A 114,473-nucleotide genomic window follows, 5' to 3' on the forward strand; every position below is an offset into this window, starting at 1 on the left:
CGGACGGCCCCCAGGCCCTGTCTTCACACCGCCGCCTGCCGAACGACGGCGGTGTGAAGGCAGGTCCTAGGCCGCGATCCAGTAGCGCGTGAGGTGCCGCTTGGCGTCGCGGTAGGCGGAACGCGCGTGCACCATACGCTGGTTGTCCCAGACGAGGACCGAGTCCTCCGGTATGAGCACGGAGACCTTCTCCTGCCGGAAGAACTCCTCGGCCTGCTCGGCGAGATGGACGCCGAAGCTCCCGAGGGGCAGTTCGGAGGCGTCGACCGAGGCGTCGACCGGCGGGTCGTACTGGCCGGTGGTGAGCAGGTTGTAGCTGAACCGGAGGATCTCCTCCCCGTCGGCGGTGCGCTCCACCACGGGACGCCGCACCCCTTCGGTGCCGACGCCTCCGGTGTTGTGGCCGAGCCACTCGATCTCCCGCTCGTACAGAACGGCCCGGTCCCCGTCGCTCAGCGATTCCACGAACCGCCGCATGTCCGCCAGTTCGGTGTGCCCGCTGCCGCAGGTCGCCTGGACGCGGCAGTGCAGGGCCAGATAGCCGGGCGGCGGGTTCCATCCCGGGGCCTCGGTGTGGACCAGGATGGTGTTGACGCTCTTGGAGTAGCGCCGCTCCTCGAAGCCGGGCGCGGCCTTGACCTGGTAGCGCAGGGCGCCGTCGTACTGCGGTATGAGATCGCCGAACGCGTGCAGCGCGGCGGCGGCCTCTTCGTCCGTGCGAATGCCGTCGAGCACGGTATATCCGCGTTCCGCGAGTTCCCAGGTGTGAACATCAAGCGCTGTAGACATGTTGAATCCCCCAGCATCAACAGATTCCGACGTACGTCGTGTCGCTCTCAGCTGTTCGATCTCCGGCACGATCTTCAGCGAGCACGAGGGGCTCCGCAATGCACCGGACTGTGAGATGGATCACCGGCAAACTGGTGAACCGGTTGCCGGCGAGCAGAGGGCCGACAGGACGCGTTATCGCAGATGAGACAGGGTATGGCTGAAATTCGCCTATCCACGGAAAGCCGAGGTGAGTCCGCATAACATGCATCGCATGACCGATATCGGAATCCGCCCGGCCGACGCGGACGACATTCCCGCCATCGTCGACATGCTCGCCGACGACGCGTTGGGAGCGACGCGCGAGTCCCCCGACGACCTGCGCCCCTATTTCGCTGCATACGAACGGCTGCAAAGCGATCCGAACCAGTTCGTGATGGTCGCCGTCCGCGAGGACCGGGTCGTCGGCACCTTTCAGCTGACCATCGTCCCCGGTCTCTCCCGCCGCGGCAGCACCCGCTCGGTCATCGAGGGAGTTCGGGTGCACAGCTCCGAACGCGGCAACGGACTGGGCCAGTTGATGATCGAGTGGGCCGTCGCGGAATCCCGCAGGCAGGGCTGCTCCCTGGTCCAGCTCACCTCCGACACGGCCCGCCCGGACGCCCACCGCTTCTACGAGCGGCTCGGTTTCGTCGGCTCGCACGTCGGCTTCAAGCTCGCCCTCTGAGGGCTGCCCCGCATCGGGCGACGTTCGCCCTGTCGACGACGGCGCCCAGGCGGTCGTCGTCGGCACGGCGGTTCCGCCGGGGGACGCGGAGGCCGATCACGCCGCCCCGCTCCTCACGGTCGGCGCCGTCGCCCGGTCAGTGCCCTCATGAGCGACCCGCCAATTTGCCTAAACGCTTTAGGCAAATGCATGATGGTTGTCGCTGGATGGGAGGTAGGTTATGGCCAGAGTGGGACTGACCCCGCAGCGGTTGACCCTGGCGGGGGCGGAGCTGGCCGACGAGGTCGGTTTCGACCAGGTGACCGTCTCGGCGCTCGCCCGGCGGTTCGACGTCAAGGTCGCGAGCCTGTACTCGCACCTGAAGAACTCCCAGGAACTGAAGACCAGGATCGCCCTGTTCGCCCTGGAGGAACTCGCCGACCGGGTCGCCGACGTCCTCGCCGGGCGGGCCGGCAAGGACGCCCTGGCCGCCTTCGCGGACGCCTACCGGGACTACGCCCGGGAGCACCCCGGCCGTTACGCCGCCGCACGGCTCCGGCTCGACCCCGAGACGGCGGCCGCCAGCGCCGGGGTGCGGCACGCGCAGATGGCACGGGCGGTCCTGCGCGGCTACGACCTGACGGAGCCGGACCAGACGCACGCGGTCCGCATGCTGGGCAGCGTCTTCCACGGCTACGTGAGCCTGGAGTCGGCCGGGGGCTTCGCGCACAGCGCCCCCGACGCGCAGGAGTCCTGGGTCTGGATCGTGGACTCCCTCGATGCTCTCCTGCGAAACCGGGCCGCGCCCTGACCGGCGGTGTTCCGCCCCGCCGGAGTGTCCCGCCGCACCACAAACCGCGCCGCGCCGGCGCACCGTGCCACGCGTCGGCGCACCCCGCAGGGTCCGGAACGCACACGAAGGATCCCGGAACACCGATCGACAGGTTTGAGGCAATGAGCACCGAGCACGACTGGATCACCACCCCTGTCACCGCGGACATCCTGCGGGGCTTCCTCGATGTGGAAGCGACCGCGCACGGGCTGCTGCCGCACCGGCTGCCCGCCCGCGCGCGCCGGCAGATCCCCGACGACCGACTGGCCGTGGCCGAGGCCCAGCCCTCCGGCGTACGGCTGGTCTTCCGTACCCGGGCCACCTCGATCGAACTGGACACGCTGCCCACCAAGCGGGTCTACCGAGGCTTCCCGGCCCCGGCGGACGGCGTGTACGACCTGCTGATCGACGGCCGCCTCGCCGCCCAGGCCACGGTGGCCGGCGGCAACGTCCGCACGATCACCGACATGGTCACCCAGGCCTCCGAACTGTCCCAGGGGCCTGTCGGCACCGCCCGGTTCACCGGTCTGCCCGCGGGTGACAAGAGCGTCGAGATCTGGCTCCCGCACACGGAGATCACCGAGCTGATCGCCCTGCGCACCGACGCCCCCGTCGAGCCCGTACCGGACAGCGGGCGCCGGGTGTGGCTGCACCACGGCAGCTCCATCAGCCATGGCTCGAACGCCACCCATCCGACCGGCGTCTGGCCGGCCCTGGCCGCCGCCCGGGGCGAAGTGGAGCTGGTCAACCTGGGGTTCGGCGGCAGCGCGCTGCTGGATCCGTTCACCGCCCGGGCGATGCGGGACACCCCCGCGGACCTGATCAGCGTCAAGATCGGCATCAATGTCGTCAACGCCGACGCCATGCGCCTGCGCGCCTTCGCCCCTGCGGTGCACGGCTTCCTCGACACCATCCGCGAGGGGCATCCGGCCGCTCCCCTGCTGGTCGTGTCCGCCATCCTGTGCCCGGTCCAGGAGGACACTCCCGGCCCCCTCATGCCCGACTTCGACGGCGGAACCCTGCGGTTCAAGGCCACGGGCGACCCGGCCGAACGCGCCGCCGGACGCCTGACGCTCACGGTCATTCGCGACGAACTCGCCCGGATCGTCGGAGAGCGGGCGGCCGACGACCCGAACCTCCACTACCTCGACGGCCGTGACCTGTACGGCGAGAGCGACCACGAGGAATTCCCGCTGCCCGACGGGCTCCACCCCGATCCGGCGGGACACCGCCGCATCGCCGAGAACTTCGGCCGGCTCGCGTTCGACGACGGCCGCCCCTTCGCCGCCGTGAACGGCTGACGGGAATCACGGTCACACGGACCGCGCCCGCGCCGCGGCCGGCCCGGACCGGCGGCGGATGGCCTGCTCCGGGTGGTGGCGGCCCGCCTCGCCCGGCCGACCGGCCGCCCGGCTGACCGCCCGTGCGGCCGGTCGGCCCCGCCCGCGTCCCCCGGCGGCGGACGGCGGGAAGGCGCGGCAGGCTCTTGCGCCCGGCGATCCCCCTGAAGTGGGCTGTCCCCATGAAGAAGAGAAGCATTGCCGCACTGACCGCGGCCCTGACCGTGGCCCCCCTCCTGGCGGCGGGCGTGCCGGGGCAGCGTGCGGTAGCCGCCGGCCCCGGTGCCGGCGGTTCCTCGTCCCCCGCCGGCCCCACCGAGTCGACGCTCCTGCGCGGAGTGAACCTGGAGACGGTGACGATCCCCGAGTTACAGGCACGCATGAAGCGCGGGGCGCTGACCTCGTCGGAGCTGACCCAGGCGTACCTCCGGCGGATCAAGGCCGTCGACCCGAAGATCCACGCGGTGCTGCGGACCAGCCCGACGGCTCTGCGCCAGGCGGCCGCCAGCGACGTCAGGCATCGCCTCGGAAGGGCCCGCGGCCCGCTCGACGGCATCCCCGTCCTGCTGAAGGACAATGTGAACACCCGGGACATGCCGACGACGGCCGGCTCGCGGGCGCTCGCCGGAAGCCCGCCGGACACGGACGCGGACCTGGTCGGAAGACTGCGCGCGGCGGGCGCGGTGATCCTCGGCAAGACCAACATGTCCGAATGGGCCAACTTCCGTGCGGAGAAGCCGACTTCGGGCTGGTCCGCGGTGGGCGGGCAGACGAACAACCCGTATGTCCTGGACCGGAATCCGTGCGGCTCGTCCTCGGGTTCGGCCGCCGCGCTCGCCGCGTCGCTGGCGCAGGTGGCGATCGGCACCGAGACGGACGGCTCCATCGTCTGCCCGGCCGGGATGAACGGGGTCGTCGGCCACAAGCCCAGCCTCGGACTGGTCGGCCAGTCGGGCGTCGTCCCGATCTCCGCCGAGCAGGACACGGCCGGCCCCATGGCACGCAACGTCGTCGACACCGCGATCACCCTGTCGGTGCTCAGCGGTCACGACGCCGCGGGCGACGGCGGCGCCTTCGGCGTCACGGACGCGGCCACGCGCCCCGGCGGTCTGCGCGGCAAGCGGATCGGCCTGTGGCGGCTCCCCTCGCTCGGCGCCGGGGTGGACGCCCTGATGACCCGGACCGCGGCGCGACTGCGTGCCGCCGGGGCCCAGGTCGTCGAGGTGACGCCCCCGTATCAGGACAGGCTCGCCGAACTCGAGTTCCCGGCCCTGCTGAGCGAGTTCCACCGGGACATCGACGCCTACCTGTCCACCCGCAACGGGCCTCGCGACCTCGCCGGGCTGATCGAGTTCAACCGCACGCACCCGGCCGAGCGGACCTGCTTCGCCGGGCAGGAGCTGTTCGAGCAGGCCCTGGCCGCGCCGCCGACCACGGATCCGCGCCACCGGGTCATGCGCGCCGAGCTGAAGGACCTGTCCCGGCGGTCCATCGACGAGACCATGGCCGCCCACGACCTGGACGCCATCGCCTCCCCGGCGAACCCGCCCGCCTGGACGACCGACTGCGCGCGGGGCGACAACGACGTGATCCCGTCCTCCACCCCGGCCGCCGTCGCCGGGTACCCCTCGCTGTCCGTGCCCGCCGGGTTCGTCGGCGAGTTGCCGGTCGGCCTGCTCCTGATGGCCGGCGACCGCCAGGACGCCGGACTGCTCTCGCTGGGGGCCGCGGTGGAGCAGCGGCTGGACGCCCGGCGGACGCCGAGGTACCTGCCCTCCGTGACGTCCGCCGCCACTCGCTGAGGCGGCCAGCGACGGCGTCGCCGCCTGTCGGCGATGCCGTCGCCGTGCCGCTCACGCCTTCCGCCGCGAAGGGCACGCCGGCCGGCCGACCGGTCCCGTGGCGGGTCCGCGGCCGCGGCCCGGTTTACGCCTATCGGGGAGCGCCACGCGACGTCGGCGCCGCGGGTCGGCATTCCAGTGGCATGGTTACTCATCGTCGCCATTCCGTCACGGAAAGAGTTTCCCGTATGACTGCTGCTGGAGAACCGATCCCGCCGATCACCGACGCGACGCTCACCGATATCGCCGCCAACGGCCTCTGGGGCCCCGGCCACACCGTCAACCAGTCCGTCGTCGATGTGTCCCGGGCCCTGCTCGCGGGCCTTCAGGGCGCACCGGGCGTGGAGCTCCCTTCGGAGCTGACGGAACTGGTGGCCGAGGTCCGGCGGCGCACCGTGATCGAGTCCCCCGGCGTCGCCGGGTCCGACGACATCCGCCTGTCGGCGCTCGCCATCAAGCAGCGCGACGGGGAACCGCACCCCGCCGTGATCATGCCCGCCGGCTGGAATCCGCTGGGCTGGCTGCCCTTCGTGTTCTCCAGCGCCACGCTGGCGCTGCGCGGTTACCACGTCCTGGCCTACACCCCGCGCGGTCTCGGCTTCGCGGGGCTGCCGTTCACCTCCGAGGGCTTCATCGACGTCGCCGGGCCCGACGACTGGGCCGACGGCTCGAAGGTCATCGACTACGCGGAGGACTGCTTCGCCCCGTCCCGGATCGGCTTCCTCGGCGAGTCCTACGGCTCCGGGATCGGTCAGTTGGTCGCCGCGCACGACCGGGCCGACCGCGTCTCCGCCGTCGTCGCGCTGAGCACCTGGGGGAACCTGGCCACCAGCCTCTACGACCACGGCACCCGGCACATCGAAGCCGTCCAGACGCTGATCGACCTCGCCGGCGGGCCGATGGAGAAGAAGTTCGACGAGGAGACCCAGCAGGTCCTCAAGGACTTCCTCGGCGGTCAGAACCTCGACGCCGTGGTCGCCTGGGGCGAACGGCGCTCCCCGCAGTCCTACGTGGACGCCACCAACGAGCGCGGAATCCCGACCTTCATCTCGAACACCTGGCACGAGACCCTGTTCCCGCTCGCCTCGGTGGTCGACACGTTCGACCGGCTCACCGTGCCGAAGAGGCTGAACGTGTGGATCGGCGACCATGGCGCCCCCGAGGGCCCCGGCATGACGGGGCTGCTGAGCAGCGCGCCGTTCCCCGGGCTGTGGGAGCCGATCCGGGAGGCGTACGACTGGCTGGATCATCACCTGCTCGGCAAGGACAACGGCGTGCCGGACTGGCCGGAGGTGAACAACCAGATCATGTTCACCTATCGGACCAGCCCCATCCCGGGCGGCACCCACCTGATCACGGAGCCGGCCCGCCGCGAGCCGCACGCGTCGTGGGGCGACGTCACCACCGGCTGCGAGCCCTGGTATCTGACGGGCGCCAACGGCTCGGGCGACGGCGCGCTCTCCGACAAGCCGGCCTCCGGATGGTCACGGGACTTCATCGCCGGCAACCTGACCGAGGCCACCGCGGGCGTCCTCCTCGAAACCGGCCAGCAGGAGTGGTTCGGCAACCCCAGGCCCTACGAGGTGGCGAAGTTCGACCGCTCGCAGCTGCTGGTCTGGTCGACCGACCCGCTGACCGGCCGGGACGGCGTGGCCCGGCGGATCAGGGGCGCCGCCGCCGTGCACCTGACCGTGCGCAGCAGCGCCGAGGCCACCACCCTGGTGGCCTATCTGTACGACGTCGACCCGGACGGCATCGCGAGGATCATCGCGCACGAGCCGTACACCGCCTCCGGCCTGACCCCGAACGTCAACAGCGCCATCGGCTGGCGACTCCAGACGACCGCCTACGACCTGCCGGCCGGACACCGTCTCGCCCTGGTCGTGAACAGCCGGGACCCGCTGTACTCCTGCGCGAGCGTGGACGGCAGCACCACCACCGTCAGCTCGCCGAACGGGAGCGAGGCCCGGCTGGAACTGCCGCTCGGCTGACCCGTCGCGGGCGACGCGGTCGAGTCGCGCGGCGAACGGACACGGGTGCCGCCGCCTGATGGGTACGCGTGAGGGGGCTCAGCCCTTAGAGCCCTCTCGCGGCGGTCGGCCCCGGGCTGCCGGTGTGGGTGGTTCCCGGCAGCGCGGCCGCCGCCGGAATCCTGTGGTGCTCCGCCCGGACGGGGCTCGCCCGGATGCGGATCCCCCCGGAGGAATGGGCCGCGACGCGGCGGCGGATCGCTGCGATCGAACCGGACCCGCGCGCACTGGTGGCCGAGAGGTTCGTCGAGGCCGGGCACGAGCTCACGCGCGCCCACGCCGCGCGCCCCGCCGATGAGCGCGTACGGCCGGAGGCCGACTTGGGGGCGGCCGAACGGGAACTCCGCTCACGCGGCGTGGAGTTCGCCGTCCCGGAGCCGCCCGGATCCTGGATCCTGCGGCAGCGCCTGAACCGTGCGGACCTCAAGAAGCCCGAGTTCTTCGCCCTGGAGCCTTCTTCGCCCTGGAGCCGCCACTCGCACCGCCCGTCAGATCGCGCCCGGCCGACGCCGCGCGGAGTGAGCGGCGGGGCCGGCCACGCGCTCCGCCAGACCGTGTCGCGTCGCCTCGTTCACCATGCGTCGCACAAACTTCCGGGCAAGGTCGGCCCGAGGGTGACACCTTGGTCGTCATGAGTGTCGATCTCGCATCCGTTCCGATCCGTTCCCCGCGGGCCGTCGGCGGCCGACCGGAGAACCCGGCCCGCTTCGACGCCCGGCCGGCGTCGTTCCTGGAGACCGTATGAGCAGCGCTCTTCTTGTGATGGACGTCCAGCGGGCAGTCGTGGACATCGCCGACGACGGCTCCGGATACCTGCCGCGCCTGCGCAGGGCGATCGACGGCGCCCGGGCGGCGGACGTCCCCGTCGTCTACGTGGTCATCGCCTTGCGCCCGGGCTTTCCGGAAGTCGGCCCGCGCAACAGGGCGCTCAGCGCCGTCGCGCGAGCCGGACTCCATGTCGAGGGCGACCCCGGCACCGAGATCCACCCCGATATCGCACCCCGGCCGGGCGAGGTGGTCGTCACCAAGAGACGGGCGAGCGCGTTCTCGGGCAGCGACCTCGACGTGGTGCTCAGGGCGCGCGGCATCGACAGCCTCGTCCTCACCGGCATCGCCACCAGCGCCGTGGTGCTGCACACCCTGTGCCAGGCCAACGACCTGGACTTCGGCCTCACCGTCCTCGCCGACGCCTGCCTGGACCTCGATCCCGAGGTCCACCGCTTCCTCACCGAGAAACTGTTCCCGCAGTGGGCGGACGTCGTCACGGTCGACGACTGGCTCGCCGCCACCCCGCCCCGGTAGCGGAGGACGTGGAAGGGACCGGTGTGCGGTGACGCAGGTCCGCACACCGGATGGGCGCGCCCGGAGAAGCCGGCCCCGAGCGCCCCTCTTCGAACGTACGGCGCGGGAGCCTTCCCGACCGGGGCCGGGGCACGAGGCTCCCGCGCCGCCGTCGTGTCCGCCGCATGCCCGGCATGCGGCTGTCCCGATTCCGCTGGTGAGGGTGTCTGCGGGATCGGCATCCGGCCGTGTCCGTTCTCCGCGGCCGCCGATCCCGCTCCACTCCCCCGAACGAGCCCCCGTCGCCGTCCAGCGGTTCGCCGACGGCCGAGCGGGGCTCGGCTCCTCCTGCCGCGAAGCAGGAGGGGTTCCGTTGTGCCGCCTCCTGACGGTGCGGCAGCTCGTGGGCCGTTCCCCGACTTCGGCCTGGACACATCCTCTTTGGCCGGGTGCGATCTCGACAGAGACCGTCGTCTGTAGCCGAATGTCCCTGGTCAGCGCGCTCCACGCACAAGAATTCGGACACCTGGGGGCTTTATGTTGCGTATCCACTTCACTTCGGAGGATCTGGCGCGGGTGACGCTCGGCCACAACAGCTCGCTGCCGGTGAGCGAGGCCGTGATGAGTCTGCAGGCGCTCCGCCGCGGCTCGGGTCCGCGGTTCTCCGCGTGGCGGAACCTCGTCGGAAAGCAACTGCCCGCACGGGCGTCGCTGCTGGGTTCCCTGGTACCGGCCGCCGGCTGGGCCCCGGACTTCCTCACCCCGGGACCCGACCACGCGTCCCCCGCCACCGGGGCGTTCGACGCGATACGAGCCACGCCGCGAAGACGTCTCACGGCCGAGCTGCACCGTCTGTCGCACCACCACCGCCTGCCCGCCTGGACACAACCGCTGGCCGACGGGGACCGCGAGACACTGGACGCGGTGGCCGACACCCTGTCCGCCTACTACGACATCGCGGTCACCCCGTTCCTCGACCGTATGCGGGCCGTGCTGGACGCGGACCGCGCCTGGCGGGTGCACGCCATGGCGAGCCTCGGCGTCGGCGCGGTACTGGCCGGCCTGCACCCGCAGGTGCGCTGGGAGGAACCCGTGCTGGAACTCCCCGGCCCGCCCGGACAGGGCCGGATCGACTTCCACCTGGAAGGGCGAGGGCTTCTTCTGTCCTCCCACGTCTTCTGCGGCGCCCGCCCCCGGGCGCTGCTCAACGAGGTGGGCATGCCCGTTCTCGTGTACGCGCCCGTCTGGAACCTCGGGAGCGACAGCCTCGTCGCCGAACGAGGGGATGCCCGGCCACGTGCGTCGACGGCCCTGGCGACCCTGCTCGGCCGCACCCGCGCGGCCGTCCTGGAGACCCTGGCATCCCCCGCCGGCCACAGCACCAAGCAACTCGCCGAGGCCCTCTCCATCTCCCCCGCCTCGGCCTCGGAACACGTCACCGCGCTGCGGGACGCCGGCCTGGTCACCAGCCTCCGACAGGCCAACGCGGTACGGCACACCGTCACCGCCCTGGGGACCGAACTCGTCTCGACCGCGAACGGCAGCGGCGGGGTCCGGCTGCCCTGAGAGGCCACGAGCCGCCGGACGCCGTCCCGCCGACGCGGTCCCCGGCAGACTCGGGCCCCGACCGGTACGCGTGGTTCACCGCCTGCCACGAGGGGTCCTACAATCCGGGCGTGGACCCGGGGGAACGCATCAGCCAGGAGGCGGTCACCGCCCGCTGGAACGCGGCGACACGTACGGCCCCGGTCGCCGCCCACGCCGTGGTGCCGGCCCGGCCCGAGGACTTCCGTGCCGGACGTCGCAGCGGTGCGGAAGGACGGCGAGCCGGTTCTGATCCCGCACGAGACCGCGGACCGCGGACCACACCCTGCCCGTCGACGCGACCGGCGGGCACGTCGAGGACGCCGTCCCGGCCGCGGAACACGTCGGGATCGACGGGCGCCGCATGGGCCGCCGTGGACGCACGCCGACGAAGTCGGAGACGCACCGCTCTGTTTCATCAAGCGCCGAACAGCGGAGGAGAGACGCCCATGAACCAGGAATTCGATCTGAAGACCGCGCTCACCGAACTGCTCTACGGAGACGAGGCGACCGAGCCGCTCGAAGACACTCTGGACAGGTGGCTCACACCGGACTTCGTGCAGCGCGTCAACGGCCGTGTGTGCCGACGGCCCGAATTCGCCGCGCATGTACGCGAGATGCGGTCGCGGATCGCCGACGGTGGAGAGCTGCGCACGCTGGAGGTGATCGGCGCCGACGGCACGGCGGCCGGCCGGTTCCTGTTCCGCACGACCTCGCCGGAGGGGGCGGAGCTGACCTTCGAGTCCCATCTGTTCGTCCGCGTCAGCGGCGGCAGGGCCAAGTCCTTCGCGGAGGTCGCCCGGCAGGTCGCCACCGACGACGACGGGGACCTGCTGACCGCGGACTGACCCTTCGCCCCGAGCACCGGCCGGAGCTCAAACGCCTTACGCGGTGAGGAAGTTGCCTGCCGCCTTCATCGGCCGGTTCGCCGCCCCAGGTCCTCCGTTTCGTCCCGCACGGGTACGTCGGGAGGGGCTGGCCCGGTGTTCGGCCGGCCGTTCGCCGGCTCGACGAAACACCGTTCCGTCGTGACGCAACGACGCCGGGGTCCGGGCCAGGAACCGCCCTCGCATGAAGGAGAATCCGTGATCTCGAAGCGCAAGAGGGCCGCACGCTCCGCTCGCGGGGCGGCGGCACGGGGCGGGGCGGCGGCGCGGGGCGGGGCGGCGGCGCGGGGCGGGGCGGCGGCGCGGGGCGGCGGCGCGGGGCGGCGGCGTGGAGCGGGGCGGCGGCGCGGGGCGGCGGCGCGGGGCGGCGGCACGGGGCGGGGCGGCGGCACGGGGCGGGGCGGCGGCACGGGGCGGGGCGGCGGCACGGGGCGGGGCGGCGGCGCGGACGTCTCCGACGGCACCAGCCTCGCGCCCGCCCGCGTCAACCCACCTACTTCCACCGGTTCCTGACGTAGCGTCATTTCCGTGAATCGGCCGTCCTCACCAGGACGAGCGTGGCGGCGGCGTTGTCCAGCAGCATCTCCAGCGCGGCCGGGTAGGCGCTGTCGTTCATGCGGGCGACCAGCAGGGGGGCCGTGGCCGCGATGTTCGGGTGGGTCTTCGCGGGGAGCCGGGCGTAGGTCGCCTGCCAGACCGCTTCGTCGGCGGCGCGCGCGGCGTGCGGGAGGGCGAGGCCGGCCGCGTCCAGCGCGGCGAAGGCGAGCGTCTGGTCGATGAACGCGTGGTAGACGCGCACCGCCTCGGGATCGGGCAGGCCCGCAGAGCGCAGCACGCCGAGGATCGCCTCGTCGGCGTCGATCTCGTTCGCCCGGCCGCTGACCCGGCTGGCGGTGAGGACGGCCGCCTGCGGGTGGGCGAGGTAGGCGGAGTGGATGCGCAGGCCCAGGTCGCGCAGGTCGGCGCGCCAGTCGCCGGTGGCCTTCCAGCCCCGCATGGCCCGGCCGATCAGCTCGTCGGCGATGGCGAGCGTGAGGTCGTCGGCGCTGCGGAAATAGCGGTAGAGGCTGCTCGGGTCGGCTCCGAGCGCCGCACCGAGCCGCCGCACGCTCAGGCCCTCCCTGCCGTGCTGCTGCAGCAGCCGCATCGCGGTCTCGATGATGAGCCGCTCCGACAGAACCACGCCGCCTTTGGTGGGCTTTCTACGCCTTCGCTCCGTCTCCGGCACTACTTCCTTGGGCATGACCGCTCCTTCAGCACCTCTTTCGCAGCTTATGCCAACGCCATTGACGTGTTCGTGGCGGGGGACCTTTCATGGGCGCACCAAGGCTCCGGCCTCTGCAGATGAAAGGCGTCTTTGCCATGCGAGTACTGCTTGTGGGCGCGGGCGGCGTAGGAACGGCGATCACCCGGATCGCGGCCCGCCGCTCCTTTTTCGACCACATCATCGTCGCCGACTACGACCTGTCCCGGGCCGAGGCGGCGGTGGCTGCGCTGGACGACGCCGGCGCCCGGTTCAGCACGGCGCGGATCGACGCCTCGGACCAGGCGGCCGTCACGGCCCTGCTCACCCGGGAGCGGTGCGACGTGCTGCTCAACGCCACCGACCCGCGGTTCGTGATGCCGCTGTTCGAGGCCGCGCTGGCGGCCGGGGCGCACTACCTCGACATGGCGATGTCGCTGTCGTACCCGCACCCCGAGCGGCCGTACGAGGAGTGCGGGGTCAAGCTCGGCGACGCGCAGTTCGCGCGCGCCGCCGAATGGGAGGAGGCCGGACGGCTGGCGCTGGTCGGCGTCGGGGTGGAGCCGGGGCTCTCCGACGTCTTCGCCCGTTACGCCGCCGAGGAGCTCTTCGACGAGATCGAGGAGATCGGTGTCCGCGACGGCGCCAACCTGACGGTCGACGGTCATGACTTCGCGCCGTCCTTCTCCATCTGGACGACCATCGAGGAATGCCTGAACCCGCCGGTGATCTGGGAGAAGGAGCGCGGCTGGTTCACCACGGCGCCCTTCAGCGAGCCGGAGGTCTTCGACTTCCCCGAGGGCATCGGCCCCGTGGAGTGCGTCAACGTCGAGCACGAGGAGGTGCTGCTGATCCCGCGCTGGGTGGACGCCGAGCGGGTCACGTTCAAGTACGGGCTCGGTGACGAGTTCATCGAGACGCTCAAGACCCTGCACAAGCTCGGTCTGGACCGCACGGAGAAGGTGACCGTCGGCGGCGCCCGGGTCTCCCCGCGTGACGTTGTCGCCGCCTGCCTGCCCGACCCGGCCACGCTCGGCGACCGCATGCACGGCAAGACGTGCGCCGGTACGTGGGTGAAGGGCGCCAAGGACGGGAAGCCGCGCGAGGTGTACCTGTACCACGTCGTCGACAACCAGTGGTCGATGCGCGAGTACGGATCGCAGGCCGTGGTCTGGCAGACCGCCATCAACCCGGTCATCGCCCTGGAGCTGGTGGCGGCCGGCTCCTGGACCGGATCCGGCGTCCTCGGCGCCGAGGCCTTCGACCCCCGCCCCTTCCTGGACCTGCTGAACGAGTACGGATCCCCCTGGGGCCTGCGCGACCAGTAGTTCCGCACCTCACGGTCGGCCCGTCCCCCCTTCCGGGGCCGGGCCGGCACCTCTGCCCCCGGCCGGGCACGCCCGCGCCCGGCCCGGACCACCGCACCACCTCACGGCACGCCGAACGACCCCGAAGCGAGGGAGCACATGAACGACGACGCTGCGGACGCCCGCCCGCCCGGGGAACTGAAGGCCGACGCGATCGGCTTCGTCGACGCACTCGTCATCGGGCTGAACTCCACCTCCCCCGCGTACTCCCTCGCCGCGGTCATCGGCCCGGTCGTGGCGCTGGTGGGCGTCTACGCGCCCGGCATCATGCTCGCCTCCTTCATACCGATGCTGCTCATCGCGTCGGCGTTCCACTACCTCAACAAGGCGGACCAGGACTGCGGCACCACGTTCTCCTGGGTCACCCGGGCGATGGGGCCGTGGGCCGGCTGGCTCGGCGGCTGGGCCATCGCGATGACCGGTGTCCTGGTGGTCGGGTCACTGGCCGACGTCGCCGTGAACTTCGGGCTGCTCACCCTGGGCCTGGACAGCTGGGCCGCGAACGACCTGGTGCGCCGGGCGCTGACCGTGGTGCTCATCCTGGTGATGACCGCGGTGTGCGTCATGGGCACCGAGACGTCGGCCAAGGTGCAGAACGTCCTCATCCTGACCCAGGTCGCCTTCCTCCTCGTCTTCGCGGTGGTGGCCCTGTACCGGGTCCACGCCGGGACCGCGATGCCCGGCTCGGTCCTGCCGTCGGTCGACTGGCTGAACCCCTTCGGAGCCGGAGGCGCCGCGCTGACCGGGGGCCTGCTGCTCAGCGTTTTCATCTACTGGGGCTGGGAGTCGGCGGCCAACCTCACCGAGGAGGTCGAGGACTCCGCCCATGCCCCCGGCAAGGCCGGCATCTGGTCGACGGTCGTGCTCCTGGTGACCTATGTGTCGGTGGCCTTCGCCATCGTGGCCTTCGCCGGGACCTCGTTCCTGTCCTCCAACGCCGACGAGGAGGAGGCGATCTTCGCCGTACTCGCCCACAAGGTGATGGGCGGCTGGGACTGGGTCGTGCTGCTGGCGGTCTGCACGTCCGCGCTGGCGTCGACCCAGACCACCATCCTCCCCGCCTCCCGCACCCTGCTGTCCATGGCCCGCCGGCACGCCCTGCCCGCGCACTTCGGCCATGTCCACCGCCGTTTCCAGACTCCCCATGTGAGTACCTGGTGGGTCGCCGGGGTGGCCATCGTCTGGTACCTCGGTGTCAGCCTGATCAGTGCCAACGCGCTGCTCGACTCGCTGACCGCGCTGTCACTGCTCATCGCGTTCTACTACGCGCTCACCGGCGTCGCCTGCGCGGTCTACTACCGCCGCCGCCTGTTCGGGAGCCTCCGCGATCTCGTCCTGATCGGCGTCGGTCCGCTGGCCGGGGCCGCCATGCTGACCTGGCTGCTCGTGGAATCGGTCATCGACATGTCCGACCCCGAGAACTCGTACAGCGGGGACACCTGGTTCTCGCTGAGCCCGCCGCTCGTCATCGGCATCGGCATCGCGGCGGCCGGAGTGGTCACCATGCTCGTATGGCGGCTGTTCTCCGGCGCCTTCTGGGCGGAACGCCCGAGTGCGGCGGAGCCGGATTCCTCTCTCGCCCCCGTGGCGCCGCACCCGGCCGTCCCCGTCCCCGCGGCCGCCGCCCACGACGGAGTGGATGTGTGACGCGAACGGCGGAAGCCACCGCCGGACGGAATCGCCACCGAACCGCCGGGGGCGACGCGAACGGCGCGAGCCGCCAACGGGCGGAATCGCCACCGAACCGCCGGGGAAGACGCAAACGGCGCGAGCCGCCACCGGGCGGAATCGCCACCGAACCGCCGGGCTGGGGGCGCGGTCGGCTCCCGGCGGTGGGGCGTCGGGCCGGATCCGGCGGGGCGGCGGCGGGCGAGCGGCGGCGTTCCGGCGCCGGGTTCCCCTGAGTGGTCGTCGCCGCGGTCGCTTTCGGGTGACCCGTCGGCCGGTTGCCGCCCCTCCCCGGTCGGCGGTGCCCCAGCATCGCAACGGTCCGGACCTGCCGGGACGGGCCGGAGCGTCGGGAGATCGTCGTGCACATCCTGCTCGTGGCGAGCGCGTTCAACAGCCTCACTCAGCGTCTTCACGCCGAGCTGAGGGACCGCGGCCACACCGTGGCGGTGGAGATCGCGTCGCCGGACGTCTCGGTGCGTGACGCGTCGTTGCGGCAGGCGGTGCGGGAGTTCGCGCCGGACCTCGTCGTGGCCCCGATGCTGAGGACCGCCATCCCGCGGGACGTGTGGGCGGCGCACACCTGCCTCGTCGTCCACCCCGGTCCGCCGGGCGACCGCGGGCCCTCCTCCCTCGACTGGGCCGTCCAAGAAGGCGCGGACGCCTGGGGGGTGACCGTCCTGCAGGCCGACGAAGAGATGGACGCCGGGCCCGTCTGGGCGTCGGCCGCCTTCCCGGTGCCCCCAGTGGGCAAGAGCGATCTGTACCGCAACGAGGTCTCGGACGCCGCGTCGCGGGCCGTGCACCTCGCCGTCGAGCGCTTCTCCTCCGGCACGTACGTTCCTCGTCCGCAGGGCGACGTGGGCGCAGAGTCGCTCATCCGTACGCGCCCGTACCTGCGTCAGGAGCACCGGCGCATCGACTGGGCTGCCGACTCCACGGAGACGGTCCTTCGCAAGCTGCGCGCCGCCGACTCCTTCCCCGGCGTGCGTGACGAGTTGCTGGGGAACGAGTGGTTTCTGCACGGCGGGCACCCGGAGTACGAACTGCGCGGGGCGCCCGGCGAGTTGCTGGCCGTACGGGCGGAGGCCGTCTGCCGGGCGACGGCCGACGGCGCGGTCTGGATCCCCGAACTCCGCGCCCGCCGCCGGCCGGGTGGCCCCGCCACGTTCAAACTGCCCGCGACGACTGCGCTCGGCGGGCGTCTGCCCGCACTTCCGCGGTGTCCCGCGCCGCCGTACGAGGAGGGGCGCCGACGCGGCTGGAGCGACATCGGCTATCGCGAGGCGGGACAGGCCGGTTTCCTCTCGTTCTCCTTCCCCGGTGGCGCGATGAGCACCGCGCAGTGCCGACGTCTGCTCGACGCCTACCGGACGGCGTGCCGACGGCCCACCTCGGTGCTGGTGCTCGGGGGCGGCCGGGACTTCTTCTCCAACGGCATCCACCTCAATGTCATCGAGGCCGCCGCCGATCCCGGCGAGGAGTCCTGGGCCAACATCAACGCCATGGACGACCTCGTGGAGGCGGTACTCACCACGACCGACCGGCTGGTGGTCTCCGCCGTGGCCGGCAACGCCGCCGCGGGCGGGGTGATGCTCGCCCTCGCCGCCGACGAGGTCTGGTGCAGGCGGGCGTCGGTGCTGAACCCGCACTACCGCCTCATGGGGCTGTACGGATCCGAGTACTGGACGTACACGCTGCCGCGCCGGGTGGGGGCCGCAGCTGCGGAACGTCTCACGGAGGCCGCGCTTCCGGTGAGCGCCGAGGCCGCGGAGCGGCTCGGCCTGGTCGACCGGACGGTCGACTGCGACGCGGAGTCGTTCTCGGACGAAGTCGCCCGGCTGGCGGCCCAGTTCGCCGCGTCGCCCGCGGCGCAGTCGCGCATCGCCGCCAAGAAGGCCGAACGGGACCGGGACGAGGCCCGAAAGCCCCTGGCCGCCTACCGGGCACAGGAGTTGAGTGTGATGCGGCGGATCTTCTCCGATCCGCGCTCGCCGTACCACGCGCTGAGGCGCGCGTTCGTGCACAAGGACCCGCCCGCGGGCCGACCGCCGCACCTGACCCCGGCCCCGGCCCCGGCCTCGGCCTCGGCCTCGGAGTCCGTCCGGGACCGGCACGCGCAGGCATGACAGCAGGGCGGGACTACGGGCTGACCGTCCCCTTGGCCGCCTCCTCGGGGGCACGAGGATGAGCGAGCGCATGTGCGGCGGAGCCGGCGGGGGGCTCGGTGCGGCGGCGGGGCTGGGGGCCCGCCGCGCGTAGCCGCCGTTCCAGGGGGTGTTCCACCCAGTGGTAGGCGCAGCCGGCCAGGGCCTGGCTGACCGCGATCACCGCGAGCCAGGCGAGGACGGTGTCGCGGAGGCCCTCCGGGCGGCCGTGGAGGCCGAGCCAGGTGCGGATGACGATCTCGTGGATGAGGTACCAGGCGAAGGACCAGTGGCCGAGGCGTACGGACCAACGGCCGGTCAGCCCGGTGCGGCGGCCGTCGAGGTCGGCGCGGGCGGCAGCGGCGACGAGCAGCGCGAAGACGGGGGTGGCCAGCAGCTGCGAGGCCTGGTAGGGGCCGTACCAGAGCGCATCGGACACGGAATCGCCCCAGGGAATCAACGCGAGGTGCCAGGCGACGACGAGCGCCACCGCGGTCCACAGGCCGACGGGGGGCCGCCAGCCGCGGGCCACCGCGAGCCCCGCCGCGACCCCGAGCACGAACTGGAGCATGCGCGTCAGGGGCAGGTAGTCGAGGAGCCACACCCGTGTGGCCGCATCGGTGACCAGGGCGCCGCTCAGCCAGACCGCGACCACGCCGACGCAGGTCAGCGCCCAGATCCAGCGTCGGCCGCGGGCCGAGTGCAAGACCGGGAGAACCATCAGCAGCGGGAAGACGAGGTAGAACCAGGCCTCGTCGCTGAGGGACCAGGCGGCGGGGTTGGCGCCCTTGAGGAACACGGTCTCGGGGATCCAGGCGTGCACGAGGAACAGGTTCGCGACCACGGCTTTCGCGGACACCGCCTTGCCCAGCCAGAGCCACGCCCCGACGGACGCCGCGCTCGTGACCACCATGAGCGGCCAGATCCGGGCGAAGCGCCGCCACAGGAACACCTTCGCCGGAACCTTCGTCCCGTCATAGGTCCAGGCGAGGACGAAACCGGACAGCACGAAGAAGAAGGTGACCCCGCTGCGGCCGTACCAGACGGTCTGGCTGAGCCCTGGTATCTCCCCGACCTGACGGGAGAGGTGGTACAGGACGACCAGCAGAGCCGCCCAGAATCGGAGCCCCGTCAAGGACGGCAGCCGGTCCCGGCCGGTCAAGGACGCCCCGGCCCGGGTACGGGAGTTCATCGCGCGTTGCATCCCGCGATTATCAGCGTTGTGTGAAGAGACGGAGCAGGAGGGTCCCGAGGACTTGTGGTCGGGCGGCGGACGCACCGCTCGTCGTCGGCGGAGGACGGCGTCGGCTGCCGACGGGAGCGGCGGCCCGGCTGAGGGGATGGTGGGGCCGCCGGCCCATTGCTGGTCGAGTCGCCGGCCCACAATGCCGGCCGAGTCGTCGGCCCGGGCTGTCGTGAGTGGTGGGGCCCTGAGCCTTCCGCCCGCTCCGGATGAACGGTCCCTCGGCTCCGGACTCCAGCAAGAGCAAGGTCTCCCCCGTTCCCGGAACCAAGGGGCGGACCACGATCGTCGAAACCAAGCGCGGGTAATGTGACCGGCCGAACCACCGGGAGGACGCCGATGCGGACGCTGCCAGCGATACGGAGACGGGCCGGGGCGTTCGGCGTCCGGGCGGGCACGGCGTTCGCGGCCCTCGCGCTGCTCGGCGGCGCCGGAACGGCCGTTGCGGCCGACCCGAGCACCGCACCGAGCACCGCACCGAGCGCCACGGCGAAGCCCACCGCGGCCGCCACCACCGCGCCGGACGGTCGGCTCGCCGCCGACGCGACCCAGTCCGAGCGCCTCGCCGAGGAACTGCGCAGGAACCCGGTCTATGTCTCGGCCGACCGCCCCCGCGCACTGCCGCGCTCACTCGCCCCGGACATCGCCGCCCTCGCCGAGCGCACCGGCGTGCCCACCTACGTGCTGGCGCTGCCCGCGGGCGACGCCGCGCTGCTCGCCCTGGTGCACGACCGGCTCGGCGAGAAAGGTCTGTATGTGCTGATCGGCGACCACGGCGGCATCACCGCCTCGGCGTTCGGCGTCGACGTCCCGGTCGAGGAGGCCCGGCGCATCGCCCTGTACGGCACCCCGTACGGGGCCGGCCCGCTCGCCGCGTTCGAGTCCTTCGTCGACGCGATCGCCTCCGGCCGCGACCGGGCCGCCGCCAGGGCCGACGAGCTGTATGACCGCTACCGCGAGGACGACAAGCCCACTCCGTACATCAGCTCCACCGACCGGCAGAACCAGAACCTGCTGCTGGGCCTGGCCGTGGTGGTGATCCCCGGCCTGGTGCTGGCCCTCGGCGTCCGGCTCTCCCGTCGCCGTTCCGCGGGGCCACGGCCGGGCGGGAAGCAGAAGGCCGCCGACTCGAAGGCCGCCGTCTCGAAGACCGCCGTCTCGAAGGCCGCCGACTCGCAGACCCCGACCGTCGCTCCGACCGGGAACGCGACGGTCCCCCTGACCAAGGCCCCGGCCCGCACCACCCGGCCCGCCGCCCGCCGACGCGGCGTACTGCCGGTGACGTTGGTGGCGACGGTGGCCGCCGCGGCCGCCGTGGTGCTGGCCGCGCCCACCGTCTTCCCGCAGACGGTCGACAGCCCGTACCTCCACGTCACCCGGAACGACCTGGACGCCCGGGTGGAGGAGGTCGCCGCCGGGCTCGCCGCCGGACCGATCTACCAGGACCCGTCCACCGCGGACGTGCTGACCGCCGCCGACCTGCCCGCGATCCGGCGGCGGATCGCCGGACTCGCGCCCCAGGGACCGGTGCACGTGCTGGTCACGCCGACCGGCAGCGACGACGAGAGCGGCGGCGACAGCCGCATCCTGCTCGCCCGGGTCCACCAACGCACCGGCCAGAACGGCGTCTACGTGCTGGTCGACCCGGTGTCCGGGCGGATCGACCTGGACACCTTCGGCACCGACCGGGACGCCGCGCGCCACTTCATGCGCCTGCCGTCCACCGTCCGCTACCCGGAGTACCGCAGAGACGGCGACCTACAGGTGAGGCCGCGCCTCGACCAGACCCTGGACGCCGTCGCCGCCGCCCAGCCGCGCAAGGGCGACGACCCCGCCGACCGCGACGCCGAACTGCCCCCGCTGCGCGACAACCGGCTGCCCGCCCTGTTCAGCAGCGACTTCGGTCCCGGGATCATGCTCGGCACGATGCTGCTGGGCGCCCTGCTGCTGATCGCCTGGCTGTTGATCGCCGTCACGCGGGCCGTGCTGGAGTATCGCCGCACCCGCGCGGCCAACCCCTCGGACCCCTCGCCGCCGCAGCACACCGGCCCCCGGCACTCCGCCGCGCGGCCGTCCGTCCGGCAGCTGCGTGCCTGGGCCGCCGCCGATGTCCGCGAGCTCACCGGGCGGCTGACCGCCGCCGGCCAGGACGCGCCCGGCCGCACCCGCGCCTGGGACTGCCTGGACGCCGCCGAACTCCTGGCCGACACCGGCGGCGACGAGCGCCCGGACGGGGCCGCCGTGGCGGGCGACCTGGCCGCCGTCGCGGTGCTCGCCCAGGCCGGACTCGCCGCCCTCCGGGGACACCTCCACCCCACCCTCTGCCGGCTCAACCCGCTGCACGGCGAGGCCACCGGCGGCAGGGTCCCTGGGTGGCTCGCCGATCTCGGCATCGGCCCCCGGTCCGCACGGCTGTGCCCCGCCTGCCGGGACGCCTTCCGCGACGGCGGCGCCGACCGCGGCGCCTCGGACCCGGCCGCCCGCGAACGGCAGGCCGCCGAACGACTGTTGCGCCTGCCCGGGGCGGACGGCCGTACCCGGACCGCCTGGGACGAGGCCGGGCAGGTCCTGCCGGCCGCCCGTGAAGGGCTCGAAGCACTCATCCTCAGGGCCAGGGAGTCCGCCAGTGTTCAGTGACCGACCGACCAGTGCCCGACCGACGAGTAACCGCCCGTCCAGTGCCCGACCGCCCCGTGACCGCCCGGCCGATGCCTCCCTCGGCCTCGCCGCCTCCCGTGACTTCGACGCCTCCCGCGGCCTCGCCGCATTCCGTGACCTCACCGCCTCCCGCAACCTCGCCCCCTCACTGCTCGCCGCCCTGCTGCTGGCCTGCGCGTCGCTGCTCGGCGTCGGCGCCCCGGCCCGGGCGGACACCGCGGGCGCCGGTCCGACCGCCGCGACGATCGCCGAGGCGCTGGCCACCGACCCCGTCTACGTCGACCCGTCCTACGCGGCCGCCGTCAACCCCGCCCAGCAGCGCGCCCTGGTCGACCAGATCGCCGCGACCGGCCTGCCGATCAAGGTGGTGCTGGTGCCGCTGAAGAAGGGGGACCCCTTCGACGGCGACTCCCACACCCTCGCCGCGGTGATCAAGGAACGGCTCGGTCTGCGGCAGCTGATCCTGATCACCACCGGCGAGTACGGGAAGTGGCTCAACGGCACCGAGTGGCCCACCGACGTCCATCAGACCCGCGACTCCGCCTCCGCCGTCGGCTTCCTCAAGGAACTCGACGACGCCGGACTGGCCGCCCGGGTCGGCAAGGCCGTGGAACTGATCGAGGCAGGCAACGGCACCGAGGTCTACAAGGCCGAGACCGCCAGGATCGACAAGGAGTACTCGGCCCGGCCCGAGGCGGAGGAGAACGCCTCCGGTACCTCCTCCGGCGGCGGGTCGGGGACGCTGCTCGTGGTCGCCGCGGTGCTGGTCCTCGCCGGCGTCGGCGCCGCCTTCCTGGTGCGCCGCCGCCGCTCGCCCCGGCACACCGCCTTCACCTTCCCCGATGTCGTCTTCGCCGCCGAGGAGGCCGCCGACGAGGCCGGGCTGCGCCGCCGGGCCGCCGCCGAACTGCTCGCCCTCGGCGAGGCCGTGGAGCACGCCGACGGCGCCGCCGCCCCGGGCCTGAGCCGGGCCCTGGACTCCTACGACGCGGCCGGCCGGGTGCTGGACGCCGCACGGGGCCTCCCCGACCTGGTCGGAGTGCTGGCCCTGGTCGCCGAGGGGCGCTCCGCCCTGGCCCCTGGCCCCGGGCTCCCGTTGTGCTTCTTCGACCCCCGGCACGGCGCCGCCGTCCGCCGGACCACCTGGCGTCCGCTCGGCCGCCGGGAGCGGGCCGACGTCGCGGTCTGCGAGGACTGCGGCCAGGCCCTGCGCGCCCGCCGCTCGCCGCGGGTGCTGGCGGTCCGGGACCGGGGCCGCACCGTCCCCTACTTCGAGGTGCCCGCCGAACGCAGCCTGTGGGCCGCCACCGGCTACGGCTCCCTGCTCTCCGGCCCCGACGACACCCTCGCCGCCCGGGTCGGCGCCGGCGAGTTCAGCCGCGCCCGGCGGCAGGCCGGGGATCACGGCGCGACCGAGGACTGAACCGGTCAGCCGGCTCACGGCCGACGGCACCCCGCCGGGACCGGCGCGGGTCTCCCGTCAGGAGCCGGTGACGTGGCGAGCCAGTTCGGTGGCCAGCCGTCGCATGGCCGTGCCGTTCGCACGCCGCATCGTGGCCCGGACGACGGGCGCCAGCAGGCGGTCGGCCAGCGGGGCCCGCGCCCAGACGTACGTGAACGAGACGCGGCTCCCACCGGACCGCAGCGGCTCGATCACGTAGGTGCCGCGGGCCAGGCGCCGGCCGGCCGCGCTGACGTTGCGTTCGACGATGCGCCGCGGCGCGGTGGCCTCGACGACCTCGATCGCGACGTCGGTCTTCGCACCGGCCAGGGCGGCGGTGACCGTGGCACGCGATCCGACGCCGCGGTCGGGGCCGCTGCGGTGCCAGTCGGTCAGGTAGTGGTCGGTGAATCGCTCGTGATGAGCCATGACATCGAGGAAGTCGTAGACCTGCTCGGGCGTCTGCGGTACGTCGATCGACACGTTGACAGACTTCATCCGCCAGACCGTACACGGCCCCCGTGCCCTTGGGTACGCCTGTCAGTAGTCGGCTGCGGCCACGGGGCAGGACGAAGACGCACGCGGATGCGCGGAGCGCCAAGAAAGCTGTCGCGGCGCCCTGGGGCGTCCTGATACGACATGGGGATGGTCACCGAAGCGCTGGATCCCACAGACCGTCTGATTGCCGAACGAGCCTGCGAACGCCTCATCGTCGAGTTCGTCCACAAGCTCGACCTCGGTGACCCGGGCGACGTGGCCGATCTCTTCACAGACGCCGGATTCTGGGAGTGGACGGAAGGCGACCGCCGGATCGAGGGACGTGACGCGCTTCGGTCGTATTTCGCCGGCCGGCCCGCGGACCGGCTCTCGCGCCGGATATGCACGAATATCCTGGTCACCGTCACATCGGAGTCGACGGCCACCGCGACCACCTACTTCACGACGTACCGTGTCGACGGACACGTCGGCGGTCTCGTGCCCCCGCGGGCCCCGACGCAGGTCGGCCACTACGAGGACACGTTCCTCAAGGTCGAAGGCCATTGGCTCCTCAGTTCTCGGTCCCTGCATCTGGCCTTCGGCGGACCGACCGAACGGCTTGCGGCAGGAGCCTAAGGGCTGTCCCGTAATCCGTGGTGGATCAGCGTGCGGCGTCGGATGTGGTGCATCGCAAGACGGAGAATAACCCGCATATTTGAACGTATCCGGGCGTTGCGCAACACAGGGAGTGGTGCGAGCGTGTGCGTTCCGCGGAGCCTCCTGTGCGGGGCCCGGTCCGGCCGGTGGCGGCCTGCACGGCACGAAGGTCGGAGACGGCGCCATGGGCGGAGAACGCCGCGCCTCGGCCCGTGTGCCCCGCGTACAGGCAGACGTGCCCGTCACCGCATTCGTAGGCGGCAGCGGCTGCTGCCGGGGAGAGCAGCGCGGCGGCCGTCACCGCTCCCATCGCTGCGGCTGTGCCGAATGTGCTGACCCTGGCCATCGGAGCGCGCCCCTTTCGTTCCGGGAATGAGCCGTGGGTGAATTCCGTTCGGCCCGCCGTGCCGCGCTCGCCCGAGCCGGGACGGTGGCCGCCGTTTCGCGCTGGGCTCCAGAAGCCGTTGGGGCCGGCCGGTGGGAGGCGGTTCGGCGGTTTCCCCGTCTTTCACCCGGACGGCCCCGGGCGGCCCCGGGCGGCCCTGAGGGGACGGGAGACGACGAGGTCGGCGGAAAACCGGTCGACGGGCCGGACGGCAGTTGTCATGATCCGCACTCGTGACGACTCCGCAGCAGTTCCTGGTCCGGGCCGCCGCCCGCAACAACGCCGAGTGGTGCGCGGCGATGAGCCGATCGCACGGCGTGGCAGGTGAGTTCGGGGCACAGGCCTGGGCTGCCCCGTCCCGCACACCGCTCTACTACCCCGACGCGGTGACACTGGTGCCGGACGCCGATCCGGACGCGCTGGCGGCCCGGATCGACACCGCCGCCCCCGGCGCCTCCGTCAAGGACAGTTTCGCCGACCTCGACCTGACGGAGGCCGGTTTCCAGGTGTTGTTCGAGGCGCGGTGGATCCACCGCCCGGCGAGTGCTCCCGCCCCCGTGCCGGAACTCTCCTGGACCGTGGCGGGCGACTCGGACACGCTGCGCGCCTGGGCGCTCGCCTGGGACGACGGGGACGGCGACGCGGACCTCTTCCGACCGGAACTGCTCGACGAACCCGCCGTGTTCGTGCTCTCCGGGCATTCCGCGGATGGCCGGGTGGTCGCCGGCGCGGTGGCGAGCCGCGGCGACGACGTGGTCGGGATCTCCAATGTCTTCGCGCTCGACGGCGGCCCCGACGCGGCCTGGCCGGTCGTGCTGGACGCGGTCACGCGGCTGTTCCCCACGTTGCCCGTGGTCGGCTACGAGCGGGGCGACGCCCTGGCGTCGGCCGTACGCCACGGCTTCGAGCCGGTCGGCCGGCTGCGCGTCTGGTCGCACGGCCGGTAGCCGCGCCCCGCGCACCGGGCCCGGCTCGGTCCGGGGCGCAGCGGCAGGGAGTACCGGCGTCTACGCAGCCGCAGCCGCAGCCGCAGCGGGGAACGACGCGAGAGACCGGGCATGCTGAACACCCTTCCGGGTGGGTGTGGGTCATCCGTCGCGGGCCGTCGGCCCGATCCCGGCGACTCTCCAGCTTCGGAGCGGGAGAACCGCACTCCGTGCCGGTCGGCGTCGAAGTCCGCGATGGTCACCACGCGGCGCGGGCCGCCGGCGATGGCCACCAGTTCGGCAAGAGAGCCCCTACCGGCCGCGTCCAGAACCACATCGACGCCGAGCGGAGCCAGTGGGGCAAGGCGATCGGCCAGCCCCGCCCCGTAGGTGTATCGCCCGCAGAGCGGGCGTGGGTGCCGCCACCCTCTACCGGCACTTCCCGACACGCGGCTCGCTGATCGCCGCCGCGTTCTCCGAACAGCTCAGCCAGTGCGTCGCGGCCCTCGACGAGGCCCTTCAGGACGACGATCCCTGGCACGGGCTTCGCGGCGTCCTCACCAAGGTGTGCACGATGCAGGCCCAGGACCGCGGGTTCAGCGCCGCGTCCCTGTCCCAGTTTCCCGACGCGCCCGACGTCCATCGTGAGCGTGCCCGCGCCGAGGCCTGCCTCGCCCAACTGGTACAGCGGGCGAAGGACACCGGACAGCTGCGCGAGGACTTCGACCCCAGCGACATTCCCCTCCTGCTCCTGGCCGACAACGGCGTCGTGCGAGATTCCCCGGCGGCCTCCATGGCCGCATCCCGCCGCCGGCTCGCCTACTTCCTCCAGTCCTGCCGTCCGCTGCGGATGCGGGCACGCTCGTGGCGCTGGGCCACGAGGACATCTGGACTGCGGGCGTTGGTGTTGTGCCGGCGCGGGTAGGCGTGCGGGGCGCGAGTCCGGACGGTGTGGTTGTGGTGGCGGGAGTCCGCGACGGTGAACTGCCGTACGCCGCCGACATAGCCGAGCAGCCCTGCCTGATCGCCCGGACGCGTCCTAGGGTGCCTGATAACGAGTTGGTGCCTCAGTTGGCGACTTAGCCCTCGATCTGGCGAGTTGAGCAGAACGGCCCCCACCAGCGTGGGGGCCGTTCTGTACCGCGGATATTGATAACTCTCCGCGCGGCGTCGGGGTGGCACGGACAACGATCCCGGGATGGCTGTCTCGGCTCCTGCACTGCACCGTACCGGTACCTCGGTCTCACCATGGCTCATTCGGTGACCCGTCACTTGCACGGGTGCCAAGCCTTCGCTCAACTCGCCAGATGAAGCGCTAAGCCCCGTCCCGCCGCCCGGCACTCCCCCAGCTCTCGGCTGCGTTCAAGCAGGGGAGACCCCGTCCGAGAGCTTCCGGCCTCCTTGCGGTCGCACGCACCGGACGACGCTCCTTACGGGCAATCCTTGCCGGTCACGGCACTGGCGGGGCTTGGCTGCATCAGCCCGATCGCCTTCGAGCAGCGATCAATTACGCAAGCCACTGCCGCATAGCGAACGGCGTCCACGCTTCAGGGGGAAGCCCCCCGGGTGTCGTCGACATGCTCTGTGATTCAGATCATGGTCCGCAGGTGCATCGTGGGCCGCGTGCCAGTGCCTTCTACAGGGTGTAGGCAACCGGCGAGAACAGGACAGTGCGGATGGAGCAGAGTCGAGCCCGTGCGTTCGACGAGTTCGTGGCTGCCCGATGGTCGGCGCTGGTCCACCTGGCCCGTCTGCTCGTCGGAGGCGATCGGCATCGGGCCGAGGACTTGTTGCAGGAGTCCTTGGTCAAGCTCTGGTTCGTCTGGCCCAGGATCGCGGACGACGCACCGGAGCCGTACGTCCGCAAGCTGATGATGCGTGCGGCGGCACGCTCGGGACAGCGGCGTTGGTGGGGCGAACGCCCCGTCGAGCAGCTGCCCGAGACGGCCGTTGTCGGCGATGTGTCCGCGGACGTGGTGGAGCGTTCCCGGCTGGAGGCCGCGCTGGCCCAGTTGTCGCCGAAGCAGAGGGTGGCGGTGGTGCTGCGCTACTACCAGGACCTGCCCGAGGGGCAGGTGGCGGAGGTGCTCGGGTGTCCGGTGGGCACCGCTCGGTCCCATGCCGCACGTGGGGTGGCCCGGCTGAGGCAGCTCCTGGGCAATGTGAACGAGCCGGTGCGGTGAAGGAGAGCCCCATGGATCACTTCGAGCGGCAGCTGGCGCAGATGATGCGCGACACCGAGGCGGCGCCCGCACCGTTCGAGCCGAAGCACCGGGAACGCCTCTGGGCAGGGGTGCGCGTCCGCCATCGGAGGCGGGCCGCGCGGAGGGCAGTCGGCTCCGTCCTGGCCGTCGTCGGACTCAGCGTCGGGGTGGCCCTGCTGCCCGGCCATGCAACCCGGGTCGAGCCCAGCCACCCCGGCCCACAACCCGCGACGAGCCCGCCGCTCTCCGCACCGCCCGCGATCCCCGACGCGTCCCCGAGCACACCCTCCCCCTCGGACACCTCCACCGCCCCCGCACCCCCGGACGGGACCGCCACAATCGCGCCGCCAGCCACGACCGGGAGTGCGGCCACGGCCACCGAGCCCCCACCGGGGAGCACGGAGGACGCGTCGCCGCCCTCGACCTGGGCCCCGCCTTCGGGTACGGCAACCGCGCGGAACCAGCCGTCGACCACGTCGTCCTCGCTCGTCACTCCGTAACGCCGTAACACACCGTTGCCCCGAGTGTCTTCGACCTGCCCCGCACAAAGTCACAAAAAGGATAAAACGTGAGAAACCAAGGTTCACTTGCCCTGAAAGGCCTGAGCCGACTGCCGCACCGCGGACCGGTGGCGACACACCACCCGGAGCCCGTCCTGGACGTAGTCATCCCCGTGTTCAATGAGGAGAGAGATCTGGAGCCGAGCGTGCGGCGGCTCCACGCACACCTGTGCGAGAACCTCCCCTATCCGTTCCGCATCACCATCGCCGACAACGCCAGCACGGACAGCACCCCGCGGATCGCCGCTCGGCTGGCGGACGAACTGCCCGAAGCGCAGTGGCTTCGACTGGCCGAGAAGGGGCGCGGCCGGGCGCTGCGTACCGCCTGGTCGCTCTCGCCGGCCCCCGTACTCGCGTACATGGATGTGGACCTTTCCACGGAACTGACGGCATTGCTGCCGCTCGTGGCCCCGCTGCTCTCCGGTCACTCCGACATCGCCATCGGCACCCGCCTGGCTCCCGGTTCCCGGGTGGTGCGCGGCCCCAAGCGAGAGATCACCTCTCGTTGCTACAACGCCCTCCTGCGCTCCGTCCTCGCCGTGGGCTTCTCCGACGCGCAGTGCGGATTCAAGGCGGTGCGGCGTGATGTGGCCGAGCGACTGCTGCCCCTCATACAGGACTCGGAGTGGTTCTTCGACACTGAACTGCTGGTAATCGCCGAGCGTGCCGGGCTACGCATCCATGAGGTGCCGGTCGACTGGGTGGACGATCCCGACACCCGGGTCGACATCCTCGCCACCGCACTGGCCGACCTGCGCGGCATCGCCAGGATCGGCGGGGCACTGGTGCGGGGCACGCTGCCGCCGGGCGGGTCGCTCCGCGACGGTGGCACCGACGCGCCGGGCAGGCTCGCCACCCAACTCGTGTGCTTCGCCGCCGTAGGAGCCGTCAGCACCCTCGTATACCTGCTGCTCTACGCGGCGCTGCGCCCGGCGGCCGGATCCCAGGCCGCCAACGCACTCGCGCTGCTGGTCTGCGCCGTCGCCAACACTGCCGTGAACAGGCGGCTCACCTTCGGCCTCCGTGGCCGCGGCGGTGTGCTGCGCCACCAGAGCAGGGGCCTGGTCGTCCTCCTGATCGGCCTGGCGATCACCGGCGGATCGCTCGCCGCCCTGCACCACGCGGTGCCCTCGGCCGGGCAGGCCACCGAACTCGCCGTACTCCTCGCCGCCAACCTGGCCGCGACGCTGCTGCGGTTCCTGTTCTTCCGGGCATGGGTGTTCCGCGCATGAACAAGACCGTCGCCCGTACGACCGGGACCGGCACCCCGGGCTGGAACGCGAGGCTGTCTCAGCAGCCCGCCACCACGGGCCCCGACCACCGGCGCCGGCTGCGCCGTACAGTCGAGCACTACGGCCCCGTACTGGCCGTCTACGGCACGCTCAAGTTCATCGGCTTCGCCGCCTTCATGTGGCTGCTGCACTCCGCCGGGGACTACCGCACGAGGAACCCGCGCTTCGGCGGCGGCGCCAACCCGTGGGACGTCCTGGCCAGCTGGGACGGCTGGTGGTACCAGCAGATCGCCATGCACGGGTATGACCCTCGGCTAGTCCCGATCCCCGGCGCCACCGGCCCGATCACCCTCGAAGGGAACTCGGCGGCGTTCTTCCCGCTCTACCCGGCGCTGATGCGGCTGGTCTCCGAGCTCACCGGCCTCGGCCTGTACGGCGCCGGCCTGCTGGTCTCCGTCGTCGCCTCCTTGGCCGCTGCCCTGGGCATCTACGCCATCACCGAACGACTCGGCGGCCGACGGGCCGGGCTGGCCGCGGCCGGACTCTGGGCCGTCTGGCCCGGCTCCGGCGTGGAGTGGGCGGTCTACTCCGACTCCCTCTACGTGGCCCTGGCCGTCTGGGCCTGCCATGCCGTCCTGAGCCGCCGCTGGCTCACCGCCGGTCTCCTCACCTGCGTGGCAGGGCTCAACCGGCCCACCGCCGTGGCACTGATCGCCGCCGTCGCCGTCGCGGCCCTGCTCGCGCTCCACCGTCGCCGGGACGGCATCCTGCGTCCGGTGGTCGCGGTGGCCGTCGCCCCGCTCGGCCTCCTCGCCTATCTCGGCTGGGTGGGTCACCGAATGGGGGACTACAGCGGCTACTTCAGACTTCAGTCCGGTGCCTGGGCCCACGAGTGGGACTACGGCCGACACACCCTCGACGTCCTCACATCCGTCCCGGTGGGCCACGCCGACTATCTCTCCGCCTGGCCCTTCGCGGACCTGATCGGCGTCGGTGTCGTCCTGCTCGCGATCGCACTGCTTTCGCTGCTGATCCGGCTGCGTCCCCCGGTCGTCCTGATGGTCTACACCGTCCTCACCCTTGTCCTCGTCCTCGGCAGTCAGCAGATATTCGGCAACGTCTCCCGCTATCTGCTCCCCCTCTTCCCGCTCTTTCTTCCGCTCGCCCTCGCCCTGCGCCGCCTCGGCCCGACCCACCAGCTCATGCTCCTCGGCATCGCGGCCCTGGCCTCCGGCTCGTACGCGGGCTACGGCCTCTTCGAACTCGGCGTCCCGTAACCAATGGCCCCAGAAATGGATGTCCAATGACCGGCCCTGCCCAGGCGTCGCGCTGGGCCCGGGCGCGGCCGCAGCGTGGCGGCCTCGGTCGCCATGGCCTGGCGGCGCAGAGTCGGCATCCGGCCCACCCACACCCCGGCCGTGCCGCCGACGCCGTCGGCACTCGGATCGTGGAACCCGTCGGGATGACCGGGGCTGTGCCTGCTGCGGCGCTGGCCGGGGTGGGGCCGTGCCAGGATGGGCGCTGTGGTGTTCTTCCTCGCCGGGGTCCCTTAGAAGTCATCTCAATTGGTGAGCCTGCGGTAGCAGATGAGGGTGCAGGCGATGCTGGTGAAGGCGAGGAAGTGCTCGGCCGCGTTCGTAGCGGCGGTGGAGTCGGCGGCAGAGCGGGATCAGGGCCTGGCTGTCGTGGACGTCGGCACCGGAGATGCCGACGGACAGGGGCAGACCGGTCCGCTCGGTGATCAGGTGGATCTTTGAGCCGTACTTGCCCCGGTCGACAGGATTCGGGCCTGTCAGGTCCCCCTTTTCAGGGCCCGCACGTTCACCGAGTCGATCGCGCAGCGCGACCAGTCCAACTCGCCGCGGGAGCCGAGTTCGTCGAGGACCAGGCGGTGGAGCTTGGCCCACACCCTGGCCTTCGTCCACTCGGCGAAACGTCGGTGGGCCGTCGCGCCGGACGGCCCGAACGACGCCGCCGGCAACTGCTGCCACGTGCAGCCCGACGTGGCCACGAACACGATCGCGGCCAGAACCTCACGGTCACCATGCCTTCGCCGGCCACCGCCCTGAGGCCGCGACGGCGCCTCCGGCACCACCCGTTGGAACAGTTCCCACAAATCGTCCGGCACCAGCCGCTCAACAATCCCCGCCACGACCAACAGCCTACCCAACCAAATGAGATGACTTCTAAATGAGTGTGGGAGAAGGAGCGGGGTCCGGTGCGTGCGATCGCAAGGCGCCGGAGCGTCTGCGTGGCGGAGCCACGTGGGCGGTTCGGCAACGGCGCGAGCGTGCGCACCGGACCCCGCGACGCCGCAGGTATGTGTCAGACACCCCCTAGCCGGCGAGGTCCGCGCCGACCCGGGAGCGGGAGCGGTCGCGGAACCAGGCGCTCGTCCCCACCAGCGCCGCCGCCCCGACCCCGTACAGCGGCAGCCACAGGGTCGTCGTGGCCGCCAGGCATTCGGCAACGGCCTTGCGGGCCTGGTTCTGCTGCGCGAACGCCAGGGCCGCGCCGTCGCGGTGGGCCAGGTTCCCCAGCGCGGCCTCCGTCTGGAGGGCCTGGTACCTGCCCAGCAGCCGGCAGTCGGCACGGGTGCCCGGCATCGGAAACAGCCAGGCCTGACGTTGCAGCAGAGGGGCGAGTGCGATGGCCACGCGCAGGCCGACGACCAGCGCGTACGCGACCAGGCTGCGCAGATACGCCGAGCGGATGTCCGGCGTCCACTCCGCCCGTCGCTGGAAGGCGAGCATCACCGCCAGGAGTGTCACCCCGATGAATGTGGCGAACCACTGCCACGAGCCCTGGGCGAGCGCGAACGTCAGCACTGCGGCGAGCCCGATGCCGATGACCCCCGGGGCGGGAACGGCATCGCCCGCTGCCGCGGATGTCTGCCTCGGGGTCGCTCGGGGGCTGGGATGACTCACGGACCTCTCCTGCGCGCGGGGCCATCAGCATCCCCCACCGTGTGGCGGGGCCCCGGACGCCATGCCGTACCAGCCGGAGGTCCCGCCCGGATGGCCCGCTGCGGGAGGCGGCGACGGACTCGCGCCCGCCCGGCCAGAGCGGTCGCGGGAGGCATGCCAGCCCGTGCGTCAGACCGCGCGTACGGCAGTTACGGGTCGAGGGGGCGCTACGGCGAGTCGGCCGACCGTCGATTTCAGAGATCGGGTCGCCGGGGCCCGGTCGGTGGACGCGAGGCCGGACTCCCAGGCCCAAGCGGCGATGCCCACCCGGTTGCGTACGGCCAACTTGCGCTGGAGGAGTGCCATATGGGACTTGACGGTGGCGAGTGAGATCAGCCGGATGTCGGCGAGGAGCACGTCGCGGCGGAACCGAAGGGCGGCGTCCAGCGCGGCGGCGCCGTCCGCCGCCTCGCCGACACCGGGAGCCGGGTCCGGCGGAAGCCGATCTCCCGGCGGCCGCGCGCCGACGGATTTCACGAACAGTCCCCCACCCGACACGATATGCTGATGCAGATTGTGCAAACGGTTTGCAGAATGGGGAGGGTCATGGCTAATCGAGCGACCGATGCCGGGACGAACCAGAGTGTCGAACGAGCGGTCTCGGTGCTGCGCGCACTCGACTCCGGCCGCGCCGAACTGCGCGTCTCGGACGTCGCCGAGCTCACCGGACTGGGCTCCTCCACCACCTCCCGCCTCCTGTCCACCCTCGAACGCCTCGACATGGTCGAACGCGACCCCGTCAGCAACCTCTACCGGCTCAGCCTCGGCATCCTCCCGCTCGCCGCCACCGCCGCCAATCGCCACCCCGTCCACCGCGCCGCCCGCATGGTCCTCCAGGACCTCGCCACCCGCACCGGACTCGGAGCCAACGTGGCCATCCGCCGCGGCGCGGAGCTGATGTTCCTGTGCAACTTCGAGGGGACGCGCGCCCCCAAGTCCTACACACAGGCCGGACACACCGCCCCGCTGCACGCCACCGGCATCGGCAAGTGCCTGCTCACCGGACTCACCCCGAAGGAACGCCGCACCCTGCTCCCCGAACCGCTCGCGGCGCACACCGATCACACGACGACCAGCCACGACCTCCTCGACGCCGAGATCGACACCGTCCGCCGCACCGGCTACGCCGTCGAGGCCGAGGAGCGCGCCCTGGGCCGCGCTTCCCTCGCCGCACCCGTCCGGGACGTCTCGGGGGACGTCGTCGCCGCGATCTCCCTGTGGGGCCCCGCCTCCCTCCTCGGCAACCACGCCGAGGCCGAAGGGCAGCGCCTCGCCCTCACCCGCGAGGTCATCGAGGCCGCCGACGCCATCAGCCAGGCGCTCGGCGCCCTCTGAACCACGCAGTGAGGTGAAGGGGCGATGGGGCCCGGGGAGGCCGAACGACCTTTCCCGGGCCCCTTCGCCCTTTCGGCCTTTCAGCCCTTCGCCCTTTCAGCCTTTCAGCCTTTCAGCCTTTCAGCCTTTCGGCCTTTCGTTCCTTCGCCGCGCAGCCATGCGTCGCGCGGCTATGCGCCGTACGCCTTGAACGCGATCACGTGCGCGTGCCGCGCCCCGTGCGTCGCGTCCACCACGAGCCGCAGCGCGTCGGTGCGCACGGGCCCGCCGTCCGGGCCGACGAGCTCGTGCACGCGGTGGCGGCGGCGGTTGTCCGTCACCGTCAACAGCGTGCGCCAGGCGCCGTCGGGCTCGCGGCTCTGGACGCGGTAGTCACGGACCAGTTCCGGCATGACCTCGAACGGGGTGCGGTGGCGGTGCAGGTTGTTGAGGTACTCGTCGACGTCGTCGTCGAACACCACGCGCGTCTCGGTGAGCCGCTGCTCCTCGTCCCAGTCGAGGCGCAGCCACTCCGCGGCCCGGTCCGGGTCGGCCAGTCGCCGGGACGACCACATCTGCGGTCCCCCGTACGGGCGCTGGAATCCGCCGACGGCCCGCTCGGGCAGGAACGCGGCGGTGTCCGGGGCCGCGCGGAAGCCGAAGGTGCTGCGGCGCAGACCGCGGGCCTGCCACTCCAGGACCAGCTGGCCTTCCTCCTCCGGGATGTCGTGGTCGACGGCCGCGTCCCCCTCGACCCTGCTGCGCAGGGCGAGGACGCCGTCGGTGCGCTCGGGGACGAGGACCAGCGCCGCGCCCGGGCAGGCGCGCACGATCAGGACGACGTTCTCCGGGGCTTCCGGGCGGTGGCCGAGGCGGGCCGTGACCCAGTGGGGGCCGTCGGCCGGCACGGTGACCGTGGTGGTGAGCAGACGGTCGACGGGGACCGCGTTCTCGGGGCGGCCGGTGCTCCACAGCTCCACGGTGAGTTCGCTCGGCCGCTCGCCCGGCGCGCCGCGGACGAGCAGGTCGACCGTGTCGAGGGCGGGGTCCGCCGGCAGCAGCAGCGCGAGGTCGCGGGTGAGCGGGTACGGTTCGCCGGGCGCGGCCGGCGAGGGTTCGGCGGCCAGGCGGCCCAGGTGCGAGGAGGCGCTGACGCGGGCCGTGCGCGCCAGGTTGTCGGGGTCGTCGTCGGCGAGGCCGATGACCGAGGCGTCCTGCCGCAGCAGGGTGCGGCGCACCAGTTCGGGCCGCTCGGCGGCGAGTTCGCGCGGGTCGAGGCCCTCGGCGACGCACAGCGCGGCGGCCGTGCCCGCGGCCTCGCCGAGGGTGGCGCAGGTGGCCATGACGCGGGTGGCGCCGAAGGCGACGTGGGTGGCGGAGATGTTGCGCCCGGCGAACAGGAGGTTCGTGACGTTCGCCGAGTACAGGGAGCGCAGTGGGATGTGGAAGACGCCGTCCGCGTAGCGCTGGCGGGCGCCGGGCTCGTCGGCGTACATGCCCTGCACCGGGTGGAGGTCGACGGACCAGCCGCCGAAGGCGACGCGGTCGTCGAACTGCCGCTGGTCGAGGATGTCCTGCTGGGTCAGCACGTGGTCGCCGATGAAGCGGCGGTACTCGCGCTTGCCGGGGAGGCTGCCGACCCACTCCAGCGTCAGGTTCTCGGCGTCCGGGAACTCGCCGGAGTTCTTGATGTGGTCCCAGATGCCCATGATCACGGCCTGGAGTTCGTCGCGGATGCGCTCGTTGTCGTGGACGGTGTCGAGCTCGCCGCCCCACTCGATCCACCAGTAGTCGCAGCCGTTGTCGCCGGTGCGCAGCACACGGTTGCGCAGGATGGGAGTGGTGGAGAGGTCGCGGGCGGAGGCGGGCGGCACGAACTTCACCGGCCGGCCCAGGTCCTTGGTGTGGAACAGGATCGTCGACCCGAGCAGTGCCCCGTCCCCCTCCTCGGGCGCCCAGGGCTCGCCGAACTCCGCGTGGGCCTCGCGGCCGATGCGGTGGCGGGCGCCGGCGAGGTGGCCGAGCAGGCCGTCGCCGGTGCAGTCGAGGAACTGCCGTGCGTGGAAGGTGATGCGCCGCTCGGAGCCCATCATCCAGCCGGTGCAGGAGCGCACCTCGCGGGCGTCGTCCGGGCCGCTCGCGTCGACCTCCCGCACGTCAGTGTTGAGGTACAGGTCGATGCCCGGTTCGGCCCGGACGGCGTCGAGGACCACCTGGTCCCAGTAGTACGGGTTGCCCTCGGGGTTGCGGTACTGGTTCTCGGTGTACAGCTCGCCCATGATGCCGGTCTCGCGGGCCCAGCGGTGCACGCCGTGGGCGGTGGCGCCGCAGACCCAGACGCGGACCTCGCTGCTGGCGTTGCCGCCCAGGACGGGCCGGTTGTTGACCAGGGCGACGCGTCGGCCGAGCCGGGCCGCGGCGATGGCCGCGCAGGTCCCCGCCAGGCCACCGCCGATGACGGCGATGTCGTAATGGACCTCTTCTTCCCGCACGGTGCGGCCTCCTCGGTATGAAGCACGGATACTCTCCGCCACAGCGGAGCCGCCATGAACGTACATCACATGCATATTGTGCAACCACTGTTCAGCCAGTGGGATGTGCTGTAGGTTTCCGGCACAGCCGATGACACCGCCACCGCGGGCCGACAACCAAGCTCGCGGCAGGTGCGGCGGGTTCGCCGGTCTCACGCAGAACCGGCGATTCACCGACCAAAAGGGTTGACGCCGTCGCACGATATGGAGAACGATCCCGCATGCTGCAACTTGCGTTCAATGGAGCATGCATGGCATTCACACAGGGCCTCGGCCGAAGCAGGGGACAGGGCGGCTCACCGCTCGCGTCCGGGGGCGCCGCGTCCGCCCGGCGGCGCACGGCCTTCCGCGCGACGGCCTCCCGTGCCACGCCCTGCACCACCGCTCCCGCCCCGTTCGAGAGGACACACCCATGAGTACGGCCGCACCTCCCCAGAAGGCCGCTCCACGCCGTGAGGGGACCGGCGGACGGCTCTCCAACGGCGCGTTCGCACTGCTGCTGACCGCACCGGGGCTCGCCCTGTTCGCGACGATCATCATCTATCCGCTGCTGTCGGCGCTGTTCACCGGCTTCTTCAAGCAGGACCTGCGGCTTCCGGGCCGGGAGTTCGTCGGCCTGGACAACTTCGCCTACTGGCTGGACGGCGACTTCCTCACGATCCTGAAGCAGACGCTGGTCTTCACCGTCGGCGCGACGCTCGTCCCCTTCGTGATCGGCTTCGCGCTCGCGCTCGCGCTGAACTCGGGTCTCAGGGGCAGCGGCTTCCTGCGCGGCCTGTTCCTCTTCCCGTGGGTGATCCCGGGCGTGGTGGTCTCCTTCCTGTGGATGTGGATCTTCAACGCCAACTACGGCGTGCTGAACGGCGTCCTCATGAAGGCCGGGATCATCGAGGAGTCCGTCTCCTGGCTCGGCCGGCCCGGCACCGCCATGCTCGCCGTCATCGTCACCAAGACCTGGGCGAGCTTCCCCTGGATGATGGTGATGCTCCTGGCCGGTCTGCAGACCGTGCCCAAGGAACTGCACGAGGCGGCCTCGATGGACGGGGCGGGCTCGGTCCGGCGCTTCTTCGCCGTCACCTGGCCGCAGGTCCGCGGTGTCGCCTCGATCGTGCTGCTCCTGGAGTTCATCTGGAACTTCCAGCACTTCGACACCATCTACGTGCTCACCGGCGGCGGCCCGGCCGGCGCCACCGAGACCTTCGCGACCGCCGTGTACCAGACCGCCTTCAAGGGCTTCGACATCGGCCGGGCGACCGCGCTGGGCGGCCTGTGGATGCTGCTCCTGCTCCTCCTGGTCGTCGTCTACCTCAGGATCACCGAGCGGAAGGGCGACGCCCGATGACCTCCACGACCCCCGCGACCTCCATGACCCCCGCGAACTCCACGGCCTCCATGACCTCCGCCCCGCTGTCCGACGCCGACCGGCTGCCGCCGTCCGCCGCGTCCGCCGGGCGCACCTCGCGGCGCCGGATACGCAAGGACCTGCTGCGCTCGCGGATCGCCGCCTGGACCGCGGTCCTGGTGATCGGCGCCTTCGGCATGCTGCCGGTCTACTGGCTGCTGGCCACCGCCCTGAGCAGTCCCGAGCAGACATTCCAGTTCCCGCCGAGGCTCGTGCCCACCGACATCACCTTCGGCAACTTCACGGCCCTCGCCGAGAACAGCCAGCTGATCACGTATCTGGTCAACTCCCTCATCGTGGCCTCGATCACCGCCGTGCTGAGCGTGGTCGTCGCCACGTACATGGGCTACTCGTTCTCCAAGTTCCGCTACCGGGGGCGGCGCTCGCTGATGCACCTGGTGCTGGCCTCCCAGATGTTCCCGCAGGCGCTCCTGCTGGTGACGCTGTACGCCGTGTTCTCCAGCTTCGGCCTCCTGAACACGTACACCGCCCTGGTGCTGTCCTTCACCACGTTCACGATGCCGTTGTGCGTCTGGATGCTGAAGGGCATCTTCGACACCATCCCGGACGCCCTGCTGGAGGCGGCGTCCATCGACGGCGCGTCCCGGTGGCGGACGCTGCACTCCATCGTGGCGCCGCTGGCCGCGCCGGGCATGATCGCCGCCGGCCTGTTCGCCTTCGTCCGCGGCTGGAACGACTTCATCTTCGCGGTGACGCTGGCCGACAAGGAGAAGCAGACCCTGCCGCCCGGCCTCGTCTCCACCTACATCGGCGAGTTCCAGACCGCCTGGCCCGAGTTGATGGCGGCCTCGCTCATCGTGTCCGTCCCGGTGGTCATCGCCTTCATGTTCCTGCAGCGCTACCTCGTCGGGGGCATGACCGCCGGCTCGGTCAAGAGCTGAGCCCAGCGCCTCGGCCACGAGCCGAGCCCAGTGCCTCGGTCACAAACCGAAACCCGCGGGGCCCGGCGGAGAGCTGAGCCCCGCGGGCTCCGCCCGCACCCTCCCCCACGCACTCCCTTCCGCCCCTTCCCCGATGGAGACACCATGACCACTTCTGGCATCAGCCGGCGCGGCGCGCTGCGCATGTTCGGCATCGGCGCGCTCGGTGTGGCCGGCGCCGGCGTGCTGGGCGCCTGCGCACCGTCCGGCGCCGGCTCCTCCTCCAACGGAGGCGACACGAAGTCCAAGAACTTCGACTTCACCTCCTGGTCGCTCAACGAGGAGGCCGCCAAGCCCGCGATCGAGAAGATCATCGCGGCGTGGGAGAAGGCCGAGAACTCCAAGATCCGCTCGGTCTCGTACCCGTACAACGAGTACCTGAGCCAGCTCACCCTCAAGCTCGGCGGCGGGGAGACGACCGGCGCGGTGCACCTCGACATCGCCTGGCTCGCCGCGGTGGCGCAGATGGGCAAGCTCGCCGACCTCGGCGCCGTGGCCCCGAAGGGCGGCTACACCAACGTGGCGCTGGACAGCGGCACATACGACGGCAAGCAGTACGGCCTGCCGTGGAACACCGGCTCGATCGGCCTGATCGCCAACTCCCAGCTCCTGGAGAAGGCCGGCATCAAGAAGCACCCCACCACGGTCGAGGAGTTCGAGGACGCGCTGCGGGAGCTCAAGGGGCTCGGCGGCGGCGTCGTGCCCTACGCCGCGGCCACCAAGGTCGCGCAGCTCAAGGACATCTTCCCGTGGATGCAGACCTTCGGCTGCACGCTCCTGGAGGACCAGAAGGTGACCATCGGCGACGACGCCTCCGTCGACGCGGTCACCTGGTACAAGAAGCTGCACGACGCGAAGCTGATCGCCGCGGACGTGGACCGCTTCGACGCGCGTGCCCTGTTCGGCCAGGGCAAGGCCGCCTTCTACGACGACGCCATCATCGGCAAGGGCGTGACCTCGGCCCAGTCCAAGGACAAGTCGCTGGCCGACGCCATGCGGCCGATGCAGCGCCCGGTGCTGCGCCCGGGTGACACGCCGCAGGCGCTGCTGTGGGGCGGCGTGATCGCGATCGTCAAGGGCAAGGGGCAGGACGCGGCGACGCAGTTCGCGCTGCACACCACCTCCGACCGCGCCACCACCTCCGCGTACTTCGCGTCCCGCGCCCTGCCGCCGTCCACCACCGCGGGCCTGGCCGCCCCGGAGGTCGCGAAGGACACCTTCACCACCGAGTGGACCGACAAGATCACCAAGACGGCGACCGGCAGCCCGTTCTGGCAGTTCGCGCAGAACGCCCAGATCGAGGAGGCCGTGGCCAAGCAGGTCCAGGCCGTCCTGGTCGGCAGGTCGAAGCCGAAGGACGCGATGAAGAAGGCCGGCGAGGAGGTCGCCGCCCTCATCAAGCGCTGAGCCGGCGCGTGACGGCCCGAGGGCCCGGTGAAGGTCGTTCGGCCTTCACCGGGCCCTCCTTCGTCTCGCATATGTCTTCCCCACAACGTATTTCAGATCCGCATTGTGCAATCTCTATTCATAATCCGGGATCTGTTGTAAGTTTCCGGCGCGGCGGGGCGGTGGACCGGCCCCGGGGCACCCCCGGGCCGTTCCGGGCCGTTCCGGGCCGTTCCCAGGCCACTCCCGAGCCGCTCCCGGTCCGTTCCGGCCGTTCCCGCACGCCCCACCGTCCCGCCCGTCTCACCCGCACACCCGCACACCCGCACACCCGCGAAGGAGTTCACCTTGCGACGTCCCACGGCACGCGCGTACGCCGCCTCGGCCGCGGCCCTGGCCGCCCTGCTCACGTCCGTCCCGGCCGCCCAGGCCGACGGCACGGCCCGTACGGCTCACACCGCCCGCGCGGCGGTCGCGGCGACGGTGATCGAGAAGGTCCCGTACGCGATGGACTCGTCGAACCAGGCCGCCTGGTGGACGCCGGTCGCCACGTACAAGGGCCGCGGCCAGTACACGTACTTCGCCTTCAACGAGCCCGGCTCGACGGCCGCCACGCACCGCCCGGCCATCGCGCGGCGCGACCCGGACGGGGTCTGGAGCCGTCTGCCGCTGCTCGACAAGAGCGGGCAGCAGGCCGAGTTCCCCGACGACAACGGTCACAGCCAGCCGTCCGTCGCGCGCGACGGCAGCGGCCGCCTGCACGTGTTCGCCTCCATGCACGCCAACGCCTGGCGCTACTACCGCACCGAGGCTCCCGGCGGGGACGTCACGGACCACGCGGCCGAACTGCCCGACCAGGGCGTGGGCATCACCTACCCGATCGTGGCCACCGCACCCAACGGGGATCTGTATCTGGCCGCCCGCGTCGGCTCCGGCGCCGACCAGCGTCCCGGCAAGCTGTACCGCTGGGACGACGCCGCCGCGCGCTGGAGCGTGGTCGCCACCTTCGCCGGCGCGCTGAACCGCTCCGTGTACCCCGACGACCTGACGGTGGACGCCGCCGGGCGCGTGCACCTCCTCTACGAGTGGGCCAAGGCCCCGGCCACCGGGTTCCGGCACCAACTCTCCTACCTGCGCTACGACCCGGCGACCGGCGCCTTCGCCGACAGCGCGGGCGCGGCCCTCACCACCCCGGTGACCCCCGCCACGTCCGACGTGATCCAGGAGCTCACCACGGGTGAGGAGTGGAGCATCGACAACGCCTATCCGGGCCCGGCGGTGCAGAGCGGCAAGCTCACCCTCGACGGCTCGACCCCGAAGGTCGCCTACCGCTACCGCTCCGCCGACAGCGGCGGCGACTTCCGGGTGTACTACGCGTACCCGAGCGGCGGCGGCTGGGCCCGCCAGACCGTGTACGCCGGCGGCCAGACCGCCGCGGCCCTCGGCATCACCTGGGACACCGCGGACGCCAAGCGCGTCTACTACGTGACCGGCTCCGGCGCCGACCGCGTCTTCGCCGCGACCGAGTCGGGCGGCACGTGGACCTCGCAGCCCGCGGCGCCGGGCGTGAGCGCGGACCGGCTCGCGGTCCGGCGGGACTCGGACGGGAACGACGTGCTGTACCTCCCGGACACCGCGCACAACTCGCTCTACTACGCGCGCCGTTGACCCCGGGCCGCGCGCGCTTCTCCAGTTCCCCTGTTCTTCAGTTCCTCAGTTCTCCAGTTCTCCGGAGTGCGCGGGGCATACGACGAAGCCCTTCCCCCATATGAGGGAAGGGCTTCGTGAGCGAGCGCTGGGCAGGCCTTGCACCTGCATTTCCCCGCAGGAAGCGGAGCGTCTTTCCTTGGACCACCAACGCAGTGTCAGTTGCCGTGTGTCGCGGCGAACTTTCTAGATCAACTATAGCGCACGCGAGCGGCTGTCCGACCCCGGCCGCCCTCGGAAGCGCTCTTCGTCCGGCCGGGCCCAGGAATCCGGCATGCGCGGGGTCGGCGCGTTCAACGGCACTCCGGTGGCCGCCAGTCGAGGACCGGGCCGAGTACGGACAGCATGGCCGAGGAAGGAGTCAGGCGGAGGACCCGGTCGCGCACGAGTCGCACGGGGGCCCGGCCCCACTGCGCGACGGCCCCGATCCGGTGGGAACACCGGGCGATCATCTGTGTGCGGGGGCGACGTTCGCGGTCGTAGGAAGCCAGCGCGGAGTCCACCCCGGGGTGGACTGCCAGCAGCGCGGCCAGGGTGACGGCGTCCTCCAGCGCCTGGTTGGCGCCCTGGCCGAGGTTGGACGTCATGGCGTGCGCGGCGTCGCCGAGCAGGACGCACCTGCCGCGGACGAACGTGTCCAGCGGCGGCAGTTCGTAGATGTCATGACGCATCACCGCGTCCTCGGAGGCGGCGGCCAGCAGTTCCGGCACCGGCTCGTGCCAGTCGTGGAACCGCCGCCGCATCTCGGCGAGTTCGCCGTCAGGGCCGCGTCGCCCCTCCGGGGCGTCGGCGACGCCGAACAGGTAGACGCGCCCGTCGGCGAGGGGAGCGACGCCGATGCGTCCGCCCCGTCCCCAGGTCTCCCCTCCCACCCGCAGCCGTCGGCCGGGGTCGACGACCAGTCGCCAGGCCGTGTATCCGGCGTAGCGGGGCGGGAGGGCGTGCGGCCAGAGCGAGCTTCGCACGGTGCTGCGGATGCCGTCGGCTCCCACCAGCAGATCGGCGCGCGACGTCCCCCGCGTGTGCCGGACCTCGACGTACGAGCCCGAGTCCTCGACGGCCGTGAGGCGCGTGCCGGTGTGCAGGGTGCCGGCGGGAAGAGCCCCGCGCAGGATGTCGAACAGGTCCGCGCGGTGGATCACCCCGAGCGGACCGTACCGGCGTTCGAGCTCTTCGGTGTCCGTACGCGAAAGCCAGCGGCCGGCCGCGTCCCGGATGCCGGCCCGCGTCTCGACGAGGGCACGGGCGCGCGCCTGCTCGTCCAGGCCCGTGCGTCCAGCGCACGCACGCCGTTGGGCCACACCGACAGCCCGGAACCGGCCTCTCCGAATTCTGTGGCGCGTCCCAGCACCTCCACTCGCCACCCGTGCCGGATCAGTGCGCCCGCGACGGCCAGACCGCCGATCCCGACCCCGACCACGATCGCCTTGCCCGCGTGCGCGCCCGTGCGCGACGCCCCCTCACCGCTCATCACCTCTCCCCTCTACATCTGTAGCGGTCGGCCGAATACTACAGATGTAGAGTGGGTGGTCGCAGACAGGGCTGCCGGAAAGGAACGAGGAAACAGTGACCGAGCCAATGTCAAGGCGGCAGCGACTGGCCGACGCGGCGATCAGCACCCTGGCCCGGGCGGGTATGCGCGGCCTGACCCACCGTGCGGTCGACGAGGCCGCGGGCGTGCCGACCGGCACGTGTTCGTACTATTTCCGCACCCGGCAGGCGCTCCTGCAGGCGGCGGTCGAGCGGTTGACCGAGGCGGATCTCGCCGACCACCCCGCCGTCCCGGAACCGGCGGACATCGACCAGGTCGCCGCGGCCGCCGCCGCCCTCGTCGAGTACTGGGTCACCGCCGGCCGCGAACGGATGCTGGCTCGCTACGAACTGTCCCTGGAATCCACGCGGCGGCCCGAACTGCACGCCGTCCTCGTCGCCGCGGGCAAGGTCCACCGGGCGGCGGCACAGGAACTGCTCACCGTCGCGGGAGCGTCCGATCCGCCGTCACAGGCGCCTGTGTTCGTGGCCTTCCTGGACGGTCTCGTCTTCGACCGGCTGGCGGGCGCGGGCACCCGTCATCCGACCTCCGAGGAGCTCCGCCGGCATTTCCTCGACCTGCTCCACGGCTTCGCCAGGCCGTCTCGTCCGTGAGCCGGACGGGACCCGGCCGGGACCTCCCCGTTCTGCGGCCGGCGGCGTTGTCCGAGGCGGCGGTTACGATCCGGGCCATGCGTCTTGAAGAACAGTTGGACGAGCTGGCGGAGCTGGGGCTGCCGCTCGCGGCCGGCCGGACCGTGGACGAGTTGCTGTACTCGTGGCCCCGGGAGGAGTACGAGCGCAGGCCCTTCGACCTGGTGCTGTTCGCGCTGGGCTGCGAGGTCGAGGCCGAGCCGTGGGGGCGGTGGTTCTGCGACCGGGCGTGGCACTTCGACACCGAGTGCGTCCGCGGCCCGGGCTCGTACGTGACGATAGCCCGGCAGTTGTGCCGGACAGCCGGCCGGCCGGACGCCCTGTCCGGCCTGCGGGACCACGTCGACCTCGGCACGGAGGAGGCGTGGATCGAGTACACGGCCGACGGCCGGCGGGTCGACTGGCCCATCGAGGTCAGGGACGACTGGGCCGATCTGATGGTGGTCGGCTATCTCATGGACGAGCTGGAGCACGGCGGCCGGCGCTTCCACGTCCGCCCCAACGGCCAGGCCATGACGCTCTTCTTCCTCGACGACGACACAGCCGCACGACTCAACGCGCTGGCCGGCGGGCAGGTGGTCGCCCCGTTCCCCGGGTAGCGCACCCGCCCACGGGACCGGGCCGGCAACCGTCAGCCCGGCCCGCGTCGCCCCGTGTCGCCCCGCCCCGGTGCACGTCGGGCGTGGCCGGGGCGGGGCATGCCGCGGGTCAGAACTTCCAGGCGGGGTCGTTCGCGATCTTCAGCATCGCGGTGGTGTCCAGCCGCGGCTGCGCACGGGTGCCGCTCGTCTCCTTCGCGTCCGTCCGGCCGGCCCACTGCTGAAGGGTCACCGTCCGGCCGTCCTTGCGGAGCACCCGGACGTACCAGGACTGCTGTCCGTCCTCGGGCAGCCGCAGTGTCACGGCCTCCGCCCGTGCGCCGTCGGCGAGTTCGACCACCTGGCAGTCGCTCGCCGGGGCGGCGTCGCGCGGGGCCGGCGCGCCGGGCCGCGGTGCGACCTTCGGCAGCGTGATGCTCGCGCAGAGCGGCACCTGCGGGCCCTTGGCCGTGTATTCCGCGCCGCCGACGAACTGCACCGGGCCGGTGCCGTCGTCCCAGCGCACGCGGTAGGTCCGGCCGGGGAAGTCTCCCTCCCGGACCGTGGCCTTCCCCGGCGGGAGCAGCCGGACCAGGGTGCCGGCGAGCCGCTCGCTGCTCCACCGGGTCGTGTGCTCGGTTCCCGGGCCGAAGGCGTCCGGCCGCAGGCTCCGCGGCGCCGCGCTGTCGGCCGCGGCGGGCACCAGCGGGCCGACGAGCGGGTCGGCCGCGGCCGACGGGGCCGGGCCGGCGTCCGCGCCGGGCGTGACCAGTGCCAGGGCGGCCACGGCCGCTCCCGCGGTCAGGCCGGCTCCGGCGAGTGCTCCGCGGCGGCGGAGACGGCTGCGCCGTCCGGCCGAGACCACCGCGTCCACGCTGGTCCGCAGGGGCGGCTCGGCATGGAGCCCGGCCTCCAGAAGGGTCTTGACGTCGTGATCGTTCATCGCAGTGCGGCCTTTCCTCGGGTGGAATCGGCTGAAGGAGCCGAAGAAGTCGGAGTGGTCGAAGGGGCGAGCGCCTCGAACGTGTCGGCGTCCGCGTGGTCCCCCAGGAGGGAACGCAGGCGGTCCAGTGCCCGCGCGGTGTGGCTCTTCACCGTGCCGACGGAGCAGCCCATGGCCGCGGCGGTCGCGGCGATGTCCAGATCGGCCCAGTAGCGCAGCACCACCACCGCCCGCTGCCGCGGCGGCAGGACGGCCAGTGCCGCGCGCACCTGAAGTCCCAGCGCCGGGTCCATGCAGGGCTCGGCGCGGTCGGGCAGTACGCAGGAGGGCTGTTCGCGACGCCAGCGCCGCCGCATGTGGTCGACGCAGGTCCGGGTCAGTACGCGGTGGGCGTACGCCTCCAGGTTCTGTATCCGGCGTCGCCGCCCCCACACGGAGTACAGCTTCGCCAGCGCGGTCTGCGTGATGTCCTCGGCGTGGTGCCAGTCACCGCACATCAGGTAGGCGGTGCGGCGCAGGTGCACCAGCCGCTCCTGGGCGAAGCCGCGGAATTCCTCCAGGTCACCGGTACGCAATGCGTGCCTCCGTTCGTCTCTGCCCCCTTCGACGGAGCGGGCCCGGCGCGGGGATGTCACGGGCCGTGAGATCTTTCGGAATTTTTTTCTGACGTCCCGTGACATCCCCGCGCACCGTGGCCTCCGTCGTCCTGTCGAGACATGAGAGCAGGCGGCGTCCGCGCCCGGAGTGTCCGCCCGTGCGACGCGGCGGGCGTTCCCGCGGGGCCGCCCGATCGAGAGGACGCGTATGCGAGGCATACGTACAGCAGGCCCGCCGGCCGCCGTCGTGCTGGGCGCGCTGCTGGTCGGCACGGCGGCCGTGCCGCACGCCGGGGCGGCCCCGCCGGGCTCGGCCGCGGCGGCCGGGACGGCCGGGACGGGGTCCGTGGTGCGGACGACGCTCATCACGGGCGACGAGGTCACCGCCCGGGTGGGCGCTGACGGCGCGGTGTCCGTGGTCGCCGTGCGGCCCGGCCCCGGGCGCGAGGACATCGCGTTCACCCAGCGGGGAGCCGGGGGTTCGGTGTCGCTGGTGCCGCAGGACGCGGTGGCTCCGCTGCGCGCCGGACGCCTGGATCCGCGGCTGTTCGACATCACGGGACTGGTGGCCCAGGGGTACGACGACGCCCGCAGCCCGCGGCTGCCGCTGATCGTCACGTACGACAGGGCCGTCGCCGGGAAGGCGGCTCCGCGGCCACCGGCCGGGACGGCCGCCGTAAGCGACCTGACGAGCGTGCACGGCGCCGCGCTGCGGGCCGACAAGAAGCGGATGTCACGGCTCTGGGAGCAGTGGGGGCCCGCCGCTTCGGAGCGACGGTCGGCGGCCGCCCTCGCCCCGGGCGTGGCCAAGGTGTGGCTCGACGGCAAGGTCGGCGCCAGCCTGGACCGCAGCACGGCCCAGGCCGGCGCGCCGCAGGCGTGGAAGTCCGGCTGGACCGGAAGGGGCGTGAAGGTCGCGGTGCTGGACACCGGCGTCGACTCCACGCACCCCGACTTCTCCGGTTCGATCGCCGAGTCGGCGGACTTCACACAGGGCGACGGCGCCGTGGGCGGCTCCGTCGTCGACGGCGACGGCCACGGCACGCACGTGGCCTCCACGGTCGCCGGGGACGGCGCCGCGTCCGACGGCCGCTACCGGGGCATGGCCCCCGACGCCGAACTGCTGGTCGGCAAGGTGCTGGACGACGACGGCGGCGGGCAGGAGTCGTGGGTCCTGAAGGGCATGGAGTGGGCCGCGGCGCGGGCGCCCATCGTCAACGTCAGCCTGTCCGGCGCCGCCACCGACGGAACGGACCCCCTCTCGCAGGCCGTGGACAACCTCTCCGCCGAACACGGCACGCTGTTCGTCGCGGCGGCCGGGAACCAGGGAAGCCCCGGCACGGTCGGCACGCCCGGTGCGGCCGACGCCGCGCTGACCGTGGGCGCCGTCGAACGCGACGACACGCTCGCCGCCCTGTCGAGCCAGGGGCCGCGCCTGGGCGATCACGCGGTCAAGCCTGACCTGACGGCGCCGGGCATCGGCATCGTGGCGGCCCGCGCGACCGGCACCGACGGCGACGAGCCGGTCGACGACCACTACACCGCCCTGTCGGGCACCTCGATGGCCGCGCCGCACGTCGCCGGGGCCGCCGCGCTGCTGGCGCAGGCCCACCCGGACTGGAAGGGGCCGCAGCTCAAGGCCGCGCTGCTCTCCTCGGCGAAGCCGATCGCCGGGCAGGGCGCGTACGAGCAGGGCGCCGGACGCCTGGACGTGGCGCGGGCCACCGCCCAGGACGTGTTCGCCACCGCCGAGGACACCGGTGTGTACTTCGCCGACCCGGAGGCCGCCGAACCGGTCACCCGAACCGTCACGTACCACAACACCGGGGCGGCGGACGTCTCCCTCGCGGTGGCCGCCACCGCCACCGGCCGGGCCGGCGCGCCGGGGCCGAAGGGCCTGTTCACCGTGGAGCCCGCCGCTCTGACGGTGCCCGCCGGGGGCACGGCCCGGACCACGGTCACCATCGACCCGGGCGCCGCGGCGGCCGGGACCTCCTTCAGCGGTCGTCCGACGGCGACCGCCGAGGGCGGCACCGCGGTGACGGGCCCGGCCTTCGCGGTCACCAAGGAGGCCGTCCATCACCAGGTCACGGTCGAGGCCGTCGACCGCGACGGCGCGCCCCTCGGCCCGGGCTCCCGCGAACAGGGCTTCTCCTCCATACAGTTGACCAACCTCGACGACGGCCGGATGTTCGGCCTCGCCTTCGACGGCGGCACGGCCACCGCACGCGTGCCGGAGGGCCGCTACAACCTCGGCGGCACCCTGGTCACCCCCGGAAACGGGGACTCCGCGCCGACGTCGACCCTGTTCCTCCAGCCCGAGCTGGACGTGCGCGGCGACGCCGCGTTCACCGTGGACGCCCGGCAGGGCAAGCCGATCACCGTCGCCGTCCCGGACCCCGGCGCACAGCCGTACTCGCTGTCGGCCGGCTACTGCTACCGCCCGGCCGGGGACCGGACGTGCGTGGACGAGGGCGCCCTGCTCGGCAGGCCGGGACGGCTCTACGTCGTGCCGGGCGCACGGGTCTCCGGGGGCACGCTCGACTTCTACGTGCGCAGCATCCAGAACGGCGCGCGGGCCCCGAAGGGGCGCCTGCCCGACCGCTACGACCTGCTGCTGCTCACCACGGGTTCGCTCCCCGACCCGGCGTTCCGCCTCGCCCGGAAGGATCTGGCCGCCGTCAGGAACGACTACTACGCGCAGGGGCCCGGCACCGCCGGCAGCACGTCCAGCTGGCCCACCGAGTCCGGTCTGGGCGGGATGAGCTTCGTCGAGCCGGACTTCGCGCTGCCCGCGACCCGCACCGAGTACCTGACCGTGCGCGGCCAGCGGCGCGAGACGTACTTCAGCCAGCAGGTCGGCGAGGGCGGCGAGTACCCGCCGCTGCCCGTCACGCAGACCGGCGCCGTCTCGTGCGCGGCCGGCGGCACCTGCGTCGACCGGTGGAACGCCGCCGTCATCGGGCCGGGCCCGGCCCCCGTCAAGAACGGCGCGCCGTCGATCGGCCGCGCCAGCGACGGCGTCATCAGGGCGGAACCGCAGCTGTTCAGCGACGCCTCCCCCGGGCACTACGGCGGCCCGATGCCGAACTGGCTGGAGGACACCGTGCACATCGCCCTCACGAAGGACGGGCGCAGGATCGGGTCCGGCGACTCCCCCAGGGCCGCCTTCGCGGTCCCCCAGGAAGCGGCCACGTACCGGTTGACCGCCCGGGCCACCCGCGAGGAGCCGTGGGCGTCGTTGTCGACGTCGGTGACGGCGGAATGGACCTTCCGCTCCGCGGCGGTCGCGCCCGGCCCCGGCGGTGCGGTGCGCACCGAGGCGCTGCCCCTGGACGTCGTGCGTTTCACCGCCCCCGTCGACACCGCCAACCGGGCCGCCCGTACGAAGCACACCCTGACCGCGCGCGTCGAACGGCAGGCGGGCGCCGCGTCGTCCAGGACCAAGCGCCTCACCGTACAGGTCTCCTTCGACGACGGCGCGACATGGCGGGACGCCCCGGTCACCCCGGACGGCGATGCGGGCCACCGCGTCACCGTCGCTCCGGGGGCCGGCTCCTTCGTCTCCCTGAAGGCGACGGCGGTCAGCGCCGACGGCGGCACCGTGGAACAGACCATCCTGCGCGCCTACCGCCTGGCCCCCTGACCGACGGGCCCCCGCCCCCTGACCGCAGGCCGGGGCCGGGCCGGGCCGGGGCCGGGCCGGCTGGCAGGCAGGCAGGCAGGCAGCGCTCGTACCGCCTCGATGGCGGCGGGCGCACGGAGGCCCGCGCCGGACGACCATGTCGGCGCGGGCCTCCCGCGAACGCGACGGGCCCGGTCAGGAGCCCGCCCCGGCCGCGTCCCGCTCCTCGCCGTCCGCCGTCGGCCCGCCGACCGGCCGGCTGAAGAGGACGAGCAGATCCCGGACCAGCGCACCGGCCACCCTCACGGCGGAGCCGGCGAATGCGAGCAGTGGTTCCATCGTGGTGTTCCCCTCCTGTCGGTCACGCCGTCGCGCCGTGCCGGTCAGACTATGTGATCAAGGTAATGGCGGGCGCGGGGCGGAAGCCGGTCCGGGCGAGAACGTCACCGCTCCGCCAGTTCTGCCAGCCAGGGGTGTCCGGGACTCACGCGCGTCAGCCACCGGCCGAGCGCGTCGCGCCGTGCCCGGCTCAGCAGCGGCAGGACCCCGTCGAAGTCGACCTGGTCCTTGGGGCGTGTCGCCTTCGCCTTGAACAGCAGCACCAACTCCGGCACCAGATAGGGGATGCCGTCCGCGGTCCGCTCGATGATCGCGTCGTACGACAGCCGCAGCTCCTCGTCCCGCCGGCAGATCCACGTCCCGCCGTCGTGCGGTTCGCGGAAGACGTCGAACCGGAACAGGCCGCTCGCCGGGTCCCGGAACCAGGTCTGGTGCGTGGCGGCGAGCGCCTCGGCTCCCGCCCCCTCCCACACCCGTCCCGAGCCCACCGCGTCGCACGCGTACTCGGGGAAGCGGTCCCGAATCTCCGCGAACCCCGCCGCGGGCACCGCGATCTCCAGATCACCGTGGGGCCGCGACCGCTCCCCCCGGAACAGGTCCAGCGCCCACCCCGCCACGACGCACCAGGGCACGCCGACCCCGCCCAGCCGCTCCGCGACCTGCTCCGGCCGCCAGGCACGCGTCCACCGGGCGTCCACTTCGTCCGTGTCGAGTACGACACCGCCGGGCGGCAGGGAATCGGTCATCGGGCCAACGTACTTCCTCGACCGGCGCGGGGGAGAAACCGGTGGTCCGGAGAACGGGAACGCCCCGTCCGGCCGCCCCGTAGAGGGGCACGGCGTACGTCAGGCGCGGCGGCCCGGAGGGGCGGGCCCGCCGGCGCGAACCGTCGGTGGGAAGGGATGAATCCACAGCGAGATGGTGCAGGCCCGTAGCCATCCGGCGGTACGAAGCCGCCCGAGTGTGAAATCCGCTCGTACAAGACGGGCCACTACTACCTTCGGGTGATACAAGGTTACGAGCCTTGCCCCTCAAATCCCCCTGTGGGTCACTGAAATGGTGAACGGGCGGGCTGCGCATCCCGAGCCGAGGAAGTTGAGAACAGACAACGCTTTGCGGTTCTTCTCCGTGCCCGAGAAGAAGTTACGGCAGCTGGCCCCGGCCTCATGCGCCCGCTCCCCCGGACTCTCGGCAATGTGAACAACTGTGTGCTGCCACAGGCGTCACCTGGCGTCGTCGACAACCGCCCCTTTCCGACGGAAGCCGAACAATTGGGCCGGGCGCGTTCCACCGGTCCCCCACGGGAGAACAAGGAGCGCTGCACATACCCCTCTCCCAGCCAGGGCTCCACCGGCGGCAGAACCCTGGTGGCCATCACGGGAACGGACCTGCCCCACACGACCAAGGTGATATTCGGCGGCAAACCGGCCACCAGCATCACCCAGGTGTCACGACCTCGTGATTCCCGAACCACTCGCTCCAGCCATCGAAAAGCGCGATTACGGACCGCCCACCGTAATGGCGACGGCACTCGAAAGTTCCTCAAGGAGCTCGCATGGAGGAGAAATCCCTAGATTTCCTGACGCCCGAGCCTGATGAATCCGCAAGCGATACAAGCAGGTACGTCAGTCCGGAGACCGGCATCGAGAAAGACCTCGCCGAGGTGCTGGCCGACGTCATGTGCGTCGATCGGGTGTCGATCGACAGCAATTTCTTCGACGACCTCGGCGCCAACTCGCTCGTGATGGCTCATTTCTGCGCCCGAGTCAGGAAGCGGGCGGACCTTCCCTCGGCGTCGATGAAAGACATCTACCGGCACCCGACGATCCGCAGTCTGGCGACGGGGCTCGCGAACGCCGCCCCCGTCGAGCCGTCGGTCCCGGCGCCGTCCGAGGTGGTGACCCCAGTCGGCACGGTGCGGTACGCCCTCTGCGGAACCCTGCAGTTCCTGCTTTTCCTGGGATACACCTTCCTCGCCGGACTCGTTGCCAACCGAGGCTACGTATGGGTCTCCGCCGGGTCGGGTGTAATCGATATCTACCTGCGATCGTTCGTCTTCGGAGGCATCGGCTTCATCGGTCTGTGCACCTTCCCCATCGCAGTCAAATGGCTCCTCATCGGCCGGTGGACATCACGGAATTTCCCGGTCTGGGGTCTGACCTATCTGCGCTTCTGGACCGTCAGAGTACTCATCCACGCCAACCCGATGATCTTCTTCGTCGGCAATCCCTTGTACGTGCTGTACCTGCGAGCGCTGGGCGCACGGATCGGCAAAGGGGTCACGATCCTCTCCCGCAACGTTCCGGTGTGCACCGACCTCCTCACGGTCGGCGCCGGCACCGTGGTCCGCAAAGACTCGTTCTTCCTCTGCTACCGGGCACACGCCGGGCGTATCCAGACTGGCCGGGTCACCCTCGGCCGGGACGTGTTCATCGGCGAGAAGACCGTGCTCGACATCGACACGTCGATGGGCGACGGCGCCCAACTCGGCCATACGTCCACGCTGTACAGCGGCCAGGCGGTCCCGGGCGGTCAGCGCTGGCACGGGTCCCCGGCTCAGCTCACGCAGCACGACTACCTCAGGATCGGGCCGGCCGCATGCGGCACGCTGCGCCGGGCCTGCTTCGGCCTCATCACCGTGCTTCAGCTGTTCTTCCTCTACGTGCCACTGTCCGTCGGGGGCGCGTACATGCTGGTGGCCCAGGTCCCAACGCTGCACAACCGGCTGGGCCCGGGCACGGTGGAGCTCACATCACTGGATCTCTACATCGACGCGCTGGTCCTTTCCCTGCTGCTGTTCTTCGGCGTCGTCGTCGTGGGCCTGGCGGTGATGTTCACCGTTCCGCGCCTGCTGAACCTGGTTGTCAAGCCGAACAAGCTCTATCCGCTGTACGGGTTTCATTACTCGGCGCACCGGGCGATCGGCCGTATGACCAACATCAAGTTCTTCACATGGCTGTTGGGTGACAGCTCCTACATCGTCCACTACTTGCGCGGCATCGGATACGACTTGTCCAAGGTCGAGCAGACGGGGTCGAACTTCGGCACGGAAGTGCAGCAGGAAACGCCGTTTCTGTGCTCGGTCGGGAGCGGAACGATGGTCGCCGACGGGCTCTCCATCATCAACGCCGACTATTCGAGCACGTCCTTCCGGGTGTCCCGGGCCTCGATCGGGTCACACAATTTCCTCGGGAACAACATCGCCTATCCCTCGGGGGCCAGGACAGGTGAGAACTGTCTCCTCGCGACGAAGGTGATGGTTCCGCTCGAAGGCGAGGTGCGCGAGGGGGTGGGCCTGCTCGGCTCGCCGTGCTTCGAGATTCCCCGGTCGGTCGAGCGCGATTCCCGGTTCGACCATCTGCGCGCCGGCGAAAACTTGCGCCGCAACCTCGCTGCGAAGAACCGCTACAACATCCGCTCGATGAGCTTCTTCCTGCTCGTGCGGTGGCTGCACTTCTTCGTGCTCACGCTGCTCGGCCTGGCGAACGCCAAGCTGTACGACTCCTACGGGCATGCGCTGATCCCCGCGTTCCTGGTGCTCAGCCTCGGTTTCACCGCTGTCTACTTCGTACTGGTGGAGCGCGGCATCGCGGCATTCCGCGCGCTGCAACCGCAGGTGTGCTCCATCTACGACCCTTACTTCTGGTGGCACGAGCGCCTCTGGAAGGTGCCCGACACCTACCTCGGCATCTTCAACGGCACTCCTTTCAAGAACGTGATCTGGCGGATGCTGGGGGTTCGGATCGGCAGCAGGGTCTTCGATGACGGCTGCTATCTGACGGAGCGGACGCTCACCACCATCGGGAACGACTGCACGCTCAATGCGGGAAGCAAGATCCAGTGCCATTCGCAGGAGGACGGCACCTTCAAATCCGATCGCAGCACCCTCGGCGCCGGTTGCACCCTCGGCGTGGGAGCCCATGTCCATTACGGCGTGACGATGGGCGCGGGCGCGGTGCTCGCACCCGACTCCTTCCTCATGAAGGGCGAGGAGGTCCCGCAGCACGCGCGCTGGGGAGGAAACCCCGCCACGGAGATGCGAGACGCCCTTGATCAGCCCGAGGCGCTGACGCGGATGGGATAGCAGCTCCGCCCTTGTCGGCGCTGAACAGCACGGTGGCGAAGGCGAATGGAGAGGTACGACCAGATGGGAATGCAAGCGCAGGCCGGCCGGGAGTTCTGGCGCGATGTGCTCGTCGCCGGCGGATTCACCGAAATCCCGCGGTGGACGCTCAATCCGGAGAAGGGCATCGGCGAACACGAGGCGCCGATCCCGGACGACGTCGTCGCGGCGTTGGGCCGGCTGGCCGAGGACCTGGCGGTACCACTCGACTCGGTGCTGCTGGCAGCCCACTCCAAGGTGCTCGCCGCGCTGTCCGGCGAGCACGAGGTCGCAACCGGATACGTCACCGCGGAGGGCGGCCAACCGCTGCTCTGCCGGCTGACGACCGAGCCCGACTCGTGGCGGACGCTGCTGCTGGACGCTCATCGGGCCGTGTCGGACCTGCTGTCGCACAAGGACTACCCGGTCGATGAGCTCAGGTGCGAACTGGGCCTGGCGGAGCCGTCGATCGAGGCTGTGTTCGATCCGCACGGCGTGGGCTGCGAAGCCACCGACAGCACCGTGCTGTGGGTGGGATTCTCGCAACGCGGCCGCCACCTTGTGCTGCGGCTGCGCTATCGGACCGACGCGCTCGACGAGGACTGCGCCGTCAGGATCGCCGGTTACCTCCTCACCGCACTCGCGCTGATCGCCGCCGATCCGGACGCCGAGCACGGGCGCCAGAACCTGCTCTCCGCCGAGGAACTCCATTTCCAGCTCGAATCACTCGCCGGCCCACGCCGGGAACTGCCGGACCGCCGGTTCCACGAACTGTTCGAGCAGCGGGTGGTGGCGCACCCGGACGCCGTCGCAGCGGTGCACGGGGAGCAGCAGCTGACGTATCGGGAACTCAACGCGCGCGCCAACCGGGTGGGACGAGCCCTGCTGGCGCGGGGGCTGCGCCGCGAAGGTGTCGTCGCGGTGGTGACCGAGCGCAACCTGGACTGGATGGCCGCCGTCCTCGCGGTCTTCAAGGCCGGCGGCGTGTATCTGCCCATCGAGCCGCATTTCCCGGCCGACCGTCTCGCGACCATGCTCTCCCGTGCCGCATGCGGGCTCGTGCTGACCGAACCCGGCAGCACCTCCACGCTCGACCAGGCCCTCGACTCGCTGCCCGGGGTCCAAAGGCTCTTCGTCCACGCAGCCTACGAGGAAGACCACGCCGACGGTGATCTGGGCCTCCACATCGCGCCGGACCAGCTCGCCTACATCTACTTCACCTCCGGCTCCACAGGTGAGCCCAAGGGCGCGATGTGCGAGCACGCGGGCATGCTGAACCACCTCTACGCCAAGATCGACGACCTGGAGATCGGCGAGGGACAGGTGGTCGCCCAGACCGCACCCCAATGCTTCGACATCTCGCTGTGGCAGCTGGTGTCCGGGCTCCTGGTCGGGGGGCGGACCCTGCTGGTGGAGCAGGAGGCGATCCTGAACGTCCAGCGGTTCGTCGACAAGATCATCGACGGCCGGGTCGCCGTCCTTCAGGTCGTGCCCTCCTACCTGGACGTGGTCGTGTCCTGGCTGACGCAGCACCCCTGCGAGCTGCCGGACCTGCGGTGCGTGTCGGTCACGGGCGAGGCGCTGAAGAAGGAGCTCGTGCAGCGCTGGTTCGCCGCCCAGCCCGGGATCAAGCTGGTCAACGCCTACGGGCTGACCGAGACCTCGGACGACACCAACCACGAGGTCATGGACCGCGCGCCCGACGGAGGCCGGGTCCTGCTGGGTCCCGCGGTCAACAACGTGCACGTCTACGTCGTCGACGAGCACCTGATCCCGGTGCCGCTCGGAGCCCCCGGCCTGATCGTGTTCTCCGGCGTCTGCGTCGGCCGCGGATACGTCAACGATCCCGAGCGCACCCGACAGGCCTACCTGGCCGATCCGCACCGTGAGGGCGCCCGCCTCTACCGGGGCGGCGACTACGGCCGCTGGACGCCCGAGGGAAAGCTCGAGTTCCTCGGCCGCCGCGACACCCAGGTGAAGATCCGTGGCTTCCGGATCGAGATCGGCGAGATCGAGAACACCTTGTCGCAGGTGCCCGGTGTTCGCGACGGTGCGGTCGTGGTCGCCGAGCGGGCCGACCGGAGCAAGCACCTGGTGGCGTTCTACTCCGGTCGGCGGCCGCTCGAGGTCGACGTCCTGCTGGACCGGCTCGGTGAGTCGCTGCCCGCGTACATGGTCCCGTCGGCCTTTCACTGGCGGGAGACTCTGCCGCTGACCGCCAACAGCAAAATCGACAGAAGGACGCTGAAGGCACTCGCCGGAGAACTCGATGCCGTCCGGGACGACTACTGCGCGCCGGATACGCCGACCGAACAGCAGTTGGCGGCCGCATGGGCGAAGGTGCTCGGCATCCCGCAGGACCAAGTCGGACGGCGGGACCACTTCTTCGACCGGGGCGGCACGTCGCTGTCGGCAGTAAAGCTGGCCATCGTCCTGGACCGTGTGGTGTCCCTCAAGGATGTCACCCGTCACCCGATCCTCGCCGATCTGGCCGGGCTGGTCGACGCCAGGTCCGGGCGGCGTGCCGGGCTGCTTCAGCAGCTGTCGGAATCGGCCGGTGCACAGTCCGCGGCCCTGGTGTGTTTCCCCTACGCCGGCGGTAACGCGGTGAACTTCCAGCCGATGGCCAGGGCGATGCCGGACGGTGGACCGGCGGTCTACGCCGTCGAGTTGCCCGGTCACGACGTGACCGCCGAGAGCGAGCCGCTCGCGCCGATGACGCAGGTGGTCGAGCGGGTCGTCGACGAGATCACCGGGCGTGGCCTGACCAGGGTCCTGCTGTGGGGCCATTCCTCGGGCACCGCGTTGGCCGTGGAGACAGCCAGAAAGCTGCGGGAGCGCGGGGTGGACGTCCAACGGGTGTTCCTCGGCGCGCAACTGCTCGGTGACGCCGATGACCGGCGCGCCGCCGTCGCCGAGCTGACCGGGCGGAGCAACGCCGAGGTCGCCGCGAGCCTGAGCACGCACGGCGGCCACACCTCGCTCGGTGAGCCGGGTGCGCAGCACGCCGAGCACGTCGGCGCCGCCTACCGGCACGACTGCGTGTCCGCACACCACTACTTCGCCGACGTCCTGGAGCACCTGCCGGCGCAGAAGCTCTCCGCGCCGGTCACCGTGGTCGTTGCCGCGGACGACCCGAGCACGGCGGAGTACCCGCTCCGGTACCTCGACTGGCAGCTTCTGGCCGAGCAGGTCGACCTGCACGTGCTCGCCGACGGCGGCCACTACTTCCTGCGTACCCGTCCGGCCGAGGCGGCAAGGGCCGTGCTGCGCGCCGCCGAATTGTCCGTTTCTTCCTGAGTATCGGCTGAAAGGAAATCGAGATGTCGTTCACATCCACGGCGTTGCTCGACGTGGAACTGAATGCCGGCGCACCCCCACGGGTGCGGGCCGAGGCCACCGGCGACGCGCCGACCTGGGCGGCCGGGTACCGGGACGCGCTGCGCGCAGTCGTCGCCGAGCACGGTTCGGTGCTGGTCCGGGGCCTCGGGCTGCGTGACGCGGCCGAGACCGGAGCCGTCTTCGCGAAGCTGGCCACCGGTCTGATGACCGAGCAGGAGGCCTTCGCACCCCGGCGGGCCTACTCCGACAGGGTGTACTCCTCATCGAAATGGCCGCCGAACCAGCCCATGTGTATGCACCACGAACTGAGCTATACGCTCGAGTTCCCCGGCCTGATGATGTTCGCCTGTCTCAGTGCGCCCACCGACGGCGGGGCGACCGCGGTGGCCGACTCACCGACCGTGCTGGACGCACTGCCCACCGAGTTGACCGAGCGGTTCGAGCGCGAGGGCTGGCTGCTCACCCGCAGCTACAACGACGAGATCGGCGCGTCCGTTGCCGAGGCCTTCGGAACTGACAACCGGGGCGCCGTCGAGCGCTACTGCCGCGCCAACGCGATCGCGTTCGAGTGGCAGCCCGACGGTGGACTGCGCACCAGACAGCGCCGTAGCGCCGTGGTGCACCACCCGGTCACCGGCCGACGCTGCTGGTTCAACCAGATCGCATTCCTCAACGAGTGGACGATGGCCCCGGAGGTGCACGACTACTTGGTGGACGTCTACGGCGCCGACGGTTTGCCGTTCAACACCCGCTTCGGCAACGGCGAGCCGATCGGCGAGGACGTCGTCCAGCTGCTCAACGGCGTCTACGAGGCGAACACCGCACGCGAACCGTGGCAGGCCGGCGACCTGATGCTCGTCGACAACGTCCGCACCGCGCACAGCAGGGAGCCCTTCGAGGGACCGCGCGAGGTGCTCGTCGCCATGGCCGAACCGGTGCGTCTGGCCGACTGCTCGCCGACCGTGGAGGTGACCGCGCAGTGACCGCCGTCGATCCCACCGCGGAAGAGTCCGCAAGCGTCGCACCGATCACCGTGCCACCGTTCGCGGTGATCTCCGGTGCCCAGGTCCGGCGCACGCTGCAGGGAGGCGAGAAGCGGATCACGGAGTTGGTAGAGGCCACCTACCGGGTGCACGGGGCCGGTGATTCGGTGAACCCGCCATCGTACTTCCTGCGTTTCCCCGACCGCCCGTCCTCCCGGATCATCGCGCTGCCCGCCTCGATCGGTGGGGAGACACGGGTGGACGGCCTGAAGTGGATCTCCAGCTTCCCGAAGAACGTGACGGCCGGCATCCCAAGGGCATCGGCCGTGCTGATCCTCAACGACCATGACACCGGCTACCCGTTCGCCTGTCTGGAGAGTTCGATCATCAGCGCCACCCGGACGGCGGCGTCGGCGGCGTCGGCGGCCGACTGGCTCAGCCGCGACCGGCCGCGACCGACGCGCGTCGGGTTCTTCGGGGTGGGCTTGATCGCCCGCTACATCCACACCTTCCTGGTCGGCACCGGCTGGTCGTTCGACGAGATCGGCGTACACGACCTGTCCGCCGACAGCGCGGCAGGCTTCCGCTGCTACCTGGAGCAGTCGGACGCCGCCGGTCGAATCACCGTGCACGACAGCGCCGAGCAGTTGGTCCGAAGCAGCGACCTGGTCGTCTTCGCCACGGTCGCCGGTCAACCGCACGTCAGTGACCTGTCATGGTTCGCACACAATCCGCTGGTGCTGCATGTGTCGTTGCGCGACCTCGCGCCGGAGATCCTGCTCGCCTCGACCAACATCGTCGATGACGTCGAGCACTGCCTCAAGGCCGACACGTCGCCGCATCTGGCCGAGCAACTCACGGGCAACCGGGACTTCCTGCACGGCACGTTGGACGACGTGATGGCCGGGCGGGTGACGGTGCCGACGGACCGGCCGGTGGTGTTCTCGCCCTTCGGCCTCGGGGTGCTCGACCTCGCGGTGGGCAAGTACGTGTACACCGAAGTGGCCCGCCGCGGAGAGTTGCACGTCGTCGACGACTTCTTCCACGAACTGAGCCGGTACGGATGAGCAGGCCGAGAGTCCAGGAGGCTCCTTCAAGGCCGACCCCGGGAAAGACCACGGTCACGTCGCAGCAGGTCCTGACACATGAGGCAGCGGCCGCTGACGCAGGGCCGCGTCCCGCCTGGTTGGACACGGGTCTCGCCCGCACAGACGAGGAGACCGCCCACGGCCGGATGGAAGTTCCGATAGAGCTCTGCTCCAGACAGAGGAGACCATCGTGCCCGTCATTTCCGCTCCCTACGCCTTCAACGAAGAGGATCTCTACGTCGACCTCCGGTCGATTTTCGGGCACTCGCTCTTCTTGAAGTGCGAGGGCTTCAACTTCGCCGGTTCGATCAAGTTGAAGGCCGCGACCGAGATGGTGGAGGACGCCGAGCGGGACGGCATCCTGACGCCGGAATCGATCCTGGTCGAGTCCTCGTCCGGAAACCTCGGCGTGGCACTGAGCGTGATCGCGGCGAGCAAGGGCTACCGGTTCCTGTGTGTGACGGACTCCCGCGTCAATCTGTCCAACAGAATGATGATGGAGGCGTTGGGCAGCCGGGTGCACGTGATCGCCGAGCAGGAGGCCGTCGGCGGCTTTCTCGGCGCCCGGCTCGACTACGTCCGCGCGCTGTGCGCTTCCGACGACCGGTATGTGTGGCTGAGCCAGTACACCAATCCGAGCAACTGGAAGGCGCACTACCGCAGGACCGCGCCGGAGATCGCCTGTCAGTTCCCACGGCTGGACGTGCTGTTCGTCGGAGCCGGCACCACAGGGACCCTGATGGGCTGTGCGCGCTACTTCCGGAGATGGCACCGGCGGGTACGGATCATCGCGGTGGACAGCGTCGGCTCGGTATCCTTCGGCGGTTCGCCGGGCCGCCGGATGATTCCCGGTCTGGGTACGAGCGTGCGCCCGCCGCTGCTCGACGAGTCCTATGTCGACGAGGTGATTCGGGTCGAGGAGGCGGAGACTTTACGTGCCTGCCATCGTCTGGCCAGGCGCGGATTCCTGTTCGGCGGCTCCACCGGGACGGTGATCAGCGGCGCGACGGACTGGATGGCCCGGCATGACGCGCGCGAACTCACCGCAGTGGCCATCGGCCCGGACCTCGGCGAGCGCTACCTCAACACCATCTACCAGACCGACTGGGTGCGGGATCTCTACGGCGAGGACGTGCTCGACTCCGACAAGGAAGCCGCCGATTCCTGGGCAGACGTCCCTTCGCCCCCCTCGCCGGCGCCACCGTAGGACCGTCGGCCGGACCCTGCCGGCCGGCAGGCACGAGATCACGGAGGAGGATCTCGCGAAGAATCTGAGCGACGGGCAGATCGCCGAGTTCGCGAACCGCTCATACGCGAGTGGTCTCGCACGATCCGAACCGCACGGGGTTTCCTGTTCATCGGCTCGCGGCTCCGGCGTACGGCGACCGCCGACGCGGCCACGACGGTTCCGGCATCGGGACTCATGGCGGGGAGAGCCGCCCCGTAACCCCGGGCGGGAGCGCGAGCCGGGGCGCGAGCCGGGGCACGAGCGCGGTGAAGCCGCCGGGAGCGCGTGAGGCCCGACGGGGTCATGCCGCGCCGTCCGTCGTACGGCCATGTCGCGCGGCCACGTCGTGCGGTCACGTAGTACGGCCACGCCGCGCGGTCACACCGCAGGGCCCACGCCGTGCGCGACGCCGGGCCGGGCGGACCGCGTTCGTCGCCCGGTCGGGAACGGCGCGGGCCCGCGCGGCCGGGCGCTTCCGCCGGCCCGGCTCATCGCCGGTTCAGCAGGTCTTCCACGACCGGCGTGAACAGCGCTCTCCAGTTGCCCGGCAGGTGTCGTGCCGCCATGGTCAGGTGGAAGCGCGCGACGGCCCATTCGTCCGGTCGCGCCTGTTCGCCGTGTTCCCGGACGGCCTGGAGACAGTGGTCGACGAACTCCGGGTCCTCCTCGTCGAACCCGAGCCGCTCATACGCCTGTCGTACCTCCGGCGCCTCGTCGAACCAGTCCTCCCATTCGGTGGCCGCGCCCAGCAGGTAGAGCACATGGTTCTCGGTGTCCGACAGGCCACCGTGCGGAGCCGCCGGGGCGGTGTCCCGGTCCGCGTCGGCGCGGTCGGGCCCGTCGAGCCCGACGACCTCGTCCTCCGCCGCGGCGACAAGGTCCGCCCAGTAGGCCGCGTCGTGTCTGCCGGTGGTCTGACGCATGTGCTCGCTCGCGAAGGCGGCCATCGCCGCCGGATCGTCGATCAGCGGGGAGAGCACCACATCGCTCTTGTAGTCGAAGCCGAAGTAGTAGCGGCGCCCGTCCAGGGTGAGCGCCTCGACGCCGCCCACGTAACCGATCCGGTCGGGCAGCGGAGCGAAGCGTGCGGGTGAGGACCGCTCGGGAGAGGAGTGCTCGGGAGACTGCTCTGAGGTGGACTGTTCCATGGTCAGGACCGTAGCGGGCGCCACTGACACTCCCCGTTCCGAGCCGCCGGTACGGCCCGCGCGCGCCGGTCCGGCGACTCGTACGGGGCGGGACGGCATCGGTGTCAGGTCCCGTCGCCGTCAGTCCCGTCGCCGTCAGTCCCGTCGCTGTCAGGTCCCGGTGATGACCATGACGATCAGGACGAGGACGAGCAGGGCCACGTAGGCGGCGGAGTGGACGCGGTCGGGGACGCGTCCGCCGATCCGTCTGACCAGGGCGATGGTGGGCAGGGAGCCGCAGAGCAGCGTGGCGCAGGCCATCAGATCGATGTGGCCGACGCGGCCGGTATGCGCCTGGGCGACGGGCGCGAGCGCGTAGACCAGGGTGCCCGCGAGGGCGACGGGGGCGCTGAGCGGGTTGGCCAGCGCGGTGGCGGTGGCCATGGGCAGTCCGCGGCGGCGCAGCAGCGGGACCGTCATGACGCTGCCGCCGACGCCGAGGCTCGCGGCGACCGCGCCGATGCCCACGCCTCCGAACGTGGTGGTGAACCGGCCGAGCGGGCGCGGGGCGTCGCCGTCCGCCACGGCCAGGAACCCCTTGCGCAGAAGACTGTCCGCGATCGTGACCAGCAGGTACACGATGAACAGCACGTGCAGCAGAGTGCCGCTGAGCCGGGTGGCCGCGAGCGAGCCGAGTATCGCGCCCAGCAGCACGAAACCGGCCAGGGGCCACACGTACTCCCGCCGCAGTCGGCCGGCGCGGTGCTGGGCCAGCGTGGCGGTCACCGCGTTCACGACCATGACGGCCGTCGACGTCGCGACGGCCACGTGCATGGCGTCGCCCGCGTCGTCGTGTGCGGCGGCGGTCAGGAATCCGTAGACGACGGGGACGGTGACGAAGCCGCCGCCGAAGCCGAACAGCACCGTCGTGACGCCGGTCAGGCAGCCGAACGCGAGGAGCGGGAGGAACGGGAGGAGCGAAGTGAGCACGGTGAAGACGCTAGGGACCGGGGCCGACGGCGGGCAATCGACCGTTCGCCAGCTTCTTACGCGCAGACGACAGCGGGGCGGCGTAGGGTCGGGTGGTGCGCAACATTCCGGTCGACGAGGTGGATCACCTGGACCGCGCGGTGCTGGCCATCGGCACCGACTACCCCCACGACCATCTGCTCCCCTTCCACACGCACCGCCGCGCCCAGGTCCTGTACGCGGCGACCGGCGTGATGCAGGTCGAGACGGCGGACGGGGCCTGGACCGTGCCCACGGCCCGTGCGGTCCTGATCCCGCCCGAGGTCCGGCACCAGGTCGCCATGACGGGGGTCAGCACCCGCAGTCTGTACATCGAGCCGGCCGCGGTTCCGTGGTTCCCCGAGCGGTGCCGGGTGGTGGACGTCTCCGCGCTGTTGCGGGCGCTGCTCCTGGACGCGGTCGACATGGAGCCCCGCTATCCCGAGCACGGCCGGGACGCGGCCGTCGTCGAGCTGATCCTGCACGAGCTGCGGAGCCTGACGCCGCTCCCCCTCGACGTGCCGCTGCCCGCCGCCCCGGAGCTGCGGCGGCTGTGCGACGCGTTCCTGCGCGCACCGGACATCCACGATCCGCCGGCCCGCTGGGCGGCCGCCCTGAACGTCAGCGAGCGCACCCTCAACCGGCTGTTCCGGCGCGGTACGGATCTGAGCTTCGCCCAGTGGCGGCAGCGGGCGTGCATCCTGCGCTCGGTGCACGCGCTGGCCGAGGGCACGCCGGTGACCAGGGTCGCGGTGTCGCTCGGGTACGAGAACCCCGCCGCGTTCACGGCGGCCTTCCGGAGCCTGCTGGGCCGTCCCCCGTCCGCGTACCGGCCCCGCCCGCCGCGCGGCGAGGGGGGATGAGCCGCGGGCCGCGCGGCACGCCGCCCCGGCCGACGCGGATCGGCGGCTTCGAGAGGGTTCACGGACCTCCCGGAGGGCCGGGGGGCGCGTCCCGACTGGGGCCGCCCGGCGTCGGCGAGAGTCGCAGCACGGTGCCCTCGCCGTCGGCCGAGAGCAGCAGTCCGCCGTCGGGCGTGGCGGCCAGACCGGCGAAGCGGCGTGCCGAGCCGGGCAGGCCGCCCGCGAACAGCGCGGGCCGCACCGGCGGTCGGGCGCCCGGGGGCGGGCCGACGGGCAACTCCTCGGCCTCCACCCGGAGTTCGCCGGTGGTCGGCGAGACGGCGAGGAGCCGGCGGCGCGCGGTGTCGACGACGAACAGTTCGCCGTCCAGCACCGCGAGCCCTTCCGGTGCGCCGAGCCCTTCCGCGACGACGACCGCGGCGCCGTCGTCGATCCGGGACACCGTGCCCTGCCGGTCGTCGCTCACGTAGCAACGGCCCTCGTCGTCGAGGGCGACGTCCACCGGGTGGTCGAGTCCCTCGGCCAGGACGGTGACCGTGTCCCGGGCGTCGACGGAGAGCACCCGGCCGGCGCCGGTCTCGGCGACGACGAGGGTTCCGTCGGGCGCGACGGCGATGCCGAGCGGCTGGTCCAGGCCGCTCGCCCGCCGCCGCGAGTCGCCCCGCCCGGGGTCGTACGTCCGCACCTCCCCGAACTGGGAGGTGAGGTGCAGGAGACGGCCGTCGGACGCGATGCCGTGTGCGAAGGTCAGCAGGGCGTGCGTGGTGATGCCGCCGTCGCCGTCCCCCGGTTCCCCTTGGCCGTTCGGTGTGCTCCGCCCGTTGTTCCCGCTCGTGGGAGCCGCGAGGCGGTAGTGGTCGGCGGCGTAGACGGTGCCGCCGAGGTCGATCGTCACGCCGTAGGGGCCGTCGAGACCGCGCGGCACGATCGCACGGGTCCGTCCGTCGGGGTGCAGTTCGGTGATGCCGCCGCTCGCGTAGCTGGAGACGAACATCCGGTTCTCCTCGTCGAAGGCGGCGTTGTCCAGGCCGACGAGACCGCTGGTGACGAGCGTGCGGGCGCCGGTGCCGTGCAGGTCGACGCGGGTGACGATCCCCGCCGCGCCGCGCGACAGCACGTGCAGGACGCCACCCCGGTCGAAGCGCACGGCGACCGGTTCGTGCACGTCCTCGGCGACGACCTCGGGGGTTCCGCCGTCGGGCGGGATCCGCCAGACCTGACCGGTCACCATGTGCGGGTAGTACAGATGGCCGTCGGGTCCGCGCTGCATGGCGTTGCCGAGGGCCAGTCCGTCGGTGAGGACGACCGGTTCGCGGCCGTCGGGGAAGAGTTCCATCAGGCGGCCGTCGGGCTTCATCTCATTGACGAACAGCCGGTCGCCGATGCAGGTGATTCCGTTGGGGTTGACGAGGTCGTCACGGACGAGGGTGTACGTGCCGTCGGGGCGGCGGCGCCAGACCCGGCCGGGGACCAGGTCGGCGATGTACATGGAGCCGTCCGCGCCGAAGGCGAGGTCGTCCGGCGACTGCACCGGGCCGTCCATCTCCACGACCACCTCGACGTCCCCGGTGGCCGGGTCGACGGCGCTGATCCGTCCGGCGAGGAACTGCGCGGCGTACAGGCGTCCGTCGGGGCCGAAGGCGATCCCGTTGGATCCCCACAGCCGGTTGGGCGGGTTGAGACGGCGGGCCTCGAAGCGGGTGCTGGTGACACGGGCCCGGCCGGTCGGGTCGAAGCGGCTGGGAAGCGCGTCGCCGTCGGAAGGCGCGTCGCCGCCGGGTAACGCGTCGCCGCCGGGGAGCGCGTTCATCGCGTCCCCGCCTCCTCGCCGTGTCGCGGCGCTCCCGCCGTCTCGTCGTGCCGTGCCCCGACGAGCACCTCTGCCAGGCCGCCGTCGGCGCGCCAGCGGCGGAGCAGTTCGTGGAAGGCGACCGGACCGTCGCCGTAGGACTGGCTGCGCTCCCTGGGCCGGCCCTCGTTGTTGTAGTAGCCCGGGGTGCACTCGGCGTGGAACGCGTACAGATCGGCGGCCTTGCGCCGGATTGTGGCCACCCAGGCGTCCTGGGCCTCCACGGTCGGCTCGACGTACCGCGCCCGGTGCTTGCGCGCCTGTGCCACGACCTCGGCGATGTGGGTGGCCTGCTCGTCGAGGACATGGACGAAGTTGACGGCGGCGGCGTTCTGCAGCGGGCCCATGTGGAAGAGGTTGGGGAAGCCGTGGCTGTAGAAGCCGTGCAGGGTTCGGGGGCCGTCCTGCCAGGTGTCGAGCAGGCTCGCGCCGTCGCGCCCGTACACGGGCAGCTTCCCGGACAGCACGCCCGAGACGCCTGTCTCGAAGCCGGTGGCGAAGATGATGCAGTCGACCTCGTAGGCGGCGTCGCCGACCACGACGGCCCGGTCCGTGATGCGTTCGACGCCGTGGGTGTCGGCGGTGTCGACGAGGGTGACGTCGGGGCGGTTGAAGGTCTGGAGGTAGGTGTCGCTGAACGTGGGCCGCTTGCACATGTAGCGGTACCAGGGCTTGAGCTTCTCCGCGGTCGCCGGGTCCGGGACGACGGCGTCGACGCGGTCGCGCAGCTCGTTCATCTTGAGGAAGTCGGCCAGCTCGTAGGCGCGTTCGCGTTGCTCGCCCGGGATGTGCGCATAGCTGTCGGTGGGGATCATCTTCTGCTGGAGCCGGGCGCTGCCGGTCCAGGCGTCGTTCACGAGGTCCTCCGCCACGGGCGCGCCGGTGACGGCCCTGAGGAAGTTCTCCATGCGGCGCCGCTGCCAGCCGGGTTCCAGGGACGCGGCCCAGGCGGGGTCGGTGGGCCGGTTGTCCCGTACGTCGACGGTGGACGGGGTGCGCTGGAACACGTACAGGTGGCGGGCGTCGGCGGCGAGGTGCGGGACGACCTGGACGGCGGTGGCGCCCGTCCCGATGAGGGCGATCCGTTTGTCGGCGAGCCGGTCCATGCCGCCGCGGGCGTCGCCGCCGGTGTACGCGTAGTCCCAGCGGCTGGTGTGGAAGGTGTGGCCGCGGTACGTCTCGATGCCCGGGATGCCGGGGAGCTTCGCCTGGCTGAGGGTGCCGGTGGCGACGACCACGTGTCGGGCCCGGACGCGGTCGCCGCGGTCGGTGGCGACGAGCCATTCCGACGTGTCGGCGTCCCACCGCAGTTCCGTGACCCGCGTGCGGAAGCAGGCGTTGTCGTAGAGGTCGAAGCGACGCCCGATCGCCCGCGCGTGCTGCCGTATCTCCTCGCCCGGGGCGTACTTCCACGCCGGGATGCGGCCGACCTCTTCGAGCAGCGGCAGATAGACGTACGACTCGATGTCGCAGTGGATGCCCGGGTAGCGGTTCCAGTACCAGGTGCCGCCGAAGTCGGCGCCCTTCTCGACCACGCGGATCGAGCCGACGCCCGCCTGGCGCAGCCGGGCCCCGGCGAGCAGTCCGCCGAAGCCGCCGCCGATGATCAGGGCGTCCACCCGGTCGTCGAGCGGCTCCCGTGTCGTCTCGTCCCCGGCGTACGGGTCTTCTTCGAAGTATCCGAACTCGCCCTCGGTGCGCCGGTATTGCCGGCTGCCCTCGGGACGTAAGCGCCGGTCCCGTTCGGCGCGGTACCGGGCGCGCAGCGCGTCGGGGTCGAAGCCGAGTGTCCGCGGGTCGTGGGGCTCGGGCGTGGACGGGGGCATGGGTCTCCTGCCGGTTGGGACGGATGTCACGGGCGGGGCGGGTGGCTACGGGCGGGACGCGCGGCTACGGGCGTGGGGTGACCGGGGCGAGGAAGAGGCCGGCGATGGCGTCGGTGAGGGTGTCGGCCGTCCGGTCCCACGAGGCGTGACGGGCGCCGGTGCCGTCGGCGAGCGCGCGCTCCCGTTCGGCGCAGGTCTGGAGGATGAGGTGCCGGGCCATGTCGGCGCGTTCGGCGCGGACCTGGAGCGGGACGGCGGTGAGGCAGGCCGCGAGCCCTTCCAGCGTCCGTCGCAGCGGCGGGCGTTCGAGCGCCTCGTCGACCGCGATCGCGCGCAGCGCGGGATCGGCCATGACCTGGACGGCGAAGCGGCCGTGCCACGACGGGACGCCGAGCTCGGCCAGGTGCTCGCAGGACGGGCGGACGAGGCAGCCGACCCAGTCGCGGATGTCCGTGCTGCCGGCGCAGCGTGCGAGGTGCCGTCCGCGGATGCGCTCGGTGGCGTCGGCGTGGTCGCGCATGAGGGCCCGGACCAGGCCCTGTTTGCTGCCGAAGTGGTAGCTGACCGCGGTGTTGTTGCCGAGTCCGGCCGCCTCGCCGACCTGGCGGTTCGACACGGCGGCCAGGCCCCGTTCGGCGAAGAGCCGTTCGGCCGCCGTCATGATCGCCCGCCGGGTCCGCGCCGTCCGCGCCGCGTGCGGTACGGGGACCGGGCGCGCCGTCCTCGCCGTTCGGGTCGGGGTGTCGGTCACCGGGGCGGCCTCCTTGATCGGTGATCGCGGGATGCGCCCTCAGTGAATACGCGCCGCCTTTCTTAAGTCAATTGACTGACTTACATTTTCGGACAGTTCCGGCCGGGGTGTACCGGGTGCGCCTGCCCGGTGCCGGGCGGCGGGGTGCTTCCGCCCGGCACACCCCGGCCGGAACCGTCCGAGGTCTCGGTGTCCGTTCCTCTCGCGGCTCAGGCGCCGGTCGTAGCGGCGAGATCGGCCATGTCGATGGTGACGTCGGCCGCTTCGGTGACGACCGGGTCGTGGGTGGCGACGACGGTGACGCAGCCGTGCTGGTGGGTGGTGCGCGCGATGAGGCCGGTCAGTTCTTCCGCGCGGGTCCGGTCGACGGCGGCGGTCGGCTCGTCGACGAGGAGGAGTTCGGGCTGTACGAGAAGGGCGCGGGCGAGGGCCACGCGTTGGCGTTCACCGCCGGAGAGCTGGTCGGGCCGGTGGCGATGCCGGTGCGGGAGTCCGACCTCGGCGAGCAGATCGCGGGCCTGCCGGCGCACCGCGCGGGGTTTGCGGCCGGCGAGGGAGGCGGCGGCGAGCAACTGCTCCTCGACGGTGAGGCCCGTGAGGAGATTGCCGCTCTGGAACATGTAGCCGATGCGTTCGCGGCGGGTGCGGGCGCGTTCGCGGTCGGTGAGGGCTGCCAGGTCGGTGCCACCGAGGAGGACCTGTCCCCGGTCCGGGCGGAGCAGTGCGCCGGCGACGGCGAGCAGTGTGGACTTGCCGGAGCCGGAGGGCCCGACGAGGGTGGTGAGGGCGCCCGGCCGGAAGGTCGCGGTCAGCCCCCGCAGGGCGGTGGTGCGGGATTCGCCGCGGCCCAGGGTGACGGTGATGTCGTCGAGGTGGAGGCTCATCGCGCGGCTCCCAGCATGGTCATCGGGTCGACGGTGGTGACCCGTCGGAGGGTGAGGGCCGATCCCGCGAGGCCGACCAGCGCCACGGCGGTCATGGTGGCGGCGAGGGTGGTGGCGGGCAGGCTGAACGGCACCTGCTCGCCGACGAGCAGGCCGACGGCGGAGGCGAGCGCGGCTCCGATCGCGGTGCCGGCGACGACGACCACGGCGGCCTGGGCGAGGGTGTGGCCGAGGAGGCGCCGACGGGAGGCTCCCATGGCGCGCAGCAGGGCGAGTTCCGGGGTGCGCTGGACGGTCCAGACGGCGAAGAAGGCGCCGACCACCAGCGGAGCGATGAGGAAGAGGAAGGTCTGGATGGAGGTCATGGTCAGGCGCTCGCCCTTGTAGCCGGGTGCCGCGGCGAAGGCGTCCTGGAGCGGGACCGTCGCCGTGCGGTGGCGGCGGTCGGCGGCGGCGAGAGCCTTCACGTCCGGCTCGCCGGGGAGCTTGAGGGCCATCGCGCTGTACTGGACCGGAAGGTCGGCGGGTCCGGCGTCGTCGCCGGGAGTGGTGAAACGGATCTGGCGCCAGGTGTCGGTGGTGACGTAGGCGGCGGGGACGTGGCCGTACGAGGAGCGGCCGGTGGCGCCGACGACGTCCAGGCGGATGCCGAGCCGGTCGATGACGAGGGTGTCGCCGATGCGGACGCCGTCGTTGACGAGCTGGCGGGAGATCACGACGCCGTGGGGACCGGCCGACGCCAGGGGCTTGCCGTCGTCGGCTCCGGGGTCGGTGAAGGCGCCGGGTTCGACGCCGAAGGCCGCGAGGTCGACCTCGACGTGGCGGTCGGTGGTGCCGCGGGTGATGGCGACGCCGAGGGGAGTGGCCTCGACGTCCTTCTCCCGGCTCCAGCCGGTGGCGGTCCGGTCGTCGATCAGGCCGCGGGCGAACTGGTCGGAGCCGGAGCCGGCGGCGAAGGCGATGTGGGTGGCGGGCAGTCTGCGCAGGGCGGAGACGGTGTCGTCACCGAGGCCTGTGGTGAAACCGGCGACGATGCCGACGAGCGCGGCGACGAGGACGACCACGCTGCCCATCAGCAGAAAGCGACCGCGGGCCGCTTTGAGTTCCAGCAGGGCGAGGAACACGGTGTTCCTTTCCAAAGATAGGGACGGTGCGTCCCCAACATAGAATATGGCGACGCACCGTCCCCAAGTGGGGGTCGGCGAGAGACTGGCCCGCTTGCGCTCGTTGGCCCGTACGCCCCCGTGGACGGACCCTGGCGAGGAAGGGGATCCCACACCGTGTCCTCGGGCCGGCGCGACGTATGCGGGCGTTCCGGCGAAGCGGCGAGATGCCGCAGCCGTCGTCGCACGCCCGCCAAGGACGTCGCACGCCGGCCAGGGCTACGGGACAGCCCCTAGACTTGCCGCGTGCCAAGGATTCACGCTGCGTCGGTCGCCGATCACCGTGCCCAGCAGCGTGCCGCCCTGCTCGACGCGGCGCGGGAGCTGCTCGCGGAGGGCGACGCCGCCCAGGTGACGTTCGCGGCGGTCGCCCGTCGTACCGGGCTGGCCCGCAACAGCGTCTACAAGTACTTCGCCGACCGCGGCCAGCTGCTGACCGAGGTGGTCCGGGAGGCGACACCGCGCTGGACCCGGCGCATCCACGCCGCCCTCGCCGCCGCCGGCGATTCGCCCGAGGAACGGGTGGCCGCCTACGTCACCGCCCAGTTGGAGATGGTCCGCGACGGCGAGCACCGCATCGCCCGCGCCACCGCCGACGCGCAGGACGCCGCCGCCCTGCGCGAAGGAGCGGACGCGGCACACCGCGCGCTGCTCGACCCGCTCGTCGACGCGCTGCGGGAGCTCGGCGACGACGCGCCGTCGATGACGGCGCGCCTGCTGCAGGGGTTCGTCAACGCCGCCACCACGGCCCTGGAGGCGGGCGAGGACTACGACGCGGTGACGGACCGGGCGGTGCGACTGGCCGTGGCCGCGCTGGGGGGTCTCCCGGCCGCCCCCGCGGTGGCGTCGCGTCCGCCGGGCGTCTGACCGCGCCGTTCGGCGTTCCGCCGGAAGGGCGTCGTCGTGTGGTGCGCGGCGCGGCCTCCCGGCCCGACCGGCCCGACCGCCGCGGTCTGCCCGGAGGGCCCGTGGACGTCCCCCCGGCGGTCGCGCGGCCGTCGCACGTCCGCCGGGGGCACGGGGCGGCCCTCAGGCCCAGCTGGCCATGGTCGGGGTGGGGTCACCGGCGGCGACCGCGGTGACGACGACCGCCCCGACGGTCAGTCCGGCCAGGATCCTCGCCCGGCGGCCGAGCGCGCCCTTGTCACCGACCGGTTCCGGGGAGTCCGTCTCGGTGGCCGCTTCGGTGTGGTCGTGCGATGCCTGTGCCACGCGGTCGTTTCTCTGCTCGCGCATCCCGTTCTTCCTTTCTCGGTGCTTCCCTGAAGGGGCGGTTTTCCTGAAGGGTCGGATTGCCCGATGGGGGCTTCGTTTTCCTGACGGGCAGGTCAGTTCGTTCTCGAAGGGGCGGGTCGGTGAGGAGCGGGCAGGTGAGGGGCGGGGCGGTGGAGGGCGGGCCGGTCGCAGGCGGGGCGGGCGTGGTCGGGGCCGGGCTTCAGCAGCAGGACCGAGGGGACCTCGGCGGCGAATCCCAGCCGCAGCAGGCCGTACCCGATTCCGGCCGTGCCGAACAGCAGGCCGGGGGTCGTCACCCCGCCCGCCGTGCCGCATCGGACGCCGTACTGTTCGACGGCGCCGAGCAGTCGGCTGCCAGACATCCTCCACAGGCGTCGCGCCTCCTCGTATCCGGCCTGTTCCAGTTCGATGAGCGCGTCGACGACGCCGAGTTCGCCATGGCACAGCGACTGATCACGCAGCGGTCCCCGTTCCGCCGCCGCGGTGAGGAATCGGCGTACCACCGGTTCACCGCCGGGGCGCCCGGCGGCGGCCAGGGCCGCACCCGCCAGTCCGGTGCTCCAGCCGAGGTCCCGGCCCTCCGGGCATGGCGCCGCGGCCCTGCCGGTGGCCCAGCGGATGCCGGTGTCCCCGTGCAGGAAGCCGGTGTCCCCGTGCGGAAGTCGGTCCCCGTGCGGGAAGCCGGAGGCTGCGTGCCGGAAGTCGGTTGCCGCATGTGGGGTGTCGGAGGCTGCGTGCGGGATGTCGGCGGCTGAGCGCGGGGCGTCGGTGTGCCCGCCGTCCGGCGGGTATCGGCGGTCCAGCCGGGCGGCGAGGGAAGCGGCGAGTTCGGCCGCGTACGGCTCCCCCGTATCGGCGTGCACGGCGCGCAGCGCGGCGAGCCCCCCGGCCGGGCCGAGCCCGATTCCCGGATCCTCCCGGTCCTTGCCCTCGGCCTTGCCCCCATCCCCGTCCCCATCTCCGTCCCCGTTCCCGCTCTCGTCCTCGGTGAGCGATGAGGCCAGCGCGTCCAGGGCGACGGGGACGCAGTCCCGTAGCCGGGCGTCGTCCAACAGGGTCGCCAGCCGGGCCAGCGCGTAGCAGATGCCGCCCAGTCCGAAGAAGCCGCCCGGGCCGACCTGCCGGGCCAGAACGGCGTGTTGCGCGAGGCCGTGGAGCAGGCCGGGCAGGGCTCCGGCGGCGTGCCGGGCCACCGAGGTGTAGCGGTCGATGCCGGTGAGCCTGCCGAGCTGGGCCAGGAACAGGGCCGGTCCCGGGTAGCCCTCGGCCAGTCCGGCTCCGGCCTGCTGCACGGCCCACTGCCGCCCGTCCAGCAGTTCCAGGCCGATCCAGTTGGTCCTGGCGGTGTTCCGTACGGAGGTGGCGATCAGTTCGTCGCCGATCCGGCAGGCGAGGGCCAACAGCCGGGTGCGGTCGAGGGGTTGGGGGGTCACCGGCCGGGCGGGGGCCGCCCCGGGGGGCGGTGCGTCCGGGACCTCCGCGGTGGCCAGGGTCGCGGCGATCAGCCATTTCTGCCGCCGCAGATCGGCCTCGCCCATGCGGCCGATCTTGTCGGAAGCGGCGTCGAGGCCGCTGGCCGAGAGGGCCACGGGCACGGGTGCGCCGCGGGCGGTGCGAAGGGCGCGCCCGTCGGCCGTGCCGGTGAACAGCGGGATGTCGCCCGCGTTCAGGTCCGCCCGCTCGAATCGCGCGAGGTCCCGCAGATGGGCGCGCCCGGTCTCGGCGTCCAGTCCGGCGAAGGCGGCGGCGCGGGCGCCCGGGGCGGTGAGCCGTTCCGGCTCCGTGGCCTCGCCGAGCATGGCGGCGTAGACGTGGCTGGGGCGCACCACGACCCGGGTCGGCTGTCCGGCGAAGCATGCCAGTACGCCGTCGGGGCCGGTCAGTTCCGCCGCGTGCTCCAGCACGGCCCGGTAGCCGGCCTCGAATCCGGTGTGCAGGTGCTCCGCGTACTCCAACGGGTCGACCGGGCGGCCGTCGAGCACCGGCCGGTTCGAGGCGCCCGGGTAGGACGCTCTGCGGCGGACCACTCGCATGGTGTCGGTGCCGAGGTCCGCCCAGTCGGGCAGCAGCAGCGAGCCGGAACCGTCCCGGCCGGCGCCGAACGCGGAGATGTCCACGCGGCCGGACTCGGTGTCCATCAGCCACGGCAGGAGCCCGGTGCGGGCCACCGAGTCGTTCAGCGCGACCAGCGCCGGATCGTCGCCGTGGTCGGTGCGCGGGCGCCAGGCCGGGTGGAACAGGGTCTCCACGTCGACCACGAAGGGGTGCCCGGCGCTGGCGATGACGTTCTCGCAGTGCAGGTCGACCGCGTCGATGGCGTGGCACAGCGCCAGCAGCGCGCCCTGCCGACGGTAGAACGACTCCACCTCGGACGCGCCGGCGCACGCCGCCCCGGGGACGAACCCGGTCCATCCGTAGCCGTCGCGGGCGAGGAGTGCCACCCCGCGCGGCGCCAGCTCGGGCAGGATTCCGCGGAACCAGTCCAGCAGCAGGTTCCAGGAGCGGTGCAGACCGAGCGGCCGGGGCTTGTACACCAGTCGCTCGCCCCCGGCGAACCGGAGCACGGCGACCGTGCGCCCCCCGGCGTGCCGGTCCCCGGCCCCGAACTCGACGCCGATCAGGCGGGCGGTGCGGGCCGTGGGCAGGACCTCGTCGGCCAGCGCGGGCCGGTCGGCGGCGAGCCGGTCGAGGAGTTCGGCGAGCGCGGTGAGCGTGCCGACGCACTCCCGGGCGAGCAGGCCGCCCAGCACCGGGTAGCGCGTGAGCAGCGCGGTGAGCCGGTCCCGGCGGGCGAGGCGGCCGAGGAAGCCGCGGTAGCGTTCGGGGCCTGTGGCGCCGGGCAGGGCGCCTGCGGTGCGGGCCGCGGCCAGTTCACCGGCCAGGACGCGTCCGGCGAGGCGGGCCAGCCGTTCGGCCAGGGGGTCCGCCACCGACTGCCAGACCGCGTCCGGGTCGACGGTCCCCGACGTCGGCCGTCGCAGGGCCTGTTGCCGGGCCGCGGTCATGAACGGCCGGAACGGGTGGACCAGTTCGCGGATCGATCCGGTGTCGTCCGGCGCGGGCGGGTCGTCGGTGTCGGGGGCCAGGGAGAGGGCGCGTGCCAGGAACGCCTCAGGGGCTCCCCCGGCCTGCTCGGACGTGGTCGGGGGGTCGGCACGCCGGTCCGTTCGGTTGTCCACGTACGCAAGGATGCTGATCCGGTCCCGGACGGGCATGGGTACTCACCACCCAGATTCGCCATCCGGATTCGTCACCCGGGTTCGCCATCCGGATCCGCCACGCGGATCCGCGCGGGAATCACGGAATCACGGAATCACGGGGAATCGCGGAATCGCGGGGAACCGCGGAGATCACGGGAATTCGGTCCGCCGAGCCCGATTCCCTGACATGAGCACGAGTCTAAGGGCTGTCCCGTAATCCCTGGCGGGCGTGCGACGACAGCTGCGGCGCCTCGCGGCGTTGTCGGAACGCCCGCATACGTCCCGTATGCGGGCGCCCCTCCGCCTTGCGACGCACCACATCTGACGCCGCACGCTGATCCACCACGGATTACGGGACAGCCCTTAGACTCGGCCGCATGCGAACCCGCGCCGCCGCCTTCGTCGGGCGGCCTGCCGAGCTGGCGGCGTTGCGTACGGTGCTCGGCGACGCCCGCCGGGGCCGCGGCACGGTCGCCTTCCTCACGGGCGAGCCCGGGATCGGCAAGTCCCGGCTGCTGAGAGAGGTTCTCGGCTGCGCCGTGGACATGGAGATGCCGGTGCTCCGCGGCCGGGGCAGCGTCACCGGGCCGCCGGTGCCCTTCCGGCCGCTGACCGAGGCGCTGATGTCCGTCGCGCGCACGCTGGACGCGGACCTGCTCCGGCGACTGGGCCCGTACCAAAGGGTGTTGGGGCGTCTGGTGCCGGACTGGGAGGATCCCGGCGGGCAGTACGGGGACGCGTCGATGGTCGTGCTCGCGGAGGCGATCCTGCGGCTGACCGCGCTGGTCGGCCGGGAGCGCGGCTGTCTGCTGGCGCTGGACGACCTGCACGAGGCCGATCCGGAGACCCTCGCCGTGGTGGAGTACCTCGCGGGCAATCTGGCGGGCCAGCCGGTCGCCGTGGTGGCCTCGGTGCGCACCGAGTCGCCCGGGGCTCACGCGCTGGCCGAGGAGGTGTGCCGGCGCGGCGACGGCGTCGCGTTCCCGCTCACCCGGTTCGGCGGGTCCGAGGTGCACGAACTGGTGGCCTCCTGCCTGGAGACCGGGCCCGGGCTCGTGCCGGACGCGGTCTGCGACCGGCTCCTCCACGACAGCGCCGGAAACCCCCTCATGGTGGAGGAACTGCTGCACAGCATGATCGCCACCGGCGAGCTGGTGCACGCGCGGAACTCCTGGCGGCTCACGGGGACCACCGCCGGCTCGGTGCCGCCGACGCTGGTCCGCCTGATCAGCGCCCGGGCCGACCGGCTCGGTCCCGGCGGTTCGCGGCTGCTGTCCGTCGCGGCGCTGCTGGGCCGCCGCTTCCAGCTCACGCCGGTGCAACAGGTCCTGGGGCTGGACGACCAGAGTCTGCTCAACGACGTGCAGTCGGCCGTGGAGGCGCAGCTGCTCGCGCCGGACGAGGGGATTCCGGGCTGGTACGCGTTCCAGCACCCGCTGGCCGTGGACGCGTTGCGCAGCCGGCTCGGCCCCGGTGAGCTGGCCCGGACGGCGCGGCAGGCCGCCGATGCGGTGGCGGCCCTCCATCCGGGGCTGCCGGACGAGTGGTGTCAGCTCGCCGCCCGCCTGCGCGAGTACGCCGGTGAGCGCATGGCCGCCGCCCGGCTGTATCTGGAGTGCGGTCTCCGGGCCACGGTCGCCGGTGCGCCCGGCTCCGCCGTCACCGTCCTGGAGCACGCCCGGTCGATGCTCGACGGTCACGGCGGCGGCGCGTCCCACCACGCGTTGCTGGGCGAGCTGCTGGAAGCGCTGCTCCAGGCGCTCGCCGACGACGGACGCTTCGACCGGGCCGTGGCCGTGGTCGAGGAACTCACCGCGCACGCGCCCGGCGACCGCACCCGGCAGATCGGCCGGCACATCCGTCTCGCGTGGGCGGCGCAGGTGGCCGGGCACTGGGAGCAGGGCGACGCCCAGGTGGCGGCGGCCCGGGAACTCCTACCCGGCGCCGCGACCGAGGAGCAGCTGGCCTCGCTGGACGCGGTGGCGGCGTACCTGGCGGTGCTGAGCCCGGCGGCGGACCGGATGGACCGTTGTGTCCGGCTCGCCCGCAGCGCGGCGGAACGGGCGGAGCGCAACGCGCTGCCCCTGGTCGTCTGCCAGTCCTGGTACATCATCGGGTTCGCCGGCCGCGAGCGTGATCTGGCCGAGTCCGACGCGTCCTTCCGCCGGGCCCTGGACTGCGCGGTGGAGCACGGGCTGACGGCCTGGCGCCACTACTCGCTGGTCGGTCTCGGCGGAAACGCCTGGCTGGCGCGGGCCGACGACGGTCCGCTGCGCCGGGCGCACCAGGACCTGCTGCGGGCGGGCGCGATCAGCCTCGCGCTCAACGCCGCCGCCGTCCTGGCTCTGCACCGGGTGCTGACGACCGAATTCGAGCGGGCCGAGGAGGAGTTGGAGGCGTGCCTGGCCCAGAGCCGTGGGCTGCGGCTGGTCGCGGTGACGCACTACGTGCTGATGGCCCGGGTGGTCCTCGCCGCGCACCGCGGCCGGCGCGACCTGCTGCAGGAGGCGCTCGCGGAGTTCGCCCGGCACGGCGGTGACGACTCGCGCGAGGCACTGCTGGCGCACGGGCTCGGGCGCGCGTTCTGCGCGCTGCTGGAGGAGGACCGTGCCGCGGCGGAGCTCGACATGGCGCGGGTCGTGGCCGAGGAGGGGCGTCGGCAGAGTCCGTTCCACCTCGACGGGCATCATGGCCTCGGGCTGCTGCTCGACGTGCTGGCCGGGCGGGCCGGTGAGGAGCGTCTGCGGAAGGTGGCCGCCGCCGACGCCGCCGGGATGCGGTGGAACCGTCATTTCGTCGCCCTGGCGGAGGCGGTGCTCGCCGGGCGGCGGGGGGACGCGGCCGGTGTGGACGAGGCGATGCGGCAGGCGGGGATCGCCTCGGCGCCCTTCCGTATGGCCCGGTGCCTGGGGCTGCGGCTGGTCGCCGAGCCGGCGGCGTCCGAGGGCTGGGGACGGCCGCGCGAGTGGCTGCGCGAGGCCGAGGAGTACTTCCATCAGGCGGATGTGAAGCCGGTGGCCGGCGCCTGCCGGACGATGCTCCGGCGGCTCGGTGAGCCGGTCCGCCAGCGCCGGACCGGCACCGATCGCATCCCGGACGCGCTGCGCCGACTCGGCGTGACCGCACGGGAGTTCGAGGTGCTGGAGTTGATGCCGGGCAGGCCCAGCAACAAGGCGCTGGCGGCTCGGCTGCACATCTCGCCGCGAACGGTCGAGAAGCATGTGGCGAGTCTGTTGCAGAAGACCGGACTGCCGGACCGCGGCGCCCTGTTCGAGCACTTGGAGGAGCTGCTGTCGCGGGCCGAGGACGCTTGACGCGGCCGGGAGCGCGGCGAGGGGGCGCGGCCAAGGGCGGGGCCAGGGTGCCCGGTGGAGGAGTACGCGATGCCGAATCTGGGTCGGGTCTACCCATGCGGGCGGGAGGGCGCGACTGGATGATTCCGATGACGGCGCGCCGACGGACAGCGCGCGGAGAGGGGGCCGCCGTGGAACTCGATGGGCTGACGCAGCTTCACTCGGCGCCGGGCGGGGGAACGGACACGGTGTCACGCGAATCCTTGACGGGCACGAGGCCGGGCCACCGGTGGCCGCCCCGGCCGGACGTGCTCCGGCTCGCGCTGTGGGCGGCGGGCGCCGCTCCGCGTTCCCCGGCGTCCGGCGGCCCCGGGCGACGCCTCGCCGCCGGGGCCGCCCCCGGGCCCGCGGCGCGGCGGGGCCGGAGCGCGGACGACGCGCTCGCCAGGGCCCTGTGCGCCGTCCGCGCCGCACGGGCACGGCAACGGCTCGGCCGGCACGCGGAGGCCACCGCCCTGGCGGACACGGCGTTGTGGTGGGCCCGGCGGGCCGGGTCGGAGCCGGAGCGCATCGCCGCGCTGCATGTGCTGGGCGTGTCGCTGTGGCACGGTCCCGAGCCCGTGGCCACCGCCGTCTTCCGTCTCCGGGCCCTGCTGGAGGAGCACGGCGACGGACGGCCGGAGGCCCGCCTGGCGCTGGCCGGTCCGCTCGCGGTGCTGTACGGGATGCAGGAGCGCCGGGCCGCCGCCCGTACCGCCCTGGCCGAGGCGCACGCCGGGGCGGCGGAACTCGGCGCCGGCGGCGCCACGGGCGGCGGCGTGCTCCTCTCCGTCCTGACCGCCCGGGTCGAGTCGCTGACCGGTCGTCGGCGACCGGCCGTTCGCCTGCTGGAGGCGGCGGCGGACGAGGCGGACTCGCTCGGTCTGGGCCGGTTGCGGGACGCGGCGCGCTGGGCGGTCGTACGGGTGCTGACGGACGCGGACCGGTACGAGGAGGCGGTGCACCGGCTCCCGGTGGCCGGGACGTGGACCGTCCCGGCGGGCGGACCGGGCCGGTCGGCGCGGGCGGCATGGTCGGCACGTTCGGTCCACGGGGCCGGGCCCGCCGGTCTGGCGGCGCGGATCGCGGCCGTACGAGGGTGCGCCGGGGAGGCGTTGGCGCTGGCGGAGCGCGCGGTGGGCGAGGCGGAGGCGACCGACTCCCCCGTCGTGCAGGCGCTGGCCCGGCTGGACCAGGCGGAGGTGTTCAGGCTGACGGGCCGCCGGGGCGAGGCGCGCCGCGCGGTCTCCCTGGCCGGCTGCGGGTTCGCCCGCAAGGGGCATGTGGCCGGGGTGGGCGTCGCGGCGGCGCGGCACGCGGCCCTGGCCCCGGAGGCCGTACCGGCCGGTTGACCGGAGGCGGGGGTGTTGCGGAGCGGCTCCGCGACACCCCGAGAGGACTGCGCACACGTCCGCGGGAGGTCCCGCCGTGGAAAGTCCCACTGCGAGAGGCCCCGCCGCAGGAAGCTCCGCCGTACGAGGCACCGGCGCAGGAAGCTCCGCCGTACGAAGCTCCGGCGCAGGAGATTCCGCACGACGCCCGAGCGGGATTCCCGCGCACGCCTGAGGGGCAGGAGGCCGGTTCTGGCCTTCCTGCCCCTCAGGGGGTTCGTACCGGATTCCGTCACCCGGGCCGGCGCCCCGGCTAGAAGCTGATGGGCGACGGCGTCGTGGTGGCGGTGGTGGTGGTGATGGAGATGATGGTCGAGGTCGGCGGAAGTGCCTCTGCCGCCGACGCCGCCAGCTCCTCCGGGTCCGCGAAGACCCGGTACCCGTCGATCAGGTCGTGGGCGTTCACGTCTCCTCCTCGGGCTCCGCTCGGCGGATCAGCAGGTGTGCTCGGCGGTGAGCGACACGGACACGCCGACGCTGATCCAGATGGTGGGCGACGACTCCTGGTCGGCGACGGCGATGACCGACTGAGCGGCCAGCTCCTCGACGTCGGTGTAGGCGCCGTAGCCGTTCATCAGGTCCTGGGCGGACATGAGCATCTCCTTCTGTCGGTGTGTGGTGACTGTTGGGCGGTGCGTGGTGACTGAAATGGGCGGTACGTGGCGCCCGGGCCGCGACGGCCGTTCCGCCGGGCCCGGCTCGCTTCTGAATCACCGGGAACAGTGATTCAGGGAGTCCAGGGAGTCGCTGAGTCAATTTTCATGACTAAACGAGTCACGGATTCCATGAAGGAACGTTGAGTCATGAAGTCATGACATCGAGGCCCGAGCCCTCGGGGCATTCCGCAGCGGCTGCCGCCGCCCCGGGGGAGCGGGCCAGCGGCTCGTGTCGCGGTCAGCAGCCCGTGTCGTAGGTGTGCACCAGGCTGATGGTGACCAGGCTGATGCCGATCGTCGACTCCTGGTCGGCGACCTCGGTGACCGGCTCCGCGGCCAGCTCCTCGACGTCGGTGTAGGCGACGAAACCGTTCATGAGGTCACGGGTGGACATGGCGTCTCCTTCTTTTCTCGGGTCGATGGGTCGGTCGTACTTCTCACGGGCCGGGCAGAACGCGCACCCCGCCCCGCGCGCCCGTTCGCTTCCTGCGGCCGGGGCGTGACTCATTTCTACGACCCCGAGAGGAAGTGCGTCAAGGATCGTGACATCATTTGTCATTATCGAGGGCGCAAGGGTGCCTCTTCGCGTCATGGAACGAGGGTTTCCAGCCCGGTGCGGACGGCCGCCCGCGCTCCGCCGACGGGGCCGTAAGCTGTTCACATTCCTTGACACGCACGACACGCACGCGGATGGGACGGCGGATGGAACTGTTGGGCCAGCCTGAGTTCGGTCGGCTGCTGCGCAGGCTCCGGGTCGAGCGGGGGTTGTCACAGGCCGACCTCATGGGCCCCAAGGTCTCGGCGAGCTATGTCTCGCGCCTGGAGTCCGGCGGCCGGGCGGTGACCCCGCAGGCCGCGGCGCACCTGGCGGAACGGCTCGGTGTCACGATCGACGTCTTCCAGGTCGCCGCCGGCGCGGTGGGCGCCGATCGGGCGCCCGCGTTGCTGGCCGCCGCGGTCACGGCGCTCGACGACGGCGCGCCCGCCGACGCGGTACGGCTGCTCACCACCTGCGCCGCCCTGCCCGACGTGTCCGCCGACCACGCCTGGCAGGTGCTGTGGTACCTGGCCCGGGGCCATGAGCGGCTCGGCGACGTGCGCGCGCAGCGGGACGTCCTGGAGCGGCTGCGGTCGGTGGCCCATGAGTCGGGCATCGCCCATCTGCGGGTCCGGGTGCTGGCCGCGCTCTCCGGTTGCGACCGGGTGCTCGGAGAGACGGAGAGCGCGGTCTCGCGGGCGCGGGAGGCCCTGACCGTGGCCACGGGCGCGGGCGGCGCCGACCAGGCCGAGGCACTGCTCGCCCTCGCGGCGGCGGAGGAGTCGGCGGGGCGGCTCGGTGAGGCCGAGGAGCACGCCGGGCTGCTGCTGGAGCGGGCCGGGGAGATGTCGGGGGGCCGCCGGGCCCGTGCGCTGTGGACGGCGGCGGCGGTCCATGCCGCACGCGACGCCCACGAACGGGCGCTGCCACTGCTGGAGGAGGCCCTGGGCTTCGCCGACGCGCGCGGCGACCTGTTGCTGTGGGCCCGGCTGCGGCTCGCGGCCGTCTCCGCGTACGTCGAGGTGCACGGGACGGTGTCCGCGGACGCCGAACGCTGGTGCCAGGAGGCGGAGACGGCGCTCGCCATGATGGACGGGGCCGGGTATCTGTCCGAGCTGTGGGCGGTACGGGCGCGGATCGCCTTCCACCGGGGCGATCCCGCCGCCGCGATCGGCCTGTGCCGCGAGGCGCTCGGCGCGTCCGGCACGATGAGCCACCACGACCGCGTGCGGACCGAGATCCTGCTGCACGAGGCGGAACTGGCCGCCGGCGCGGGCGAGTCCGCCGCGGCGGAACTGCGGCGGATCGCGGAGGAGACGACGCGCTCCGGCAACCTCGGGCTCGCCACGCGCGCGTGGAAGGCCCTCGCGGAGGCGGCGGTACAGGGGGCCTGAGCCCCGGAGCCGAACGATGACGCCGGGGCCTTCCCGGGCGCGGTCGGCCTCGGCACGCCGCAGCAGGTCAGCGGCGCGTCTCGACCGTTCAGCGGCTCGCGGGCGCGGTCAGCGGTCCACGAACCGGTCGGCGGTTTCCGCGGGACGCTCAACGGCTCCCGGGCGCGGTGGGGTGTCCCGCCATTCCGTGCCCACGCGCTCCCCGGGGACGCCTCACGCGAGGGCCGCGCCGCGTGGACGCTGCCCCCGCGCCCGCGCGCGCCTGGCGCAGGGCCCGTCAATCGCGCATTCGACCACCGCTTGTCCGAGGCCCGACTTCGCGCCCGCGCGCGCCCGGGGCCGTCCGGCGCGCCGCCGTCCCCGCGGCCCCGCCGCCGTCCTCCGTGGCCGCGCACACCCGCGCGGCGTCCCACCCGTCCTCGGCGTCCGGGGCCCGGGCCGCTTCCATGGCCTCCGCGACCAGGTCGAGATAGGTGAACAGCTGGTCGTGCCACGCGACATACGCGGCGAAGTCGTGGGCGTGGGTGAGGCTCCGCACGACCACCGCCCGGCGGGCCGCGGCCGGGGAGGGCTGCGCGCCGTAACCCTCCAGGAAGGCCCGGGCCAGGGCGGTGCAGTCGGCGGGGCCGTAGACGCCCCAGCGCTGTCCCGCGGCCATCTCGGCGAACTCGGCCAGTTGCCAGGCCACGTCGAACTCCCATGTGCCGACGGTGAGTTCCTCGCCGGTGAACAGCACCGGGCGGCCCGGTCCGGCGGGCAGGACGAGCGCGCCGAGGGCGGGCCCGCCGTGCAGCAGGCGGCATGGTCCGGGTCCGTGGGCGGAGGCCTCGCTCCACTCGCCGATCAGGCCCAGCCGCCGGTCGCCGAGACGGGCGCGGGCCTCGGCGTGCAGACGCGGCGCGGCCCCGGGGCCGGTGCCGGCGCGCAGCCACCGGGCGAGCCGGGCCGGCGCCGGGGGCGGGCCGGACGGCGCCCCGGGCACAGGGCGGGCGTGCAGTGCCCGCAGGGTCGCTCCGAGGCCGCGCACGGCGTCCCGCACGGCCGCCCGGGCACGCGGGTCCCGGTCGTCACGGAGCACCGCGGCGGCGGAACGGGTTCCGGGCGCGGCGTAGCGCAGGACCCCGGCCTGCCCGGGGTGGGGCCGGGCCAGGGCGAGGCCGACCGGGGTCTCGGCGGACACCGCGCGCACCGCCGCGGCCGGGCGTGCGCCGGGCAGGGGCAGAGGGGTGTCGCGGGCCGGTCCGGGGCGGCGGCACCACACATGACCGCCGGTGGGCACGGCGAGGACGGCGGTGAGTACGTTCCGGGTGCCCAGCTCGCGGACCAGGCGCTCGCCCGGCGCCGGCCGGACGCCGGTGCCGGGGCCGGTGCCGGGGCCGGTGCCGGTGCCGGGAACAGGCACAGGAACAGGAACAGGAGCGGGAACAGGAGCGGGAACAGGAGCGGCCGGGTGGTGCTCAGGCATCGCGGGCTCCCTCCCCCGGCCGGTGCGCGGGCCGGTGGCGTGCCATCAGGTCGAGCAGGGTGGGCAGCGGGGCGGCGACCGAGGCGTCGTCGCGGCCGGTGGAGGCGCTGCGGCCCGGGTGCGGTGGCGCGACCAGCACGTTGTCGTACCGTTCCAGTGCTTCGAGATGGCCTCGGTAGGCCGGGCCGGCCTCGGCGCCGGGCGGGAGCGCGGGGGCGATGCCGATGACCGCGCGGGTGCACTGGAGTGCCATCAGCACGGGTGTGTCGGCCAGTCCCCACGCGAAGCGGCCGATGAAGTGCAGGCCCGCCGGGTGCACCGCCACCGCGTCCGGCCACTCGGCGAGTTCGACGTGGTCCAGGCGCGGCGCCGGGGCGTCGGTGGTGCCCGGCCAGGCGTCGAGCAGTACCTCGCCGCCCAGGATCGCCCCGAGGGCGGTCCTGCTGACGAACCGTTCGGCGCTGCGGGTGACGGCCACCCGGACCTCGGTACGGGGGTGACTGGCGCGCAGCCAGTTCAGCCAGAAGGGCAGGAAGGCCACGCTCAGGGCCCCCGTGCCGAACAGCAGCAGCCGTGACGGCGCGGTGGGCGGTCCGCCGTCAGGAGCCGTGGGCGGCTCCGGGGCGGTGCCTGCCGGTCCTGCCGGTCCCGCGGGGCCTGCCGGTCCTGCCGGTCCTGCCGGTCCCGCAGGAGTCCCGGTCGCGTCCGCGCGCGGGCCGGTCGTGCTCGTGCCGGGGTCGTCAGACATGGTGTTCCTCCACGGCCGTGAACACGTCCTCCAGGTCCGTCAGCGCCTCCTGGAGGCCGTGGGTGAACTGGACGCCGCCGACGTTGAGGATCACCTCGTCGATGCCGGCCGCGCGGTGCCGCAGCAGTTCGCGGGCGATGTGGGCGGGGCTGCCGTAGACGAACACACCGGCGTCCACGAGCCGTCCGGCCTTGGCGAGCGGGTCGTCCCCGGGGCGTACGGCGACGCCCGCGCGGCGCAGCATGTCGAGGTAGTGGGGCGCGGTGAGGTGGGCGGAGACCACGGCTCCGGCTAGGCGGGCCGGGTCGCGTCCGGGGCGGTCGACGGCGAGGTGGACCACGGTCGCCACGCGGGGCGGGCACCCGTCGCCGGCGCCCTGGCGCAGCGCGGGGACGAGGACGTCGCGTACGTACGCGGCCGGGGTGAGCCAGGTGATGGCGACATCGGTTACCGGGGCGGCGGATCTGGCCATGGCGGGGCGCAGCACGCCCGCGCCGATCTCGACGGCCGGGTGGGGGCGGGTGGGTGTCAGCGCGGTGCGCGGGCGGTGGTATTCGCCCGCCAGGTCGACGGTGTCGCCGTCGAGCAGGGTGCGCGCGGCGGTGAGGAACTCCGTGGCGGCGGTGCGCGGGCTGCGGTACGGGGCGCCGTGCAGGGAGGCCACGAAGCCGGGCGTGGCGGTGCCGTAGCCCATGACGACGGTGCGGCCGGTGATCAGCGCCAGGGAGCGGGCCTGGGCCGCCGCGTCGTACGGGGTGCGCAGGGGCATCAGGGAGACCCCGGTGCCGACGGATAGGCGCAGTCCGCGTCCGGCGAGGTGGGCGAAGAGCTGGAGGGGGTCGAGGCGCAGCGACTGCCCCGTCCACAGGCGGCGGGCGCGGCGCCGGGCCGCGAGTTCGGCGTAGGGCAGGACGTCTTCGACGCAGTCCGGTTGGTGCGGGATCATCACGGCGGGCGTGGCCCGCGGGGACATGACCATGGCGTGGGTCCAATCGTGGTTCGGCGTCACCGCGGCGCGACGTCACCGCGGTTCAGCGCCGTCGCGGTTCAGCGCCGTCGCGGCTCGGCATCACCGCAGCTCGGCGTCGCCGCGGCTCGGCATCACCGCAGTTAGGCATCACCGCGGTTCGGCGTCGCCGCGGTTTCGCGTCGTCGCAGCTCGGCGCCGCCGCGGTTCAGCGCCGTCGCGGTTCAGCGTCCGGCGGTCGCGAGCGGTTCCGGCAGGCCGGTGGGCGCGGCCGACGGCGGTGTTCCGGCGGGCCGTTCCGGCGCGGCGGCCGGGACGGTCCGGGCGGGCAGCACGTCGCGCGGCGAGGTGAGGTTGCGGGCGGGGTCGGCCGGGTCGACGCCGGCCTCCAGAAGGCAGTCGTGCACGGCCCGGGTGCGGGAGCGGGCGGCGGGTTCCTGGGCGTGCTCGGTGAGGCCGGCGGCCACCGCGGCGGCCCGGTGTTCGCCGAAGCTGACCCGGCGCATGCCGGGCCGGCCGTCGTCGGGCTCCCAGGCGGCCCCGACGCCGGGGGCGAGTTCCCGGACGAAGGCCGAGACGGCGGGGCCGAGTCCGGGCAGGTCCCGGGCGGCGCGGGCGATGAGTTCGGCCGCGTCCCAGCTCTCCGGGCCCAGGTAGACGACGCAGGCGTCCTGGCGGGGGTAGCCGGTCCGGGAGGAGGCGATCTTGGCGCGGTAGGGAAGCCGTTCCTCCTCCAGCAGGCGCAGGACGGCCGCCCAGACCCCGGGGGCCGCTTCCGGTCCGGTGACGTGCAGATAGACCCGGAGCGTGCCGGTGGCGCGGACCCGGGCGGGCACGGTGCCCTCGCAGAGGAAGAAGCCCGGTGACACGGCGGGGCGGGCGGCGTCCAGGCGGACCCGGGCGCGGTCGCCGGACGCGGTCCGGACGGTGTCCACGCGCTCGCGGGCCACCGTCACCCGTACCCCTTCCAGCAGGACGGGGACGCCGGTCTCGTCGCCGTCCCCGAGGAGTTCCACGGTGCGGGTGAGGTGGCGGTGCGGCATGGCCGCGAGGAGCCGTGCCTCCAGGGCGGTGTCCCGCGGCGATCGGGGGGCGGGCGTCTCCTCGTCGGTGCGGCCCATGTGATGGCGGCGGTAGAACGCGGAGGCGAGCGCGGCGCGCAGGGCCCGCGGGTCGTCGGCGGTTACCTCCCGCCCGCCGACCAGGGCGCCGGTGGCGGAGTCGTCGACGACGGTCTCTTCGAGGATCCGCAGGATCGCGGGCGCCAGGGGACCCTCCGCGGGCGGGGTGTTCGGGGAGGTGTTCGGGGTGGTGTTCATGCCGAGGTTTCCTCCCAGCCGAGTACGGACACGAAGGCGTGCGGGGAGAGCAGGACGGTGCGGCCGATGCCGGCGGCGGCGCGTTCGGCGGCTCCGAGGCGCGCGCTGCGTTCGGAGGTGGCGAGGAGCCGGTCGAGGAGGTGCCAGCCGGCGAACGCGGTGGCGCGTGCGAGCAGGCCCGGGTCCTGTTCGGCGGCGTCCGGCCGCGCCTGGGCGTAGCCGTGGTGGAAGGCTCCGATGAGCGGGGTCACGCGGGCCAGTTCGGCGAGGCCGGTGGAGACGATCTCGTCGTGGGAGACGGGTACGCCGGGGGCCTGGGGAAGGCCGGCGGGGATCTTCAGGACCGCCCGGTAGAGCCAGTCGCCGGCGAATCCGCCGAGGTCGCGGGCCGGGTCGCCGTGGCGGAACTCCTCCCAGTCGGTCAGCAGCATCCGGCCGTCGGGGGCAGTGAGGAACTGGTCCAGGCGCAGATCGCCGTGGATGGGGGTGCGGGGCGCGCGCGCCTCGTCGGCCCTGAGCCCGCGCAGGGCCTCGTGCAGCGCGGCGTCGCCCTGCATCAACCGCCAGGCGTCCAGGGTTCCGGCGCTGGCCCGGGTGTACAGGGTCCAGGGCAGCGCCCGCAGGTGGCCGAGGGGCGGCAGCGGCAACGGGGCGTCGTCGAGGTCCGCCCGGTCGGCGGGCCGCAGGGTGTGCAGGGCGGCGATGATCCGGCCCGCCTCCCGCGCGGCCTCGGGGCCGAACTCGTCCCGGGCGGCCAGGTCGCTGCCCGTGGCGGCGTCCGCCACCAGCTCGAAGGCCAGGAGCCGGGCCTCCTCGTCGGATCCGATCAGGCGGGGGCGGGGAAAGGGGACGCCGTCGACGGTCGTCGAGACGGCCCGTTCGAAGCCGAGGACCCGGCGGAACCGGCGCAGCGATTCGCCGTTCTCCCCGCCGATGCGTTTGACGAAGACCGGCCCGCCCCGGGTGGTGGTGCCCGCCCAGTTGTCGTTGCGGCCGGGGTAGGCGCTGAGCGACTCCTCGGTGAAGGCACCCATTCCCAGGCGCCGCAGAAGGCCCGGTACGGCGGGGAAGTCGGACAGATCCGTGGGGGCGATCCGACGGCGGGCGTGCTCGTCCGTCCTCGCCAGGGTGTCAGTGGTCATGACGTGGACCGTAGCCCCTCCCACCCATTCGATGTCAATAAGCTGGACAAGCTTGGCATGAAACTTGACAACCTTCGGGTCGGATGGGGTACCACAGTCGGTACCCCCCGCGGCCGGTCCGCCGCGGAGGCCGGCGACCCGACGGAGGAGCGACCATGTCGGCCGAACAGCCACGCCCGAAACCCCCGCGCACCCGGCTGCGCGTACTGCGCCAGGTGGTGCGGAACCGCCGGAACACGGTCCCGGCCGTGCTCCTGGCCCTCGTCGCCACCGCCGCGACGCTCACCGTGCCGCTGGTGGTCCGTCGTATCGTCAGCGGCTTCTCCCGGCACGAGGCCGTGACAAGCTCTGTCATGCTGATGACACTGCTGGCGCTGACCGGCGCGGTGGCGTCGGCCCTGTCGTCCTTCTGCCTGGCCCGGGCCGGCGAGGCGATGGTGCTGACCGTCCGGCAGCGGGTGGTGGCACACGCGCTGCGCCTGCCGCTGTCCGGCGCCCGCAGGATCGGCTCCGGTGAACTTGTCGCCCGGGTCACCTCGGACTCCGCCCAGTTGCGGTCGGTGGTCGACATCGGCGTCACCCAGCTGCCGATGGCCGCTCTCACCGTCACCGCCACCCTGGTCATCATGGGCCTGCTCGACTGGGTGCTCCTGCTCATCGTGCTGGTCACCTTCTCGGCGGCCGGACTGGCGATCACGGTCTTCATCAAGGGCGTCCGGCGCAGCACCGCCGCCCAGCAGGACGCGCTGGGCGAGCTCGCCCAGCGCTTCACCGCCGCCCTCGGCGCCCTCGCCACCGTCAAGGCGTGCCGAGCGGAGGCGCAGGTCACGGGTGCCATCGACGCGGACGCGGCGACCGCGGCCGATGCCGCGGTGGCCGCCGCCCGCCGTCAGGCGTTCGTCACGCCGATCATGGGACTCGGCCAGCAACTGGCCCTGATCGGAGTGGTGCTGGGCAGCGGCGCCCGGCTCGCCGCCGGTTCGCTGAGCATCGCGGAGTTCGCCGCGTTCCTGCTGTACCTGCTGCAACTCGTCGCGCCGCTCAGCCTGGTGGCCGGCGGCTTCGCGCGCCTCCAGCTCGGCTTCGCCGCGCAGTCGCGCATCGAGGACGTTCTCGATGAACGGAGCGAGCACGCGCTCCACGAGCCGTTCCCGCCCCGGCGACCGCGTGACGCCCCGGACGCGGGCGCCGACGGCCGCCCCGGCCCGGAAGCCCCCGCGCTCTCCGCCGGAGCCGCCAGAACCACCGGAGCCATCGATCCCGTCGGTCCCGTGAGCCCTGTGAGTCCTGCCGATCCCGTCAGTCCCGTCAGTCCTGCCAATCCCGTTGGTCCTGTCGATCCCCTCAGTCTCGTCAGTCCTGTCAGTCACGTCGGTTTCGTCGACCCGGGTGCGCCGGCGGTCGAGTTCGACGGAGTGACCTTCCGTCATGGCGGGGACCGGCCGGCCGCCAACGGGCTGTCCTTCGTCGTGCCCCGGCACGGGGTCACCGCCCTGGTGGGCCCCTCGGGCGCCGGGAAGTCGACGGCGCTGAACCTGACCGAGCGCTTCCTCGTGCCCGACGACGGCACCGTCCGGCTCCTCGGCCGTGACATCGCCCGCTGGCCGCTGGACGAACTGCGCGGCCGCATCGCCTACCTCGACCAGGCGTTCACCCTGCTCGAAGGCACGGTCAGGGAGAACCTGCTGCTCGGCCGCGCCACGCCCGTCGGCGACGACGGCCTGTGGGCCGCCCTGGCGGCGGTGGGGCTCGACGAGGCGGTCGCCCTGCTGCCGGACGGCATCGACACCGTCGTGGGCCGGGGCGACGACCTCTCCGGCGGCCAGCGGCAACGGCTCGCGCTGGCCCGGGTGCTGCTCACCGACGCCCCCGTGGTCCTGCTGGACGAACCGACCTCCCAGCTCGACAGCATCAACGAGAACCGGCTGCGCGAGGTAGTCGACCGCCTGTCCCGGGACCGGGCGGTGGTCGTCGTGGCCCACCGCATCTCGACCGTTCGCCGGGCCCGGCACATCGTCGTCCTGGACGAGGGGCGCTGCCTCGCCTCGGGCACCCACGACGAGCTCCTCGACCGCTGCGAGATGTACGCGGAGCTGGTACGCGGCCAGCGGCTCGGCCTGCGGGCGGGCGCGGGCGTCTGACCTGGCGTACGAACCGTCCCCGGAGTCCGCGTGACCACCGGGGGCGTCCGTCCGGCCCGCCCGGCCGCCGGGCGCGCTCCCGGTACGAACGGGCGGGCGCGGACGGCCCGTCACCGCCCACGCCCGCCCGCACCGGTCAGGCCCCGGCGGTGTCCGCGGGCCGCACCCGCTCCGGGTCCGGGGCCGGCGCCACGGGGGCGGGGGCGTGGGCCGTCGTGGCGCCCGACTCCGCGGCGCTCGACGACCGCCGTCCGACCAGCGCGTGCGCGCGCAGCCGCTCGAAGGCTGCGACATCGGGCCGCTCCCTGCCGAGGAGGCTGCCGGCGACGCAGCCCAGGAAGCCGAGCGGCACCGACACCAGCACCGGGAAGGCGAGCGGGAACGGAGCGTTCTCCGGCCCGCCGGGCCACGCCGACGGCCCCAGCACGATCAGGGTGAGCGCGCTGACGAGACCGACGATCGCGCCGACGATGGCGCCGGTGGTCGTCATCCGACGCCAGGTCAGGGTGAGCAGCAGCACCGGGAAGGTGGAACTCGCGGCCGTCGACGTGGCCAGCGTGGCGATGAACGTGACGTTCTGCCCGCTACCGATGGCCAGGGTCGCGCCCAGCGCCACGGCGACGAGGACCACGGCCGAGATCTGCCCGACCCGCTTCTCCTGTCGCTCGTCCCGTCGCAGCAGCCCGCTCCACAGGTCGTGGGCGACCGCGCCGGAGGCGGCCATCACCAGGCCCGCCATGACGGCGAGGATGGTGGCGAACCCGATGGCGGCGACGAGCGCCAGCAGGATGTCGCCGAAGAAGGTGTCCCCGCCGCCGAGCCAGCGCGCGAGTTCCGGCAGCGCGAGGTTCCCGCCGGCCCCGGCCGGCCCCTCGCCGCCGGTGCCGAGCGCGGCCCGCGCGGCGAGCCCGAGGAAGGCGATCAGGACGTTGAACCCCCCGATCAGGCCCACCGCCCACACTCCGGAACGGCGTGCCTGACGGGCGTCCGGGACGGTGAAGAACCGCATGAGGACATGGGGAAGGCCGACGGCGCTCAGAGTGACCGCGGCGGCCATCGACCACAGGTCGATCGGCCGGTGGAAGGTCAGTCCCGGCGTCAGGTACCCGGAGCCGTGCGGCGATTCCGCCACGGCCCGCTGGACCACGCCCAGCGGATTGACGTCGATCCGCACCAGGACCAGGACGACCAGCAGGACGACGACCGCCATCAGCAGCACGGCCTTGATGACCTGGACCCAGGTCGTGGCGAGCATGCCACCGAAGAGCACGTAGACCAGCATCAGCGCGGCGGCGAGCGTCGCGCCCCACACGAAGCCGATCCCCGTCAGCGCCTCCAGCAGAACCCCGCCCGCCACCAGCTGCGCCACCATGTACAGCAGGCTCACGAAGAGCGTGCAGACGGCCGCGACGGTGCGCACCGGCCGGGTCCGCAGCCGCAGCGCCAGGGCGTCGGTGAAGGTGAACCGGGCCAGGTTCCGCATCTTCTCGGCGAGCAGGAAGAGCACGACGAGGAAGATCCCGGAGGCGGCGACGGCGTAGAGCACCCCGTCGATGCCGAAGAGGAAGGCCAGGCCGGTGTAGCCCAGCAGCGAGGACGAGGACAGGAAGTCGCCCGCGATGGCGAAGCCGTTGGAGCGTCCGGAGATGCTGCTGCCGGCGGTCCAGAAGTCGTCGGCCGACCTGGTGCGGCGGGCCGCCACATACGTGACGATCAGGGTGATCGCCACGATGACGCAGCTGACGGTGAGGGCGACCGGGTTGAATCCCGACGTGGACACGGCTCATGCCTCCTTACGGGACGCGGACCCGACCGCGTCCGAGGCGCGGGCGAGTCCGCGCTCGATCAGTTCGTCCCACGTACGGGACCGGTGGTTGTAGGCGACGGTGAGGGCGAAGACGACGACCACATGGGCCAGGGCCACCAGCAGGCCGAGGGTCGCGCCGCCGCCCACGGAGCTGCCGAAACTCGGACGGAACAGCCCGGCCCAGCCGAAGAGCACCACCAGGGATCCGCCGAAGCCGACCCAGGCGCGGGTGAAGAAGCGCCGCCGCAGCCTCAGCACCTCCTGCATCTCGGGGATCTCCAGGAGGGCGGCCGGGTCGACTGCCGCCGGCGGGGACGAGCGGGCGGGCTCAGAGACGTTCACATTCGGCTCCCGATCAGAAAACGAACGAGCATTAGCTAGGGAAGCTAGACAGGGATGTCGTCCGAGGCAAGAGATGTGCAAGAAATAGCGGTTGCAGCGGCTTTCGAGCGGGAGGCTATCTTCGCTTGCGAACGTACGCTAGTTTACGGTCCAGTTCCCGGGTAAACCGGATCGCCCGATTCCGCCCGCCCCCGACTCCCCTCTCTCCCCCGACTCCCTCCCCCCTCGACTCCCGCTCCCCCTCGGCTCTCTCTTCACGGAGGTATGACGATGTCCCGACGACTGACGGGCCCCCTGGCGGCCGCTCCGGCCCTCGCGTCCCCGGGCGCGGCGGCCCGGGTCCTGCGCGAGGCCGCCCTGGTGACGACGGGGGCGGCCGCGGTGGGCGCGTCCGCCCAGGTGGCGTTCCCGCTGCCGGGCACGCCCGTCCCGGTGACCCTGCAGACCCTCGCGGTGCTGCTGGTGGGGGCCGGGCTGGGCTGGGCGCGCGGCGGAGCGGCGGTCGTGCTGTACGTGGCGGCGGGCTTCGCCGGCGTGCCCTGGTTCGCCGGGCACACCGCGGGGGTCCCGGCCGCCTCGGCGGGCTATCTGCTGGGGGCGATACCGGCGGCTGCGGTCGTGGGCCTGCTGCGTTCGCGCGGGCTCCTGAGGTCGCCGCTGCCGCGCGCCGGCGCGTTCCTGCTGGCACAGGCGCTGGTGTACGCCGTGGGCGTCCCGGTCCTCATGGCGACGACCGGGACCGGGTTGGCCGAGGGCATCGCCCTGGGGCTGGTCCCGTTCGTGGTGGGCGACCTCCTGAAGGTCGCGCTGGCCACCCTCGCGGCCCCGGCGGCGGCACGCTGGTCCCCCGCGCCGTCGCCCCGGTGATCCCCGCGCCGACGGGCCGTTGATCCCCGCTGATCCCCGGGGCGACGGGCCCGCGATCCGCACGGTGTGGGCTGTCGGCAGCCCACACCGGCGGCCCTCGCCGGCCGGGTCGCCCGGCACACAACGGCGTCCCGGCCGGTCCCGCGTACGGCGGTCCCGGGCCGTCGGCGGGCCGGAGGGGCGGCGGCCGTCTCATGGCCGGGCGGGCCGCTCGCGGATGAGTCCTTCCTGCGCCCCGGAGACGACCAGCCGGCCCGCGCGGTCGGTCATCCGGCACTCCGTCAGCGCCAGCCCGTCGCCGCCGACGGGGCAGCTCTGCTCGCACAGCAGCCAGTCGTCCGCCCGGGGCGGGGCATGGAACCACAGGGTGTGATCGAGGCTGGCGCCGGCCACCGGGTCGTCGTACCAGGACCGGCCGGAGGGGAACAGCGCGGTGTCCAGCAGCGTCAGATCGGAGGCGTACGCGATCAGCGCGGCGTGCAGCAGACCGTCCCCGGGCACGGAACCGGCGGTGCGCAGCCAGAAGTGCTGGCGGGGCTCGCGCACCCGGCCCTTGGTCAGGCCGGTGGGCTCCTCGGTGAAGCGCAGGTCGAACGGGTGCGGGGTGGCCCACCAGTCGGGCAGCCGGTCGTGGTGCGGTTCCAGCCAGTGCTCCAGCGGCGGCACCTCGTCGGGGGCGGGCACGCCGGGCGCGGTGTACTGCTGATGGGCCGGCTCCGGCTGGGAGCCGTCGTGGAAGGAGGACATCGACTCGGCGATGTCCCGTCCGTTCTGACGTATCGTCACTCGACGGGTGGAGAAGTGCCGTCCGTCGCGCAGCCGCCGTACGTCGAGCTCCAGCGGGACGGCGGAGTCCCCGGGGCGGACGAAGTAGGCGTGCAGCGAGTGCGGGCGGCGGCCGCCGGGCACGGTGCGTCCGGCGGCCAGCAGCGCCTGCGCCAGGACCTGCCCGCCGAACAGCCGTGGCAGGGCCCGCCCGCCGACGCCGCCGAGGAACCGGTCGGAACCGGCGGGGCGCACCGTCAGCACGTCCAGCAGTTCGTCGATCGGCGCACCTTCTCCGGCGGTCATCGGCCCGTGCCCGGCAGCGCCGGGGAGGTGGTGCCGCGCCGCAGGTCCGGGCGGTCGTACGGGGCGATGGGGACGGCGGTCGGCCGTCCCAGCGAACGGGCCGCCCGGCGTGCCCAGTAGGGGTCGTCGAGGGTCGCCCGGGCCAGCATCACGGCGTCCGCGGAGCCGTCGGCGAGCACGTTCTCGGCCTGCCGGGCGGTGGTGATGAGGCCCACCGCGGCGGTGGGGACGCCGGCTTCGCGGCGGATGCGCGCGGCGAAGGGCACCTGGTAGCCGGGGGCGACGGGGATGTCGGCGGACGGGGTGTTCCCACCGGTGGAGGTGTCGACGAGGTCCACGCCGCGTTCCTTCAGCAGTCGGGCGAGTTCGACGGTCTGCTCGATGTCCCATCCGCCGTCGGTCCAGTCGGTGGCCGACACCCGGACCAGCAGCGGTACCCGGTCCGGCAGCCGCTCGCGGACCGCCTCCACCACGGCCAGCGCCAGGCGGGTCCGGCGGGCGAAGGAGCCGCCGTAGGCGTCGTCGCGCCGGTTGGAGAGCGGGGAGAGGAACTGGTGCAGCAGATAGCCGTGGGCGGCGTGGAGTTCGACGGCCCCGAAGCCCGCCGCGAGGGCGCGCCCGGCCGCGTCCGCGAACGCGCCGGGCAGCCGTCCGATCTCCTCGGCGGTGAGGGCGCGCGGCGCCGGCAGGTCGCCGTGCGCGAGGGGGGACGGGCCGACGGTGGGCCAGCCGCCCTCGGCGGCGGGCAGCGGGCCCCGCCCCGTCCACGGCCGCCGCGTGGACGCCTTGCGCCCGGCGTGGCTGAGCTGCACGGCGGGGACCGCGCCCTGCTCGGCGACGAACCGGGTCACCCGGGCCCAGGAGTCGATGTGCGCGTCGTCCCACAGCCCGGTGTCGTACGGGGATATGCGGCCGGCCGGGTCGATCGCGGTGGACTCCGCCATCACCAGGCCGGCGCCCCCGACGGCCCGTGATCCGAGGTGGACCAGGTGCCAGTCGGTGGGGTGGCCGTCGTCGGCGGAGTGCTGGCACATCGGGCTGACCCAGGCGCGGTTGCGCAGGGTGGCCCCGCGCAGGGTGAGCGGTTCGAACAGTCGGGTCACGGTGTTCCTCCTCCGGGCGGGTCCGGTACGGCGTCGTGCGCGACGCGGGTGTCGAGTGCCCCGGCGAGCGGCAGTTCCACCCGGCAGCGGGCGCCAGGGGTCGGCGCCCATCCCCGCCGGGACGCCCGGTCCGGTCCCGGCGCCGTGACGGCGAGGACGTCGCCGGGGGCCATGGCGGTCCGGGCGGAGACGTGGACGAGCAGTTCCCGCAGCGCCCCGAGCAGCGGCGTGACCGCGTGGCGCAGCACCGGGCGGCCGTCGATCCGCGCGGTGAGGCGGCCGTCGGCGGTCAGGAACTCGTCGGGGGTGACCAGGTACGGGCCGAGGGCGGCGGCCCGGGTCTCCCCGGCCGGCCAGTCGGCGTAGCAGGTGTAGCCGGCGAGCGTCTCGGACGCCCGCTCCGGGGGGACCCGGCTGCCGGCGGAGCCGACGACCGCGGCGATCCCGGGCCGCCAGCGTGCCCCGGTCCGGCCGGCGGGTGCGAAGCGGCCTCCGGGCGCGACCGGGGGGCCCGCGAGGGGGGACCAGGTGGCCTCGGGGTCGTCGGCGTCGGCGTGGAACATCCGGGCGGGACGCGGCACCGGGGGCAGCAGGGCCAGTTCCGCCGGGTCGTGGTCGGGCGGGAGCCCGACGGCGTTCATGGCGATGCCCATCAGGCCGTCGTCGCGCAGGGCGTCGGCGAGCGTGGGCGTTTCCAGGGACGGGCGGGCGCCGAGGTCCACGACCCCGGCGCCGTCGAGCACGCCCCACGAGGGCCCGCGGGCCCCGGTGAAGGAGAGCAGTCTCACCCGGTCACTCCAGGGTGGTGCCGGCCGCGGGGCCTTCGAGGAACTTATTGGGCTTGAGGAAGAAGCAGAGCACCAGGGCGCCGTCGGGGGCCGAGGCGCGGTGCTGGTTGCCCTTGGGCCGCCAGGAGAAGTTGCCGGTGGTGGTCGCGCCCTCGGCGTCGACGATGCTGCCCTCCAGCACCCAGGTCTGCTCGATCTCGACGTGTTCGTGCAGGGGCAGGACGGCGCCGGGCTGCCAGCGGAAGAGGGCGGTCAGCAGGCCGGTCTCCTCCTCGCGCAGCAGCACCTTCATGTCGATGCCGGGGAAGCCGGTGGGCTTCCAGGGCAGGTCGTCGACCTTGACGTAGCGGGACGCCAGCGGCGGCAGGGCGTTGAGCTCATCCGCCATGGGGGTGATCGCGGGCATGTGGTTCTCTCCTGGTTCTCTCGTTCTGTCGGCGTCGGTGTCGGTGTCGGCGCCGGTTGTCACGACGCCGGTTCCCGCCGATGTCGGTTGTCGCGGCGCCGGTTCCCGCCGGCGCGGGGCTCGCGGTGCGGGAGGGGCGTGCGGTGTGCGGGGTCCGCGGCGGGCGGTCCCCGCGCGTACGCACGCCGTGCCGGTGCGGGGCGGCGGGTCACGGGGACGGACACGGGTACGGGTACTGGTACGGGGCCCGCGCGTCACAGCAGGGACATGCCTCCGTCGACCGCGACGACCTGTCCGGTGGTCCACTCGTCCCGGGCGGCGAGGCGGGAGATCCACAGCGCGATCTCCTCGACGGTGCCGGTCCTGCCGAGCGGTATCTGTCCGGCCCGTTCCCGCAGGAACGACTCGGCGCGTTCGCGGTCCATGCCGGCGACCGCGAACAGGTTGGTGGGGGTGGGGCCGGGGGCGACGGCGTTGACCCGGATGCCCCGGTCGGCCAGCTCGACGGCCCAGCAGCGGGTGAGCTGGGCGATGGCCGCCTTCGAGGCCGCGTAGAGGGCGTTGGAGGCGCTGGGCCGGATGGCCACGGTGCTGGAGATGTTGACGACCGCGCCGCGCGCCCGGGTCAGCGGTTCCAGCAGGGCCCGGGTGACGAGGGTGGTGCCCAGGACGTTGACGTCGAAGAGGCGGCGCGCGGAGTCGGTCTCGGTGTCGGCCAGCGCGCCCTGGAGGAACAGCCCGGCGGAGTTGACCAGGAAGTCCACCCGGCCGAACCGTTCCGTCACGTCGTGCGCGGCGCGTGCCAGTCCGTCCGCGTCGCGGACGTCGACGGCGGCGGTGTGCGCGGCGCCGTGGTCCGCGAGCCGGGCGAGCGCCTCGGCGTCGCGGTCCCAGCCCGCCACCTCCGCGCCGCCGGCGAGGAAGCGCTCGGCGACGGCCCGGCCGATGCCGGAACCGGCCCCGGTGACCACTCCGGAGAGCCCCCGGTACTGCCCCGGGGCGGGGGCGGGCACGGTGCCCGGTGTGCTGTTCATCCGTTCCTCCTTCCTTCCGTGTCCGGCCGACTCAGACCGGGGTGACGGCCTGACGGCGGGCCACGGGGGCGGCCGGGCGGCGTCGGTAGAGGCGCAGCCGTTCGATGAGTTCGCGCCGCAGGTCGTCGGCCGGCACCACGGCGTCGACCGCGTTCTCGTTGGCGATCTTGAAGACGTCGATGCCCTCGGCGTACTCGGCCTGCTTCTCGGCGATGAAGCGCTTGCGCTCCTCGGGGTCCTCGATGGCCTGGATGCGGTTGTAGTGGATGCCGTTGACGGCCGCGTCGGGGCCCATGAGGGCGGGTTTGGCGGTGGGCAGGGCGATGACCGCGTCGGGCCGCATGGGCGCGCCGGACATGGCGAGGTAGCCGCCGCCGTACGCCTTGCGGACGAGTACGGCGATGCGCGGGACGCGGCTCTCGGCGACGGCGAAGAGCATCTTGGCGCCGTGCCGGATGATGCCCTGGCGCTCGACCTCGGAGCCGATCATGTAGCCGGCGATGTCCACGAGGAAGAGCAGGGGGATGTTGAAGGCGTTGCAGATCCAGATGAAGCGGGCGGCCTTGTCGGAGGAGTCGGGGAAGATCACGCCGCCGCGCTGCATGGGCTGGTTGGCGACGATGCCGACGCTGTGACCGTCGAGGCGGGCGAAGCCGGTGACCATCTCGGGGGCGAACAGCTCCTTGTACGGGAAGAAGCTGTCCGCGTCGAAGACGGCGTCGATGAGGTCGTGGACGTCGTATACCTCGGACTCGCGCAGCGGCACGACCTCCCGGGGGCTGCGTTCCGAGCCCGGTTCCGCGGCCGGTGCGACGGGCGGCGGCGTCTTCCAGTCGGACGGCAGGTAGGACAGCCACACCCGCAGGGCGGCGATGGCCTCCTCGTCGTCCTCCACGAGGCAGTCCCCGAGGCCGGAGGTGCGGCAGTGCATCTCCGCGCCGCCCATCTCCTCCAGGGTCACCCGCTCGCCGGTGACCATCTCGGCGAGGCGGGGCGAGCCGAGGTAGGCGGTGGCGTGGCCGCGCACCATGACGGTGTAGTCGCACAGCGCCGGGACGTACGCCGAGCCGGCCGGGGAGGGCCCGAACAGGGCGCAGGCCTGGGGCACCCGGCCGGATATCTGGACCTGGTTGTAGAAGATGTTGCCCCAGGCGCGGCGGCCGGCGTAGCTCTCGAACTGCTCGTCGATGCGGGCGCCCGCGGAGTCGAAGAGGTAGACCAGCGGGATGCCGGTCTCGTCGGCGATCTCCTGGGTGCGGGTGATCTTCTCGAAGGTGCGCTTGCCCCAGGTGCCGGCCTTGACGGTGAAGTCGTTGGCGATCACGGCCACTTCCCGGCCGTCGACGGTGCCGACGCAGGTGACGACCGCGTCTCCGGGCAGGCCCTCCTCGAACCGGGCCAGCAGCCCGTCCTCGAACGACCAGCCGTCGTCGAAGAGGAGTTCCAGCCGCTGGCGGACCAGCAGCTTTCCGGACTCCTGCACCTTCCTGCGGTTCTTCTCCGGCCCGCCCAGGCGGGCCTGTTCGAGTCGCCGGGACAGTTCCTCGTGGACTGTTTCGCTCATGGTTCCCATTCGATTCGCCGGGGATGAGGACTGCTTGACCGCCCTCGGGGGCACGTCTAGCGTAGCTAACGAACGCTTGTAAGTTAAGAGAGGATGAGGCGATGACGACCACCGGAGTCGAGGACGACGGAGCCCTGACGGTGACGGGTCAGGCGGAGCACTTCTGGGAGGACCTGCGCACGGGCGACGTGCTGCGGGGGCCGGGCGTCACCGTCACCGACGCGCACCTGGTCACCTGGGCCGGCCTGACCGGGGACTGGGTGTCGCTCCATCTGGACGAGGAGTACGCCGCCGCGACCCCGTTCGGCGGCCGGATCGGGCACGGGCCCCTCTCGCTGTCGCTGTCCCTGGGCCTGCTCACGCAGACGGGCCGGTTCGGGAACGTCCTGGCCTGGCTGGGGCTGGACGAGGTGCGGGCCCTGGCGCCGGTCCGGGTCGGGGACACGATCCGCCCGGTGGCGGAGGTGACCGAGGCGCGACCCTCCTCGAAACCGGGCCGCGGGGTGTGGACGCTCGCCTATCGCACCGTCAACCAGCGCCGGGAGACGGTGATGACCTTCCGCAGCAGCTTCCTGGTCAGGCGCCGCGAGGGCTGAGCGCCCGGGGCCGGGCGCCCCGGCCCGAAGCCGCCGCCGGCGATCCGCTCGCCGGCGGCGGCTTCGGCGTCCGCGCGTGTTCAGGGCCGGGGGCCGCACCGCATCAGCGCCGCGCGCCGCAGCCGGCACACCAGCTCGTCGCGCTGGTTGAACGCCCGGTGCTCCAGCTTCACGATGCCGGTGCCGTGCCGCGACTTCGACGGCCTGGTCTCCAGCACCTCGCTCTCCACCCGCAGTGTGTCGCCGATGAAGACCGGCTTGGGGAACGCCACGTCCTCGAAGCCGAGGTTGCCGACCGTGGTGCCCAGGGTGAGGTCGGCGACGTGCAGCCCGGCGACCAGGCCGAGGGTGAAGACGCTGTTGACGATGCGCCGGCCGTAGATCGACTCCTTGGCGAACTCCTCGTCCAGATGCAGTGGTTGGGGGTTCATCGTCAACGAGGTGAAGAGCAGGTTGTCGGTCTCGGTGACGGTCCTGGTGGCGGCGTGCCGCACCACGTCCCCCACCTGGAACTCCTCGAAGTATCGGCCGGTCATGCGGTCGTCTCCTTCTCCTCGTCGTGGTCGCCGGAGCCGTCCTCGTGCAGCACGAGGATCTGCCGGGCGTGCTGGGCGTGGGCGAGGTCGATGTGCTCGCCGTCGAACGTCACGGCCCCCAGGCCGCGGGCCGCGCCGTCCTCGTAGGCCGTCACCAGGCGGCGGAGCCGGTCGAGTTCGGCCGCCGACGGCCCGTACTCCCGGTTGACCACGGCGACATGGGACGGATGGATGAGGACCTGGCCGCCGTAGCCGAGCCGGCGGTTGGCGCGGGCGAACTCCCGCAGCCCCTCCAGGTCCCGGACGTCCTGCCAGAGCCCCAGTACGACGTGCCGCAGCCCGGCGGCGCGCGCCGCGAGCACGACCTTGCCGCGCAGGTAGAGCGTCTCCAGCCCCTCCGGGGTCCAGATGAAGCCGACCTCGCGCGAGACGTCGGCGTCCTTGGCCGCCGCGGCCATCAGCGAGACCACCCGGGGGGCGGCGGCGATCTCGTCGACCGCGGCCAGCGAGCGCGCGGTCTCCAGCGAGGGCACCAGCCCCACCCGCCCGCGCGGCATGCCGCGTTCGATCTCGGCGGCCGACACCAGGGCGTCGTAGGCCACGACGTCGTCGCGCCCCGAGAGCTTGGGGAGCAGCAGCCCGGTCAGCCCGGGGCGCACCACCGCGGCGACGTCGCGGGCGAAGTGGTCGGTGTCCAGCGGGTTGACGCGTACGAACACACCGGCCGGGCCGCCCGCGAGGCGGTCCACGGAGTCGGCCACGGCCCGGCGCGCCTGCTCCTTGGCGGCTTCGGGCACGGCGTCCTCCAGGTCGAGGATCAGCGCGTCGGCGCCCGCCGCCAGGGCCTTGTCCACCCAGTCGGGTTTGTGGCCGGGGACGAACAGCAGGGACCGGTAGGGCTTCATGGGCGTCATCGGTGTCATCGGGTCCTCGGTGCCATCGGGGTCAACGGGGTCAACGGGGTCAACGGGATCATCGGGATTCCTCTTCGGCTCGCGGCCCCGCGGCCTGGGGCTGCCAGCGGAAGACCGCTGTCGCACCGCCGTCGACCACGATGTTCTGTCCGTTGACGCAGTCGGCGGCGGGGCCCGCGAGGAAGGCGAAGACCTCGGCGACCTCCTCGGGCGTGGCGATGCGGTGCGCGGGGGTCCGGTCCAGGAAGGCCGCCTCGGCGCTCTCGTCGAGCATCGAGGTGCGCATGGGGCCGGGGCAGACGCCGTTGACGGTCACCGCGGTCCGCCAGAAGTCGAACAGCAGGGAACGGGTCAGCTGGGCGACGGCGGCCTTGGAGGCGGAGTAGGCGGGGAACGGGTAGCCGTTGACGGCCGCGATCGAGGCCGTGTTGACGATCCGGCCGCGCGGGGCGTCGCGGAGGTCCCCGGCGAAGGCCCGCACGGCCAGATAGGTGCCGGTGAGGTTGACGTCGACGACCCGGCGGAACGCGGCCCCGTCGAGGTCCGCGAGCTGTCCGCGGTCGAGGATTCCGGCGATGTTCATCAGCGCCGACGGCCGGCCCAGGTCCCGGTGCACGGCCTCGCGGAGCCGGGCCAGCGCCGCCTCGGAGGTGACGTCGACGCCGTAGCCCGCGGCGCTCCGGCCCTCGGCCCGCAGTCCCGCCGCGGTGGCCTCGGCGGCGGCGGCGTCGATGTCGGCGCAGGCCACGGCGGTGCCGTCGGTCGCGAGCCGGCGGGCGACGGCGGCGCCCAGGCCGCCGCCCGCGCCGGTGACCACGGCGATCACCGGCCGGCTCCTTCCAGGACGGCGAGCACCTGGCCGGCCGTGACGACGTCGCCGGTCACGGCCTCGACGCCGGTCACGGTCCCGGCCCGCCGGGCCCGCACCGGGTTCTCCATCTTCATGGCCTCCACGACGAAGAGGATCTGGCCCTCCTCGACGGCGTCGCCCTCCGCTACGTCGACGGCGATGACGGTGCCCTGCATCGGGCTGGTCACCGAGCCGTCCGGAACCGTCCCGGTCCCGCGGCGGCCCCGGTCCCGGCGGCCGCTCCCCGCCGGCGCCGTGCCCGCGCGCCGCGCGGCGGGACGGGCGGGCCCGGCGGCGGGACGGGCCGGATCGGCGGCGATGGCGGTGGCGCCGGGGCCGAAGTACGGGACGGTGTAGGGGCGTCCGGCGACCCAGACCTCCTCGCGTCCGGGCGGCGCCTCGGGCTCCGCGCCGCCGTCGTCCTCGGCCGGGGCGGGCGCGTCGTCGGGGAGTTCCACGGACTGCTCCAGCCAGCGCGTGGAGACGGCGCCCGCGGCGAAGTCGGGGTGGTCGAGGACCGCGCGGACGGCCGGGGCCGTGGTCGGCACGCCCTCCACCGCGAGCCCGTCGAGCGCGGCGCGCAGCCGGCGGATGGCGGTCGGCCGGTCGGGCGCCCGGACCAGGAGCTTGCCGATCATGCTGTCGTAGTACGGCTGGACCTCGTCCCCGGCCTCGTAGCCGCTGTCGAACCGCACGCCGGGCCCGGAGGGCGGGCGCAGTGCGGTGATCCGACCGGGCGCGGGGACGAAGAGCCCGCCCGCGGTGTTCTCGGCGTTGACGCGGCACTCGATGGCGTGGCCGCGCGGCTCGGGCCCGGAGGCGGTGACGCTCAGCGGCTCGCCGCGGGCGATCCTCAGCTGCTCGGCCACCAGGTCGAGGCCCAGCACCTCCTCGGTGACGGGGTGTTCGACCTGGATCCGGGTGTTCATCTCCAGGAAGTGGAAGGCGTCGCCCTCCACCAGGTACTCGACCGTGCCGGCGCCCACGTAGTCCACGCTGCGCGCCAGGCGCACGGCCGCCTCGCCCATCCGGACGCGCAGTTCGGACGGCAGCCCCGGGGCCGGGGCCTCCTCCACCAGCTTCTGGTGGCGGCGCTGCACCGAGCAGTCCCGGTCGCCGAGCCAGACCGTGTTGCCGTGCCGGTCCGCGAGGATCTGCACCTCCACATGACGAGCCCCGGCCAGATACCGCTCCACATAGACGTCGGCGTGGCCGAAGGCCGCCGCGGCCTCGCGCCCGGCGGCCTCGAACGCCTGCTCCGCCTCGTCGGGCGAGCCGACGGTGCGCATGCCCCGGCCGCCGCCGCCGTAGGACGCCTTGATGACGAGGGGGTAGCCGTGCTCGGCGCCGAAGGCGCGGATCTCCGCCGGTCCGGTGACCGGTTCGCGGGTGCCCGGGACCAGGGGGACTCCGGCCCGCCCGGCGACCTCCCGGGCGGCGACCTTCTCCCCCATCACCTCGATCGCCGCGGCGGGCGGGCCGATGAAGACCAGGCCGGCCGCCTCGACGGCGCGGGCGAACTCCGCGTTCTCGGCGAGGAATCCATAGCCGGGGTGCACGGCGTCCGCGCCGGAGTCCAGCGCGGCCCGTACCACCTTCGCGATGTCGAGGTAGCTCTCGGCGGCCGTGGTCCCGCCCAGGGACACCGCCTCGTCGGCGGTCCGCACGTGCAGCGCGGCGGCGTCCGGGTGGGAGTGGACCGCCACACCGGTCAGGCCCAGTTCCCGGCAGGTGCGCAGCACGCGCACCGCTATCTCGCCCCGGTTGGCCACCAGGACCTTGGCAAGGCTCATGCTCGGCTCGTCTCCTCGATGCAGGTGTTGCGGCAGCCGCCGATGGACTCGATGGTGGTGGTGAGCACCTGGCCGGGCTCCAGGTAGCGCTCGGGCACGCGTCCGGCCCCGACCCCGCCGGGTGTGCCGGTCAGCAGGACGTCCCCGGGGCGCAGCGTGGTGATCCGCGAGACGTAGGCGACGAGCTCCGCCGGGCCGAACAGCAGCTCGGAGGTGCGGCTGCGCTGCACCACCTCGCCGTCCACCGCGCAGGTGATCTCCAGGTCGGCGGCGCCGTCCACCTCGTCGGGCGTGACCAGGACCGGCCCCAGCGGGGTGGTGTGTTCGAACGCCTTGCCCTGGAGCCACTGGCCGGTGCGGTGCTGCCAGTCCCGCATCGAGACGTCGTTGGCCACGGTGAAGCCGGCGATCGCGGCCTCGGCCGCCGCGGCGGACGCCACGCGCACCGGCCGGCCGACGACGACGGCCAGCTCGGCCTCCCAGTCCACCCGGCGGGAGGCGGCCGGCAGCACGAGATCGTCGTGGGCGCCCAGCAGGGTGTCGGCGAACTTGCCGAAGAGCGTGGGGTGGGCGGGGGTCTCGCGCCCCATCTCCCGGATGTGGTCGCGGTAGTTGAGACCGACGCACACGATCTTGGACGGGGCGGTGACCAGCGGGGCGTAACGGGCGTCGGCGGCCCGGGGGCCGGCGCCCGTGGCGGCGGACGCCAGGTCCCGCGGGGCGCGGCCGGCGGCCTGTTCGGCGAGCACCGCCCCGACGTCGGGCCAGGGCAGGAGCCTCGTGGCACCGCCCTCCACCAGCACCGCCCGGGTCCGGTCCCCGTCCCCTATCGTCGCCAAGTGCATCGGCCCAACCTCCAAACGAACGATCGCTAGTTTGTAAACTAGGCCGAAGCGGCGGCACGGTCAACCGGGCCGGGAAAGGTCACCGGGCCGGAGAGGCGCCCGGGTTGAAAAGGCCACCGGGCCGGACAAGCCGCTGGGCTGGACAGGCCCCGGACCGGGAAGGTCACGGTCTGGGGGCCGGTCCCCGGCCGGGGACGGTCACCGGCCGGGGAGGGCCGCCCGGCACGAAGGAAGGGTTCCCCGTACACGGAAGAGGCGCCCCGCACGAAGAAGGGCGCCCGCCGCCGGGGCGTACGACGTACGGCCCTGGCGGCGGGCGCCCTCCGGCGCTCGCGAAATCAGACGGGGCTGTCGGAGCGCGCCGCGATCGCGGCGATCTCGTCCGGCGCCACCCCGAGCTGACGGAGCGTGATGATGGTGTAGGCGTCGACGATCTCGTCCAGCGACATGGCCCCGCGCGGCCGGTACCAGGTGGAGACATGGGTGCCGATGGCCACGATGGCGTACGCCTGGAGCCTCGCGTCGACCACGTCCGCGCGCCCCTCCTCGGCGGCGCGGTCGATCAGGCCGCGCAGCACGGCCTCGTACTCGTCGCGCTTGGCGATCACCGCGCGGAAGTCGGCCGGGGACAGCGAGCGCAGCTCGGAGTTGCCGATGAAGACCTCGCGGGCCCGGTCGGCGTGGAAGCGGATGTGGCAGTCCACCGCGGCGCGCAGGCAGTCCACCGCGTCGGTGCGACCCCGCAGCGCCGCGCGCTGGGTCGCGAGCAGGTCGTCCATGATGCCCGTCATGATGTCGCGCAGCAGGTCTTCCTTGCCCGTGATGTGGTTGTACAGGCTGCCGACCTTGATGCCCACCCGGGCCGCGACCTCGCGCAGCGAGGTGGCCTCGTAACCGTGCTGGTAGAACAGCTCCGCGGCGGCCTCACGGATCGCGTCGGCGGTGCGCACTCCTCCGGCGGGGCGGCGCGGCATGTGGGGGTACTCCGTTCCCTCGGGCTTCCTGCACGGCGGCCGGCCCTGGACCGGCCGGCGCGCTCTCCGCATCCTATCCCCCAAACGAACGGGCGGTAGTTAGGACTGCTCGCCTCCCCAGCCCAGGTCGTCGCGGAGCCGGTTCTTCAGGAGCTTGCCCATGCCGGAGCGCGGAAGCTGCTCGCGCTCCCGGAACGCCACCCGTTTGGGAACCTTGTACCCGGCGAGCCGGCCGCGGACGAAGTCGCGCACCCCGGCCTCGGTCAGCTCCTCGCCGGGCCTGCACACCACCACGGCCCGCACCTCCTCGCCCCACTCCTCGCTCACCGCGCCGAGCACGACCGCCTCGGCCACCGCCGGGTGCGTCATCAGGATCTGCTCGATCTCGGCGGAGTAGACGTTCTCCCCGCCGCTCTTGATCATGTCCTTGGCCCGGTCCCGGAAGAAGAAGAACCCCTCCTCGTCACGGACCGCGAGGTCGCCCGTGCGCAGCCAGCCCGCCCGGAAGGCGTCCTCGGTGGCCTGCGGCCGACGGTAGTAACCGGTCATCAGCCCGGGGCCGCGGACGCAGATCTCGCCCAGCTCGCCGGGCGGCAGCTCCCGTCCCTCGTCGTCCTGCACCTGCGCCTCGGCGAGCAGGTATTCCCGGCCGATCGACCCCTCCAGGTCCCTGCGCATGATGTCGGCGGGGCGGAGGCGGGTCACCATCGGCCCGGCCTCGGTCAGGCCGTAGCGGAAGTAGAGGCTCAGCCCCGGCAGCAGTTCGGCGAGCGCCTCCTTGTCGGCGTGGCGCAGCAGTCCGGCGCCGCTGTGCAGGGCGGTGAAGCCGCGGCGCACCCCGGGGCTCTCGAAGGCGCCCGACCGGACGAGCCGGCTGATCATGTTCGGCACCAGGAAGGTGTTGGTGACGCGCTCGCGCTCCATGGTCTCGGCGACGGACTGCTCGTCGAAGCGGCTCATCAGGACGCTCGTCGCCCCGGTGGCGTAGTGCGGGACGAACCAGCACAGCAGGCCCGCGGAGTGGAACAGCGGCGTGGTGATCAGTCCGCGGTCACCGGGGGCCGCGCCGACCCGGCAGTCCACGATCTCGTTGACGGCATTGGCCAGCACGGCGCGGTGGGACAGCACCACCCCCTTGGAGAAGCCGGTGGTGCCTCCGGTGAACAGCACGCACGCGGGGTCCTCGGGGCCGCACTCCGGCTCCAGCGGGCCGGTGGGCGCGGCCCGCAGCATGGCCGCGTAGCGCTCGTCCTCGTGGACGACATGCCGTACGTGCTCCAGCCCGCCGGTCCGCTCGGCCAGCGCGAAGTCCTCGCCGCGGCCCTCCTCCACGAGCACCACCGCCGCCCGGGTCTCGTTGACGCCGGCCACCAGCTCGGCCGTGGACCAACGCCAGTTGTACGGGACGAACACCGCGCCTGCCGCCGCGATGCCGAGGAACGCCTCGGCGCAGAACACCCCGTTGCCCGCCAGCACGCCGACGGTGTCGCCGGGCTTCACCCCCAGACCGGCGAGCCCCCGCGCCACCCCCCACGCCCGCTCGGCCAGCTCCAGATGGGTGAGTCTGCGCGTCTCGTCCACGACGGCCTCACGACCCGGGTGGCGGCGCGCGTTCATCCGTATCAGATCGGCGACCGTACGCATCGAACCTCCTCGAACTCGGTGGCAGGAGGCTAACGTGCGTTCGTTCGTACGTCTACGATCGGCTTCGACGCCCGCCGGGGCGACTCGGAACCGTCCGGCGGTCCCGGCCATCCGGCCATCCGGTCGTGCAGCTGTCCGGTCGCCCGGTCGCGCGGTCGTCCGGTCGCGCGGTCGTCCGGTTTGCCGGCCGTTCGGGAGGGGTGCGTCCACATGGCCCAGCAGCCAGGAGGCTCGGCGGCTCAGCGGCCGGGGATGCTGCCGCCGCCGTCCACGCTCAGGGACTGGCCGGTGATGAAGCCCGCGTCGTCGCGGAGAAGGAAGCGGACCGCGGCGGCGATCTCCTCGGGCCGCCCCACCCGCCCCACGGGCACGGTCCGCAGAACGGCCGCCTCGGCCTCGCTGCCGACGGGGTGGGTACGACGGAACAGCCCGGTGTCGACGGGGCCGGGCGCCACGGCGTTGACGGTGATGCCGTGGTCGGCGAGTTCCAGGGCCCACGTGCGGGTGAGGCCGGTCAGGGCGCTCTTGGCCGCGGAGTAACTGCTGCGGTCGCGGGCGCCGTACGCGGCCCGGCTGGTGATGTTGACGATGCGGCCCCAGCCCCGTTCCTTCATGGCGCCGACGCACGCCTGGACGATCTGGACGGCGGCACGGACGTTGAGGTCGAAGACGGCCTGCAGGTTGTCCGTGTCGATCCCGCCGAGGGGCTCGGGCAGCACGACGCCGGCGTTGTTGACGACGGCGTCCACCTGGTGGTCGTCCGTCAGACGGGTCAGGGTCTTGGCGGTGCTGCGGGCGTCGGCCAGGTCGCAGGCGACGAAGGTGCCGGGGAACCCCGCCCCCGGGTCCGACCGGGCGATCCCCAGGACGTGCGCCCCTTCGTCGGCGAGACCTCGGGCGACGGCCAGGCCGATCCCCCGGGTCGCGCCGGTGACCAGTACCGTTCGTGCGGGCATGGCTGTTCCTCGGATCGTGGATCAGGGGGTCGGGACGGGGTTGCAGAGCGTACCGCGCCGACACCGGCCGCCCCGTGCTCCCGACACCCGCGCGTCGTACGGACCGAAGACCCGCGAACCCATCGACCCGCACCACGGCTCACGGCTCACGGCTCACGGCTCACGGCTCACGGCTCACAACACTACGACGCGCAGAACTCGTTGCCCTCCGGGTCCCGCATGACCCACCAGTGCCCGGCAGGCCCCTGGTCGATCTCGTGGACACGGGACGCGCCGAGGGCTTCCAGCCGGGCCACCAGCTCGTCGAGGCCGCCGGGCTCGCCGTGGACGTCGAGGTGCAGACGGTTCTTGCCCGTCTTGCCCTCGGGCACGTCCTGGAAGAGCAGCCGTCGGCCGCGGCCGACGCCGCTGGTCTCGTCGAACGGGTCCTCGGGGTGGCGGATCGCGGCATAGCCGCGGAAGGTCTTGCGGCCATGGTGCTCGGCGACCGCCTCCTCGCCGATGTGTCCGGCGGCCAGCAATCGCTCGATGAGCGGGCCGGGGTCCTCCACCTCGTATTCCAGGGCCGCCGCCCAGAAGTCCGCGAGGACGGGGGCGTTCGTGCTGTCGATGACCAGCTTCCAACTCAGTGCCATGTAACTCGTTATATTGGTTACATGGACTCGTCCGCAACCAAGGGGCTGACGCTGCGTTCCCGTACCGGCGCCGCCTACCGGTTCGACCCCGGCGCGCTGTGCCTGGAACTGCTGACCACCGGCGGACCCGGGCCCTACCGCCGGTACGAAGTCCTGCACGGGCCCGCCGACCTGGCCGCCTGGGCGGACCGTTCGCGGCTCACCCCGACGCCCGCGCTGGACGTCTCCGCGACCGAGGTGGCCGACCTGCGAGGACTGCGCGACGCGCTGTTCCGGGTGGTCCTCGCCCACATCCGCGGCGAACCGCGCCCGCCCGGCGACCTGGAGGTCATCAACGAGGCGGCGGCCCGCCCGGCCCTTGCGCCCGCCATCACGCCTGCCGGAGAGCGGCGGTGGGCGGGAACCCCTACCGGCACACAGCTGAGGGCCACCGTCGCCCGGGACGCCGTCGAGCTGCTGACCGGCCCCTTCGCACAGCGCATCCGCACCTGCGCCGCCGAGAACTGCCACCTCGTCTACGTCGACGCCTCCCGCCCCGGCCGACGCCGCTGGTGCTCCATGGAGCACTGCGGCAACCGCCACAAGGTCAGGGCGCTGCGCGCCCGCAACTCCGAGAACGGATGACCGCCATGCCCACAGGGCTCACCACGGACGCCGGCTGGCAGATCGGCGTGTCCCGCACGCTCCCCCACCCCGCGCCCGTGGTCCGGGACTTCATCAGCGGTCCCGAAGGACTCGCCCTCTGGCTCGGCCCCGGCGCACGCCTCGCGCCGGAACGCGGCGCCCCCTACCGGACGACCGCGGGCGTGACGGGCGAGGTGCGCGGCTACCGCCCGGCGGACCGCATCCGCGTCACCCACGGCGCCACCACGGTGCAGGTCGCCCTCGCACCCGCGGCGGACGGGGCCCGCACGACGCTCCGCTTCACACCAGGAGCACCTGGCGAGCGCCGAGGAGCGCGCACGGCGGCGGGAGCACTGGCGGCACGTCATGGACCAGGTCGCCGCCGCCCTCGACCGGCGGTGACGGCGGCGCCCGACCGCTCCCCCGGCTCCACCGCGCCCCGACCACGACCGCGACCCGCATCGCTCGGGCCCCGGCCCGCTCCCCGGCCCGAGGCCCCAGCCGCGTGCGGGGTGATCAGCGCGGAGACCGTGCGGCCCTCAGCGCCTCCCGCACCGAAGCGATCCGCTCCTCGTCGAACTCGGCGTCGGGATCGGCCTCGATGAAGGTCATGGCGATGCTCGCCATCGCCAGCGCGGGCTGCGACCACTCGTCCACCGTGTCCGTGCCGAACGGGTCGGCGTGCAGGGTGCGTTCGGCCAGTTCGGGACCGGCGGGCAGCATCACCACCAGGCCGCGCATGGCCGCGTTGACCAGTCGCGCCAGGTCTTCGAACGTGGCGCCCAGCTCGGGGCGCAGGCGGCAGCCGAGGAGCTGGGTGTAGCTGCGGTAGGCGTCGGCCAGTTGCCCGGTCAAGGCCCGCTCGGACGCGATCAGGCCCTGCTGGACGGCCCTGCGCAGGTCGCCGTCGGGCGGCAGGCTGAGGAAGGTGGCGTGCAGGGCGATGTACGTGCGCCAGCCGGCCGAGCGGTGCAGGGCCTGAAGCTCCTTGGCGGCGCCCTGGCGCAGCACCTCGGCGATCAGCGCGGTGCGGGTCTCGGGGCGGCGCAGCCAGTCGAGCCGGTCGAGGATGACCCGGCGGGTGGCGGCCAGCGCCTCGGGGTTGCCGCCGGCGACGGCGGGGCTGGCGCCCTTGGCCAGCTCCTTGAGCAGATCGGCGACGAACTCGTCCTTGGAGGGCCAGCGGCGGTAGACGGCGGTGCGCGGCACGCCGGCGGCCTGGATGACGTCGACGAAGCCGATGTGGTCGAGGCTGACGGTGAGTCCGCTCTCGTCCACCATGGCGATCGCGGCACGCATCATGGCCTGCTCGACCTCCTCCTCCGAGAGCCTCCTGCGCTGCCGGGTCAGCCCGGATCCGCTCCTCCGTTCGGTGCCGCTCATGCGATCAATCCCCTTGCTTCGACGTCCGGCCTCGGGCATCCTGAGCCGCAGTGAAGAATCCAGATTCTTTATTCTGGGTTCCAGGATATCCGATCTCTGTTCCGAGGAGAACACTGTGACGACCGCTCCCACGGCCACCACGCGTGCCCTGTGGCTGGGCCTGGCGCTGACCGTCCTCGTCGCGCTCGTTCCGCTGATCGACCTGGTGACCGCCGACTCGCTGACCACGCATGTCCGCGACGCGTATCCAGACTGGAGCCCGGCCACGGTGCGGGGCGACCGGGACGCCATCACGATCTATCTGGTGGCCGTCGGCGCGCTCGGCGCCCTGATGTGGCTGTGGACGATCCGCATGGTCTCGCACGGCGGCCGCGGCGCCCGCGCGCTCGCCACCTTCGCCCTCACGGCCGGCGCCTGCGTGGCGCTGACCGATCTCGTCCTCAAGGCCGGCGCGTACGACCGGGTCGTGCCGGCGCTGTACGGGGCGCTGGGCCTGCTTCCCGTTCTGGCGGGCGCGGCCGCCGTCGTCCCACTGTGGCGGCAGCAGACATGAGAGGCGCTGTGGCGACGGCGGACCTGACCAAGGCTCCGCCGACCGCGGCATGACGGGGGCTCATGGAGCCGGGCCCCGGGCCGTCCCGCGTGCCCGGCGGCTCCCGGCCCTGCGGGTTCCGCACCGCCGGGGGCAGTGAACGGATCACCGCCGGGGCGGTGAACGGGCCGCCGCCGATATCCTGCGCGCCATGCGTGACTCATATGCGGATCTGGACGACGCGGGGGTCGCCACAGCCGCGGCGGCCGCCGGCGCGGAGGTGGTGCGCCGCATGTACGGCCGGCGGCTCGACCGTATCGACAAGGGCGCAGGGGACTTCGCCACGACCGCGGACGTGGCGGCCGAGGAGGCGATCCTCGACGTCCTCCGCGCCGCCCGGCCGAAGGACGCGGTGCTCGGTGAGGAGGGCGGTCGGCAGGGCGTGTCCGGCGCCGCACGCGAGTGGCTGGTGGACCCCCTGTGCGGCACGCTGAACTACGCGGTCGGCAGCATGCTGGTGGCCGTCAACGTGGCGCTGCGCGGGGGCGCGGCGGCGGTGGCCGATCCGTTCGGCGGCGAGGTCTTCTTCACGGACGGCGAGACGGCCCGGGTGCGGCAGGACGGCGCCGAGACGCGACTGGAGCCCACGCCCGCCAGCCGTCTCGTGGACGTGAACCTGGACCCGCCGTTTCCCCACGCGCCCGGGTTCCGGGCGGTGGACCTGCTGGCCGAGCCCGCGTTCGCGGTGTGCTTCCGGCCCCGGGTGGTGTCCACGACGCTGGCGCTGGCCTGGGTCGCCGCCGGGAAGCGCGCCGCGTACGTCACCGACGGCGGCGACCTCTCGGAGAGCGTCCACTTCGCCGCCGGCATCGCTCTGTGCCGGGCCGCCGGATGCGTGGTCACCGGGATCGACGGCGCCCCGGTCGGCCGGGCGGGCCGCGGACTCGTCGCGGCCGCCGACGCCGAGACCCACCGGCTGCTGATGTCGTCGATCCGCGGCGGGAGCTGACACCGCGAAGACAGGTCGTGTCGGAGGACGTCGGCCGGCTCCCCCGCTCGCCGGCACAAGGCCGACGGCCGACACACCACCCCTTCCGGGCACGAGCTCAAGCGGGCGGCGCGACCGGGGACCACAGGCCCATCCACTGTTCGGCGCCCCACGCCTCGTACCGCTGCACCTCGGTGAACCCCAGCCTCGCCGCGAGACGCATCGAGCGGTCGTTGGCGGTCTGGGTGCAGAGCACCACCGGCTCGCCGGGACACGCGGCGGCGAACCAGCCGAGCGCCGCCGCGCACGCCTCGGCGGCGTACCCGCGTCCCCATGCCTCCGGCAGGAGCAGGTAGCCGAGTTCGGCTTCCCCGGCATCCGGACGGACATGGCTCCGGCGATCCGCGTCGCGCCGGTTGAGCTCGATGGCGCCGATCATCGCTCCGTCGAGTTCGATCACGAAGAGGCCGGGGCGCCTCTCGGGCGTCTCGGGCAACGCGCGCTCGCACTCGTCACGCGGTCGAGGGCCGCCCAGGTAGGCGCCCACCTCCGGCGAGGCGAACAGCTCGATGAACGCCGCACGGTCCCGGGCCTCGGGCTCGCGGAGCACGAGCCGCTCGGTCCTGATCGGGGCAGGCGGCCAGGCGACGGACGCTAATTCAGCCATGGCGGGAAAACCTACCGCATGCTCGGCGAGCAGCGCGGGCTCTCACAACTCCCGAACAAGGAATTTCACCGAGCACCCGCGGGTCTGCTGCCTCACGTCAGGAAGGTGGACCCCGTCGGTTCGCAGTGCAGCCGCTGGTCGGCTCCTACTGACGCGGCACCGGAGAGTCCATGAATGACTGCCGGCAGCGCACGAGCAACTCGCGTACCGCGGGATTGTGCGCGTCCTTCCAGATCAGGGCGAGCAATGCCGGCGTCTCGACATCGGCGACGGTGCGGGCAGTGAGCCGGTCGCGGTAGCTCTCGGCCATCGAGTCGCTGAGGACGGCGACGCCGAGCCCCCGGGCGGCGAGGTCGGCGATGGCGTCCGCGGCGCTGGCTTGCAGAGCGATCGTGGGCTGGAGGCTCTGTGCGGCGCAGGCCTGGTCGAATACCGCGCGCAGGCCGGTGCCGGGCGGCATGCACACGATCGGATAGGCCATCAGGTCGCGCAGGGTGACCCGCCGCCGTTTCGCCAGGGGGTGTCCGGCCGGGACTGCCGCGACGAGTCGTTCGCTGATGATCGTCAGCGCGTCCAGCCCCTCGGGGGCGGCGGTCGCGGCCCCGATGAGCGCCAGGTCGACGGCGCCGGCACGCACCCCTTCGAGCAGCCGGTCGGAGCTGCCCTCCAGCAGCGAGATCTCCACACCGGGATGCGCCTCGTGGAATGCGGCGAGGGCGTCGAACAGCGGGGTGAGGGTGCAGCCGATGACCATCCCGACGGTGAGCCGCCCCCGGATCAGGTCGGTCACCTCGCCCACTGCCTGGCCGACTGCCCCGGCCGCGGCGAGCGCGGCGCGGGCGTGTTCGAGCGCGGCCTCGCCCGCGACGGTGAGGGCGACGGTGCGGGCCGACCGGTCGAACAGCTCGGCGCCGAGTTCCCGTTCGAGCTGGCGGATCTGAGCGCTGATGCCGGACTGGCTGATGTGCACCCGCTCGGCCGCCCGGGTGAAGTTGCGCTCCTCGGCGACTGCGACGAAGTATTCCAGCTGCCTCAGTTCCATGACTGCGAATTCTAGTTTGCAGAAGATCCATCTGTTGGACTTCTGACTGGCGGGCGCTCACGCTGAGAAGTGCTGGAGCCCCGCAACAGGAGGAACGTATGCCGGAGTACGAGAAGGCCATGCGGCCCGAGGACATCACCCGCTTGTTCGTCGAGCGATCCAATGCCGGTGACGCGGCCGGGGTCGTCGCGCTCTACGAAGAGGAGGCGGTGATGGCCTACCCGCCCGGCGAGCTGACGGTGGGGCGGGACGCGATCCACGCGGTATGGGAGAAGGTGCTGGCCAACGGCCCCCGCTTCGAGCCGGAACAACCGCTGCCGACGCTGATCAGCGGCGACATCGCCCTCACCTCGACCCCGCCGAAGGACGGGACCGGCGCACGGGCGCAGGTCGTCAGGCGCCAGTCCGACGGAAGTTGGCTGCGCCTGCTCGACCAGCCCGAGTTCGTCCCGCCCGCCCGCTGATCCCCGGGGCACGCCCCGGTGGGAGCGATGACCGGACCGGGCACGTCAACCGCCGGTCCCCGGTTGTGTCGGGGCGCCCGCCTCGCGCGAACGGGACTGGTCCCGCCGGCCGACCGGGCGGGGGGACCGGGCCGGTGGCTCGCCAGCCGCGGGCCGGGGGCGCGCCGGGCCGGCCGCCGGGACCAGGACGGCGGCCAGTTCTCGTGCCAACTGCGCGTTCTGTTCCGCGGTCAGGCCCTTCACATGGGCGGTGGAGACGGTCACGGCCGTTCCGTCGGGCCGGGTGACGGTGACGGTCTGATCGCCGCGGCGGGTC

General features: G+C 72.8%; 99 protein-coding genes and 3 pseudogenes (1 of these 102 running past the window's edge). 49 read left to right on the top strand and 53 right to left on the bottom strand.

The annotated features are described in order from the left end of the window. Positions 1-66: 66 nt before the first annotated feature. Positions 67-789: a TauD/TfdA family dioxygenase gene (locus WA762_RS09115; RefSeq protein ID WP_335934658.1), complete on the bottom strand. Its 723-nt coding sequence runs from the start codon at positions 787-789 to the stop codon at positions 67-69. Between the two features lie 253 nt (positions 790-1,042). On the opposite strand from WA762_RS09115, the gene WA762_RS09120 reads away from it, so the two are divergent. The 10 genes from WA762_RS09120 to WA762_RS09165 all read left to right on the top strand — a co-directional run bounded on the left by WA762_RS09120 (position 1,043) and on the right by WA762_RS09165 (position 11,782). Then, on the top strand, positions 1,043-1,495 hold the full coding sequence (locus WA762_RS09120; RefSeq protein ID WP_335934659.1) for a GNAT family N-acetyltransferase: 453 nt from the start codon (positions 1,043-1,045) through the stop codon (positions 1,493-1,495). 220 nt (positions 1,496-1,715) lie between these two features. Next, entirely contained in the window at positions 1,716-2,285 is a 570-nt protein-coding gene (locus WA762_RS09125; RefSeq protein WP_335934660.1) for a TetR/AcrR family transcriptional regulator, read from the top strand. Positions 2,286-2,428: 143 nt separating this feature from the next. Then, positions 2,429-3,607, top strand: coding sequence for a GDSL-type esterase/lipase family protein (locus WA762_RS09130; protein WP_335934661.1), 1,179 nt, complete (start codon positions 2,429-2,431; stop codon positions 3,605-3,607). Between the two features lie 221 nt (positions 3,608-3,828). Next, positions 3,829-5,448 (top strand): amidase family protein, encoded by a 1,620-nt coding sequence (locus WA762_RS09135; RefSeq protein WP_335934662.1) that lies wholly within the window; start codon positions 3,829-3,831, stop codon positions 5,446-5,448. Positions 5,449-5,675: 227 nt separating this feature from the next. Then, complete coding sequence (locus WA762_RS09140) at positions 5,676-7,478, top strand: CocE/NonD family hydrolase (RefSeq protein WP_335934663.1); 1,803 nt, start codon at positions 5,676-5,678, stop codon at positions 7,476-7,478. Between the two features lie 194 nt (positions 7,479-7,672). Then, positions 7,673-8,152, top strand: coding sequence for a hypothetical protein (locus WA762_RS09145; protein WP_335934664.1), 480 nt, complete (start codon positions 7,673-7,675; stop codon positions 8,150-8,152). Positions 8,153-8,258: 106 nt separating this feature from the next. Next, positions 8,259-8,819: a cysteine hydrolase family protein gene (locus WA762_RS09150; RefSeq protein ID WP_335934665.1), complete on the top strand. Its 561-nt coding sequence runs from the start codon at positions 8,259-8,261 to the stop codon at positions 8,817-8,819. Between the two features lie 516 nt (positions 8,820-9,335). Beyond that, a complete protein-coding gene (locus tag WA762_RS09155) occupies positions 9,336-10,364 on the top strand; it encodes an ArsR/SmtB family transcription factor (RefSeq protein ID WP_335934667.1) in 1,029 nt (342 codons plus the stop codon). Between the two features lie 467 nt (positions 10,365-10,831). After that, entirely contained in the window at positions 10,832-11,230 is a 399-nt protein-coding gene (locus tag WA762_RS09160; protein ID WP_335934668.1) for a nuclear transport factor 2 family protein, read from the top strand. A 237-nt stretch (positions 11,231-11,467) separates the two neighbouring features. After that, a complete protein-coding gene (locus tag WA762_RS09165) occupies positions 11,468-11,782 on the top strand; it encodes a hypothetical protein (RefSeq protein ID WP_335934669.1) in 315 nt (104 codons plus the stop codon). 7 nt (positions 11,783-11,789) lie between these two features. Here the strand turns inward: WA762_RS09165 and WA762_RS09170 are convergent, their stop codons facing one another. Further along, positions 11,790-12,512, bottom strand: coding sequence for a TetR/AcrR family transcriptional regulator (locus tag WA762_RS09170; protein WP_335934670.1), 723 nt, complete (start codon positions 12,510-12,512; stop codon positions 11,790-11,792). 119 nt (positions 12,513-12,631) lie between these two features. Here WA762_RS09170 and WA762_RS09175 point away from each other — a divergent pair, with 119 nt between their 5' ends. The 3 genes from WA762_RS09175 (at position 12,632) to WA762_RS09185 (ending at position 17,676) form a co-directional block, all read left to right on the top strand. Continuing rightward, a complete protein-coding gene (locus WA762_RS09175) occupies positions 12,632-13,840 on the top strand; it encodes a saccharopine dehydrogenase family protein (protein ID WP_335934672.1) in 1,209 nt (402 codons plus the stop codon). A gap of 138 nt (positions 13,841-13,978) precedes the next feature. Then, entirely contained in the window at positions 13,979-15,526 is a 1,548-nt protein-coding gene (locus tag WA762_RS09180) for an APC family permease (RefSeq protein WP_335934674.1), read from the top strand. Between the two features lie 383 nt (positions 15,527-15,909). Beyond that, the gene (locus WA762_RS09185) at positions 15,910-17,676 is read left to right on the top strand and encodes a hydrogenase maturation protein (protein WP_335934676.1); all 1,767 of its coding nucleotides are present in this window, start codon (positions 15,910-15,912) and stop codon (positions 17,674-17,676) included. A 13-nt stretch (positions 17,677-17,689) separates the two neighbouring features. Here the strand turns inward: WA762_RS09185 and WA762_RS09190 are convergent, their stop codons facing one another. Further along, complete coding sequence (locus WA762_RS09190) at positions 17,690-18,898, bottom strand: acyltransferase family protein (protein WP_335934677.1); 1,209 nt, start codon at positions 18,896-18,898, stop codon at positions 17,690-17,692. 378 nt (positions 18,899-19,276) lie between these two features. Here WA762_RS09190 and WA762_RS09195 point away from each other — a divergent pair, with 378 nt between their 5' ends. Together WA762_RS09195 and WA762_RS09200 are read left to right on the top strand one after the other, a co-directional pair. Further along, a complete protein-coding gene (locus WA762_RS09195) occupies positions 19,277-21,574 on the top strand; it encodes a hypothetical protein (RefSeq protein WP_335934678.1) in 2,298 nt (765 codons plus the stop codon). Continuing rightward, complete coding sequence (locus tag WA762_RS09200) at positions 21,564-23,018, top strand: hypothetical protein (protein ID WP_335934679.1); 1,455 nt, start codon at positions 21,564-21,566, stop codon at positions 23,016-23,018. Before WA762_RS09195 ends, WA762_RS09200 begins: the two co-directional genes overlap by 11 nt. Before the next feature lie 57 nt (positions 23,019-23,075). Here WA762_RS09200 and WA762_RS09205 read toward each other — a convergent pair whose 3' ends face one another. Next, the gene (locus WA762_RS09205) at positions 23,076-23,534 is read right to left on the bottom strand and encodes an SRPBCC family protein (protein ID WP_335934680.1); all 459 of its coding nucleotides are present in this window, start codon (positions 23,532-23,534) and stop codon (positions 23,076-23,078) included. A 147-nt stretch (positions 23,535-23,681) separates the two neighbouring features. Between WA762_RS09205 and WA762_RS09210 the strand changes: the two genes are divergently transcribed. Then, on the top strand, positions 23,682-24,149 hold the full coding sequence (locus WA762_RS09210) for a nuclear transport factor 2 family protein (protein ID WP_335934682.1): 468 nt from the start codon (positions 23,682-23,684) through the stop codon (positions 24,147-24,149). A 25-nt stretch (positions 24,150-24,174) separates the two neighbouring features. On the opposite strand, the gene WA762_RS35655 is transcribed toward WA762_RS09210, so the two are convergent. Beyond that, positions 24,175-24,516, bottom strand: a complete 342-nt coding sequence (locus WA762_RS35655; protein WP_443080548.1) for a peptidase inhibitor family I36 protein — start codon at positions 24,514-24,516, stop codon at positions 24,175-24,177. A gap of 272 nt (positions 24,517-24,788) precedes the next feature. Here WA762_RS35655 and WA762_RS09215 point away from each other — a divergent pair, with 272 nt between their 5' ends. Beyond that, on the top strand, positions 24,789-25,502 hold the full coding sequence (locus tag WA762_RS09215) for a hypothetical protein (protein ID WP_335934684.1): 714 nt from the start codon (positions 24,789-24,791) through the stop codon (positions 25,500-25,502). A 119-nt stretch (positions 25,503-25,621) separates the two neighbouring features. On the opposite strand, the pseudogene WA762_RS09220 reads toward WA762_RS09215, so the two are convergent. Next, positions 25,622-25,873: pseudogene (locus WA762_RS09220) on the bottom strand (NADP-dependent oxidoreductase); the annotation flags it as partial. Between WA762_RS09220 and WA762_RS09225 the strand changes: the two are divergent. From WA762_RS09225 to WA762_RS09250, 5 genes are all read left to right on the top strand, one after another. Further along, on the top strand, positions 25,837-26,406 hold the full coding sequence (locus WA762_RS09225; protein WP_443080549.1) for a TetR/AcrR family transcriptional regulator: 570 nt from the start codon (positions 25,837-25,839) through the stop codon (positions 26,404-26,406). The pseudogene WA762_RS09220 and the gene WA762_RS09225 overlap by 37 nt on opposite strands. A 751-nt stretch (positions 26,407-27,157) precedes the next feature. Next, entirely contained in the window at positions 27,158-27,664 is a 507-nt protein-coding gene (locus WA762_RS09235; RefSeq protein WP_335934685.1) for a SigE family RNA polymerase sigma factor, read from the top strand. Positions 27,665-27,675: 11 nt separating this feature from the next. Beyond that, a complete protein-coding gene (locus WA762_RS09240; RefSeq protein ID WP_335934686.1) occupies positions 27,676-28,185 on the top strand; it encodes a hypothetical protein in 510 nt (169 codons plus the stop codon). Positions 28,186-28,286: 101 nt separating this feature from the next. Beyond that, positions 28,287-29,477 carry a bifunctional glycosyltransferase family 2/GtrA family protein gene (locus WA762_RS09245; protein WP_335934894.1) on the top strand — a complete coding sequence of 397 codons (1,191 nt, stop codon included), beginning with the start codon at positions 28,287-28,289 and terminating at the stop codon, positions 29,475-29,477. Then, positions 29,474-30,754: a glycosyltransferase family 39 protein gene (locus WA762_RS09250; protein ID WP_335934688.1), complete on the top strand. Its 1,281-nt coding sequence runs from the start codon at positions 29,474-29,476 to the stop codon at positions 30,752-30,754. Before WA762_RS09245 ends, WA762_RS09250 begins: the two co-directional genes overlap by 4 nt. 284 nt (positions 30,755-31,038) lie before the next feature. Here WA762_RS09250 and WA762_RS09255 read toward each other — a convergent pair. The 3 genes and pseudogenes from WA762_RS09255 to WA762_RS35660 all read right to left on the bottom strand — a co-directional run bounded on the left by WA762_RS09255 (position 31,039) and on the right by WA762_RS35660 (position 32,920). Continuing rightward, positions 31,039-31,635, bottom strand: a pseudogene (locus WA762_RS09255) (IS5 family transposase). Between the two features lie 178 nt (positions 31,636-31,813). Further along, on the bottom strand, positions 31,814-32,404 hold the full coding sequence (locus WA762_RS09260; protein ID WP_335934690.1) for a hypothetical protein: 591 nt from the start codon (positions 32,402-32,404) through the stop codon (positions 31,814-31,816). A gap of 168 nt (positions 32,405-32,572) precedes the next feature. Further along, on the bottom strand, positions 32,573-32,920 hold the full coding sequence (locus tag WA762_RS35660; protein ID WP_443080550.1) for a helix-turn-helix domain-containing protein: 348 nt from the start codon (positions 32,918-32,920) through the stop codon (positions 32,573-32,575). Positions 32,921-32,989: 69 nt separating this feature from the next. Here WA762_RS35660 and WA762_RS09270 point away from each other — a divergent pair, with 69 nt between their 5' ends. Continuing rightward, positions 32,990-33,778 (top strand): IclR family transcriptional regulator, encoded by a 789-nt coding sequence (locus WA762_RS09270; protein ID WP_335934692.1) that lies wholly within the window; start codon positions 32,990-32,992, stop codon positions 33,776-33,778. Positions 33,779-33,948: 170 nt separating this feature from the next. On the opposite strand, the gene WA762_RS09275 is transcribed toward WA762_RS09270, so the two are convergent. Next, complete coding sequence (locus WA762_RS09275; protein WP_335934694.1) at positions 33,949-36,249, bottom strand: FAD-dependent oxidoreductase; 2,301 nt, start codon at positions 36,247-36,249, stop codon at positions 33,949-33,951. A 451-nt stretch (positions 36,250-36,700) separates the two neighbouring features. Here WA762_RS09275 and WA762_RS09280 point away from each other — a divergent pair, with 451 nt between their 5' ends. The 4 genes from WA762_RS09280 (at position 36,701) to WA762_RS09295 (ending at position 41,685) form a co-directional block, all read left to right on the top strand. Continuing rightward, a complete protein-coding gene (locus WA762_RS09280) occupies positions 36,701-37,630 on the top strand; it encodes a carbohydrate ABC transporter permease (protein ID WP_335934696.1) in 930 nt (309 codons plus the stop codon). Between the two features lie 50 nt (positions 37,631-37,680). Further along, on the top strand, positions 37,681-38,592 hold the full coding sequence (locus tag WA762_RS09285; protein ID WP_335934896.1) for a carbohydrate ABC transporter permease: 912 nt from the start codon (positions 37,681-37,683) through the stop codon (positions 38,590-38,592). Positions 38,593-38,736: 144 nt separating this feature from the next. After that, on the top strand, positions 38,737-40,038 hold the full coding sequence (locus WA762_RS09290) for a sugar ABC transporter substrate-binding protein (protein WP_335934698.1): 1,302 nt from the start codon (positions 38,737-38,739) through the stop codon (positions 40,036-40,038). A gap of 327 nt (positions 40,039-40,365) precedes the next feature. Then, positions 40,366-41,685 carry a BNR-4 repeat-containing protein gene (locus tag WA762_RS09295; protein WP_335934700.1) on the top strand — a complete coding sequence of 440 codons (1,320 nt, stop codon included), beginning with the start codon at positions 40,366-40,368 and terminating at the stop codon, positions 41,683-41,685. A gap of 332 nt (positions 41,686-42,017) precedes the next feature. Here WA762_RS09295 and WA762_RS09300 read toward each other — a convergent pair whose 3' ends face one another. Beyond that, entirely contained in the window at positions 42,018-43,025 is a 1,008-nt protein-coding gene (locus WA762_RS09300) for an FAD-dependent monooxygenase (RefSeq protein ID WP_335934701.1), read from the bottom strand. A 265-nt stretch (positions 43,026-43,290) separates the two neighbouring features. On the opposite strand from WA762_RS09300, the gene WA762_RS09305 reads away from it, so the two are divergent. Then, positions 43,291-43,869 (top strand): TetR/AcrR family transcriptional regulator, encoded by a 579-nt coding sequence (locus WA762_RS09305; RefSeq protein ID WP_335934702.1) that lies wholly within the window; start codon positions 43,291-43,293, stop codon positions 43,867-43,869. A gap of 77 nt (positions 43,870-43,946) precedes the next feature. Further along, positions 43,947-44,507, top strand: coding sequence for a hypothetical protein (locus WA762_RS09310; protein ID WP_335934703.1), 561 nt, complete (start codon positions 43,947-43,949; stop codon positions 44,505-44,507). A 109-nt stretch (positions 44,508-44,616) separates the two neighbouring features. Here the strand turns inward: WA762_RS09310 and WA762_RS09315 are convergent, their stop codons facing one another. Beyond that, positions 44,617-45,429: a hypothetical protein gene (locus WA762_RS09315; protein WP_335934705.1), complete on the bottom strand. Its 813-nt coding sequence runs from the start codon at positions 45,427-45,429 to the stop codon at positions 44,617-44,619. After that, a complete protein-coding gene (locus tag WA762_RS09320) occupies positions 45,426-46,004 on the bottom strand; it encodes a SigE family RNA polymerase sigma factor (protein ID WP_335934706.1) in 579 nt (192 codons plus the stop codon). The genes WA762_RS09315 and WA762_RS09320 overlap by 4 nt, the downstream gene beginning before the upstream one ends. A gap of 229 nt (positions 46,005-46,233) precedes the next feature. Here WA762_RS09320 and WA762_RS09325 point away from each other — a divergent pair, with 229 nt between their 5' ends. Then, positions 46,234-49,671, top strand: coding sequence for a S8 family serine peptidase (locus tag WA762_RS09325; RefSeq protein ID WP_335934707.1), 3,438 nt, complete (start codon positions 46,234-46,236; stop codon positions 49,669-49,671). Between the two features lie 174 nt (positions 49,672-49,845). On the opposite strand, the gene WA762_RS09330 is transcribed toward WA762_RS09325, so the two are convergent. Both WA762_RS09330 and WA762_RS09335 read right to left on the bottom strand, forming a co-directional pair. Next, positions 49,846-49,989 carry a hypothetical protein gene (locus WA762_RS09330; protein WP_335934709.1) on the bottom strand — a complete coding sequence of 48 codons (144 nt, stop codon included), beginning with the start codon at positions 49,987-49,989 and terminating at the stop codon, positions 49,846-49,848. Between the two features lie 104 nt (positions 49,990-50,093). Continuing rightward, on the bottom strand, positions 50,094-50,735 hold the full coding sequence (locus WA762_RS09335; RefSeq protein ID WP_335934711.1) for a nucleotidyltransferase domain-containing protein: 642 nt from the start codon (positions 50,733-50,735) through the stop codon (positions 50,094-50,096). Positions 50,736-51,155: 420 nt separating this feature from the next. Here WA762_RS09335 and WA762_RS09340 point away from each other — a divergent pair, with 420 nt between their 5' ends. From WA762_RS09340 to sbnA, 6 genes are all read left to right on the top strand, one after another. Further along, entirely contained in the window at positions 51,156-51,563 is a 408-nt protein-coding gene (locus tag WA762_RS09340) for an IPT/TIG domain-containing protein (RefSeq protein ID WP_335934713.1), read from the top strand. Then, entirely contained in the window at positions 51,545-54,073 is a 2,529-nt protein-coding gene (locus WA762_RS09345) for a Pls/PosA family non-ribosomal peptide synthetase (protein WP_335934714.1), read from the top strand. The genes WA762_RS09340 and WA762_RS09345 overlap by 19 nt, the downstream gene beginning before the upstream one ends. A gap of 63 nt (positions 54,074-54,136) precedes the next feature. After that, the gene (locus tag WA762_RS09350; protein ID WP_335934715.1) at positions 54,137-57,391 is read left to right on the top strand and encodes a non-ribosomal peptide synthetase; all 3,255 of its coding nucleotides are present in this window, start codon (positions 54,137-54,139) and stop codon (positions 57,389-57,391) included. Positions 57,392-57,414: 23 nt separating this feature from the next. Beyond that, positions 57,415-58,416 carry a TauD/TfdA family dioxygenase gene (locus WA762_RS09355; RefSeq protein WP_335934716.1) on the top strand — a complete coding sequence of 334 codons (1,002 nt, stop codon included), beginning with the start codon at positions 57,415-57,417 and terminating at the stop codon, positions 58,414-58,416. Beyond that, positions 58,413-59,483, top strand: coding sequence for a 2,3-diaminopropionate biosynthesis protein SbnB (gene sbnB / locus WA762_RS09360; RefSeq protein ID WP_335934718.1), 1,071 nt, complete (start codon positions 58,413-58,415; stop codon positions 59,481-59,483). The genes WA762_RS09355 and sbnB overlap by 4 nt, the downstream gene beginning before the upstream one ends. Before the next feature lie 211 nt (positions 59,484-59,694). Continuing rightward, positions 59,695-60,711: a 2,3-diaminopropionate biosynthesis protein SbnA gene (gene sbnA / locus WA762_RS09365; protein ID WP_335934720.1), complete on the top strand. Its 1,017-nt coding sequence runs from the start codon at positions 59,695-59,697 to the stop codon at positions 60,709-60,711. 509 nt (positions 60,712-61,220) lie between these two features. Here the strand turns inward: sbnA and WA762_RS09370 are convergent. Together WA762_RS09370 and WA762_RS09375 are read right to left on the bottom strand one after the other, a co-directional pair. Further along, the gene (locus WA762_RS09370) at positions 61,221-61,880 is read right to left on the bottom strand and encodes a hypothetical protein (RefSeq protein ID WP_335934722.1); all 660 of its coding nucleotides are present in this window, start codon (positions 61,878-61,880) and stop codon (positions 61,221-61,223) included. 150 nt (positions 61,881-62,030) lie between these two features. Beyond that, positions 62,031-62,849 carry a sulfite exporter TauE/SafE family protein gene (locus WA762_RS09375; protein ID WP_335934723.1) on the bottom strand — a complete coding sequence of 273 codons (819 nt, stop codon included), beginning with the start codon at positions 62,847-62,849 and terminating at the stop codon, positions 62,031-62,033. 95 nt (positions 62,850-62,944) lie between these two features. Between WA762_RS09375 and WA762_RS09380 the strand changes: the two genes are divergently transcribed. Then, positions 62,945-63,730: an AraC family transcriptional regulator gene (locus tag WA762_RS09380; RefSeq protein WP_335934725.1), complete on the top strand. Its 786-nt coding sequence runs from the start codon at positions 62,945-62,947 to the stop codon at positions 63,728-63,730. Positions 63,731-63,788: 58 nt separating this feature from the next. Here WA762_RS09380 and WA762_RS09385 read toward each other — a convergent pair whose 3' ends face one another. The 5 genes from WA762_RS09385 to WA762_RS09405 all read right to left on the bottom strand — a co-directional run bounded on the left by WA762_RS09385 (position 63,789) and on the right by WA762_RS09405 (position 70,164). After that, positions 63,789-65,540, bottom strand: a complete 1,752-nt coding sequence (locus tag WA762_RS09385) for an outer membrane protein assembly factor BamB family protein (protein ID WP_335934727.1) — start codon at positions 65,538-65,540, stop codon at positions 63,789-63,791. Next, entirely contained in the window at positions 65,537-67,405 is a 1,869-nt protein-coding gene (locus WA762_RS09390; RefSeq protein WP_335934730.1) for a flavin-containing monooxygenase, read from the bottom strand. Before WA762_RS09390 ends, WA762_RS09385 begins: the two co-directional genes overlap by 4 nt. A 64-nt stretch (positions 67,406-67,469) precedes the next feature. Next, positions 67,470-68,066 (bottom strand): TetR/AcrR family transcriptional regulator, encoded by a 597-nt coding sequence (locus WA762_RS09395; protein ID WP_335934897.1) that lies wholly within the window; start codon positions 68,064-68,066, stop codon positions 67,470-67,472. 299 nt (positions 68,067-68,365) lie between these two features. Continuing rightward, positions 68,366-69,040 carry an ABC transporter ATP-binding protein gene (locus tag WA762_RS09400; protein ID WP_335934731.1) on the bottom strand — a complete coding sequence of 225 codons (675 nt, stop codon included), beginning with the start codon at positions 69,038-69,040 and terminating at the stop codon, positions 68,366-68,368. Then, on the bottom strand, positions 69,037-70,164 hold the full coding sequence (locus WA762_RS09405) for an ABC transporter permease (protein WP_335934899.1): 1,128 nt from the start codon (positions 70,162-70,164) through the stop codon (positions 69,037-69,039). The genes WA762_RS09400 and WA762_RS09405 overlap by 4 nt, the downstream gene beginning before the upstream one ends. A gap of 285 nt (positions 70,165-70,449) precedes the next feature. On the opposite strand from WA762_RS09405, the gene WA762_RS09410 reads away from it, so the two are divergent. Then, positions 70,450-71,070: a TetR/AcrR family transcriptional regulator gene (locus WA762_RS09410; protein ID WP_335934732.1), complete on the top strand. Its 621-nt coding sequence runs from the start codon at positions 70,450-70,452 to the stop codon at positions 71,068-71,070. 162 nt (positions 71,071-71,232) lie between these two features. Here WA762_RS09410 and WA762_RS09415 read toward each other — a convergent pair whose 3' ends face one another. Both WA762_RS09415 and WA762_RS09420 read right to left on the bottom strand, forming a co-directional pair. After that, positions 71,233-71,439 (bottom strand): hypothetical protein, encoded by a 207-nt coding sequence (locus tag WA762_RS09415; protein WP_335934734.1) that lies wholly within the window; start codon positions 71,437-71,439, stop codon positions 71,233-71,235. Between the two features lie 92 nt (positions 71,440-71,531). Beyond that, entirely contained in the window at positions 71,532-74,618 is a 3,087-nt protein-coding gene (locus tag WA762_RS09420; RefSeq protein WP_335934736.1) for a type 2 lanthipeptide synthetase LanM family protein, read from the bottom strand. 398 nt (positions 74,619-75,016) lie between these two features. Here WA762_RS09420 and WA762_RS09425 point away from each other — a divergent pair, with 398 nt between their 5' ends. Next, the gene (locus tag WA762_RS09425) at positions 75,017-77,953 is read left to right on the top strand and encodes an ATP-binding protein (RefSeq protein ID WP_335934738.1); all 2,937 of its coding nucleotides are present in this window, start codon (positions 75,017-75,019) and stop codon (positions 77,951-77,953) included. A 227-nt stretch (positions 77,954-78,180) separates the two neighbouring features. Beyond that, positions 78,181-79,323, top strand: a complete 1,143-nt coding sequence (locus WA762_RS09430) for a hypothetical protein (RefSeq protein ID WP_335934739.1) — start codon at positions 78,181-78,183, stop codon at positions 79,321-79,323. Positions 79,324-79,615: 292 nt separating this feature from the next. On the opposite strand, the gene WA762_RS09435 is transcribed toward WA762_RS09430, so the two are convergent. From WA762_RS09435 to WA762_RS09445, 3 genes are all read right to left on the bottom strand, one after another. Next, positions 79,616-79,768: an LxmA leader domain family RiPP gene (locus WA762_RS09435; RefSeq protein WP_335934742.1), complete on the bottom strand. Its 153-nt coding sequence runs from the start codon at positions 79,766-79,768 to the stop codon at positions 79,616-79,618. 28 nt (positions 79,769-79,796) lie between these two features. Further along, on the bottom strand, positions 79,797-79,955 hold the full coding sequence (locus WA762_RS09440; protein WP_335934744.1) for an LxmA leader domain family RiPP: 159 nt from the start codon (positions 79,953-79,955) through the stop codon (positions 79,797-79,799). 301 nt (positions 79,956-80,256) lie between these two features. Beyond that, on the bottom strand, positions 80,257-80,412 hold the full coding sequence (locus WA762_RS09445; protein ID WP_335934746.1) for an LxmA leader domain family RiPP: 156 nt from the start codon (positions 80,410-80,412) through the stop codon (positions 80,257-80,259). 317 nt (positions 80,413-80,729) lie between these two features. On the opposite strand from WA762_RS09445, the gene WA762_RS09450 reads away from it, so the two are divergent. After that, on the top strand, positions 80,730-81,950 hold the full coding sequence (locus WA762_RS09450) for a helix-turn-helix domain-containing protein (RefSeq protein WP_335934747.1): 1,221 nt from the start codon (positions 80,730-80,732) through the stop codon (positions 81,948-81,950). Between the two features lie 277 nt (positions 81,951-82,227). Here WA762_RS09450 and WA762_RS09455 read toward each other — a convergent pair whose 3' ends face one another. The 5 genes from WA762_RS09455 to lxmK form a co-directional block, all read right to left on the bottom strand. Continuing rightward, entirely contained in the window at positions 82,228-83,352 is a 1,125-nt protein-coding gene (locus WA762_RS09455) for a hypothetical protein (protein ID WP_335934748.1), read from the bottom strand. Between the two features lie 55 nt (positions 83,353-83,407). Next, complete coding sequence (locus tag WA762_RS09460; protein WP_335934749.1) at positions 83,408-84,163, bottom strand: flavoprotein; 756 nt, start codon at positions 84,161-84,163, stop codon at positions 83,408-83,410. Continuing rightward, complete coding sequence (locus WA762_RS09465) at positions 84,156-85,142, bottom strand: LLM class flavin-dependent oxidoreductase (protein ID WP_335934750.1); 987 nt, start codon at positions 85,140-85,142, stop codon at positions 84,156-84,158. The genes WA762_RS09460 and WA762_RS09465 overlap by 8 nt, the downstream gene beginning before the upstream one ends. Before the next feature lie 212 nt (positions 85,143-85,354). After that, positions 85,355-86,449: a T3SS effector HopA1 family protein gene (locus WA762_RS09470; RefSeq protein WP_335934752.1), complete on the bottom strand. Its 1,095-nt coding sequence runs from the start codon at positions 86,447-86,449 to the stop codon at positions 85,355-85,357. Further along, complete coding sequence (gene lxmK / locus WA762_RS09475) at positions 86,446-87,591, bottom strand: class V lanthionine synthetase subunit LxmK (RefSeq protein WP_335934754.1); 1,146 nt, start codon at positions 87,589-87,591, stop codon at positions 86,446-86,448. The genes WA762_RS09470 and lxmK overlap by 4 nt, the downstream gene beginning before the upstream one ends. A gap of 155 nt (positions 87,592-87,746) precedes the next feature. Here lxmK and WA762_RS09480 point away from each other — a divergent pair, with 155 nt between their 5' ends. Continuing rightward, on the top strand, positions 87,747-89,732 hold the full coding sequence (locus WA762_RS09480; RefSeq protein ID WP_335934756.1) for an ABC transporter ATP-binding protein: 1,986 nt from the start codon (positions 87,747-87,749) through the stop codon (positions 89,730-89,732). A 136-nt stretch (positions 89,733-89,868) separates the two neighbouring features. On the opposite strand, the gene WA762_RS09485 is transcribed toward WA762_RS09480, so the two are convergent. After that, positions 89,869-91,512: a solute symporter family protein gene (locus tag WA762_RS09485; RefSeq protein WP_335934757.1), complete on the bottom strand. Its 1,644-nt coding sequence runs from the start codon at positions 91,510-91,512 to the stop codon at positions 89,869-89,871. Between the two features lie 3 nt (positions 91,513-91,515). Next, entirely contained in the window at positions 91,516-91,881 is a 366-nt protein-coding gene (locus WA762_RS09490) for a DUF485 domain-containing protein (protein WP_335934759.1), read from the bottom strand. A gap of 270 nt (positions 91,882-92,151) precedes the next feature. Here WA762_RS09490 and WA762_RS09495 point away from each other — a divergent pair, with 270 nt between their 5' ends. Beyond that, a complete protein-coding gene (locus WA762_RS09495; protein WP_335934761.1) occupies positions 92,152-92,748 on the top strand; it encodes a biotin transporter BioY in 597 nt (198 codons plus the stop codon). A gap of 192 nt (positions 92,749-92,940) precedes the next feature. Here the strand turns inward: WA762_RS09495 and WA762_RS09500 are convergent, their stop codons facing one another. The 6 genes from WA762_RS09500 to WA762_RS09525 form a co-directional block, all read right to left on the bottom strand. Next, the gene (locus WA762_RS09500) at positions 92,941-93,819 is read right to left on the bottom strand and encodes an acyl-CoA thioesterase (protein WP_335934762.1); all 879 of its coding nucleotides are present in this window, start codon (positions 93,817-93,819) and stop codon (positions 92,941-92,943) included. Then, positions 93,816-94,922, bottom strand: a complete 1,107-nt coding sequence (locus WA762_RS09505; RefSeq protein WP_335934764.1) for an NADH:flavin oxidoreductase/NADH oxidase — start codon at positions 94,920-94,922, stop codon at positions 93,816-93,818. Before WA762_RS09505 ends, WA762_RS09500 begins: the two co-directional genes overlap by 4 nt. After that, positions 94,919-95,710 carry a fumarylacetoacetate hydrolase family protein gene (locus WA762_RS09510; protein ID WP_335934766.1) on the bottom strand — a complete coding sequence of 264 codons (792 nt, stop codon included), beginning with the start codon at positions 95,708-95,710 and terminating at the stop codon, positions 94,919-94,921. Before WA762_RS09510 ends, WA762_RS09505 begins: the two co-directional genes overlap by 4 nt. A 4-nt stretch (positions 95,711-95,714) precedes the next feature. Next, positions 95,715-96,116, bottom strand: a complete 402-nt coding sequence (locus tag WA762_RS09515) for a cupin domain-containing protein (protein ID WP_335934768.1) — start codon at positions 96,114-96,116, stop codon at positions 95,715-95,717. A gap of 254 nt (positions 96,117-96,370) precedes the next feature. Continuing rightward, on the bottom strand, positions 96,371-97,150 hold the full coding sequence (locus WA762_RS09520) for an SDR family NAD(P)-dependent oxidoreductase (RefSeq protein WP_335934769.1): 780 nt from the start codon (positions 97,148-97,150) through the stop codon (positions 96,371-96,373). Positions 97,151-97,181: 31 nt separating this feature from the next. After that, positions 97,182-98,714, bottom strand: coding sequence for an acyl-CoA carboxylase subunit beta (locus WA762_RS09525; protein WP_335934770.1), 1,533 nt, complete (start codon positions 98,712-98,714; stop codon positions 97,182-97,184). Between the two features lie 101 nt (positions 98,715-98,815). Here WA762_RS09525 and WA762_RS09530 point away from each other — a divergent pair, with 101 nt between their 5' ends. Continuing rightward, positions 98,816-99,310, top strand: a complete 495-nt coding sequence (locus tag WA762_RS09530) for a MaoC family dehydratase (protein ID WP_335934771.1) — start codon at positions 98,816-98,818, stop codon at positions 99,308-99,310. A gap of 80 nt (positions 99,311-99,390) precedes the next feature. On the opposite strand, the gene WA762_RS09535 is transcribed toward WA762_RS09530, so the two are convergent. The 9 genes from WA762_RS09535 to WA762_RS09575 all read right to left on the bottom strand — a co-directional run bounded on the left by WA762_RS09535 (position 99,391) and on the right by WA762_RS09575 (position 108,457). After that, positions 99,391-99,846 (bottom strand): MaoC family dehydratase, encoded by a 456-nt coding sequence (locus tag WA762_RS09535; RefSeq protein ID WP_335934772.1) that lies wholly within the window; start codon positions 99,844-99,846, stop codon positions 99,391-99,393. Then, the gene (locus WA762_RS09540; protein ID WP_335934773.1) at positions 99,843-100,760 is read right to left on the bottom strand and encodes an HpcH/HpaI aldolase/citrate lyase family protein; all 918 of its coding nucleotides are present in this window, start codon (positions 100,758-100,760) and stop codon (positions 99,843-99,845) included. Before WA762_RS09540 ends, WA762_RS09535 begins: the two co-directional genes overlap by 4 nt. Positions 100,761-100,818: 58 nt before the next feature. Further along, a complete protein-coding gene (locus WA762_RS09545) occupies positions 100,819-101,586 on the bottom strand; it encodes an SDR family NAD(P)-dependent oxidoreductase (RefSeq protein WP_335934774.1) in 768 nt (255 codons plus the stop codon). Beyond that, a complete protein-coding gene (locus tag WA762_RS09550) occupies positions 101,583-103,403 on the bottom strand; it encodes an acetyl-CoA carboxylase biotin carboxylase subunit (protein ID WP_335934776.1) in 1,821 nt (606 codons plus the stop codon). The genes WA762_RS09545 and WA762_RS09550 overlap by 4 nt, the downstream gene beginning before the upstream one ends. Further along, positions 103,400-104,248: a fumarylacetoacetate hydrolase family protein gene (locus WA762_RS09555; RefSeq protein ID WP_335934777.1), complete on the bottom strand. Its 849-nt coding sequence runs from the start codon at positions 104,246-104,248 to the stop codon at positions 103,400-103,402. The genes WA762_RS09550 and WA762_RS09555 overlap by 4 nt, the downstream gene beginning before the upstream one ends. Positions 104,249-104,586: 338 nt before the next feature. Continuing rightward, entirely contained in the window at positions 104,587-105,222 is a 636-nt protein-coding gene (locus WA762_RS09560; protein ID WP_335934779.1) for a TetR/AcrR family transcriptional regulator, read from the bottom strand. A 99-nt stretch (positions 105,223-105,321) separates the two neighbouring features. Beyond that, positions 105,322-106,866 (bottom strand): class I adenylate-forming enzyme family protein, encoded by a 1,545-nt coding sequence (locus WA762_RS09565; RefSeq protein ID WP_335934780.1) that lies wholly within the window; start codon positions 106,864-106,866, stop codon positions 105,322-105,324. Positions 106,867-107,105: 239 nt separating this feature from the next. After that, positions 107,106-107,822, bottom strand: coding sequence for an SDR family oxidoreductase (locus tag WA762_RS09570; protein WP_335934782.1), 717 nt, complete (start codon positions 107,820-107,822; stop codon positions 107,106-107,108). A 182-nt stretch (positions 107,823-108,004) separates the two neighbouring features. Then, positions 108,005-108,457, bottom strand: coding sequence for a VOC family protein (locus WA762_RS09575; RefSeq protein WP_335934784.1), 453 nt, complete (start codon positions 108,455-108,457; stop codon positions 108,005-108,007). A 21-nt stretch (positions 108,458-108,478) separates the two neighbouring features. Between WA762_RS09575 and WA762_RS09580 the strand changes: the two genes are divergently transcribed. After that, positions 108,479-109,081, top strand: coding sequence for a CGNR zinc finger domain-containing protein (locus WA762_RS09580; RefSeq protein WP_335934786.1), 603 nt, complete (start codon positions 108,479-108,481; stop codon positions 109,079-109,081). A gap of 5 nt (positions 109,082-109,086) precedes the next feature. Beyond that, a pseudogene (locus WA762_RS09585) lies at positions 109,087-109,483 on the top strand (SRPBCC family protein). A gap of 114 nt (positions 109,484-109,597) precedes the next feature. Here the strand turns inward: WA762_RS09585 and WA762_RS09590 are convergent. Then, on the bottom strand, positions 109,598-110,464 hold the full coding sequence (locus tag WA762_RS09590; protein WP_335934788.1) for a TetR/AcrR family transcriptional regulator: 867 nt from the start codon (positions 110,462-110,464) through the stop codon (positions 109,598-109,600). A gap of 115 nt (positions 110,465-110,579) precedes the next feature. On the opposite strand from WA762_RS09590, the gene WA762_RS09595 reads away from it, so the two are divergent. Together WA762_RS09595 and WA762_RS09600 are read left to right on the top strand one after the other, a co-directional pair. Then, the gene (locus WA762_RS09595) at positions 110,580-111,017 is read left to right on the top strand and encodes a hypothetical protein (protein WP_335934790.1); all 438 of its coding nucleotides are present in this window, start codon (positions 110,580-110,582) and stop codon (positions 111,015-111,017) included. Between the two features lie 190 nt (positions 111,018-111,207). Continuing rightward, positions 111,208-112,005, top strand: a complete 798-nt coding sequence (locus WA762_RS09600; RefSeq protein ID WP_335934792.1) for an inositol monophosphatase family protein — start codon at positions 111,208-111,210, stop codon at positions 112,003-112,005. 97 nt (positions 112,006-112,102) lie between these two features. On the opposite strand, the gene WA762_RS09605 is transcribed toward WA762_RS09600, so the two are convergent. Beyond that, entirely contained in the window at positions 112,103-112,651 is a 549-nt protein-coding gene (locus WA762_RS09605; protein WP_335934793.1) for a GNAT family N-acetyltransferase, read from the bottom strand. 145 nt (positions 112,652-112,796) lie between these two features. Continuing rightward, the gene (locus tag WA762_RS09610) at positions 112,797-113,693 is read right to left on the bottom strand and encodes a LysR family transcriptional regulator (RefSeq protein ID WP_335934795.1); all 897 of its coding nucleotides are present in this window, start codon (positions 113,691-113,693) and stop codon (positions 112,797-112,799) included. A gap of 98 nt (positions 113,694-113,791) precedes the next feature. Here WA762_RS09610 and WA762_RS09615 point away from each other — a divergent pair, with 98 nt between their 5' ends. Then, positions 113,792-114,157, top strand: coding sequence for a YybH family protein (locus WA762_RS09615; RefSeq protein WP_335934796.1), 366 nt, complete (start codon positions 113,792-113,794; stop codon positions 114,155-114,157). A 45-nt stretch (positions 114,158-114,202) separates the two neighbouring features. Here the strand turns inward: WA762_RS09615 and WA762_RS09620 are convergent, their stop codons facing one another. Further along, positions 114,203-114,473 carry the 3' portion of an effector-associated constant component EACC1 gene (locus WA762_RS09620; RefSeq protein ID WP_335934798.1) on the bottom strand. Its footprint extends 221 nt past the window's final position, so only the last 271 of its 492 coding nucleotides appear in the window; the start codon falls outside the window, past its right edge — the gene reads right to left on this strand; its stop codon occupies positions 114,203-114,205.

It is taken from the genome of Streptomyces tyrfis (assembly GCF_037034285.1).
Taxonomy (GTDB): Bacteria; Actinomycetota; Actinomycetes; order Streptomycetales; family Streptomycetaceae; genus Streptomyces.

Bases quoted from the DNA above. Each gene is read 5' to 3' on its own strand.
- WA762_RS09115 (WP_335934658.1), bottom strand. From the start codon at position 789: ATGTCTACAGCGCTTGATGTTCACACCTGGGAACTCGCGGAACGCGGA.
- WA762_RS09120 (WP_335934659.1), top strand. From the start codon at position 1,043: ATGACCGATATCGGAATCCGCCCGGCCGACGCGGACGACATTCCCGCC.
- WA762_RS09125 (WP_335934660.1), top strand. From the start codon at position 1,716: ATGGCCAGAGTGGGACTGACCCCGCAGCGGTTGACCCTGGCGGGGGCG.
- WA762_RS09130 (WP_335934661.1), top strand. From the start codon at position 2,429: ATGAGCACCGAGCACGACTGGATCACCACCCCTGTCACCGCGGACATC.
- WA762_RS09135 (WP_335934662.1), top strand. From the start codon at position 3,829: ATGAAGAAGAGAAGCATTGCCGCACTGACCGCGGCCCTGACCGTGGCC.
- WA762_RS09140 (WP_335934663.1), top strand. From the start codon at position 5,676: ATGACTGCTGCTGGAGAACCGATCCCGCCGATCACCGACGCGACGCTC.
- WA762_RS09145 (WP_335934664.1), top strand. From the start codon at position 7,673: ATGCGGATCCCCCCGGAGGAATGGGCCGCGACGCGGCGGCGGATCGCT.
- WA762_RS09150 (WP_335934665.1), top strand. From the start codon at position 8,259: ATGAGCAGCGCTCTTCTTGTGATGGACGTCCAGCGGGCAGTCGTGGAC.
- WA762_RS09155 (WP_335934667.1), top strand. From the start codon at position 9,336: ATGTTGCGTATCCACTTCACTTCGGAGGATCTGGCGCGGGTGACGCTC.
- WA762_RS09160 (WP_335934668.1), top strand. From the start codon at position 10,832: ATGAACCAGGAATTCGATCTGAAGACCGCGCTCACCGAACTGCTCTAC.
- WA762_RS09170 (WP_335934670.1), bottom strand. From the start codon at position 12,512: ATGCCCAAGGAAGTAGTGCCGGAGACGGAGCGAAGGCGTAGAAAGCCC.
- WA762_RS09175 (WP_335934672.1), top strand. From the start codon at position 12,632: ATGCGAGTACTGCTTGTGGGCGCGGGCGGCGTAGGAACGGCGATCACC.
- WA762_RS09180 (WP_335934674.1), top strand. From the start codon at position 13,979: ATGAACGACGACGCTGCGGACGCCCGCCCGCCCGGGGAACTGAAGGCC.
- WA762_RS09190 (WP_335934677.1), bottom strand. From the start codon at position 18,898: ATGCAACGCGCGATGAACTCCCGTACCCGGGCCGGGGCGTCCTTGACC.
- WA762_RS09195 (WP_335934678.1), top strand. From the start codon at position 19,277: ATGCGGACGCTGCCAGCGATACGGAGACGGGCCGGGGCGTTCGGCGTC.
- WA762_RS09205 (WP_335934680.1), bottom strand. From the start codon at position 23,534: ATGAAGTCTGTCAACGTGTCGATCGACGTACCGCAGACGCCCGAGCAG.
- WA762_RS09210 (WP_335934682.1), top strand. From the start codon at position 23,682: ATGGTCACCGAAGCGCTGGATCCCACAGACCGTCTGATTGCCGAACGA.
- WA762_RS35655 (WP_443080548.1), bottom strand. From the start codon at position 24,516: ATGGCCAGGGTCAGCACATTCGGCACAGCCGCAGCGATGGGAGCGGTG.
- WA762_RS09235 (WP_335934685.1), top strand. From the start codon at position 27,158: ATGGAGCAGAGTCGAGCCCGTGCGTTCGACGAGTTCGTGGCTGCCCGA.
- WA762_RS09240 (WP_335934686.1), top strand. From the start codon at position 27,676: ATGGATCACTTCGAGCGGCAGCTGGCGCAGATGATGCGCGACACCGAG.
- WA762_RS09250 (WP_335934688.1), top strand. From the start codon at position 29,474: ATGAACAAGACCGTCGCCCGTACGACCGGGACCGGCACCCCGGGCTGG.
- WA762_RS09270 (WP_335934692.1), top strand. From the start codon at position 32,990: ATGGCTAATCGAGCGACCGATGCCGGGACGAACCAGAGTGTCGAACGA.
- WA762_RS09280 (WP_335934696.1), top strand. From the start codon at position 36,701: ATGAGTACGGCCGCACCTCCCCAGAAGGCCGCTCCACGCCGTGAGGGG.
- WA762_RS09285 (WP_335934896.1), top strand. From the start codon at position 37,681: ATGACCTCCGCCCCGCTGTCCGACGCCGACCGGCTGCCGCCGTCCGCC.
- WA762_RS09290 (WP_335934698.1), top strand. From the start codon at position 38,737: ATGACCACTTCTGGCATCAGCCGGCGCGGCGCGCTGCGCATGTTCGGC.
- WA762_RS09310 (WP_335934703.1), top strand. From the start codon at position 43,947: ATGCGTCTTGAAGAACAGTTGGACGAGCTGGCGGAGCTGGGGCTGCCG.
- WA762_RS09315 (WP_335934705.1), bottom strand. From the start codon at position 45,429: ATGAACGATCACGACGTCAAGACCCTTCTGGAGGCCGGGCTCCATGCC.
- WA762_RS09325 (WP_335934707.1), top strand. From the start codon at position 46,234: ATGCGAGGCATACGTACAGCAGGCCCGCCGGCCGCCGTCGTGCTGGGC.
- WA762_RS09330 (WP_335934709.1), bottom strand. From the start codon at position 49,989: ATGGAACCACTGCTCGCATTCGCCGGCTCCGCCGTGAGGGTGGCCGGT.
- WA762_RS09335 (WP_335934711.1), bottom strand. From the start codon at position 50,735: ATGACCGATTCCCTGCCGCCCGGCGGTGTCGTACTCGACACGGACGAA.
- WA762_RS09340 (WP_335934713.1), top strand. From the start codon at position 51,156: ATGCGCCCGCTCCCCCGGACTCTCGGCAATGTGAACAACTGTGTGCTG.
- WA762_RS09345 (WP_335934714.1), top strand. From the start codon at position 51,545: ATGGAGGAGAAATCCCTAGATTTCCTGACGCCCGAGCCTGATGAATCC.
- WA762_RS09350 (WP_335934715.1), top strand. From the start codon at position 54,137: ATGGGAATGCAAGCGCAGGCCGGCCGGGAGTTCTGGCGCGATGTGCTC.
- WA762_RS09355 (WP_335934716.1), top strand. From the start codon at position 57,415: ATGTCGTTCACATCCACGGCGTTGCTCGACGTGGAACTGAATGCCGGC.
- WA762_RS09370 (WP_335934722.1), bottom strand. From the start codon at position 61,880: ATGGAACAGTCCACCTCAGAGCAGTCTCCCGAGCACTCCTCTCCCGAG.
- WA762_RS09385 (WP_335934727.1), bottom strand. From the start codon at position 65,540: ATGAACGCGCTCCCCGGCGGCGACGCGTTACCCGGCGGCGACGCGCCT.
- WA762_RS09390 (WP_335934730.1), bottom strand. From the start codon at position 67,405: ATGCCCCCGTCCACGCCCGAGCCCCACGACCCGCGGACACTCGGCTTC.
- WA762_RS09395 (WP_335934897.1), bottom strand. From the start codon at position 68,066: ATGACGGCGGCCGAACGGCTCTTCGCCGAACGGGGCCTGGCCGCCGTG.
- WA762_RS09400 (WP_335934731.1), bottom strand. From the start codon at position 69,040: ATGAGCCTCCACCTCGACGACATCACCGTCACCCTGGGCCGCGGCGAA.
- WA762_RS09415 (WP_335934734.1), bottom strand. From the start codon at position 71,439: ATGCGCGAGCAGAGAAACGACCGCGTGGCACAGGCATCGCACGACCAC.
- WA762_RS09425 (WP_335934738.1), top strand. From the start codon at position 75,017: ATGCGAACCCGCGCCGCCGCCTTCGTCGGGCGGCCTGCCGAGCTGGCG.
- WA762_RS09440 (WP_335934744.1), bottom strand. From the start codon at position 79,955: ATGTCCGCCCAGGACCTGATGAACGGCTACGGCGCCTACACCGACGTC.
- WA762_RS09445 (WP_335934746.1), bottom strand. From the start codon at position 80,412: ATGTCCACCCGTGACCTCATGAACGGTTTCGTCGCCTACACCGACGTC.
- WA762_RS09460 (WP_335934749.1), bottom strand. From the start codon at position 84,163: ATGTCTGACGACCCCGGCACGAGCACGACCGGCCCGCGCGCGGACGCG.
- WA762_RS09465 (WP_335934750.1), bottom strand. From the start codon at position 85,142: ATGGTCATGTCCCCGCGGGCCACGCCCGCCGTGATGATCCCGCACCAA.
- WA762_RS09470 (WP_335934752.1), bottom strand. From the start codon at position 86,449: ATGAACACCACCCCGAACACCTCCCCGAACACCCCGCCCGCGGAGGGT.
- lxmK (WP_335934754.1), bottom strand. From the start codon at position 87,591: ATGACCACTGACACCCTGGCGAGGACGGACGAGCACGCCCGCCGTCGG.
- WA762_RS09480 (WP_335934756.1), top strand. From the start codon at position 87,747: ATGTCGGCCGAACAGCCACGCCCGAAACCCCCGCGCACCCGGCTGCGC.
- WA762_RS09495 (WP_335934761.1), top strand. From the start codon at position 92,152: ATGTCCCGACGACTGACGGGCCCCCTGGCGGCCGCTCCGGCCCTCGCG.
- WA762_RS09500 (WP_335934762.1), bottom strand. From the start codon at position 93,819: ATGACCGCCGGAGAAGGTGCGCCGATCGACGAACTGCTGGACGTGCTG.
- WA762_RS09515 (WP_335934768.1), bottom strand. From the start codon at position 96,116: ATGCCCGCGATCACCCCCATGGCGGATGAGCTCAACGCCCTGCCGCCG.
- WA762_RS09520 (WP_335934769.1), bottom strand. From the start codon at position 97,150: ATGAACAGCACACCGGGCACCGTGCCCGCCCCCGCCCCGGGGCAGTAC.
- WA762_RS09525 (WP_335934770.1), bottom strand. From the start codon at position 98,714: ATGAGCGAAACAGTCCACGAGGAACTGTCCCGGCGACTCGAACAGGCC.
- WA762_RS09530 (WP_335934771.1), top strand. From the start codon at position 98,816: ATGACGACCACCGGAGTCGAGGACGACGGAGCCCTGACGGTGACGGGT.
- WA762_RS09535 (WP_335934772.1), bottom strand. From the start codon at position 99,846: ATGACCGGCCGATACTTCGAGGAGTTCCAGGTGGGGGACGTGGTGCGG.
- WA762_RS09540 (WP_335934773.1), bottom strand. From the start codon at position 100,760: ATGACGCCCATGAAGCCCTACCGGTCCCTGCTGTTCGTCCCCGGCCAC.
- WA762_RS09550 (WP_335934776.1), bottom strand. From the start codon at position 103,403: ATGAGCCTTGCCAAGGTCCTGGTGGCCAACCGGGGCGAGATAGCGGTG.
- WA762_RS09555 (WP_335934777.1), bottom strand. From the start codon at position 104,248: ATGCACTTGGCGACGATAGGGGACGGGGACCGGACCCGGGCGGTGCTG.
- WA762_RS09560 (WP_335934779.1), bottom strand. From the start codon at position 105,222: ATGCCGCGCCGCCCCGCCGGAGGAGTGCGCACCGCCGACGCGATCCGT.
- WA762_RS09565 (WP_335934780.1), bottom strand. From the start codon at position 106,866: ATGCGTACGGTCGCCGATCTGATACGGATGAACGCGCGCCGCCACCCG.
- WA762_RS09570 (WP_335934782.1), bottom strand. From the start codon at position 107,822: ATGCCCGCACGAACGGTACTGGTCACCGGCGCGACCCGGGGGATCGGC.
- WA762_RS09575 (WP_335934784.1), bottom strand. From the start codon at position 108,457: ATGGCACTGAGTTGGAAGCTGGTCATCGACAGCACGAACGCCCCCGTC.
- WA762_RS09580 (WP_335934786.1), top strand. From the start codon at position 108,479: ATGGACTCGTCCGCAACCAAGGGGCTGACGCTGCGTTCCCGTACCGGC.
- WA762_RS09590 (WP_335934788.1), bottom strand. From the start codon at position 110,464: ATGAGCGGCACCGAACGGAGGAGCGGATCCGGGCTGACCCGGCAGCGC.
- WA762_RS09600 (WP_335934792.1), top strand. From the start codon at position 111,208: ATGCGTGACTCATATGCGGATCTGGACGACGCGGGGGTCGCCACAGCC.
- WA762_RS09605 (WP_335934793.1), bottom strand. From the start codon at position 112,651: ATGGCTGAATTAGCGTCCGTCGCCTGGCCGCCTGCCCCGATCAGGACC.
- WA762_RS09610 (WP_335934795.1), bottom strand. From the start codon at position 113,693: ATGGAACTGAGGCAGCTGGAATACTTCGTCGCAGTCGCCGAGGAGCGC.
- WA762_RS09615 (WP_335934796.1), top strand. From the start codon at position 113,792: ATGCCGGAGTACGAGAAGGCCATGCGGCCCGAGGACATCACCCGCTTG.